The following is a 115343-nucleotide window of genomic DNA, read 5'->3' as shown; positions in this document are numbered from 1 at the left end:
TGAGACTCTGCACGAGAATTTCAGTGGTTGCGACCTGGGGATTCGTCAGTGCATGTCAGGGGCTCTCGTCACGAGAATGTCAGTGGCCGCGGAGAGAGTCCCGCCGGGATGTCAGTGCGGTGAGCTGGGGTTTCCATCGGTGGCAGGAGCCAGCACCCTTCGCCCGCTGCGCGGACATCGACGCTGGAGGCCCGGGACGTACGCCGTGATGGATGTGCCGCCGACCCATTGCTCGACATAAATACTATGTGAAGTAGTATTTGGGCCGGACGACAACACCGAAGGTCCACACGTCCCCGGATCGCAGGGTCGATTGCGTTCCGCGACCCTGCGTGTGCAGGGCGATGTGGGCCGTGACAGGAAGACGACGCCGTGATCACGACGCACCTCGAGCCGCCGACACGACAGCGCAGTGCCCCCTCGGGATCGACCGGCGGACGGGACCGTCGGTGAGAACGGGGCAGCACACGGAGTCGGCTGCCGGCCTCGTGTGCGCAGCCACGTCCGCGGACCGGCCAGCCGATGCGTTGCGCGGCGGCCGGGTTCGGGTGAGGCCGCCGGTACAGCGAGCGCCTCGTCGACGATCGTGGCAGGTGCTGGTGCTGGCTCTTGTGGCGGTACTGGGGGTCGGCGCCTGCGGCACCGGCACCGACGCCGTCGCCCAGGGCGGCACCTTCGACTTCGTCGCTCCCGGCGGCCAGACCGACATCTTCTACGATCCGCCGGCCGAGCGCGGACAACTGGGGGCGCTGGCCGGCCCGGATCTGATGACCGACGGGGCCACGGTCGACCTGGCCGACTACGCCGGACAGGTGGTCGTGCTCAACCTGTGGGGTCAGTGGTGCGCCCCGTGCCGCAGCGAGGCCGACGACCTCGAACGCGCCTACGAGGCCACTCGGGCGCTGGGGGTGCAGTTTCTCGGCATCAACGTCCGCGACCCCCAGCGCGACAAGGCCCAAGACTTCGTCATCGACAACAATGTCTCCTACCCGTCGATCTACGACCCCCCGATGCGCACCCTGACCGCCCTCGGTGGCGCCTTTCCCACCAGCGTCATCCCGTCCACACTCGTCCTCGACCGGCGGCACCGCGTCGCGGCGGTGTTTCTGCGGGCTCTGCTGACCGAGGATTTGCAACCGGTCGTCGAACGAGTGGCGGCCGAACAGTGACGGTGACCGTGCTCGCGCAAGGAGTCGGCTCGAGTTTCCAGACGGCAGCCGCGACCGGGCCGCTGCTCTTGGCGGTGGGCGCCTGTTTACTGGCCGGACTGATCTCCTTCGCCTCCCCGTGTGTGGTGCCCTTGGTGCCGGGCTACCTGTCATATCTGGCCGGCGTCTCCGGTGCCGACGCTCCACCGCTCACCGCCGAGGTACGCACCGCCGGGGTACACGCTCCAGGACGGTGGCGGGTCACCGGAGCCGCGGCATTGTTCGTCGCAGGATTCACCGTGGTGTTCGTGCTGGCCACGGTCTCGGTGTTCGGGGTGATCGGGGCGTTGCGGCTCAATCAGGAGCTGCTCCAACGCCTCGGCGGAGTGGTCACCATCGTCATGGCCCTGGCGTTTCTCGGGCTGATCCCGGTCTTGCAGAAGGACACCCGCTTCGCGCCCCGGCGCATCTCCTCCCTCGCCGGCGCCCCGCTGTTGGGCGGGGTGTTCGCGCTGGGATGGACCCCGTGCCTGGGACCGACGCTGGCCGGGGTGCTGTCCGTGGCCGCGGGTACCGAAGGCACCACCGCCGCCCGCGGGGTGGTGCTGATCGTCGCCTATTGCCTCGGGTTGGGCCTGCCGTTCGTGGCCCTGGCCTTCGGATCCACCTCGGCCCTGCGCGGAGTCGGGTGGCTGCGCCGACACTCCCGTCACATCCAGATCGTCGGCGGCGTGCTGCTCCTGGCAGTGGGAACCGCGCTGGTGACCGGAGTCTGGGAGGTCTTCATCGCGTGGATCCGCGACGAGTTCGTCACCGGGACGGTGCTGCCGATATGACCGTCACCGACCGCGCTCCGGCCTCGAAGCCATCACCGCCGCCGGAACCATCACCGCTGCGCCGAGCTGTCGCCACTGCACGCAACCTGTGGCGTCAGCTCACTTCGATGCGCACCGCCCTGGTGCTACTGTTCCTGCTCGCCCTGGCTGCGGTCCCCGGGGCGCTGCTGCCGCAACGCAGCCTCAACGCCGGCAAGGTCGACGAGTACATCGCCGCCCGGCCGATTCTCGGCCCGATCTTCGATCGGCTCGAGTTGTTCGACGTGTTCGCCAGCTTCTGGTTCACCGCCGTCTATGTGCTGTTGATGGTCTCGCTCGTGGGCTGTCTGATTCCCCGGCTGCGTGAGCATCTGCGCGCTGTGCGCAGCGCCCCGGTGCCGGTCCCGCGCAATCTCTCGCGCCTGCCGCACCATCATCAGGGGTTGCTTCCCGAGCCCACCGACCAGGCCCTCGACCGAGTCCTCGACCTGCTGCGAGGCTGGCGTCTGACCACCCGGACCGAGCCCGGCCCGGTACAGGCGGTGTCCGCGGAAAAGGGGTATCTGCGCGAAGCCGGCAACCTGGTCTTCCACTTCTCACTGGTCGGGCTGCTGGTGGCGGTGGCCACCGGTCGGCTGTTCGGCTACGAGGGGTCGGTGATCGTCATCGCCGACGGCGGGCCGGGATTGTGCAACACCTCCCCGGCGGTGTACGACTCGTTCCGCGCCGGAGCCGCCACCGACGGCACCGGACTCGAGCCGTTCTGCCTCAAGGTCGAGGATTTTTCTGCCGACTACCTCGACAACGGGCAAGCCGAAATGTTTACCTCCACGCTGTCCTACCAGACCGGCACGGACATCGGCACCGACCGCTGGCAGCGGTACCAAGTGCGGGTCAACGAGCCGCTGCGTCTGGGCGACGAACGGGTGTATCTCACCGGTCACGGTTACGCCCCCCGGTTCACCGTGACCTTCCCCGACGGGCAACAACGCACCGAGACACTGCAGTTCGCCCCCGAGGATGCCACCACGTTCCTCAGCAGCGGGGCCATGCGGTTCGATCCGCCCGGCGGCACCTATCCGGATCCGGACGAGCGTCGCCGCAACCAGATCGCAATCGAAGGATTGTTCGCTCCCACGGCAGCCTTCAACGGCACCTTGCTCACTTCGGTGTTCCCTGACCTGCGCGATCCGGCGGTGGCCGTCGACATCTACAAAGGCGATACCGGGCTCGACACCGGCATTCCCCAGTCGATCTTTTCGCTCAATGCCGAGATGATCAACCAAGGCCGACTGGTCAAACAGGCCCGGGTCAACCTGCGACCCGGAGAACACACCACCCTCGCCGACGGCACCGCCGTCCGGTTCGACGGCGCCGAGGAATTCGCCTATCTGCAGGTCTCCCACGACCCTGCCCAAAACTGGGTGCTGGTGTTCGCGATCACCATGATGGGCGGGTTGGTGGCCTCACTGGTGATCAAACGCCGCCGGATCTGGGTGCGGCTGCGCCCTGCCGGGGGCGGTACCGCCGTCGAACTCGGCGGTCTGGCCCGCACCGACCACGCCGGCTGGGGGCCGGAGTTCACCGACATCTGCCGACGCCTGGACCCCGGGGCATCGCCTGCTGCGAAAGAGGACCGCTAGAGCCATGCCGATCGACGACACCTTCGCTCGCTACTCCGACCTGAGCTTCGAGGCCGCCTTCGCCGTCTACCTGTTGGCCCTGGTGCTGTTCGTCGCCGAATTCGCCGCGGTCCGCACCCGCCGTGCCGACCCCGCCCTCGCCCCCATCGCAGCTGTCCCCCCGGCAGCCACCGGGCCCGGCCGGGTGAGCGCGCCGACCGGGCGTGAGCTAGCGGACCGGCTCGGCCGGATGGGCATCAGCGTGCTCGTGGTCGCCTGGGTCCTGCACGTGGGGTCGATGGTGCTGCGCGGGCTGGCCACCGCCCGCTTCCCCTGGGGCAACATGTACGAGTTCGTCACCGTCACCTGCGCGATCGGGGTGCTGGCCGGTCTGATCGTGCTGCGCCGCCCGGCGCTGCGGGTGGTGTGGATGTTCGCGCTGCTCCCGGTGCTGGTGCTGCTGTTCGTCGCCGGCACCGTGCTCTACGCCGACGCCGCCCCGGTGGTGCCGGCGTTGCAGTCGTTCTGGCTCCCGATCCATGTGTCGGTGGTCTCCGTCTCGAGCGGGGTGTTTCTCGTCGCCGGGGTGGCCAGCGCCTTGTTCCTGGTGGCGGTGCGGGCCGAGCAGCACCCGACACCCCGGCTCACCCGGGTGATGCGGCGCCTGCCCGACGCCCGCGCCCTCGATCGCCTCGCGTACCGCACGACGATCTTCGCCTTCCCGTTGTTCGGCGCTGGCGTCGTTCTGGGGGCGATCTGGGCCGAAGCCGCCTGGGGCCGGTTCTGGGGCTGGGACCCGAAAGAGACCGTCTCGTTCATCGCCTGGGTGATCTACGCCGCGTACCTGCACGCCCGCGCCACCGCCGGCTGGCGCGAGACCCGCGCCGCGTGGATCAACATCGCCGGTTTCGTGGCGATGCTGTTCAACCTGTTCATCATCAACATGGTGGTCTCGGGACTGCACTCCTACGCCGGCCTGAACTGATCCGCAGGACCCCGCGGGCCGGGCACGCTGTGCCGACCCTGCGGGCCTGTCGGAGAACAGCTGTCGAGGAGCGCCGGATGGACGTGGATGCGCCGTCCGTCCCTGCGCGGTGGCGCCGCGGGCCCGGGCCTGGCGGCGCTGGGGGCGCGCCGCGTCCAGTGGGGTGGGCGTTGTGTGCCGGCTTTCCACCAGACACCGGTGGTGGCTGGCGCCGGGCGCGATCGCGCTGCTCACCGCTGCGGTGACGGTGGGTCGGCTTCGGCTACGGCTATCGCGTCGGCCTGGGTTTTTCCTGCCGTTGCTGCCCGTCGGTCACTGTCTACGTCGAGGCGGTTGCCGTCGGTGTCTTCGGGACGCTCGCCGCGATGCTCAGCCGCCGCTGGCGGGCCCGGATGCCGTTCGGCGCCTTCCCGTAGGCCGACTCGACTCGGGCCGGTGGACGGTCCACACGAGCCAGAGTCGACGACACCGGCGGTGACCGTGGCCGCGGTGCCGGGCAACGTGCCCACCCACAACGCCGCCTTCGGGCGCATCGAGATGACCGGCAGTTGCCGTGGCCCCGGGTTCGTGCCCTCGAACACGGGCCGCGCCGCGGTGGTTGCGGCCGGCAGCGGCGTCAGTGCTGTGAGCGCCGCCGACGGCACCGTCACCGACCGCAGTGCGATGTTCCCTGTCCCCACCCTCGTCGCGGACCTGCCGCTGAATACGGAACCGACTTGGACGACCCGGCTCGGCGCCGGTCCCGAGGCGCTCGCCGCCGCGGCCACGGTGGCACCGTTTCGGCCACCACGGCATGGTCACGGCGACCTCTAAATACTAAGCAGGGTAGTTTTTATTCGCCCGTTCGTATATCGTTTCGTTATCTCCACTGATCCGGGTGGCCCGGGTCAACCGCGAAACAGCATGTCAGGAGCAAGGACGTGGCACGACACCGCAGCGCATCTTCCCGAAGGGATCGGCAGGACCGTGATGCCGGCGTGATCTTTCGGGTGGCACCGACGGGCCGCGGCGGCGCTCGGCATCGGGCGGAGCCGACAGGGACCGGCCGTCCCGCGATGTGGGCGTCGGCGGTAGCCACCGGCGCCCTGATGACCGCCGGAGCGCAGATCGCGGCCCCCGGGGTGGCGGCGGCCCAGCCTGCCGTCGCTCCCGTGCCCGTAGCCCTGCCACCGGAGATCGCCGCGCTGGCGGACCTGCCCGAGGTCGGCGCGGCGCTCGACCAGCTCGCTGCGGTACCGGGTCTGCCCGAGGGGCTGCCCTCCGCTCTTGCCGCCCCGCCGGCGGCTCCGCCGACCGTCGGCGTACCGACCGAAACTGCTATCTCGGCCGTACCGGCGACGCCGGCCGTTCCCGCCTCGGTCGCGACGTCGTCCCCGCTGGCGGTCGCCCCGGTCTCGGGCACCTTGACCTCGTCCTTCGGTCCCCGTTGGGGCGCCACCCACGCCGGCCTGGACATCGCCAACAGCATCGGCACCCCGGTCTATGCCGCCTCGACCGGCACGGTGATCGATTCCGGCCCGGCCTCCGGGTTCGGCCTGTGGGTGCAGATCCGGCACGACGACGGGTCCACCAGCACCTACGGGCACATCAACGAAACGCTGGTCACCGTCGGGCAGCGGGTCCAGGCCGGTGAGCAGATCGCCACCGTCGGCAACCGGGGCCAATCCACCGGCCCCCACCTGCACTTCGAAACCACGAACCCCTCCGGAGCTAAGGTGGACCCGAGCGAGTGGCTCGCCCAGCGCGGCGTCCCGCAGACCGCCCTCGCGAAGGCCTGATCGGAACCGGACGCACCCCCGCCGCCATCCCCCATCCGCGTCCTTCACGGGCGAGGTGGGAGCACGTTCTCATCAAAAACTAAGATTCGTAGTATTTACTGGGGCGGGAAGTGACCGCGGCGCATCGCGGCGACAGCGTCACAGAACCGGTGTCGGTGAGGAAGGCGGGTCCGTGGTGGGCGGTACAGGTAGGGCACCCCGAAGCAAGCAGTCGCGGGGAAAGCCCCGACCGGTCACCCTGTCCGGTGCGCGGCACATGCCGTGGCCGATGATCGGCGCCGGCGTGGTGGTCGTGGCCTTGATCGGGTTGATCGCCTACAACCTGGCACCGAGAATCGCCGAACGGGCCGAGACACAGAAGTACGTCCCGAACGCGGACAACCCCGACCCGTCCACCGCGATCGCTGGGATGGAGAAGGCCGACTACCCGGCCGGCACGCACGTGCAGGCCCCGCAGCGGGTGGCCTACGACCGGACTCCGCCGATGGGAGGCCCGCACGACCAGTACTGGGCCACCTGCACCGGCACGGTCTATCCCGCGCCGATCCGCACCGAAAACGCGGTGCACTCGCTCGAACACGGCGCGGTGTGGATCACCTACGATCCCGACAGGGTGGCCGGAGACGAGGTGGCCACGCTGACCGCGCGGGTCGACGGCCAGCCCTACATGCTGCTCTCGCCGTATCCGGGTCTGTCCTCGCCGCTCTCGGTGCAGTCGTGGGGCCACCGGCTTGCCCTCGACGACGTCGAGGACGACCGGCTCGGTCAGTTCGTCGCCGCGCTGCGCCGCAATCCCAACACCCATCCGGAAGCGGGGGCGACGTGTTCGACCGTGCCGGGCGGGTTCGATCCGAGCGCCCCGCCGCCGTTCGACCCCTCGCCGCCGGGGCCGGATGCGGTGCCGATGACCGCCGATCCGCAGTCCGCGCCCGCCGCGCCGATGCCCACCGCACCCCGGTGATGGTTGAGCGCGATCTCGGTGCCGAGCCGGCCGTCGAGCCGGCTTCCGACGGACGCCGCCCCCGGCGGGTCCCGACGGTGGTGGCGGTGCTGGCACTGCTCGGGGGGCTGGTGCTGGGCATCGGCGGCACCCTGCTGGTCGCGGGCCCACCGGCCCCGCCCGGCGAGGGCTCGATCGACGTGGGCTTCGCCCAGGACATGTCGATCCATCACAGCCAGGCCGTGGAGATGTCGGCGATGGCGTTGACCAACTCCACCGATCCGGCGGTGCGCACCCTGGCCTACGACGTGATCACCACCCAGCAGAGTCAGCTCGGCACCATGCAGGGTTGGCTGACACTGTGGAACCGGTCGCAGCTGCCCACCGGGGAGCCGATGCGCTGGATGCGCGGCGCCACCGGCGCACCCGAGTCGATGCCGGGGATGGACGGGCACGCCACGATGTCCGTGGCACCGACGCCGACCGGGTCCCGGATGCCCGGCATGGCCACCACCGCCGAACTCGGCACCCTGCGCCGCACCACCGGTCCGACCTTCGACACGCTGTACCTGCAGTTGCTGCTGCGCCATCACCAGGGCGGTCTGCCGATGGCCCGTTACGCCGGGGCCGCCGCCGCCGAGGCGGCGGTGGCCGCGCTGGCGCAGCAGATCACCGAGACCCAGGAAGCCGAGGCGGCAACCATGACGCAACTGCTGACCGCCCGGGGCGCTGCGCCCCTGCCGATGAACTGACCCTGCCCCTGCGGTGCGAGCGGTGACGCACCGACGGTACCGGACGAGGCGGGCCCGTGAGCTGGACGGAGCCGTCGATGATGCAACTGACCCGACTGGTCGTGGTCTATACCCTCGCCCGCCTGGCCGTCGTCGCCGCGTGTGCCGGCGCCGCCGTTCTGGGTGTGCGCCTGTTCGGCCTCACGGTCTCACAGACCGGGGCGTGGATCGTGGGTCTGCTCGCCGGAATGGCGGTGGCGATGGTGGCGCTGCGCGGGCTGCGTCGCCGGGTCCACGACGAGATCGTCGCGGTCGACACCCGGCGCGGGCATCGGCCCCACCGACGGTGACGCGGGTGGGCGTCCGTGCGTCAGGCCCGCACCGTCAGATAGATCAGCACCAAGTTCAGGGCGGTGATGGTTGCGGCGATCGCCCAGGCCAGCGCGGTGGTGACGCGATGGTTGGCGTCGGCGCCCATCAGCGCCCGATCGCTGGTCAGCCGCACCAGCGGGATCAACGCGAACGGAATCCCGAACGAGAGCACCACCTGCGAGAGCACCAGCGCCCGGCTCGGATCGGTGCCGAGCGCGACCACCGCCAGCGCCGGCACCAGGGTGATCAGCCGCCGCGCCAGCAGCGGGATCCGGCGCCGCAACAGACCGTCCATGATCAGCGCCCCGGCGTAGGCGCCGACCGAGGTGGAGGCGAACCCGGAGGCCAACAACCCCCAGCGCGAACAGCAACGCCACCGTCGGGCCCAGTTCCTGGCCCACTGCCGTATGCGCCCCGTCGATCGAATCGACTCCGTCCCGACCCTGCAGGGTGGTCGCCGCCATGAGCAACATGGCCAGATTCACCGTACCCGCCACCACCATGGCCAGCCCGACATCCCAGCGGGTGACCTTGAGCAACAGCGTGCGCCGGGGGCCGGGTTGAGGATGGCCGTGCCGATCCCGGGCCAATCCCGAGTGCAGATACACCGCATGCGGCATCACCATCGCGCCGAGCATCGCCGCGGCCAGCAGGATCGACTCGGCCCCGTCGAAACGCGGCACCAGCCCGTCGGCCACCGCCTGGCCCGGTGGGGGGGCGACGACGACGCTGGTGACGAAACCGAACGCGATCACCAGCAGCAGGCCGGTGATCACTCGCTCGAAACTGCGCTGGCCGCGGGTGTCCTGCACCAGCAGCAGGACCAGCGACACCGCACCGGTGAGCACCGCCCCGGTCAGCAGCGGCAGACCGAACAACAGGTTGAGCGCGATTGCGCCGCCGATCACCTCGGCCAGGTCGGTGGCCATCGCCACCAGCTCCGCCTGTCCCCAGTACGCCAACCGCCCCGCGCGGGGCATCCGCTCGCGCAGGGCCTCGGGCAGCGACATGCCGGTGACCAGCCCGAGCTTGGCCGACAGGTACTGCACCAGGGCAGCCATGGCGTTGGCCGCGACGACCACCCACACCAGCAGATACCCGAACTGGGCGCCGGCACTGACGTTGGAGGCCACGTTGCCCGGATCGACGTAGGCGATCGAGGCGACGAACGCCGGTCCCAACAGCGTCCAGCGGCGCCACCGGGCCGTGCGCTCCCCCGCGTACTGGATCAGCACCCTCGGCCTCCTCGATCGGATGTCCTGAATTAAAATTCAGGTGAGCCGAAAACTCAAGTGGCGTGCCTCCGGCCGGGTCGACCGGAGCGGGCTCAGCGCGGCAGGGAACGCAGATAGGTGTTGTAGTCGGCCAGGTCCTGCTCCGCCTGCACCGCGCCGTGGCGCTCGCGCACCGCCGCGGTGCGCCGCTCGTGCCGGTACCAGCGGCTCGCGAAGAGCACCACCACCGCCAGCGCGATCGGCTCGCCGTAGGACCAAGCCAGCGCCCCGGCCCACTGCTGATCGGCGAGCGGATCGATCCCCCAGCCCGGCGGCGGGGCGGCGAAGGTGGCCACCATCGGCACCGAGGCCATCATCAAGATCACTCCGAAGAACACGTGCAGCGGCATCTCGACGAACAGGTCGAAGAACCGCCCGAGGTAGCCGGGCCGGCCCGGCAGCGGACCGACCGAGAGGATCGGCACGATGAACAGCAGCCCGGTGAGTAGAAAGAACACCTCGAGGCCGGTGTGGCCGAGCCAGGTGCCGGCGACGGCGTCGAACACCGGGGACAGATAGATCCCGTAGTAGCTCGCCAGGAACAGCGGGATCGTCACCGCCGGACTGAGCAACCACCGGGCGCCGCGGCTGCGCAGTGCCGCCAACGCCGCGGCCGAGATCATCCGGGCGGGTCCGTGGTGGGAGGTGGTGCGCAGCAGCAGCAGGCCCGGGGCGCCGAGCACCAACAACGGCGGCACCGCCATCGACAGGGTCAGATGCTGGAACATCCACACGCTGAACAGTACGAACCCGTACCGTTCCAGCCCCAGGCCGGTGGTGGCGCCCAGAAGGGCACACCCGGTCAGGAACGCGACCGTGCGCACCGCCGGCCAGCTGCGCCCGCACCGGTGCAGCCGCCACCGCGCCCAGCAGTACCAGGCGGCCAGCACCGCCGCGGTGAGCGGCAGCACCGGCAGCGGTGGCGGATCCCACGCCAACAGCGCCCCCAGCGACGGCGGCGCCGTCGGCAGCGGCATCCAGTCACCCATCACCGACCGCCCGGTACGCGGCGCGCGCCCGCTCAGCCCTTGCGGAAGGCACGCAGCGCCACCCAGGTCAGGCCCGCGACGGCCAGCACACCCAGCACGCCGCCGAGCAGGGGCCACAGGATCGACGAGCCTGGCTGCGCGTCGCCGACCGCGGCCGCCGGCGTCTCGCCGGCTGCGGCCTCGGACGGTGTCGGCGACGTCGCCACCGACGGGGCCGAGGCGGCCGCCGCCCCCGCCGCGGCGGTGACGGTGAACGTGTACGAGCCGGTGATGGGATGGCCGTCGGCGGAGACGACCCGGTAGCCCACGGTGTACTCACCGGGGGGCAGTGGTTCCGGGACCGCCAGCTGCACCCGGTCCCCGGCGACGTCGACCTGGGAGCCGCCGCGCTGCGTGCCGTCCCCGTCGGTGACGGTCACCGTGGCGAACGAGGCGTTGATCGGCTGATTGAACTGCAACTCGATCCGGTCCGGGGGGGCCGCGAGGGCCGCCTCGGCCGCCGGGGTCGAACCGATCAGGGCGCTGTGGGCCTGGGCGGGGCCGGCCCCGAACAACAGCACCGACACGACGGCGGCCACGACCGCGACGAGATTCTTCACAAGCACATTCCTCCTCGGCGCCCTGCCTGGCCGGCTGCGGGGTGGGGGTGTGGGTTGTCGGCGGGCGCGCCGGTGGGCGCTGCCCGGCGCCCACCCTACCCCATCTACTATGTGACGTAGTTTTACGGTTGGTCGGTGCTGGTGCCGGCCCGCCCAGGATGACTCGGGACGGACGAAGGCATGAAACTGACAACCAATGTGAAGGTCGGCGTCGCCTTGGTAGCGCTGTTCGTGGTGCTGCTGACGGTGCTGCTCTACACCAACCGCAGCCCCGCCGCCGAACAGGGCGGCGCCGGGGCCTCCGCGACGCCGGTGTGGACCGAGGAGATCCGTACCTTGACCACCGCCGCCGACGACAAGGTCCAACTGGTCGAATTCCTGGACTTCGAATGCGAGTCCTGCCGGGCGCTGTACCCGGTGATCGAACGCGTCCGCGCCGAGTACGCCGGGCGGATCGACCTCGGCCTGCGCTACTTCCCCATTCCCAGCCACACCAACAGCCATCTCGCCGCCCGCGTGGTCGAGGCCGCGGCCCGCCAAGGCCGGCTCGAACCGATGTACCGGCGCATGTACGACACCCAGGCCCAGTGGGGCGAATCGAGCCGGTCCCAGGAAGCGGTGTTCCGGCAGTTCGCCCAGGAGCTGGAGCTGGACATGGCTCGGTTCGATCGCGATGTCAACGATCCGGCCGTGGCCGCCCGCGTCGACCGGGATTTCGACGCCGGTCTGGCCCTGGGTGTGCAGGGCACCCCGACGCTGTTCCTCAACGGCGTCGAGCTGCCGGCGATGCCCAGCTACGAGGAGCTGCGCGCCCGTATCGACGCAGCACTCGCGCAGTGAGCCCGACGCCCGCACCGAGCCCGTCGTGGCACGGGGTCGACCCGGCGCCGGACGGCCCGGCGGCAGGGCGCAATCGCCTCGCCTGGCTTCTGACCGTCTGCGGTGGGCTCGGGTTGGCGGCGTCGCTGGTGCTGACGGTGGAAAAGGTGGCCCTGCTCGCCGACCCGTCCTACCGGCCCTCGTGCAGCATCAACCCGGTCATCAGCTGCGGGTCGATCATGGCGTCCTGGCAGGCGGAGCTGTTCGGCTTCCCCAATCCGCTGCTCGGGATCGCCGGGTTCTCGGTGGTAGTGACCACCGGCGTGGTGCTGCTGGCCGGGGCCGTGCCGACGGGATGGTACTGGAGCGCACTGTTCACCGGACTGACCGCCGCGGTGACGTTCGTGCACTGGCTGATCTTCCAGAGCCTGTACCGGATCGGGGCGCTGTGCCCCTACTGCATGCTGGTGTGGCTGGTGACCGTGCTCGCCTGGTGGTACTGCCTGCTGCAGCGGGAAACGGCGGATCCGACCCGACCGGGACGATGGCGGCCGCTGCTGCGCCGTCACCACGCGGTGGTTCCCACCGTGTGGGTGCTCACCGTGCTTGCCTTGATCACCGAGGCGTTCTGGCCCTACTGGCGGACCCTGCCCTGACCCTGGGGGCCGCTGGGGCCGGCTCGTGTCCGCGCCCCTCGTCCGCGCGCACGAGCCGGCCGAGTGCCGCCTAGCGGTCTGCGGGCGGATCTGGTTCCTGCGCGTCGCGGCGAGGCGGGTCGAGCCGGTAGTGGAACTGCTCGGGCAAATGTGTCTCGGCGTCGCGGCGGGCGGCCTCGGCCTCGAGCATCGTCGACGTGCGGGCCCAGACCACCTTGAGCCAGTGGAAGGCGAGCATCAGGACCGCCGCCCAGCCCAGGAACAGTCCGGCGCCCGGCCCGGCGCCCCCGGCGGCCGGATCGAGGGTCTGCCGTGACCACACCGCCAGCACCGCGAACACCACCGCCAGGGTGCATCCCGCGGACGCCGCCAACGCCAGCACCCACCGTCGGGTCACCAGCGCCAGCATCGACACCCCGATTCCGAACACCGCGGCCAGGGTCAGGAAGATCCGCGAGGGCAGGGTGATCGTCTCGGCCACCGCCTGCTCGGAGCCGGCCAGCATCTGCCAGCCGTTGGCGCCGCCGCTGTGCGGCAGGGCGAACGAGACGGTCAGCACCACCACGGCTGCGGCGACCACCACCGCCCGCATCCCCGGATCGATCTCGGCGGCCGCCTGCCGTTCGGCGGCCGCCAGCTCCTGCCGCCGCTCGGCCGGGTCGGGCTCGGCGGTGGGCTCGTGCGGTGACTCGGTCATCGCGCCTCCTTCATCCGGTTCGGGGCCCGACAGCCCCGGGCAGGGGGCGTCATCGGGGGTCGACGAGCAGCCGGGCCTGCGGTTCGTCCTGCCACACCTGCGAGACGACGGTGCAGTACGACCACGCCGTGGTCGACCAGCTGTCGAATGCCTCGGCCGTGCCCGCTCCGGCCGCGATCACCCCGGCCGCGGTGAGCACCGTGCGGTTGGCCAGAGCCGCGGCCGGGCTGCCGAGCTCGGCAACAGCCCCGGCGAGCAGCCCGGTCACCTCGAGCACCTCACCCGGTACGGCCGGCGCCGAGCTGGTCGTCAGGGGCGTCGGTGGCCGGCGGTGCAGACCCGCCCGCAGATGCACCTCGATCTGCACGAGGACCTGCTCGAGCGCGCGTACGTGGCGGCGGAGTTTGCCCGGACGGGCGATGTGCGCGCCGGTGACCGGCGCCAGCCGAGACAGCCGCTGCGGATCCGGCAGCCCGGCATGGGTGAGCACGAGCGGGGTCAGATCCCGGATCAGCCAGTCGGTCAGCAGCGCGGTGGCGCGGGGTGTGGCCGGCACGGCGACCGCCGGGGTGTGGGGGTGCATCCTCGTCTTCCTTCGACCGTGGTGACGATCACCGAGTGGACGGATCGGTGCGGGGATCGGGCCCGGACGCGTGCTGCGGCGACGCAGGCAGTTCCTCGACCCGGTGCTGGCCCGGCCCGACATGGGCCTCGGCGCGCAGCCGCGCCACCATGTGCGGGTAGTGCAGCTCGAACGCCGGGCGCTCGGACCGGATCTTCGGTAGCTCGGTGAAGTTGTGCCGCGGCGGCGGGCAGGTCGTCGCCCACTCGAGGGAGTTGCCGTAGCCCCACGGATCGTCCACGGTGACGACCTGCCCGTACCGGTAGCTCTTGAAGATATTCCACACGAACGGCAACACCGAGGCGCCGAGCACGAACGACCCGAGCGTGGAGACGATGTTGAGCGTGGTGAATCCGTCGTCGGGCAGGTAGTCGGCGTAGCGCCGCGGCATGCCCTCGTTACCGAGCCAGTGCTGCACCAGGAACGTGGCGTGGAAGCCGACGAACGTCAGCCAGAAGTGCCACTTGCCGAGACGTTCGTCGAGCATGCGCCCGGTCATCTTCGGGAACCAGAAGTAGATGCCCGCGTAGGTGGCGAACACCACGGTGCCGAAGACCACATAGTGGAAGTGCGCGACCACGAAGTACGAGTCGGTGAGCTGGAAGTCCAGCGGCGGGGACGCCAGGATGACACCGGACAGCCCGCCGAACAGGAAGGTGACCAGAAAGCCGATGGAGAACAGCATCGGCGATTCGAACGTCAGCTGCCCCTTCCACAGGGTGCCGATCCAGTTGAAGATCTTCACGCCGGTGGGCACCGCGATCAGGAACGTCATGAACGAGAAGAACGGCAGCAGCACCGCGCCGGTGGCGTACATGTGGTGCGCCCACACCGCGATCGACAGCGCCGCGATCCCGAGCGTGGCGTAGACCAGTCCGGTGTAGCCGAAGATCGGCTTGCGGGCGAACACCGGCAGGATCTCGGAGATGATGCCGAAGAACGGCAGCGCGATGATGTACACCTCGGGATGGCCGAAGAACCAGAACATGTGCTGCCAGAGCATGGCCCCGCCGCTGCCGGGATCGAAGATGTAGCCGCCGAGCAACCGGTCGTAGAGCAGCCCCAGTAGCGCCGCGGTCAGCAGCGGGAAGGCCAGCAGGACCAGGATCGAGGTGATCAGGATGTTCCAGGTGAAGATCGACATCCGGAACATGGTCATGCCGGGGGCGCGCAGGCACACGATGGTGGTCACGAAGTTGACCGCGCCCAAGATGGTGCCCAGGCCGGAGACGGCCAGGCCCACGATCCACAGGTTCGCGCCCATGCCGGGCGAGTGCAGCTCCGAGTTCAGCGGCGCGTAGGCGGTCCAGCCGAAGTCCGCGGCGCCGCCGGGGGTGAGGAAGCCGCTGACGGCGATGAGCGAGCCGAACAGGTACAGCCAGTAGCTGAAGGCGTTGAGCCGGGGGAAGGCCACGTCCGGGGCGCCGATCTGCAGCGGCAGGATGTAGTTGGCGAAGCCGAAGACCACCGGGGTGGCGTACATCAGCAGCATGATCGTGCCGTGCATGGTGAACAGCTGGTTGTACTGCTCGTTGGACAGGAACTGCATTCCCGGCACCGCGAGCTCGCTGCGCATGATCAGCGCCATCACCCCACCGATCGCGAAGAACGCGAACGAGGTCACCAGGTACAGCAGCCCCAGGACCTTCGGGTCGGTGGTGGTGACCATCTTGTAGACGAAGGCACCCTTGCGGCCCCGCCGCGGTGGCATCGGGCGGGTGGCGACGGGGACGGGTGGGGGAGCGAGAGCGGTCATGTGCTGTCCGATCCGGGTTTCTGCGCGAGCGCACAACGATGAGGCACTCGACAGCCTACCCAAATACTATGAAGAATAGTATTTGGGGGCGGTGCGGGGCCCGCCGCCCCTCAGAGCACGGCCAGGACCAGGCACAACCCGGCCGAGGCGGTGGCGAGGCCGGCCAGCGCGGCCGCCGCGGGCACGGCCATCGACAACGCCGCCGCCGCCGCGTACGACAGTCGCGGACACCGCATCCGCCAGCTGGTGCGCAGCTTGACCAGCCGCAGCGACGTCTCGTTGCTCAGCCCCAACGTCCCGGCCGGTTGCGGCAGCGGGGAGGCCGAGACGGCCGTGAGCGCCGCGCACACCGTGGCGGCGCTGGTGGCGCGGGCGGCATGCTGGTCGGCGGTGAGCTCGACCAGGGTCTTGACCGCCGAGGGGGCCGCGGCGAACAGCGGCACGGCCGGGAACACCGCCGCGAGAATGTCGCAGGCGCTGACGAGGCGGTGATGGCTGCCGCGCAGGTGGGCCCGCTCGTGGGCGAGCACGGCATCGCGCTCACCGCTGCTCAGGCACTGCGACAGCCCGTCGGTGGCGACCACGAAGCCGGGCCGGCCGGCGACACTGTAGGCCATCGGCATCGGGTGCGCGAGCCACATCACATCGTCCCCCCGGGAGTGGGCGACGATGGAGATCACCTCGCGGTGGTAGTCGAGCAGGCGGGCCTGCGCCCGGGCGTGTCGCCGGCCCAGGATCACCGCCCGGGCCACCAGGGCGCTCAACGCCAACGCCCCGGCCCCGGCGAGGACTTCGGTGATCCACGGTTGGATGGCGTGCGAGACCGCGGACAGGCACCGCACCAGGGCCTCGACCGCGGACTCGGCCGGGGCATGATCGGGCCAGATCAAGATGATCACCGCCGAGACCCCGAAGAACAGCGCCCCGGCCAGGCTGCCCAGCCACGCCGCCAGCACCATCCCCGGCGGCAGCGAGGTCGCAGCCACGCGGCGCAGCATCGGCGGCGCGGCCACCGCGATCAGGGCGGCGCCGAGGAGCAGGACCAGAGCCAAGGTCATTGCTCGGGGGCCCGGCTGGTCCAGCCCCGGCGCAGGGCGTCGTACTCGCGGTCGGTCACCGTCTTGGCGAAGTGCAGCAGCACGGCACTGGGATCGGCACTGCTGTCCAGCAGCGCCCGCAGGGCCTGGGAGGTGGCTTCCTCCCGGCTGCGCGAGGGCGAATAGAAGTAGGCGCGGCTGCGCTTCTCCCGCTGCACCCAGCCCTTCTCGTACAAGTGGGTGACCACGGTCAAGATGGTGGTGTAGGCGAATTCCTTGCGAGCACGCAACCGCTCGACCAGATCGTGCACCGACTGCGGCTCGTCGGTCGACCACAGCTCGGTCATCACCTCGGCCTCGAGACCCCCCAATCCGTACATGACTCCCCTCGCGGACACTCGCCGATCATCGATGAACCTACGCACGCGCATCCGGGACGACCGGAACTCCGCGTGCGTTCAACCATGCCATGGGATCGGCCTTGCGACCGTCCGACGCCCACACCTCGTAGTGCAGATGCGGCCCGGTCGACTGGCCCCGATTGCCGACGGTGGCGATCTGCTCCCCGGCGCGCACCCGCTGACCCGCCGACACCAGCGCCTGGTCGATATGGCCGAACACCCCGATGGTGCCGTCGTCCTGCAGGATACGCACCCACAAGCCGAACCCCGAGGCCGGACCGGCCTCGAGTACCGTGCCGTCGGTGACCGAGACGATGGGGGTGCCGATCGTGTTGGCGATGTCGAGACCGTAGTGGGTCGTGCCCCACCGCGGCCCGAAGTTCGACGTCAACGTGCCGCTGACGGGCATCAGCGTCTTCGGGCGCCGTGCCTCGGCCTCGCGCGCCGCCCGGCGCTCCTCCCGCACCCGGGCCCGTTCGAGCTGGTCGGCGAAATCCGCCAGCGTCGGCACCTGCGAAACCTGCAACACCTGCGGGGCCTGCGACGGCGCGGCCGCCGTCGACTCGTCGGGATCGGCCTGTCGCCGGTCGAGGGTGTGCTCGTCGGTGGCGGCGTGAGCGCTCGAGGTCGCCGCGGTCAACAACGCTCCGGCCGCCACCGACACCGCCAGCACTCGTCCGCCGGCCCCGCCCCCGGGCCGGCGGTGGGCCCCCCGCACCGGTCGCCGGGTCGCTGCGAGCGGCCCCCGCGGTGGCGTCTGGCCGACCTGCGCCGTGTGTGCGGGACGGTCGGTCAGCGGCGCCGGCACCGCCGCGGCCTCGTGGTCCGCATCCGGGCCCCGGCCCGGCGCGTCGACGGGAAGCGGCCCCGAGGAGGCCTGATCCACGGCACGCGGTACGGCCGGGAAGGCGAGGTCGGGCTCGGGTCTGCGGTGTCGGGCCAAGATCGCATCCTTGTGAAGGAACCCGCTCGCTGATAACGAAACGGTGACGGACACCGACACATTACTACTATTCCGCATAGTTTCAACAACGAGGCAGTGGAGCCCCGCGGCGGCGTGGTCGGGGCGCCGTGCGGTCAGCGGCGCCGGTCGGGTCCGTCCGCCTCGCCCCGAACTCCGTCCAGTCCGCGCAGCATCGCGTTGTAGGCGGCCAGGTCCTCGTCACCGTCGCGGTCGATCTGCTCGTCGCGGCGCCGGGCGCGGCGTTCGTCGGCCGAGGCCCAGCGCACCGTCGCCAGCACCGCCGCCAGCAGCAGCGGCAGCTCCCCCACCGCCCATGCCAGGTTGCCGCCGAGGCGCTGGTCGGCGGCCAGGTCGTCGAAGAACCCCCGCCGCAACGAGGTGTAGTACTCGGCGGCGACGACGGTCTGGGCGTTGATCACCGACACCAGGAAGAAGGCGTACGCCGCCAGCGCCACCGCCGCCGCGCCCACCCGGGCCGTGGGCGCCGGGGGGCGCGGCAGCGGGTCCAGGCCCACGGTCACCCAGAAGAACAGCGATCCCACCGCCAGCAGCCACACGTTGGTCAGTACGTGGGCGACGTGCGATCCGGCGAGCGCGTCGTACAGTCCGGCGAGGTAGAGCAGATAGAAGGTGCCCACGAACGCCGCCACGGCCACCGCGGGGTGGGTCAGCGCCCGGACGGGCGTGCTCGCATACATCGCGCGCAGCCAGTCGCGCGCCCCGGGGGCGGCCCCGTCCGGCCGAGGGCGGACCGTGCGGGCCGCCAGGGTGAGCGGGGCGCCGAGCACCAGACACAACGGGGCCACGACAGCGATCGCGGCGGTGGCCGCAAGATGCACGCTGAACACCGCCGGGGCGTAGCGCCCCACCCCCGAGGACGTGGCGAGCAGCAGCACCAGACATCCGAGCAGCCACCCGACGGTGCGCCGGAGCGGCCACCGCCCCCCGGCCGCCCGTACCCGGCGCACCCCGAGCAGGTAGAGCGCCGCGAGCACCACCGCAGCGGTGCCCAGCAACAGATCGAAGCGCCACTCGGTCAGCATGCGCACCGGTGTCGGTGCCCCGTCCAAGCCGTAGCCCAGCACCTCCTCGACCAGGCTCGGGTCCCGCTGCTCCCCCACCGGCGGCGGGGTGCGTCCCAACGCCACCCCGAGCCCGACGGTCACCGCGAGCACCGCCGACTCCACCACCGCCAACCGGGTGAACGCCCGCCGGTCCGCCGGGTCGGCGGCCAGCGCGGTCACCGCGACGGTGCGTTGGCGCCACCCCAGCCAGCCCACCACCACCAGCGCCATCCCCTTGGCCAGCACCACGAACCCGTAGGCGCCGTCGAAGACCTGTCCCAGCGGCACCCGCACCGCGGCATTGACCACCCCGGACGCGGCCATCACCACGAACGCCGCCGCCGCGAGCGCGGAGAACCGGCGCGTGGCCAGATCCAGATGCCCCCCGCCGCGGACGGTGTGCAGCACCAGTGCCGCCAACCCGCCGGCCCACAGGCCGACCGCCACCAGGTGCAGCACCAGACTATTGGTGGCCAGATCATGCGAGCCCCCTGCCGACGAATGCCCCGTCACCGCCCGCGGCATCAGGCTTGCCACCGCCAACACCAGCAGCAGCGGCGTCCACCGGTGTCGCAGAACGAGCCGGCATCCCAGACCCACCACCGCTGCCAGCCCCGCCGTCCACAACCACGCGGTGGCCACCTCGATCTCCCCGACCGCCCGCAGAAACGGCAGCGGATCGGCGAAGACCACCCCCACGGGCTGGCCGGAGGTGTCCGACAACGACAGCGGCACCAGCGCCAGGGCACACCCGGCCCACACCGCCGCCGCCGCCCCGGCCGTGCGCACCGCCCGGTACCCGTCGACATCGAGCACCCCCGAGCGCTGCGGCGGCACCAGCACCGCCGCGAGCAGCAACGACCCCACCATGACCGCTGCGGACACCTCTCCCACCGCGGTGGCCGCCGGTAGGCCGTATCTCGTCAGCGCCCCCGGATCCGGCAGCCCCAGCAACCGCAACACCTCGGTGCTCGACACCGCCGCCAGCATCGTGGCCACGACAGCCGCGCCCGCCGTCCAGCCGAGCATCGCCCCGACCACCGCTCTACCGTCCCCGGCGCTCGCCACGGCACAACCTCACCCTCGTTTGTCGTTCGCCCGTTCCCGCCGGCCGAACCCGCAGACCTGCACCTCGCCGCCGAAATACTAAGAAGAATAGTTGTCCGGCGTGGTCCGCCTCCGCCACCCCACGATTGCACATATGCATATATGACAATATGATCGCTTGTGCGTCGACGAAAGGAAGACCGATGAGCCACGGACACGGACACGGCGTCTCCCCCGCCCAGGCCGCCAGCGCCTCCGGCCGGTACGTCCGCCGGCTCTGGATCGCCGTCGCCCTCGGCCTGACCACCTTCGTGACCCAGCTCGCCGTCGGCCTGTCCACCTCCTCGCTGGCCCTGATCTCCGACTCCGCACACGTGTTCACCGACGTGTTCGGCATCTTGATGGCGGTCACCGCCATCACCGTCGCCCAACGTGCCCGCACCCGGCCGGACCGCACCTTCGGCCTGTACCGCACCGAAGTCTTTGCCGCACTGGTGAACGCCGCACTGCTGTTCGGCGTCGCCGGCTGGGTGCTCTACGAAGCCGTCCAGCGTCTGTCCGACCCCCCGGAGGTTCCCGGCCTACCCGTCACCCTCGTCGCCGTGGTCGGCCTGGTCATGAACGTCATCGCCTTCCTGCTGCTGCGCAAGGGTGCGCAAGAGAGCATCAACGTCCGCGGCGCTTACCTCGAAGTCCTCGCCGACATGCTCGGCTCGGTCGGCGTGCTGGTCAGCGGCCTGGTGACCCTGGTCTTCGGGTGGCGCTACGCGGACCCGCTCATCGGTGTCGCCATCGGCGTGTTCGTCCTGCCGCGGGCCTACAATCTCGGCCGCCACGCACTCGGCATCCTGCTCCAGCAGGCACCGGCCCGCATCGACGTCACCGAGGTCAACGCCGCACTCGACGCTGTGCCCGGGGTGCGAGAAACCCATGACCTGCACATCTGGACGCTGACCTCCGGCATGGAGGTCGCGTCCGCCCACCTGACCACCGAACCCGACGCTGATCCCACTACCGTGCTCGCAGCAGCGCAAACCCTGCTGGCCGAACGGTTCCACCTCGAACACGCCACCGTGCAGGTCGAGCCCCCTGAGAGTGAAGGTCGCTGCCGCGAACTGCAATGGTGACCGACCGCAAGGATCGGTGGGCCGGCCTCGGGCATACCGGCAACGGTGCATCGCACAACCCGGCGAAGGTTCGCTGTCGTGGGGCGCAGGCCAAGGCCGGCCACGTCGCCCGCGCCGCAGGCGTCCGCGCCCTCGAGCGCAGCATCGCCGCCGCCGAAGAACAACTCCCGCACCCTGCGCCGGGCCGCAGGGCCGGCTCGCCGCGTGGAACACCCTCGGGGACCGCACCCACACACGGTGGGGCTTCGCCGGCGGCCCGGTGGCCGACAACGACACCGCAGCCCTGGTCGCGGCGATCCGTGAGGTCTGGTCGATCTGATCGCCGACCGCGCTGGCACGACCGGCAATGGAACCGGCAAGGCTGGGACGGGCACGGCACCGTCGACAGCGGCGCAGTCGACCGGTGACATGTGCGCCACCAAGGACGACTGCGTCGAGTCTGAGTGGTGGGCACACTACCGGCGCGTCCGCGACCGAGGTGGTTCACGCGGCTTCATTCTCCCGAGCGGACGAAATCCCGCCGATCGCGGTCAGTGATTTGTTCGGATCGGTTGACGGTGAGAACACCTCCGGTGCGGGTGACGGTGCGAGCGGGTAGCGGCTCGGGGGCGGGGCTGCGGATGACCGAACCGTCCACGATCGAGAAGCGGCTGCCGTGACACCGGCAGCCGATGAACCCGTCGGTTACCTCCGAGACCGTGCAGCCCTGGTGGGTGCACACCGCGGAGAAGGCCCGGAACACCCCGGCTTCGGGTTGGGTGATGACGAGTTGGGTATCGGCAAGGACGATTCCGCCGCCGACGGGCACCTCGGATGCTGTGATCTCGGCGGGTGCACTCTCGTCCTGGCGCGGTTGCGTCGACGAGCATCCGGCGGCGGTGAGACAGCCGGCGGTGCAGGCCGCGGCGAGAACGGTGCGCCGGGACAGGGGCGTGGACACCAACGTTCCTCCAGGTGTGCGGGCGGAGCGGGTCCTCGGGGCGCGGTCAGGCGGGGACGGCCAGACCGGTCAGGTACATCAGGGTCAGACCTGCTCCGATGCCGGCGAGCACGACCGGCGCTGCGGCGGCGCGCCCGGCCCGCAGTGTCGGTGCGATCTGCACGATGACCTGGATGATCGCCCCGGCCCCGACCCCGAGGAGCAGCGCGGAGACGTCGGTGTTGACGACGGTGGCGCCGAGCACCGCCCCGAGGACCGCGGGGGCACCGGCGAGAAGCCCGAGCCCGAGCAGGGCCGGCACCGAGGTGCGCTCGCGGGTCAATGGTGCGACGATCGCCAGTCCCTCGGTGGTGTTGTGCAGGGTGAAGCCGATGACCAGGAAGGCGCCCAGGGCGAGCTCGCCGACCGCGTAGGCGGATCCGATCGCCAGGCCCTCCCCCAGGTTGTGCAGGCCGATGCCGAGCGCGATCATCGCGGCCAGGCGGAGCGCGGAGGCATCGGCGGTGCCGGCGCGCTTGCGTCGGGCGCGCAGGTAGCGGTCCACCCCGGTGAGGGTCAGGAACGACAGCGTCGCCCCCACCCCGACCAGTGCGGGACCGCCGAACGCGCCGCCGGTGGCGGTGGACAGTTCGATGCCCTCGGCGGTGGCGTCGAAGGCGAGGAACGCGAGCAGGCCGACGGTCACGGCGAGGGCGAACTGGACGAGCGCGGGGCGGGCGCGGCGCAGCACGGGCAGCAGCAGCATGCCGAGCAGCACCGGGATGATGCCGACATAGGTGCCCAGCAGCGCCATGAGGCCGAAGAACCGTGGCCCGGGTGTCGGCGTCGGTGCTGCGGCGGGGATTTCGTGCTCGATCGCCAGGCCGGTGGAGGTCAGCAACGACACCAGGTAGGGCTGCCCGGCGATCCACGGGTAGTCGAGGACGATCCGCTCGGAGTCGAAGCGGCCGAGGGCGTCGTCGGCCCCGGTGGCGGCGACGAAGACGTCGTTGACGACCACCTGCGCGACGGTCACCGGGTCGGGTCCGACGTTGCGCAGTGTCAGGATGATGCGTCCCGGCTCGAGGACGGTGCGTTCGACGGCGATGTTCTCGAGGGGTGGGCCGCTGCGTTCGGGCAGGGTCTGCCCGGCGACGAGCGCGAGCAGGGTCAGGGCGGCCAGGATGATCGCGACGACACCGGCGCCGGGAATCCAGCGGCCCCGCCCGCCGGCGGGTGCGGCCGGTTCCGGGGCGGTGCCGGTGTCCCCCGAGTCGGGGCTCTCGATGCGGTCGCCGGTGGCGGCCGGTGTGGGGTGGGGGTTCGGGGTCATTCGGACACCTCGAAGAATCCCATCCAGCCGAGGTCGGCGAACTCGGTCTTGTGTGCGTGGAACATGTATCTGCCCGGGTACGGGAATCGGAGTTCGCAGATGCCGCGCTGGCCCTGCGCCTGGACCACGGTGTCGGTGAATTCGGACGGTTCGAGCCGGGTGCCGGTGGGGTAGTAGTCGAAGAAGTTGCCGTGCAGATGAAAGCTGTTGACCGGGTCGTATTCGAGGACGTTGACCAGATAGATCCGGACCAGCTCGTTGCGCCGGACCTGGACCGGTTCGTGCATGTAGTGGAACGGGATGCCGTTGACGGCGTAGAGCTGGTTGCCTTCGCCGTCGAAGGTGGTGTTGTACCCGTGCATCACCATCACCATCTCGTCCGCCGGCGGCCGGTCCTGGGGTGGGTCGACGATGAAGGTGCCGTACATGCCGCGGGCGATGTGCTCGGCGAGCGGGCTCACATGGCAGTGATACAGGTGCACCCCGAACGGGATCGCGTCGAATTCGTAGGTGAACGACTCGCCCGGTTCGATCACACCGCGCCCCACCCCGGGCACCCCGTCCATGTCGGCGGGGTGGATCCCGTGGAAATGCATGGTGTGCGGATGCTCGGATCCGTTGGTGAACCGTACCCGCAGCAGGTCCCCTTCGCGGCAGCGCAGCGACGGCCCGGGGATGCGCGAGTTGAACGTCCACGCCGGGAACGTGATTCCCGGCGCGATCTCGATGTCCTCGTCGCTCGAGAAGATCTCCCATTCCCGCAGGGTGCGACCGTCCGGCAGGACCGAGACGGTGCCGTAATCGAAGTCGCGCAGGATGGCGTTGGGGTGGAACCCGTTGGCGGAGTGGTCCACCTGCCGACCGAGCCGGAAGGTGGGCCCGTTGACTCCGCCGCCGTGTGCGGCCGGGTTCGAGCTGTGCCCGCCGTGTCCGGCCGCGGGGCCGCCTTCCTGGGCTACCCGGTCCGCGGATCGGGCGATCCCCCCGGCACCGAGCACCAGGCCCGCGGACCCCGCCAATGCTCCCCCGAAGAGCACCTGACGGCGGGTCGGGGCGTTCACGCGATTGCCGTCGGCGACATTGTCCGGGCACACGAAACCATGCGAGTAAGACGAAGCACATCAAAAAGTTTGGCACACCGAAATCAATACTTCAATAATGCAAAACCCAGGGGTGGGACAGGGGTGAGCGGGATGTCTGAGGCGTTCCCGCGCCGCGGGTCACCGGGCCCGCTGGTGCGTTCCTGCCGGGTGCGGATCGCCACGGCGGCCAGCAGCGCGATCCGGCCTGGCGGCGACGGCAGCGCCGAGGTGCTGGTCGCACCTCGGGAAGATCGCCGTCGCGTGGATTGGAATCCTCGAGGTCGAATGCTAGGCGGTGACCGAGGGGGACTCGCGGGGTCAGCGGGCTTCGATGACGCCCATCATGCCGTTGTCCTCGTGGTCGAGGATGTGGCAGTGGTAGACGGTGCGGCCGGGAAAGTCGTCGAATGCGACGCGCACGGTGAGGCGACTGCGAGCCGGGATGTCGATCACGTCCTGCTGGTGGGGCTCTGCGATCGTGGCGCCGGAGGTGAGCTGCATCGGCCACACGTGCAGGTGCATGGAGTGATCCATGGGCGAGTCGTTGACCAGGGTCCACTCCTCGATCGTGCCGAGTCGCACGGTGTGGTCGGTGCGGTCGGGGTCGTACGTGCGGCCGTCGATCGTGAAGCTCATCCCGCCGCTGTGGGTTCCCATGCCCATTCCCATGCCGGTGCCGAAGACGAATGTACGGGTGGCGGCAATCGGTTCGCCGCGCAGATCCCGCGGCGGGGTCTGTGGCGGGATCGCCGCCGGTGACATCGTCGGCGGCCCGGTGACCTCGAGGTGGGCCAGAACGGTGCCGTTCGGATCCGGCTGGGGTTGGGACTCTGGACCGGGCATGTCCGCACCGCCACGTCGCATCATGCCCATCATGCCCAGGGTGCCGCGGTCGACGGGCAGGGCACGTAGCTGCGCCGATCCGGGTGTGGTGTCGATCAGCACGTCGGCACGGTTGCCGGCGGCGAGGTCGATCTGCTGCACGGGCCGGGGTTCGCGGAAACGACCCGAGTCCAGGCCGATCAGCCGCAGGGATTGCCCGTCGAGTCGGAGTCGCAGATGCCGGCTGACACAGGCGTTGACGATGCGCCACCGTTCCCGGGCGCCGGGGCGGGTGGTCACGGTGGGCCGCACTTGTCCGTTGGCCAGGATCAGGGCCCCTTCTCGCCCCAGCATGCGGTCCATCATGGTCGGCGCCGGGATGGTCCCGGCGCCGTCGATGCTCAGATCGGAGAGCACCAGGACCCGCTCGACGGTGGTCGGGATCGGGTCGGGGTCCTCCACGATCAGTGCCCCGTACAGGCCCGCGAAGATCTGATCGGCGACCAGGTGATGGTGGTGCGGGTGATACCAGTACACCCCGGGGGGATGGTGGTCCGGCAACCGGTAGTCGTAGTCGAAGTCGGTGCCCGGCTCGACCCGCAGGAACGGGTTGTCGGAGTTGCCGGAGGGGGAGACGAGCACACCGTGCAGGTGCAGATTGGTCGGTTGCGGCAGCCGGTTGCGCAGCCGGACCTGCAGCCGATCCCCGGGACTCACCCGCAGGGTCGGGCCGGGCACGCCGTGGTTGAACCCGAATCCGGCAACCTGGGTTCCGGCGAGTGGGAAACGTCCCGGTGCCGCCTCCAGGTCGAGGGACAGCGCGCCGCCGTTGCCGGCCAGCACCGGTGCCTCAACCCATGCGGCGGCGGAGACGGTCTCCGGTCGGGGCGTTCGGGTGGACTGCCACGCCAGTCCGAGCCCGCCGGCGGCGGTGGCGGTGACACCCAACGCGCCCAACTGCAGGGCCCGCCGTCTGCTGATCGGTTCCATGAGCGCGCCTTCGAGCTAGTCGTGGCCGTCGAGCACGCGCCGTCGCTCACGGTATTCCTCGGAGTCGATCTCGCCTCTGGCGTACCGCTCTTCGAGGATCTGCCGGGCCCGGCCCTCACCCGGCGGAGGGGGGTAGGTGCTGCTGGGGGCGGCGAAGTGGCCGCCGGAACCGGACGGTCGGGAGAGCAACCGGATCGCCAGCACCACCAGGACCGCCAGGCCGAGCAGCAGCAGCGCGGCGAACAGCCACATCCCCCAGCCGCCGTTCATTCCCCAGCCGCAGTTTCCGTAGGGCATCACCGCAGATTCCTTTCCGGGAGGGCCATATCGACCGGCCACCGTGTGCCCGGCCTGCCCTCACGATACGCCCGGGGGCATACGGGCAGTGAGAATGCGCGGTCCGGTGCTGCCGGATGTGGCGCCGAGTGCGGTGTGCCGGCCACCCGAGGGTTCTACCGTGAGGGGCGGGGTGCGGCGGCGCCCGGTCGGCGGCACGGAGAGGAGTGCGATGAGGAAGCAGTCGCTGATCGCGGTGGCACGCCATCTCATGGCCCATGCCGCCACCGCCGCCAGCGGTCGGAGCGCTGAGACCGTCTACGGCGGCCACGAGCAGACGTTGCGGCAGACGGTCATTGCGCTGATGGGTGGGCAGTCGATGGGCGAGCACGGCAGCCCGGGCGAGGCGACCGTCTACGTCCTGCGGGGTCGGCTCCGCGTGAGCAGCGGCGACGCCTCGTGGGACGCGATGACCGGTGACCTTCTCGTCCTTCCCCGGACCCGGCACCGGCTCGACGCGCTGGAGGACTGCGCGATGTTGCTCACCGTGGCCAAGACCTGACCGGGGCCGAGCCGGGGCCGCGGGCGCGCCGCGGCGGCGAGGTCCTCGGGAATCGGCATCGGGGCGGTCGGCCCGGCGCCGGCGCGGCCGGGTGTTGCCCTCGGGATAGCGGCCCGCCGCGGAGCCGGGGCGGCGACGATGATCCGCACCACCTGCCCGAGGGCCTCGCGGGCGTCGCGGCGGCGCAGCGCCGGAACGAACATCGCGACGTGGTTGCCGGTGTGGGGCCAGGGCTACGGTCGGGACAGGACGGGGGCCCGCTCGAGGCGCCGCCCTCGAACCTCGTGTTCGTCGACCCGGACGGGCGGCAGCCATCTGCACCTCGTGCAGCCTCACGCACAACAATCCCGGGTCCGAGAGGTGAGCGCGTCACCGACTCGTCCCCTCTGCCACGACGCCCCCAGAAATCATCGATACAGACCGGCTATCATCGTTGCATGACGATCAATAGTGGGCTTGGGTGCAGGTTGTCCACCAGCGCCGGAGCGGGCCTCGATGCCGCGGTGGCGTTGTTCCACAGTCTCTCGGACGGAACCCGGTTGGCGATCGTGCGTCGTCTCGCCGGTGGAGAGGCGCGGGTGGCGGATCTGGTCGGTGAGCTCGGGTTGGCGCAGTCGACGGTGTCGGCGCACGTGGCCTGCCTGCGGGACTGCGGGCTGGTGCAGGGCCGCCCGCAGGGCCGGCAGGTGTTCTACTCGCTGACCCGGCCGGAGTTGCTGGATCTGCTGTCCTCGGCGGAAACCCTGCTGGCGGCCACCGGGAACGCGGTCGCGTTGTGCCCGAACTACGGCACCGACAGCGCACCGGGGGTGACGGAGTGAGCGAGGCGTGCGGCTGCGGCCACGACGAACCCCGCCCCGAGGGCGAGCAGGAGCACGAGCCGGAGAAGCTGTGGCAGGTCACCGAGATCCGGGCCGCGGCCGCCGCCGGGGTGCTGCTGGTGGCCGGGCTGGTGGTCGGCTGGAGTGGCGGACCCGACGTGGCGGAGCTGGCACTGTATGCGCTGGCGTTGCTGATCGCCGGCTACACCTTCGTCCCCGCCACCGTGAAACGGTTGGCGCACGGGAAGATCGGGGTGGGCACCCTGATGACGATCGCCGCGGTCGGTGCGGTGCTGCTCGGCGAGGTCGAGGAAGCCGCGATGCTGGCGTTCCTGTTCGCGATCAGCGAGGGCCTCGAGGAGTACTCGGTGGCCCGCACCCGCCGCGGCCTGCGCGCGCTGCTGTCCCTGGTCCCGGACACCGCCACCGTGGTCCGCGACGGCCGCGAACAGACGGTGCCGCCGGTGGAGCTGCGACTGGGCGAGATCATGGTCGTCAAACCCGGGGAGCGGATCGCCACCGACGGCACCATCATCGCCGGCCGCACCGCACTGGACGTCTCCGCGATCACCGGTGAATCGGTCCCGGTCGAGGCCGGCCCCGGCGACGCGGTGTTCGCCGGCGCCATCAACGGCACCGGCGTCCTCGAGGTCACCGTCACCGCCGACGCCGAGGACAACTCGCTGGCCAAGATCGTGAAGATCGTCGAGGCCGAACAGTCCCGCAAGGGCGCCGCCCAACGGTTGGCGGACACCGTTGCCCGGCCCCTGGTCCCGGCGATCCTGGTGGTCGCCGCGGTCATCGCCGCCGTCGGCAGCCTGCTCGGGGATCCCCGGGTGTGGATCGAACGCGCCCTGGTCGTGCTGGTCGCGGCCTCGCCGTGCGCGCTGGCGATCGCGGTCCCGGTGACCGTGTTCGCCGCGGTCGGGGCCGCCAGCAAACTCGGTGTCCTGGTCAAGGGCGGCGCCGCCCTCGAGACCCTCGGCCGCATCCGCGGGATCGCCCTCGACAAGACCGGCACCCTGACCCGCAACCGGCCCACCGTCGTCGACGTCGCCACCACGAACGGCGCCACCCGCGGCGAGGTGCTCGCGGTGGCCGCGGCGCTCGAGGCCCGCAGCGAACACCCCCTCGCCGCGGCGATCCTCGCCGCCGCCGATTCCGTGACTCCCGCCGAGCAGGTCGACGCCGTCACCGGCGCCGGGCTGAGCGGGCGGATCGGCGGAGCCGGCGTGCGGCTGGGGCGGCCCGGGTGGATCGAGGCGCGCGAGCTGGCCGCCGACATCGAACGCATGCAGCACGCCGGCACGACCGCGGTGCTGATCGAACGCGACGACCACCTGCTCGGGGCGATCGCGGTCCGCGACGAACTGCGCCCGGAGGCGGCCGAGGTGGTCGCCGGTCTGCGCCGGGGCGGCTACCGGGTCGCGATGCTCACCGGCGACAACGAACGCACCGCCCGCGCCCTGGCCGTCGACGCCGGGATCGACGAGGTGCACGCGGACCTGCGCCCGGAGGACAAGGCCCGCATCGTCTCCGACCTGCGCACCCGGCGGCCGACCGCGATGGTCGGCGACGGCGTCAACGACGCCCCGGCCCTGGCCACCGCCGATCTCGGCATCGCGATGGGCGCGATGGGCACCGACGTGGCCATCGAAACCGCCGACGTCGCCCTGATGGGCGAGGACCTGCGGCACCTGCCGCAGGCCCTGGCGCACGCCCGCCGGTCCCGGACGATCATGCGGCAGAACGTCGGCCTGTCCCTGGCCCTCATCACCGTCCTGATACCGCTGGCCCTGTCCGGGATCCTCGGCCTGGCCGCCGTGGTGCTCGTGCACGAGGTCGCCGAGATCGTGGTCATCGCCAACGGTGTCCGTGCCGGCCGCGTCCGCGCCCTCACCACCGCGGCACCGGCCACCCCGGCACCGGCGGACAGGGCCCACGCGTGAGTGGCGATCCGGTCACCCCACCGGTCCCCGGGCGGCGGCGGGCTCGGACGGTGTTCGTGGCCGCCACCGCCGTGCTGGCGGCGGCCGCCCTGATCGTCGAGCCGCTCATCCGGGCCGTGTTGGCCGGGGGCCGGGTGATCGACCTCGGGATGCTGCAGCTGCGCCTGACCTACAACACCGGGGTCGCGTTCAGCCTGGGAAACCAGCTGCCCACCCCGGTGCTGGTCGCGGTGACCGTGACCGTCACCGCCGGCATCGCGGTCTACGCCTGGCGTACCGCACCGACCAGTTCCGCGGCGGCGGTGATCGGGTTCGCGGCGATCTTCGCCGGGGCCGCCGCCAACGTGATCGACCGCCTCGTCGACGGCAAGGTCACCGACTACCTCCACACCGGCTGGTGGCCGACGTTCAACCTCGCCGACACCTTCATCACCTGCGGTGTCGCTCTGCTCCTCGTCTCACTGTTCGTCGACAGCAGATCCGCCGGCACCCGGGAGGAGGCCACCTCATGAGTTCGATGCCCGTGCCCATCCAGGCCGCATACACCGACGAGATGACCGCAGCCCGCACCGCCGCGGACGACACGACCCGGTGGACACACCTCGAACGCGCCCACATCCTGTCCCAGCCCTACCCGTGGCCGCACACCCGCAACCATCTCGCCATGCTCGTCCTCGCGCTGCGCCGACGCGACCGCCGCGAGACCCTCGGGCAGGTGGTGCGGATCATCGTCGCCGCCCCCGGCTCCGCGTCGGGCCGCTACCCCGAGGGCAACACCGGCCGCTCCGGTGCCGGGCTGATGACCCCGAGGCCGATGCCGGACGATCTGGCCCGCATCCTCGCCGGAACACCCTGAACCGCATGGGATCGGGCGCACGCGCGTAGCGGGCGCAGGTGGTGCCGGTGATCGGCACCCTCGCCGCCGCGGCCGGCGTGTTCGCCGGCACCGACATCGACGACATCGCGCTGACCGGTGTCGTTCGTCGCCTCGGCGAGCGGGGCCGGCCGCGGCCTTGACACATCGTCGCCGGCTGGTACCTCTGCTTCCTCGCCCTCGTGGTGATCAGCGTGGTCGCCGCCTCGGCCTGGTCATCGTGCCCGACGACTGGGTCGGGCTCCCCGGCCTGCTGCCTGGCGCTCGGGGTCCGGGGATTGATCACCCCCGCGCTGCCGCCCGGGATCCGGTCCGGCACCCGTCCGTGTCCGGGTCTTGACATCGAATCCGCCGGAACCGAACCCACGGGCGGGGCTCGCCGACGGTCCGGGCCGGGCGGACAATGAGCCGTACCCGGTTCGCGATGACACAGACCCGCGGGGGCAGCCATGACGGACCAGCGGCCGGTCGACCGCACGGCGATCGCCGCCGACCTCGAACGCGCCCGGCGGACGCTGCACGAACTCCTCGACACCGCTTCCGCCACAGCTCTCGATCGGCGCTCGCACGGCACCCGCTGGACCAACGAACAGCTGCTGTTCCACATGGTGTTCGGCTACATGGCGGTGCGTCGACTGCGGGTGCTGGTTCGGGTGTTCTCCCGGCCACCCGACCGTGTCGGGCAGCTGCTCGCGCGGGCCCCGGACGCGGCGGCCCCGGTGTTTCACGAGATCAACTACCGCGGGTCGTGCCTGGCGGCCACCGTGTTCGACCGTCACCGGATGGGCCGGCACTGCGACCGTGTCATCGCCGCACTGCAGCGCTCCCTCGCGAAGGAAACGGACGCGAATCTGCGGCGCAGCATGGCCTTCCCGGGGCGCTGGGACCCGTTCTTCACCAACGTGATGACCCTCGAACAGGTGTACCGGTACCCGGGCAAGCACTTCGACTTCCACCGCGAGCAACTCACCCTCGAATGACGCGCACCATCACCCGAGATCAACGGGTGAGCGCCCGCCGAAGATCGTCACCCCGAGACGGGTGGCGTCGGCCAGGTCGACGACGATGCCACCGACCTGCGGATGACCGTCGGCCCACCCTCGGGCGGTGGCGCGGTCGGCGAAGAAGTTCCGGTGCGTGCAGCAGCTGGGCGCGGAGGGCCGTGGCCGGCCGCGGCGCCGACGAACACCACCGCGGTGGCCGGGGACGCGGCGGCGGCCTCGCCGTGCACGGTCACGGTGGTGGACTCGGTGACAGGGATCGGTGGCGCTCGCCGGCTCGGCCCTCGGAGTCTCTATGTCCGCACGTACGCCTCGGTATCGTCCGCCCATTCCCACACGTGACCGTCGTAGGACACGGGTCCGAATTCGTCGTCCGGATCGACCGGCTCGGCTTCACCGGAATCGATCAGCTCGACCATGCTCGCCGCGTCGATGATCGAGGGCTTACCTGATCCGGCACCGGCGACAGCCGCCGCGATGTGCGCCGCGATCCACTCGCGCACCCCGTCGAACAGCCTCGGCTCGCCGTTCGGCGATCCGCAGCGCCCGTCAACATTCGGCTTTTTCTACATTTCCGTCTGGTTCGTATTCAGTGAGGTACATCCACTTCCCTGCCGTGAGTCAACGGCGGTTGCGCAAGTACTCGACCCAGCCGGTGAGAAAACCGCGTTCGTATTCGGCGGCGGCGGCGTCGAGGTGCTCCCCGGCAGGGGTAGTGAACCAGGTCGCACTCTGGCCGCGACAAATAGAGAAGCATCGGCAGCGGTGTCCCACCTCCGGGGCGCACCGCCACCCTGCACCGTCATTCCCGGCGTAGCCCGTGACATGCCCGGGATGCGATGATCCCTGCACGCAGGCCGAAAGAACTGCTCGGATCTCGGCCGGAGCCGACCGCCGGAATCGCCCGATCTCCCCGGCCACCGCCGAGAGAAGACATCTCTCCCCGGGCCGTGCACGAAGCAGCAGAACCTGCCCACCGTGGGCGCCACACCGGTCAACCGGCGAACAAAATTTGGGTGATCTCCGCGTCGCGGCCGTAGAGGCGGGCGGCCTGTGCCGTGGCCGCCGCCCGCACCTGGGTCTCGGACACCCGGGCCGCGGTGGTCACCGTCACCCAGCCCAACGTCGTGACCGGATCCCGGAGCGAGCACACCCGCACCGACCAGTCCACCGTGCCCGCCTCACGCCGGCGCGCCGACCCGGTCGACGCCGCCTCGCGTTCGGTGCCCGGCACGGCCGGAGCCCAGCGCCCCGCGAGTGCCTGGACCAGGTTTTCCAGTGCGACGGTGATCCACCGATTCGCGTGTGTCCGACGCTGTCGCGCGGTCATGACCCGGCCCGTCCTTCCCGGCCGGGTCATGACCGCGCGAGAATGTGCCCAGCGCGACGAGAACATAGTCTTTCCCGCCGCCGCGGACCGTCGCGCCCGACTTGCCGGCATCTGCAGCACCTTCACTCTATGCCCCGAGGTCATGACTTTCGCCCGTCCGCGTCCCGGTCCGGGCGTCTTCGCGCCGGTACGGACCCGCCCGGGTGGGCGCCGCCCTCGGCGCCACCGCGCACCGCGACCAGATCCTCCATCGCACGGACGGACCGACACCGCTGCCGGAATAGACGGTGTCACCGAGGTGTCGACGCGGGTGGATCGGGGCGTCACCGTGTCCCCCGGGCTCACCCTCACGCCTCGCAGAATCCCGCTCGGCTGGAGCTGCGGTGCGCCGTTCACCGTGAGGCGACCGGAACGTCCCGATCCCCTCGCAGCCCGAAACGGTCGAGGGCTTTCCTCGTCGCCGCACGCGGCCACACCGCAGACGCCCCGCCGCCCTCCCCGATCGGGGAGCGGTCCACCGCAGGTGTGAGACCGGCGACAGCCGGGCACTCTCGGATATGGAGCACGACCCAGGAGATGTCTGCCACGAAGCCGGCCTCGGCGGCCGACTGCTCACCTTCGCCGGCGAGGGCGAGTTGTCGATGCTGTCCGACGCGGTGGTTTCCCTGGTGTGCGCTCCCGACACCGACCACCCCCACTACGGTGACGTGCTCGAATGGATCGTCACCACCACCGCCGAGGTGATAGCCCTCAAGCTGGGTCCCCTCGTCCGGGGTGGTATCGCCGCCTACGCCATCAAGATCAGAACCTCCGACGGGCAGATCCTCGAGATCGGCGAGCTACCCGCACCCGAATGCCACCTGTGGACAGCGATCGTCGACGCCCTGACCGGAGACATCCGCCAAGCGCACCACCACCTGGCCCCCATCATCCATGCCGCCGACCGGGAGGAGCGGATCCGGGCACTGATCGAGGCGGTCGCCTGGCTCGATCGAGTGCTCGACATACCGGCATTTCCCGAACCCGATACCGCAACCGGATAGACCGGACGAGCGGCGCCACATCGTCGCGGCCGACCAGGGCTGCGGCGGACACCGGATCGGTCGGCGCGAGGGATCACTCCAAGCAGCATGAGGTGGTCCGGTTCCTGGACGTGCACAAGTCCGCGAGTACGTGTGATTATTCGGAATTTCCGAATGCTCCCTGGGCGGCGGTATTTGTCCAGGTGGCGGTGGCGTGCCGTGCCGTACGCCCGTTCCTTCCACGCCGGTCGCCCGGCGGTCGAGGTGGGGTTCGGTACCAGCGCAGACGGTACGGCGGCCGGTGCGACGTGGCCTCCGCTCTCTCGACTGCCGGACGGCAGACACAGGGATCATCCCGGATGGGGGGCTATCGCGGCTCGATCGGGTCCGATGCCGTAGCGAAAGCACGCAGTTCCCGCAGCTCGGTGCGTAATTCGTCGGCGCGTTCGCGGGCGGCGTCGACCTGGGCGCGGGCCGCGGCGGTCTCGGCGCGGGCGGCCGCGAGGTCGGCGCGCACGGCCTCGGTGCGATCCCGCTCGGCGGCGCCCTCGGCGCGGGCGGCCGCGAGGTCGGCTTCGAGCCGGCCCACGGTGGCGGTGGCCTGATCGGCGGCGGCGCGGAGCCGGGCGAGCTGGTCGCGCTGCTGTTCGACGAGGGCCTCGAGGTCGGCGGTTCGCCGACGGTGCGCCGCCTCCGAGTCCTCGACCCGGGTCGTCCACGCGTCCAGGGCCGCGGTGTGGTCGGCGCGGAGGCGGTCGAGTTCACTCTGGTGGTCGCGGCGGGCCGCGGCGAGCGCGGTGGTGGCATCGTCGGCCTGCGCGAGCGCGGCGGCCGCGGCCGCGTCCGCGTCGGCGCGCTCGTCCAACGCGGCATCGAGTTGCTCACGCAGACCGGCGATCTCGGCGCCGGCATCGGCACGGACCTTGTCGGCGTCGGCCTGCACCCGGCGCAGGTGCGCCTCGAGCGCGGCCGGATCGGCCAGCAGCGCGGTGGCCGCGGTGATCGACGCGGCCACCTCGGTCAGGCGTGCGAGGGCGGCCTGGGTTTCCTGCCGCAGCAGCGGGACCGCCTGCGCGAGGGTGGTCACGGCCGCCGCCGGATCGGTGGGGGTGGCCGCCTCGAGCCGCTCGGCGCGGGCCGCCTCCTTCTGCCGTTGCCGCCAGGCCCGGACCCGGTCCGCGTCCGAGGCGTACTCGCGGCGCCGTCCTCCCCTGCCCTGGGTCATCGCCTCGCCCTCCGCTCTGTCCTGAGCCGTCCGCATGATGCTACCCCAAACGTACCGTTTCGTACGTAACATGATACGTACGAAACGATCGGGCCGAACAGTCCGATTCGCGGCCGGTGGGCGACACCGCCCGTTCCTTCTCGCCGTGCCTCGTCGGTGGTCGCCACCCTCGGCGGCCTCGCGGGGACGGGTCAGCACGCCGGGTCGAGGCCGTCCAGGTCGGGGAGGCAGTCGTCGACGGCGGCCGCGATGGTGGCCTGGTGTTCGTAGTCGTCGATCCACTCGAGGACTCCGTCCGGGCTGTCGGGGCCGGCGCTGAGGCCGATCCGGAAGCGGGTGTCGATGCGCAGACACACGTACGGGGACGGGTGGCCGGTCCGGTGGGTGGCTGATGCGAGGCGGCGCAACGCGGCGGCGCCGGCGATGACGGCGTCGACTTCGGTGGCGGCGGTGCCGGATTCCTGCGCGACGGCCGGATCGCAGGTGACGGTCCAGGTGTGCACGAGCGGGTCCTCCTTCGGGTCGGTTCTGTCTTCGGTGGACGCCAGTGTGTCCGGCCGCCCCGGCCACGACCGGGGCGGAGACGGGCAGCGGGCCCGGTCCTGTGGAGAACCGGGCCCGCTGTGGACAACTCACCGGGGAGTCAGCGGCCACCTTCGAGGGCGAGTGCCTTGTCGTCGGCCGGGAGCAGCACCGACCGGGCCACCTGCACGGCGCGGGCGAGCTCGGCGGTGAAGGCGCGGTGACCGGCCCGGTCGAAGAACCGGAAGACCAGCGGTCCGGCCTCGACGTCGACCCAGTGGATGTGACGGCGACGCTGCGGATCGAACGCCCCACCGGGGGTGATCTTGGACGGCGGCACCGTCGACCAGTTCACCGTCACCACATGCTCTCCGGCGGCGAAGCGCTCCGGGCGCAGCAGGAACTGCTCGGGCAGCACCGTCGTCACCCCGTCGGCGACCGGGCGACGCAGCACCGCGACCAGGCCACGGACCACGGCGGGGTCGGTGAAGACCATCCGCACCGCGCCGATGGTGGCGAACACCGCCGCGCTCGCGGTCAGCGCGCTGGTCACATCCAGCCGCACCTCCTGCGACGCTCCGGCGATCAGGACGGTGGTGCGGGTGGTCAAGGTCGGAAAGCTCGGGGTCTGCGACGCGGTCATGGCGACCTTCCTGCTGGAGGTGAGAACCGGCGCGGGTCCGCCTGTTCTTTTGCCCTTCTGGCAGGGAGCATTTGGACCGGCATGAGGGCCGTGGAGTGCAACCTCTGGGACGGAAAAATCTCGCCGGAGCGCAGCGGAGGAGAGAATTTTCCGGGCCGTCAGGCCGCGCAGCGCCCAGGGGTTGCGCGCAGCGGACCGCCGGTCAAAATCGGAGGCCAGAAGGGCAAATCAGGCTCTTGTGCAGGGCGGAGCGCAGCGGAGCTCGATTCGGTGTGCGCCGCAGGCGCACCACGGACCACGCCCGAGGTCGACAACGCTCCTGTCCGCGGCGATCGCCGGTGCGCGCCAGGAGGTCACGGCCTCAAAGGCTCCTGCACACCCACCAGGCCGGGCCCCACTTCCTCTGAGCGAGGCGGCGGACGTCGTGCCGGCGGTGCAGCGTGCTCGTCCCTCTCCCCTGCGCCGTGCCGGTGTCGCTGGGGCATGTTGACCGGGTGACGGCCCGACGGCAGATCCTCTCACGGGGCGGGAAGGCTGTAGCCGACCGAGGCCGGTCTGCAAGGCCGTTGCCGTCCGGAAAGGCCCCAGCGAGAGGGTGTTTCCGGCCGGGCCGCGGCGCACGGAGCCTGGGAGGCACCCGCTCCGCGAGTTATAGCGCTACAACGCCTGAATTGGTGCCGAGAGACGTCCCCGTTTCCGCCGGGCGCCACCATTGCAAAGGTAGTTCCTGGGAGGACACCGCCACCGCCCCCGCAGCGGGTGAGGTTCGCCGTGGGCGCGGCAGATGGCGGTACGCGTGCGTTCTCCTGATCGACGTGAATCCGACCTTCGGGTGCGCGCCCCGGCAGTGCGCGTACTGACGTCGTCGGCGGCACTGGAGGCTGTGCCGGGGGTGTTGCTCCGGTCGGGGGTTACAGGTCGAACAGAGAGAACTGAGCGGCCTGAGCCTGGGTTTCGGTGTCGCGGCGGTGCCGGTCGGCCATGGCGCGGGCGAGGTCTTCGGTGCAGCCGAGTTCGTTGGCGACCTCACTCCAGTCGTGGCCGTCGTGGCGCAGCTGCCACGCCCACTGGTGCAGCTGTTTGTCCATCTCCATGCCGGGCGCCCCCTCGATGACCCGGGGCGCTCTCGCCCCTTGACTCGTGAGCTGCCGCGACGGTAGCCGAGCAGACGCGGATTCTCCGGCAGGCGCGCCGAGGAGGCTCCGGCCAGATAGGAGCCGTGCGCGGGCCGTGCCGACAGAACCGCCACGGCGCAGCGGGCCTCGGCGGAAAGCCGGTCCGGACCGGGCAGGTCGCGGACCCCCGGCGGATGCGGGGGCAGGAGGGGCCGCGGTGATCGGCGACGGTGATCGGCGACAATGCCGTGGGCCGGATACCGGAGGAAGAAGGTGTGATGCCAACCGTGGAGATCTTCGTCGACGAGGCGAAGACGAAGGACTACTTGATCTGCGCGGTGGTGGTGCCTTCCGAGGATCTGGCTGTGGCCCGCAAGACGATGCGCGCACTCAAGCCGAACAACCGGGATCGGCTGCACATGCACGACGAGCGCCCGGAGAATCGGCGGCGGATCGTGGCCGCCTTCGCCCGCACACCGCCGATTCGGCAGGCTCACCTGTTCACCGCGCCGATCGTCGGTCGCCCGCACCGGCAGGTCCGTGACCAGTTGCTGGCGGCGTTGGCGGTGCACAGCGCCGAGCTGGGAGCGCGCCGCATCCTGGTCGAATCGTGTGCCCAGGACAAGCAGGATCTCGCGGCGCTCACCGGGGCTCTCGCCCGGGTCGGGGCGGCCACGACGGTCCGGGCGAGGGTGGACCGTCGGCACGCGCACGAGTTGCGGTGGGCTGCGGACCTGATCGCCTACGCCTATACCGCCGGCGGGCAGCTGCGGCGCGCGATCGACTCGCTGGTCACCGCGGCGCGGGTGCGGTAGACAAGCGCAAAGGCCGGGCGACCACGCAAAGCGTGCGGGCTCCCGGCCTTACTTTCCTGACTCTTCGCCAGGACACCCTCAACGATAGCGGGCCACTCCCCCACCGTCGAGCACCACACCTTCGGTACGGACCAACAAGAACCGGACCGGACCGTCACAGTGACATCGGCAGCCGCCCTACGCGGACCCTGGGGATGTCGCCGCATCCCCCGGGTAGGCCAGTGCCCCGGCGTCGGGGGGTGAACCGCCGGGGCACACGGCCCGCACGTCCGAGGGGACCGTGCGCGACCAAGGACGACACTACACAGAACCACCACCGCCGTCTCACGTCCCGCGGCAAGGTGTCGGACCGGCGTCGTACGCTGCCCGGTGAGCGCCCCGGCACCCAACGCACCGGGGCGTTCGCCTTCTTTCAGGACCACCGCACTCCCGGCCGCGGCGGGCCGACATGGGGCGGTGAGCCGATGGTGACCTCGCAGGTGCGGCACGTCCAGGTGCGGTGGCCGCCGGCGCCGGGGGTGCAGTCGCACGGGATCCAGCCGACGAGGACCTGGTTCGGGGCGAGGCGATGTCCGGCGGTTATCTCACCCCTACGTCGGTTTTTGCTGGCCAGCGGGCTGTGGGGTGTCAGTTGCTGTGGATACTGTGCCCATTCGCTGTGCTGCCTGAGGACACTCGAGGAAATCAATGCTGTGCGGCGAGGGTTTCAGCGAGGTCGGCCGGCACCGTCATCCGGGTCATCAGCCCGGCACGGGTACGACCGGTGTTGCCCTCGGGGTAACGGCCCAGCGTGGACCCGGGAGACGCGACGATGACCCGCACTACCTGACCGAGAGCTTCACGACGGTCACGCTGGCGCAGAGCAAGACCGAGCATGGCGAGGTGGTTGCGGGTGTGCGGCCACGGGTAGGGCTGGGACAGGATGTGCGCACGCTCGAGGTGCGCCCACCGCTCGCTGTCCACGGACGTGGCGCGGGCGGCCGCCATCTCGGCGGTGTAGGCGGCGTGGACGATCGTGGACATCGCGGTCATAGTGCGGACTCCTTGGATTCAGTGCGAGCATCGACGACACCGGACACGAGCAGCAGTCGCCACGGCGGCCGCACTCTCGCGATCGGTGTACCGGTCATGCGCTGGCCGTAGACGCCGACATTGGTTTGGGCATGCCCGGCGTCGGGCCGGCGAGGGCGCGGGCGCGGCCGGCGCGGACCCCGTTGGCGATCACGATGATCTCGGCGACCTCGTGAACCAGGACGACGGCGGCCAGCCCGAGCACCCCGAACAACGCGAGGGGGATCAGGACGGTGATGATCGCCAGCGACAGGCCGACGTTCTGCAACATGATCGTCCGGGAGCGTCGGGCATGCTGCAGGGCTTGGGGCAGGTGCCGCAGGTCCTCACCCATCAGGGCGACATCGGCGGTTTCGATGGCGACGTCGGTACCCATCGCGCCCATCGCGATCCCCAGATCGGCGGTGGCCAGGGCCGGGGCGTCGTTGACGCCGTCGCCGACCATCGCCGTCGGCCGCGTACCGCGGAGGGTGTCGATGATGCGGGCCTTGTCCTCCGGACGCAGATCGGCATGGACCTCGTCGATGCCGACGTCGGCGGCCAACGCTCGTGCGGTGCGCTCGTTGTCGCCGGTGAGCATCGCCACGGTGTAGCCGTCGCGGCGCAGCCCCGCAACGACGTCGCGGGCTTCGGGGCGCAGTTCGTCGCGCACCGCGATCGCGCCGATCAGGGTGCCGTCCCGTTCGATGAGCACCGCGGTGGCTCCGGCGTGCTGCATCCGCTCGATATCGGCGGCCAGGGGGCCCGGGTCGATCCAGCCCGGCCGGCCCAGGCGAGCGGGGATGCCGCCGACGTGTCCGGTCAGTCCGGCGCCGGGGACCGCGTCGACGTCCCCGGCCGGGGTGTAGTCGTCGACGGCGGCGAGGATCGCTGCGGCGAGGGGATGTTCGCTGCGGGCCTCGAGTGCCGCTGCAAGGTTCAGGACGTCGGCGCGGGTGGCGCCGCCGGTGGTGGCGACGTCGATGACCTCGGGTCGGTTGCGGGTCAGGGTGCCCGTCTTGTCCAGCGCAACGGTGCGGATCCGGCCCAACGCTTCGAGGGCGGCACCGCCCTTGACCAGGACACCGAGCTTGGAGGCGGCGCCGATCGCGGCGACCACGGTCACCGGGATCGCAATCGCCAGCGCACACGGGGAGGCGGCGACCAGCACGACCAGGGCGCGTTCGATCCACACCAGCGGATCGCCGAACACGCTGCCGATCGCGGCGATCAGCGCCGCGGCGACCATCACCCCCGGGACCAGGGGCTTGGCGATCGTGTCGGCCAGACGCTGGGCCTCGCCCTTACGGGATTGCTCGGCCTCGACGATCTTGACGATCTTGGCCAGCGAGTTATCCTGCGCGCCGGCGGTGACCTCGACCTCGAGCACGCCGGTGCCGTTGATCGATCCGGCGAACACCTCATCACCCGGTCCGGCCTCGACCGGCACCGATTCCCCGGTGATCGCGGAGGTGTCCAGGGCGGTGCGGCCGGTGCGGATGGTGCCGTCGGTGGCGAGCCGCTCCCCGGGCTTGACGATCATGATCTCCCCGAGCCTCAACTCCGCGGGGGCGACGGTCTGTTCACGGCCGCCGCGGAGGACGGTGGCGGTGTCGGGCACCAGATTCAGCAGGGCGCGCAAGCCGCGGCGGGTGCGGGTGACCGCGTACTCTTCGAGGCCCTCACTGATGGCGAACAGGAACGCGAGCATCGCGGCCTCGCCGACCTCGCCGAGCAGCACGGCGCCGACGGCGGCGATGGTCATCAGGGTGCCGACGCCGATCTTGCCCTTGGCCAGCCGCTTCAGGGTGGAGGGGACGAAGGTGTAGCCGGCGACGATCAGCGCCACCGCCTCGAAGCCCGTCCCGAGAGCGTCGGGCCCACCGATCAGGTGGACGATCAGAGCCGCAATCAGCAGCACACCGGCCACTGCGGCGGCCCGGATCTCGGTGACCTGCCACCACTTGTCCGGCTCGTGCTCGTCCTCGCCTTCGACGCGGGGTTCGTCGTGGCCGCACCCGCAGGCGTCGCTCATGCCGTCACCCCGGTGTCGGTGCCGGTGCCGTAGTTCGGGCACAACGCGACGGCGTTGCCGGTGGCGGCCAAGAGGGTTTCGGCCGAGGCCAGCAGATCGAGCAGTTCCGGTCGGGTCAGCGAGTAGAACACCTGCCGGCCCTGCGGCCGGCCCTGCACCAGGCCGCAGTCCCGCAGGCACGCCACGTGCGCCGACACTGTCGACTGTGCCAATCCCAGCTCGCCGACCAGGTCCGCTACTCGGGCTTCCCCGCCGGCGAGGCTGCGCACGATCGCCAGTCGGGTGCCGTCGGAGAGGCTGTGGAACAACGCCACCGCCGCATCGAGATTCGATTCGGTGCCCGCTGCGGCGAGGCACCCATCCACACTATTAATCGCCATACGGCGATAATAACCGCTAACCAACGATGAATGGAAACCGTCTCGTCAGCGTCGCTACCGCGGTCTCTGATGGGCCGACAACGGGTGAGTCGTCACACCCTCCGGCCGTGGAGCGGGACCGTCCCGTCCGCACAATTCTGGTGCGCGAGGTCCTCGGCGTGTGCTCGTCGGGATGCAGCGAGGTCCTCGCGAAGTTCCGCGAGGAGGTTGTCTTGTTGAAGCACTTGGTGCCGTAGTGCGATGTTTTCAGCGGCAAGCCGGTCATGATCCGCTTGTAGGCGTTGGTGATCGCCGATATCGATGGTCGAGTGAGCGAGTGCGTCACCGAGATAATGCTGCCGCTGTCTTTGTAATTCCTGGATCGTGGACCGCAAGTGCGCCATGGCGGATTTCTGGTCGGAGATCTTGGCGGCGAACGTCTGGTTCTGGGCGCGGAGTCCGTCGATGCTCGCGTTTTCCGAGGGGATCGACGTCGTGTTGTGTAGAAGTTCCCGTGCGGCAGCGTCGATGAGCTGGCGTAGGTCGGGATGGGCGTAGATGAATTCGCGGGAGACGCCCGCGTGCCTGGCGACGATCGATTTGGTGATTCGACCCCGCGGGCTCTCGCGAAGCTCGGCGACGGCGTCGAGGACCGCCTGCGTCTTCTGCTTGCTTCTGGCGGAGTTGTAGTGGATCAAACCGGCGATCGCCGCGGTGGTGGTCATGGCTGGTCGACTGCTTTCAGGTGGTAGCGAAGGTCGATTCGTCGTGCGGAGGTGGCGCGGCGTCGGATATCGGCCATGCTGTCGAGCGCCACCCGGATCGCCGCGCCCTCCTCGGGAGGGAGGGTGGAAAGGTAGTCGTCGATCGCGTTGATAATGTTGGTGCAGTGGTCAATTCGGGCTCTATAGTGATCGAGCATGTGCTGGGGAGTTCCGATAACCGACGCCCGCTCGAGGTGTACCTTCAGGTCGACCCGTTTGGCGATCATGCCATCGCGTTCGAGGGGATCGACCCGGAAGAACGGGCAGGCTTCGCACGCGTGGGCGAGCATGCACCCATCGCCGCCCAACGCGACATTCTGTGGTTCTTCGCAGTGTCCGAGGGCGACGGCAACTCGAGTGAAGCCATCGCGCTCGGGATTGACGTCGACGACGCGGCCGAAGGAATCGATTCTCCGGGGCGGGATGGCTGCGAGTGCCTTCTTGCGGCGTTTGGCGCCGACCTCGTAGTACATCATCGTCGTGGTGAACGACTTGTGACCCATGAGCGCCTGCAGCACGTCGGGGGGTGTCGTGCTTCGGCCGTCCGCATCCACCGCGTCGGCGTAGCGCTGCGCGTAGGCGTGCCGCAGGGCATAAGCATCGATGGTCCGCAGGTCGTAGTCGATCAGGTTTCCGCCGGCACCTTCGACCCGGCCGGGGTACGGCGCATGCTCGAGCACCGCGGTCACAAGCTCCCGCAGTCGGGACAGCAAATACCCGGTCCCGTAGGGGTCGTCCCGATGTCGATACCTGCTCGACGGGAACAGCCACTGCGATTCGATCCCGCACTCACTTTTGACCTTTTGCCACTGCCGGATCAAGTCATGGGTCTCACGGTGGATGGGCAACCTTTTTCCCGCGCTCCGGGGTGCCTTGATGCGCTCCCACTCAAGAAAAGGGTGTCCGGACGAGTCGAAGGACAGACAGTCATCGCGCAGATGCAAGAGCTCGACGGGCCGGCGGCCGCAGCGTTCGAGCAGAAACAGCAAGGCCCGCGCCTCCATGGTCCGGTAATCGGTGTCGCGCTCGACGAGGTGGAGATGGTCCATAAGCCAATCCACGACTGGCTGGGGTACGAACCGGAAAGGCTCGTCGTCGTCGCGTCCGGTACCGCTGCGCGGTTTCGGCCTGTGCGTCGTGCGGTTTCGACCGAACCGTGAGGGGATGTTCTTCCAAATGTGCTCGAGGTCGTCCACCCGATGCCCGTACTCGATGAGCGTCCAGAGCATCGTCATCCGGCGTCGTTGCTCGGTCGCGGAGGGCCATTTCGCGGTGATCGCTCGGACGATGGCGTCGATGTCAGTCGCGCTCAGCCGTGACGGCGGTTTGTCGTGCACACTCAGCACCCGATCGGCGAGACGCCATGCCCCGAGCATCCGCGAAATGGTGGTGGTGTGGGTGCGGGTGTTCCACATCCAGTGAGCCACACTCTCCACAATCCAGTTCTGGGTGAAGCCGTTCAGATCCGCCACAGCCTTCGGGCCCGGCCGATGGTGATCTGTGAGATCGAGGTCGACGAAGTGGATCAACCTCGGATCCCGATCGTCACGTCCGGACCACACGCGGTGTTCTGCTTCGATCCGGCGGACGCAGTCAGCGGCCAACACCCGCACAGCTCGTGTGGACGTGGTGAGTTCAGCGACCTGGAGCGGATCCGAGCCGATGAGAGTGCTCACCCCGCCGCGACGCAATGCGTGGTGCATATGTCGGAGGTGGACGGGGTCGAGGCTGGCTTTGGCGTCGGTGTCGCGCAGTTGCAGGGCGTAGACGAGCTCGAAACGGAGAGGCTCTTCCAACAAACCGAAGGGCACCGCACGCAACGTGGCCATGGTCCGGCCGGTCTGCTCGTCGATCGGTTCCGCGGAGCGCTGGATCCAGAGGTTCACATCCGCGGGTGGTGTCCGGCCGGCAGCGTTCCAGGTAGTGAGCCAGCACTGTGCCGCTGTTCGATGGTTCGAACATAACGTCGCGGTGACCTGGTCGTACCGGCAGCCGGGTATCGCGCATGATGGCGTCTTCTCCAGAATCGTCGGCCGGGTGAGTTCGATCCACTCCATGAGGCCGAGGTCGGCACCGTGCTTGTGGACAGAATTCTGGTAATGCCTGGCATGTGCGTAGCACAGGCCGGTTCGGCGGGTCGTGCGCTCGCATCCGACTAGGCACGTGCGTATGTCCCGACGCACGATCGGCGGAGAAGCACAGAACTCCTCCAACGACTGTCCCGAGGTCACGGCGTGCTCGGCGGTGCACGACGGGCAGAGTCGTACCCCGTCCACAACATGGAAGCAGCCCTCGCGCCAGCAGCGCCGCAACAGCGTCCGAGGATTGTCCGGGCTCGGAATCAGAATCAGCCGGCGATGGTCGTACTCGCCCGGTCGCCACTGCGTATCGATGTGGCTCAACAGGTGCTCGCGCCATGTCAGGACCGGTGGTGAACCGCTTTCTGTCCACAGCGAGAGCGCAGCACCGCCGCCGACGCCGATCAACGCGACGCTGTCATCGGCGGCGTGGGGCGGGGTGCCAGCGCCGAGGTAGCCGCTTTCATCGCAGTTTCGACATCGTGGGTGTAGATCCGGGTCGAGGTGATGCTGGCATGCCCGAGCAGCGATTGGACAACATCGATCGGTACCGGGTCGCAGTCGATCCCACGCAACAGCCGGGTGGCGAAAGTATGGCGCAGCATGTGCGGACCGCTCAGATCATGGCCGATAGCTCGTGAACACCGGTCCATCAGTCGTTTCACCGACTGGTAGCTCATCGCTCGTCCCAGCCAACGAGGCTCGGAGCGCACATTGACGAACACATGCGGACTCGAATCACGGACCGAGGCCGCCGAGAGGATCTCTCGACGCTCCAGGGCATAGTCGATGTAGGCCTCGACAACATCACGATGAACGAACAACGTTCGAGGCCGCCCTTTGGCGCGGGCCCGGTTCTCCACCGAGTTGCCGACACGCACGTGAAAGTGCGGGTCGACGTGATGGCAACCCAGCTGCCTCGAACCTCCACCGAAATGCAGATCGGCCACGAACAGCGACAACGCCTCGCCCACACGGATGTCTGTTGTGGACAGAAGATCGACCAGGAAGCGGTCTCGGGTGCCGAGTTCGAGATGGGTGAGAGCCGTGCGAGCATCCGCATCCGCGATCCATCGCGGCGTGGCTTCGGTCTCCGTCACGGACCGTAGAGAATCGACCAACACTCGACGGGTGACGCCGAATTCACCGCCCGCTCGAGTGCCGGGAGGAAAGTACTTGAGCTGCGTCATCCGCGCGATCAGATCGGTTTCCAGCAGCTCATGCGCATCGGCCCACTCATAGAACGAGCGCACAGCAATGACCCACAACTGGACGGTCGACGCTGCCCGAGTCACCGCCGGACCATTTGTTTTCCCCATAGGAGTGGCCGCGACGATCTGTCGCCACAACGCGATATGACTGAGCGTTGCCGTGCGCCAGTCCATCGTCTGGGCACACCAGGAGAGATATCCCGCGACCCGGCGTCCATACTCACGGGCAGTGAGGGGTGATCGCCCACTGTCGCTGAGGTACTGCAGCCACGCGGTGCCAGCCGGGTGCATGCGCCCGTCGCGATCGACGATCACAAATCGCTGCTCACCGGTCTGGGTATGGATCGCTGACGTCACGCTGTACGTCGGCTTCTCCGGCATGCGTCCGGACGCTACGGCAAACTGCTGATAGCCGGATGCATAACTGTCAGAACATGTCTCGGTCTCCCCTGCGCGGACAAGCGCTGACATCGACTACATAGGGGTACATAACGGCGGGGCAGATCGTCGGTGCTCGCTCGTACCGGGCCACATCCATAATGGTCGCACCACTCCCCCACTCAGGGGAACATATGTTCGAACACGCCTGCTATGATGGGACTCGACGCCGGGACTGTGGGGGAAGCACAGTCCCGGCGTCACCGTTTTCTGCACCCCCGTGCTGCGGCCACCGGTTCGTTCGGCAGCAGGTGCCTACCCGCACGGCACAGCATGTGGCCCGCGGCAGGTCACACCGACACCAGTCGCTCCTCGCGGTGGGTGACCGCGTCGAGCGGGAGCAGCACCACCGGCGGGATCTCGAAGCCTTCGGCGTAGGCCGCGTTCTTGAAGCGCTGCCAGCGCCGGCACACCGTGGACGGGGACGGGGTGTCCTCCAGCTCGGTGGCCACCTGCGCATAGGTCAGCTGCGGGCGGTCCAGCAGGATCGCCGCGACCTCCTTCTCCTCACTGCGCAGTGTGCACCCGGCCAGGAACTCGCGCAGGCCGTCGACCGTCTGCGGATAGCCACCGGACGTCGGCGCGAGAGTCTGCTCGGGCGATGCCTCGAGCGGGGCCGGGGCCTGCACGACCCCTTCCCCCGGTGCCTCCTCACCGTGGCGCCCGATGTGCTGCGGCTGCACCGTTGCAGGCTCGGCGGCACCGGCGGAGGCATCGGTGTGCACGCGTGCACCGGGGTACTGCACGTCGTGCACGACGGGTGCATCCTCCGCAGGGTCGTGCACCTCCGCAGGGTCGTGCACCTCCGCAGGGTCGTGCACCTCCGCAGGGTCGTGCACCTCCGCAGGGTCGTGCACCTCCGCAGGGTCGTGCACCTCCGCAGGGTCGTGCACCTCCGCAGGGTCGTGCACCTCCGCAGGGTCGTGCACCTCCGCAGGGTCGTGCACCTCCGATGCCTCGGGTGTGCTCGCGGGCTGCTCCCGGGGGGTCATCGGGTGCGCGTCGTGCACCGCCTCGTTGTAGCGGCCACGTTCGACGGCCAGCGCCCGCACGATCGTGGTGAACAGATGCAACAGCGCCAGGAACAGCAGCGGCACGATCATCGCAATGCAGGCGGCAATGGCAGCCGGTTGCGGCTGGTACCCGACATCGACACCGGCCGCGGCCTGCGCGTGCCGCTGCCCGGCCAGGCGGAAGGCGTGGTAGCCGTTGCCGGCCACGCTGAGCAGGACCGTGCCCGTGGCCAGGGCCTTGCAGTACCGGCGGGCACCGCGGAACTCGTCGTCGGTCCCCAGTGCAACGAGAGCGAGGGCCGCGGCGGCCTGTGCAACATCGAGTGCCACCGGCGCCATCCAGGCCAGTTCCGGGCGCACACCGATTTCCAGGGTGAGCTGACGCAACGCATCGAACGACAGGGTGAACGCCAGCGCTGCAAGCACGAGCGTCATCGCTGCAACAGCACCGAGGGCCATGGTCTTCGAGTGCAATCGTCGGCGTGCACTTGCGGACGGTAGCTGACGTTGCGCAGCGCGAACGTTAAGGTCATACATGATCGGAATTTCCTTTGCTGAGGTAGCCGGTCACGGAGTCCCGTTGGATTGCAGGTCGAGCGGGGCTCCCCCTCTTTATGGCGCTAGAACGTTGAAACGCTATGCAGCTAGAGGCGAGGTCTTCCTTGGTTGCCAGTTTCAGGCGCACCTGCCCGGATCGCGGCAATCACCTGCTCGGTGGACATGCGAGAGGCCAACTCACGAAGTGCAAAACGAACGATCGCACTACGGGAATCAATGCGTGGTTTTTGCTTCCGCCCGAGATAGATCGCCTCCTCGAGGAACTGGTCGGTCTCGGCGTCCAGATAGATCGTCGACTTTGTTAGCTCGTCCACTTCTGTGGAAGGCACTGGAGGCGCCGCCTTCGGCAACTCGGAGGCAGGCAACGCGAGTGCCGGTTCCCGGTCGTTGACGGTCTGCGCGGCCGCTTGCTCCAAGTGGGCCGCAGCGTCCGATGTAGACGGTCGAATCTCTTGCACGGGGGGCGCAATGGGATTGGTCGGGTTCTCGGAATCGGTGGGAATCTCCACCGGAACCGACCGGGGCTTGTGCCGCGGTGGCGGCATGGTGCGCCCACTGGCACGCTTATTCTTTTGCCGCAAGGCATCGAGTCCGTTAGTCATTGACGTACTCCTGGAGGAACTTCGCGGTGTCGGTGATTGCAGCCGCGAAAGCCCGCAACGGCTTGGCCGGTGGTTCCTCGGCGGTGATTGCAATGCGCTTCGTTCGAGTGCCAACCCGGGCGGCATGGGGAACCGGAGGCGCAACTTGCACCGGCGTGCCGTCAACCATCCGCGCAAGACGGTCGATCATCGTTCCCGGAGGTGCTGCCGGCACCATTGTCGGCGAAATGACCAGGGGGTAGTCGGCGAGTTCGTCGACGAGCTGCTCAGTTGCATCGAGATCCAGCTTCCGCAACGGAGTCGGGGCAAGAACGACATTTGCAACGGACAGTGCACCATGGGCCTGGGTTGTTGCACCTGGATGCGTGTCCACGACGACCCATTCCGTGTCCCACTCCCCCGCCCACTGCACCAGCGCATCCGCCATTGCATCTTCGCTGGGCGCCTGGTCGTACAGATCAGGATGCCCAGGTACCAGACGCGGCTTCTTGAAGCCGTTCAACGGCTTGGGGGTCTTTCCGGTGCGGATTGCATCGAGGATCGGAATGCGGGCCCGGTCGAGAGGCCGATCCCCCCACTTACCGGTGGCGCCGCCCCCGTCGTACTCCAAGTCCACCAGGACTGCGTCCAGCTCGTAAGCCAACTCGTACGCCATCGTGGTTTTTCCCACCCCTCCCTTCCGGGAGTGGCAAACGATGATTTTGGCCATTGCATGGAGCCTTTCGTCGGTTGCACTGGGTGCAATGAGTCGGTGCATTGAGGCGCTGCAGCGTGCAGCGCTACTACGCTCTGAACGCTAAGCGTCGGAACGCTGCAACGTCGTAGCGCCACGCCGTTGCAGCGTTGCACCGTTGTAGCGGAGCAACGTTCCAACGCTGCAACGTTCCGTCGCCAGAGCGTTGTAGCTCTGCAACGCTTCAAGATCGTAGCGCTCTAACGCTCAGCCATGGTAACGGCATGACGTGACAACGTTCTAACGTTTAGACGTTATGGCGCTACAACTGGGATGTCCGCCCATCGGGCGCATTGCCCGGCGTTACGCTCCGACGTTCAAGCGCTATAGCGGCTCTGCCCAATCAGCGCGTTGCGCAACGACGTTGTAGCGCTATAACTCATGCTTGCTGAACACATTGGGTGACCAGCAGTTTCCCCAAGGCTCGGCCGAGAACTCCGTAGTAGTCCACTGCCCGCTCCCTGCACCGTTGTAGCGGAGCAACGTTCCAACGCTGCAACGTTCCGTCGCCAGAGCGTTGTAGCTCTGCAACGCTTCAAGATCGTAGCGCTCTAACGCTCAGCCATGGTAACGGCATGACGTGACAACGTTCTAACGTTTAGACGTTATGGCGCTACAACTGGGATGTCCGCCCATCGGGCGCATTGCCCGGCGTTACGCTCCGACGTTCAAGCGCTATAGCGGCTCTGCCCAATCAGCGCATTGCGCAACGACGTTGTAGCGCTATAACAGTAAAAGCGTGACGCCTCCGCTGAGCGAGCCGTCGTTCGTTCAGCAGCAATGCTTCAGCGGGGTGGAACCGCCACGAACCCCCCTCACCCGACTTGGCCGTAGCCGTCGCTTCCTCCGTCATACCAGCCGACCGATTCTGCAATCGGCACAGCGGTGCGGCAGACTCCGGTCATGACTTCTGCGGGGGAGCAAGCCTCAAATGATGTCCGCGTCGAAGCTGAGACCGGGCATGGAGAAGCGATGCCGCATCCGTCGTGGCGGCTGCCCCTGCTGGGAGATGTGTTGCGTCTCGATCCTCGGCGGCCGGTACAGCGTGAGGCGCAGTTCGTACGCGAGCTCGGGGATGTGTTCGAGATCGACATCGCCGGCAAGAAGGTGGTTGTCGTCGGGGGCGGGGACGCGGCCGCGGAGGTGTTCGACGAGTCCCGGTTCGCCAAGGCGGTCGTCCCACCGGTGAGCAATCTGCGGGAGCTGGCCGGAGACGGATTGTTCACCGCGTTCAACAGTGAGCCGGCGTGGGCGCAGGCGCACAACGTGCTGATGCCGGCATTCAGCCAATCCTCGATGCGCAGCTATCACGAGGTGATGCTCGAGTGCGTCGACGGGCTCTGCAGCTACTGGGCCGCTCAGGCTATTCAGGGTCCGGTGGATGTCTCCTCGGACATGAATCGCCTGACGTTGGAGGTCATCGGTCGCACCGGCTTCGGGTACAGCTTCGACTCGTTCTCCGCCGGTCGGCATCCGTTCGTCGAGTCGATGACGCGGGCGCTGTCGTTCGTGTCGCAGTCGGCGAACGATCTGCCGATCGTCCGCGAGATCTTCGGATGGAAGGCGCTGCGCCAGCATCCGAAGGACATTGCGCTGATGCAGCGTACCGTGGACGAGGTGGTCGCGGCACGCCGCCACGGACAGTCACCGCGTCAGGACGACCTCCTGCAGCGGATGCTGGAGCACCCGGACCCGCAGACCGGGGAGCTGCTGTCGGATCAGAGCATCCGCAATCAGGTGCTGACCTTCCTGGTGGCCGGGCACGAAACGACGGCAGGCCTGCTGTCGTTCGCACTGCACTACCTGTCGCTGCATCCCGAGATGGCCGAGCGCGCACGGGCGGAAATAGCCCAGGTGCGCGACGGCAACGGCCCGCTCCGGTTCGAGCAGGTGGGGAAGCTGCGCTATGTCCGCCGCCTCGTCGACGAGACACTGCGGCTGTGGCCGTCCGGCCCGGCGTTCTTCCGCAAGGCCCGCACGGACACGACGCTGGCCGGCTACCCGGTGCGCAAGGGCCAGACGGTTCTGGTGGTGTTGCTGGCGTTGCACCGTGATCCGACGCTGTGGGGCGAGGACACCGAGACCTTCGACCCGGACCGGTTCCTGCCTGCAGCCGTGCGGGCCCGTCCGGCCCACGCATACAAACCGTTCGGGGTAGGGGCTCGGGCCTGCATCGGCCGGCAGTTCGCGTTGCATGAGGCGGTCCTGGCGCTGGCGGAGATCCTCACCCGGTTCGAGGTCGAGCCCGTGCCGGGCTATGAACTGTCGGTGGCCGAGTTGCTGACGATCCGACCCGAGCGCTTGCACCTGGCGCTACACGTCCGAGCGTGACCATCGATCCCGCTTAACGGTCGAACAGTCGGTTTTCGCTACACTGCCTCCCCGCATCGAGATCAGGTCGAGACAGAGGGGGGTCTTCGATGGGTTCATGGCATTTGATCGAAACGCTCGTGGAGGGTGTTGCGACGCTGGTGGCCTCGGATGGTGAAGTGAAGGAGATGACTTCGCTCCGCCGGAAGGTCTCGCCCGCACCGGACATCCCGGTGGAGCCGATCGTGGAGTACGTCCGGGAAGTCCGTAAACCGTTCGATCGGGTGCTGTCGTCGAAGAAGATGCGGCAGTCGTGGCGGTTCTATGCCTGGCCGATCATCGGCCCGTTCGGCGATGTGCACGGCATCCATCTGTGGGTGGGAGAGCCGGGGGAGGAGCTGGGAACGCGGCGTCTGACCTCAGGTGTGGCCTGGATGGTCGAGGAAATGTTGATCTATCAGACGTGGGATTCGGGGGCGATGTCCGGTACGTTGCTCGAAGATTGGCTTCCCACCGCGACCCCTGCCGACTACATCAACCGCGCGATCTGCTTCGAGCACGAGGCCGAATTCCTGGATCTGGTGCTCAATCCGCGGTCCGGGGGAGTGCTGAGCACGTGGTTCTCGGTCCGGCACGACCACGGCCATGCGATGCAGTGGCAGGTCGTCTTACGCCCCATGGAAGACGGATCCGGTGTCCGGGTGCTGTATCACGACGTGTCCGACGTGTATCCGCCGTCAATGCCATCGTTGGCTGCTCTCGGACTGCGTGAAGGATTGTTAGGTGCCGATGTCCATGTCGCGCTGTTCGAGGCCCAGCGAGGCATTATCGCGATGTGGATCGGCCGGGCTCCGGAGTGGGTGGAGTGGCAGTATGCGCATGTCACCGGTCCCGTCGTCCATCCCGAGGATCTGCCGAGTCTGCAAGCGAATGCTCGGAGAGTCGAGAGCGGTGAGGTTCCCCAGGCCGGCGATCTGGTGCGACTGCATGCAGGAGATGGTGACTGGGTCAAGGCCGCGGTGACGTTGCGGCCGTTCCAGTTGCCGGATCGGCCGCCCCACGCCGCGCTCCTCCTCGCTCAAATCGCCCGAGTGGACGACTCATACTGATTCGGTCCGGTTGGAGAACCAGGGTGTGTCAGGCCGCCTTCCCGCCCTGCCGATCTGGATTGGTCGTGGAATTCCAACCAGGGGAGCACACCCGGGTCACCACGGCTCGCGCCGCACGATAGTCGGCGCGGCCGGTGTCGGTCACCGGGAATCGGCCGTACCGCAGCCGAGCGGGAGCGTCGATGGGCAGGGCGATGGTCAGCGAGACCGTGCGGGGTACGCCGGTCTTCTTGCCGCGGCGGCAGCGCCAGTCCTGCTCTTCGAGCCACCACCGGTGCAGCTCCCGATCGAGCAGGTGGCGGCGGACCCGCTGCGCCCCGACACCCACGACACCGACGCGGTCGGCGGCGCGATCGAGCTGCTCCCGGAGAGCGGGAATATCGGCTCGCGCCTCGATAGGCACGCCCAGGCGGGCGAGGGTGGACAGGGTGCGCGTCACGGTGGCGAGGCTGTACCCGGTCAGGGCAGCCACCTCAATCGGATTTCTGCCCGCTCCGGAAATAACGAGTTTTCCCGAAATCGCAGCCCAGTGAATACGAGCAGCCACCCCACCCAGCCCCAACCGGTTCGCCCAGAGATCGTGCGTGTGGTGGTCCAGTAGGGCAGAGGAATGCCCCGGAGCGGGGGCGGGTTCTCCTTGTGTTGCAACCGGTAGCGATGCCACCGGGTCGGGGAGTTCGAGTTGCCAGGTGGCGGCGCGGGTTCCGCTGCCGGTGCGCACGCATCGCACCCAGGATTCGTGGGCCAGCACCCGCAGGCGCCGGGAGACGGTGGAGGCGTCGACGGCGGCGGCCTGGGCGAGTCGGCGGCAGTCGATGTCGAGGACGCGGGTGCGGGCGGTGCGGGCGAGCGCGAGGAGGGCGTAGAGGATGCGTTCGTCGCTGGCGCCGCCGGGGCGGGCCCAGTGGGCGGGGTCGGATCCGATGGCGGCCTCGATGCGGTCGAGTTCGTCGTCGACCGGGGCCCGCGTGGTCGGGGGAGCGGGGGCGAAGTCGGCTGCGGTGTCCAGGGCGCGGCGCCATTGCCGGTCGGTGTCGTCGCGGCCGCGGGCGCGGTCCTCGCGCAGCCGGACCAGTCCCGGCGCCGTCGCGGCGGCCGCCCGGGCGTCGGCGAGGGTGTGGCCGGCGCGGGCCATGCCCAGAAAGATGCTGTGCACGAGCGCCGAGCGGTCCGCTCCGGGTGCCGGCGCAGCATCGAGCAGGGCCCGGGTGGTGTCGGTGAGCGGGCGGCGCGGCCGGTCCAGGCGGGGATTGGAGGTCGGATCGACGATGCGCCCCGCCCCGGCGGGACGGCGCGGAGTTGGGGCGGAGTGCGGGTGCCGGGCGAGCAACCAGTCCACCACCTCCGGGGCGGTTTCGGTGTCGAGGCGGGCGAGGGCCGCGTCGAGGGCGGCGCCGTGCAGGTGCGGTCGGGACTGCCCGCCGCGGCGGTGCGGGGCCCCGGGGGGGCGGACGGCGCCGGTGGCGGGGTTCGTCAACGGGGCGGTGTCGAGGCTGGGGTAGTGCTGGCGCAGGGCGTGGGCGAGGCGACGCACGTCGTCGGCGCCGGCGCCGGGGGCGGCGAGGCGCAGCCAGAGGTGCTGCCCGCCGGTGGGCCCGGACCGGGTGCGCAGGTGCGGAACACCGAGTTCCGCCAGCTGCGCGGCCAGCCGGTCGGCATCGGCGCGGGCGATCTCGGGGCCGTGGCGCCCGCTGTCGAGGTCGAACGCCAGCAGGCGGTAGCGATGGTCCGCGCCGGCCAGGTAGATCGCCCACGGAAATCCGGGCGCCTGGCTAGGCATGGCCATCGTGGTGGCGTACGTGTGGGTGCGATCCGGGTCGATCCGCACTCGGGCACGCGGCGACCAACGGCGCGTGCACACGTCGAAAAGGTGACGATTCGGTGCGGTGTCACCGGTGAAAGTGGCGACACGCGCAGCGATCGTTGGCTCTGATTCAGGGCGCGATGTACCCTGAGACCTGTCCGGCAAGACAGTCCCTTCGGGGATATGCGGTACCGAGAACGAGCGCCAACTCGTTCTCGCCAACTTCAGACGAAAGCCCTCGGCCTGCCCGCCGGGGGTTTTCGCATTTCAGTTGTAGTAACCGCTTCGGCTATGTGCTGGTGCGGCGGAGGACCCCGCCGCACTTTTCTATGCGGAGAGCGGCATCGGCATCACTTCCTGGTGGATTTCTCGTACAAGGTCCGGACGGCCGGCGAGGCTGGAGAGAAGGTCCGCTACGTACTGGCTGAGTGAGCTGGCACCGGAATTGGCTGCCATCACTTCCAGCACTTCGCGGACATCTTCCGGAACGCGGGTTTTCACTTCCTTGCGCGGCCCCTTGCTTGGCGTAGGCATGGTGTCGGCCCTTCCTCGTCACTGCTTCCGAACGCCCTTGATCTTGTCCCAGGTTGGTTCGGAAGAAGGGGAGCGACACGCCCCCAGTTCGCAACAGAAGTCATCCAGTGCAACATCGACCCTTTACTGATCGAGGCATGCGTGTGGAGTTATTTTAGTGATGAAATCTACAGACGTCGGATGTACTCCTGGCGTGTCGCACGGTCGCGCTCCCAGACTGCCTTAACGACCGAGAACTTCACCCCATAAAGCTTGGCCATGCTCGCCACCCGATCCTTGTCGTAGTCCTTGCGGCCCTTCTCGATACGCCCGAGCACGGTGGCCGAAATGCCGAGCTCTCGGGCTGCTTCTGCCTGCGTGAGGCCAGCCAGAGCGCGCAAATCGCTGAGCGTCATCCGGCCTTCCTGGATCGGAGCAAGGTCCGGGACGGTGACGCGCAAGACGTCGGCCACGCGCTTCAACAAGGGCGGGGTAGGGGCGGCCCGGCCGGTCTCCCAAGCCGAGACGGTCGCTTCCGAGACCTCCGCGGCATCAGCGAGGTCAGCCATCGTCATGTCGAGCGCTTGGCGGTATCTGCGCAGGCGAGCGCCACTGAAGCCGTGCATGCCGCTTCGAGCCAACTCCACTCCCTGCCCTGGATCCTCCTGTCGCCGCCCATTGTCTCGCCCCTTCTCGTTCCCTCGTAGCGCTAGTGTTTAAAATTCTGAGGTGCTAATCTACGGGTCAATTCCAGGACCCGCACTGAAGGTGCTGCGCCGAGGAGGGGGAGGGCCCGCCGTGTTGCGCGAACGCGCCGCTCTTGCTTACGATCCGCTCGCGCCCCTTCCGGGGGTTTCCCGAGGTCTGTCGTGGTCGGCTTCGGACGTAGCACTGACGCGATTGGCGGAGCTCTACCCAGAGCCAGCTACGGAACCCCGGGGAATCAACTTGCGCGTACCACCGAGTGCCGAACACCTGCGCCCAACACTCAATGAAGGGTGCGATCGGTCGTACCCGCTTCCGAACTGTGGCCGGCGACCCCTCGCGCCGCGTCCACTGCACCCGCTGACCTCAGGTCGTCGCTGCTCCGTCGACCTGGGGTCAGCGGCCCCGCTCAACCCGAATCCCGAGGGCAGCCAAGTCTTGATCGCACTCCCGGATCGTGAACAGCGACGTCGTGCTCAGTACCAGCAAAGGCTGCATAGGTTCCTGTGCAGCGTCAATCTTGTCGGCGAATGGGTCTCTCACGTGAGCCCCTCCACGCACACGAGTCCGCACAGCCGGTGCGTCGAGTGCCCGCCGCAACGGCTGAAGAGATCCAAGCGAAGGCGACCGATCCGGGATCCGTCAACCCGGAACCTTGCCTGGCACCCCAACGACAACGGACCCATACTCCGGAGTCGAAGCAACCGCTCTCTCCGAAGGTCGCTTTGCGCCGTATCTGGCTGTCCCCATTCCCTTCTCGGAACAAACAGGAATGACTGCTGGCGTTGGGAAACGGCTGTTCGGGAGGGAGAGAGATGAAGGGTTGGGGTACGCGGACTGTGGCCACCGTCGTCACCACGGCTGCGGTTCTGGCTGGTGTGGGTGGTCTGGTCCCGGTGCACGCGCAGACGAATTGGCTCGACGGGCTGATCGATGGGTGCCCGGATCTGTACGTCCTGGGGATGCAGGGCACCACGGAGTCCTCACCGGATGCGCCGGTGAAGGTCGACACCGGGATGCTGTCGAACATCATGGGACCGATGCTCGATCAGGCCCGTGAGCTGGGCGCGAGCGTCGATCGCGCCTACGTGCCGTATCCGGGATCGTTCGGGGGCCTGACCCCCGGGGGTAGCCGGTCGTACATCAAGTCCGTCACCGCGGGGGAGGAGAACCTGTCCCTGGCTGCGGAGAAGGTGCTCGAGCAGTGTCCGTCGGCCAAGCTCGCCGTGGTCGGCTACTCCCAGGGCGCTCATGCCGCCTCGAACTTCCTGCGGTCGGTCGGCAAGGGCACCGGGGTCGTTCCGGCCGGCGTGGTCGCGGCCGGTGCGCTGTTCGGCGCGCCGACCCGCAGCGCCGGATCGGGGTTGTTCCCCGGCACCTCGCAGAGCTCCCCGTCGCCGGTTCCCGACACCACGGGCGAGACGGTGAAGGCGCTGTCGTCGGTGGCGTTCACCGCCCCGGAAGGCGGCGGCATCGGCCCCGTCGCCGATCTGACCAAGGACTACGGCAGCTTGTCGGGTCGGGTGTCGTCCTGGTGCCAGACCGGTGATCTGGCGTGCGACGCCCCGGCGAACGCGCCGATCGTGCGGGCGGTGGTCAACGTCGCCGGGCAGGTCGAGGTCGGCGGTGATCCGTTCGTCGCCGTCGCCACGGTCGGCCGGGCACTGGCCTCGACGGCGTTCACCACCGCCGTCGACGTGGTCAACGAGGACATTGCGGCTCCGAAGAACGCCCTCGAGGCGGTGTCGATCCAGCCGAAGAAGACCATCTCGCAGCGGCTGGCCGAAGCCTCCGATCCGCGGGCCACACCCCCGACCGGGCAGGACGTGACCGCGGCGTTGCTGAAGGTCGGTCTGATCGGCCTCAACGCCGCAGTCACGGTCGCCAAGAAGGTGCTCACCCCGGAGACGATCGCGGCGGTCGCGGCGGTCGGGCTGGCCAACCCCGCCGCAGCGTTCGGGGTGCTCGCCGCCAAGACGGTCGGTGTGCTGCCCGAGCTGGTTCCGCCGGCGACCTCGCAGCGGCTCGTGCGCCAGGCGTTCCAGGTCGTGGCGAACGAGATCGAGGCCAACCGGGACGCCTTCGATCTGGTGGCGATGACGACGCTGCGCAACGTCGCCGCCGAGCACGGCTCCTACGGGTCGGTCCCGGCCACCGCCAGCGGGCAGGCCCCGACACGATTCGTCGCGTCCTGGCTCGCCGCGGTCGCAGCCGACCTCGACGCCGCCACCTCCTCGGCCTCCACGTCGGCGGCTCCCACCTCCTCGGCCTCCACGTCGGCGGCTCCCACCTCCTCGGCCTCCACGTCGGCGGCTCCCACCACCTCGGCCACCACTACGGCGCGGCCGACGACCACCTCCGAGAACGTCTCGACCACGCCGTCGCAGACGGTCGCCTCCACCACCTCGGCACCGACCGCGACCACGACGCAGGTGGTCGATGCGGGACCGACGGTGCTCGAGCAGGGCGGCGTCTCGGCCGCCGCACTCAACTGATTCCCGCCCCGACACACACGAGAGAGAAGCGATCATGAGCACACATCGCAGGGCTTCGCGGCTTGCCAAGGCGAGCGTCGTGCCCGCCACGGCCGCAGCGATCGTGGCAGCAGGGTCGGGGCTGGCCTCGGCCGCTCCGGTCGAGCTGCCCGCGCAGGGCGGGGTGACCACCCCGGCCCCGTCCACCCAGGGCGGCACCACCAGCGCCCCGAAGCCGGCCCCGGCTCCTCCGGCCAAGCAGATCTACTGGACCCCGCCTCCCGCGCAGCAGCGTCAGTACGCGCCGCTGCCGGACTACAACTACGACACCAACCGTTACGAGCGGCAGTCCGCCCCGCCGCCGATCGACCCGATGACGCTGCGGGCGCCGCAGCCGGTCACCCCGGAGCCGATCTACCTCGCTCCGCCCGAGAAGATCATGATCGGCGATATCCACGTCAACCAGCCGAACTGGGTCACCGACGACGACCGCGAACGCACCAACAACACCGCCGGTCTGATCCGCTCCGAGGTGGCCACGTTCTACAAGTCGGTCGGTGTCGATGCCGGCCGCGCCGATCGGGTCGCTGCTGCGCAGATCGGTGCGACGGTGGCCGGTGCCGCAGCGGGTGCTGCGGCCGGGGCGGTTCCCGGCGCGCTGATCGGCGGCACCCTCGGCGGTATCGCCGGGGCTGCGGCCGGGGGTGTGGTGCCGCTGCCGATTCCGGTGCTGCCCGCGGTGACCACCGGGGTGGCCGGGACCGCGGCGGGCGCAGCGATCGGCGCTGCGGTCGGCGCGGTCCCCGGCGCGGTGGTCGGTGGCGCGGCCGGTCTGGCGGCCGGGACCGCGTTCGGTGCCGGTGACGACGAGGGCCAGCCCATCGAGGTCGAGTTGCCGGATGTGCACCAGGAGGCGCTCACCGAGCGGGCCGACGCCACGGTCGAGCAGTGGCAGTCCTCCGGTCCGGTCGGGCAGGCCGCGGCCGACGCCGTGCGCAGCGTCGTGACCGCAGCTCCGCAGGTCGATTCGCAGGTCCGTGAGTGGGTGAAGGTCCAGCCCGGTGGCGACGGTGTCGTCGCGGGAGCGGACACCGTGCTGACCATGTTCTTCGACGGTTCGCTCGGCACTGCCGCCGAGATGATCTCGTCCGCGGCCGCGGACGGCATCAACCCGGCCTGACCTGCCCGACCATCTCGCCGGTGGGGGCGGGTAGCTCCGCCCCCACCACCCGACGACGGAGGACACATTGTCGACCGGCAATCGAGGACAACTCTTCCCGGACGTGACCGAGCGGTACGGGCCGGAGCCGACTCCGACCGACGACACCGACACCGGATCGGTGTACTTCCCGATCCCCGAGGAGACCATCGACAGCGCCACGGTCGAGGCGGCGGAGCTCGAGCTGGTCGATGCTGCCTCCGTCCCCGATTCGTCCGGTGCCGACGATGATGCGGTCATCCAGACCGACCTCGAACCGATCGTCGAGGCCGATACCGCGATCCTGGCCGCACCTGCTGCGGCCCAGGACCCTTACATTTCCGCCGACCACGATGCTCCCGCGGCAACCGGCTACGCCGATCCCGCTGCTCACCACGACGATCCGGCCTCAGCAGAGGATCCGTATGCTGCGGCCCCGGAGTGGTTCCGCGCCCACATTCCGCGGGGTCCACTGGTGATTTCAGACCGTACCCGTGGGGGACTCAAGTCCGCGATCGGTCGCAGCCGTGCTCCTCGCCGCGCCCCGGCCGCGCCCGAGGTCGTCGAGCAGGCCGCCGCCCTGCCGGTCACCGACAGCACCCCCGCGGCCGCCACGACGGGCTCGGACCGGTCCCGGACCTGGATGTTCGTCGGTGGCGGTGTGGCTGCCCTGGCAGCGGTTTCCGCGGTGGTGGTGACCGTGATGAGCGGGGGAACCGACGAGCCGGAGACACCGCCGCTGCCGCCGGTCACCGCAGTGGCCTCGTCGTCGGCCGCCCCCACCACGACCGAGGCGGTGGCGGCCCCGGCGTGGTGCGCCCCGGTCACCGAGCCGGGTCGGGTCGTCGGCAACGGTCCCGGTGGCCGCGATTCCGGCCCTGCGGTGATCCAGGCGTTCGAGTACGCCTACTACGTCGAGCGGGACGGCAAGGCCGTCGCGGACCTGATGGTCCTGCCGGGCACCGATATTCAGTCGTTCATCGACGCCGTTCCGGTCGGGACCGAGCACTGCGTGAGCGTGCTGCCGACCGAGGACCCGAACCGCTGGTCGGTCGATGTGCTGCTGAAGTTCCCGCCCGTGGGAGACGAAGGCATCCACAAGCAGTGGATCACCACCCTGCCCGCCGACGGCGGGTTGACGATCGCGAACGTGGAGAACCGATGAACAACGTTGTTGCTTTTCGTCGTAGCCCGACAATCGAGCAGCCCGAACATCTCTCGGCCATCGTGGTGGCCGGCTCCGGGGGAGCGGGCGCGACCACGACCTGTTTCGGCCTGGCCACCGCCCTGCGCCTGGGCCTGGGCGCCGACGTCGCCGCGATCGACGGCACCTTCGGCGGCGGCAACCTGCTCGACCGGGTCGGCGTCGAACCGATCGACCCGGCCCGGGCGATCCGCCAGCTCGGCTCGCGCATGGCCGTCAGCAGCGCCGGGGCCGTCGTCGTCGGTCACGGCGACGCCACGGACACAGTGCTGGTGGACAGCCTGCTCGCCGACCGGCATCTCGCCCGCATCCACGACGTCGGAACAGCGTTGCGCTCACGGCGTCTGGCCCCGTTGCTCGAGGCCGGGGCCGCGATCGTGATCGTCGCCCCGGCCCGCTCGGAACCGCTGGCCCGGATGCGTGTCGGTCTCGAATGGCTCATCGGCACCTACGGGCGCGGCGTGCTGGCGCGCACGGTGGTGTCGGTCTCGCACCAGATGCCGCACCGCCTGGTGGATCTGGCACCGATCCGGGAGCACCTGGCCCCACGGGTCGCCGGCTTCGTCGAAGTGACCTTCGATGTGACCTTGGCGCGGCCGGGCACCGTCGATCACCGCCGCCTGTCGGTCGCCTCGATCGACGCCTGGACCGACGTGCTCGACACGTTGGGCCGCATCGAGGCCGGCCGCCACGACACCGATCACCAGGCCGGGGCGGGGGAGCTGGCATGAGCACCCGCGAACGCATCAGCGTCGAGGTGAGGGTCGATCCGTATCCGGTGGCTGCGCCCGGACCGGCGGTGTGGCTGCTCGGCGCGCACGGCGGGGCCGGGGTCTCCACCCTCGCCCAGTACTGGGACTTCGCAGGCGACGCGAATCACCAGTGGCCGTGCGGGGACGCCCGGGAGACCGAATCGCCGTATGTGGTGGTGGTCTGCCGCGAAACCATCCAGGGCCTGTCCAGCGCCCACGATCTGATCCTCGAGCACCGCAACCGGAATCTGGCGTGTGAGCTGCTCGGCCTGGTCACCGTCGCGAACGCGCCCGGTCAGCCCCCGAAGGAGGTGCGTCAGCTGCGCTCGATCGTCACTGGTGCGGTGCCGGCGCACTGGGTGATCGGTTGGCATCGCTTCCTGGCCTCGGCGGCCCGGTCGAGCCTGCCCACCTGGCGCGCCTTCGACGGCGTGCCCATTCACACCAAGGGAGCCGTGATCGCAGTTCCCGAGGACGTGATCGCTGCCGGCGTCGGCATCGTCACGGCAATCCAATCCGCCCTGCCGACCGTGTGGTCGGGGCAGTAGCCAGCACCTTCGAGCAAAGGACATGTGCATGTTCCAGACAGTCGTGGACACCGCGATTCTCGCGCAAGGCGCCGTGAATTTCGACATCAACCCGGAGGTGCCGCCGGGCGCGAACGGCCTGCTCAAGCTGCTGAACTGGCTGCTGTGGGGCGTGACGCTCGCGTGCGTGGCGGCCCTGATCTTCTCGGGCGGGAAGTTCGCGTGGGAGAAGTGGCAGCACGGCTCGGGGACTCACCGAAGATGCTCGTCGGATCGCTGGTCGGGGCGATCGTCGCCATCTCCGCCAACCAGATCCTCAGCGCCGTCACCAGCGCGGCATAAGGCAGGGCGAGCGATGCAGGTGTCCGCACAGGGCGTGGTCAGCCCACCCCCCGACGTCCTCGAAGGGTTCCAGACGCTTCTGGGCTACGCGGCCGGGATCGTCTTCCTCCTGTGTGTGGCCAAGGTGATCTTCGTCGGCGCACGCCTGGCGTGGGACCACAAGCACGGCGCCGGCCTCGAATCCCCCACCGCGGCCGAGTTCGTCGCGGCGAACATCGGCGCGCTCCTCGCCGGCGGCGTGGCCGCCACCCTCGCCACGATCCTGCTGGCCACCGCACAGGGGCCCCAAGCCCAACAGCTCGGAGGCGGCCATTCCCCGACCGTCATCGACCAGCTCGAACAGCTCCAGCAACAGCAGCAACCCGACAACGAGGAGAACGAATGAGGAGGCGTCGGTGGGCGCGGGCCGTGGTGGTCGCGGTGGCGCTGGTGGCTGTGAGCTGCGGGGGATCGGAGACGACCGAGACCGCGGTGTCGCTGACCGACCCGCCGCAGATCGCTCGGTGGGTCACCGTCGGTGGCATCGAGGTTCCGATCGGCACCACCGACGGACCGCGAGGCGGCGAGTGGGAGCCCTTCGCCGGGTTCAGCCACACCCCGCAGGGCGCGGCCCTGGCGGCGATCACCCAGTCGGTGCAGCTGGCCACCGCCTCCGACCGCACCTGGCCGACGATCCTGGCCGGGGTGGCCGCCCCCGGCGAAGGCCGCGACCTGTACGCCGCCCACCGCGCCCTGGTGGAGATGTCGGGCACCGACCCCGAGACGGTGCCGACCATCGTCGGCTACACCCTCGCCGACTACAGCGACACCGCCGCCACCGTCGACGTCATCCAGCGGTTCTCCGACAACTCGCTCGCCTCCGCGACCACCCAGGTGGTGTGGATCGACGACGACTGGCGACTGAACCTGCCCAGCAACGACACCGCCACCATCACCGCCCTCGACGCGCTGCCGTCGGAGCTGGTCGACCTCGAGGAGACCCGCAAGTGACCGAGCAGAACACCACCGGCCAGACCGGGGACACGAACACTTCCTCACTCGAGGGCGCCGAGAACGAGCGCGCCTCGGCAGCAACGAAACTCACCATCGGGTTGGCGGCGGTGGCCGTCATTGTCGTCGTCGGTCTCGTGCTGAGCATCGTGATGCTCTTCCGCGGTGACGATGCCGAACCGCTGGTCTCGCTCGACCCGACCACTGACAACGGGGCTACCGCCCGACTCGAAGACCTCCAGTTCATGCCGGAACCCGTCTTCGACAAGCTCCACCGCGTCATCTACGTGCCGCTCGACCCCCACGGGGTGATCCTGTCCGACGCCCTCGCCACCGGGAACCGGCCCGCAGAGCAGGCACCGAGTGGGGTGATGCTCCAGCGCATCCACGGCAACATGGATCTTCCGTTCTCGACCTCCGACGGCCCCACCGGATTCACCGACAGCGGTGTGGCCACCGGGTTCGCGCGCACCCCGCAGGGAGCGGCGCTCGCCGCGGCCCACTACTTCGGGTACCTCGCTGCCGGCGACAACCGGGTCAAGATGCTCACCGAAGCAGGCCGGGTGTCGGACCCGACCGGTCAGTTGTCGACAGTGAAGCTTCCCGACAACACGCCGACTGGGGCGATGCCGATGGTCAACGTGACTTTCCATCCGGATCTGACTCTGGTGAAGTTCGGCGCCACCGTCGAGCGGCCGAGCGGGGCCACCGAGATCAGGGTGTCGAAGATCCCGGTGGTGTGGCGCGAGGGCACCGGATGGGTTGTCCAACTGGATTCGCCCGCCTTGGGTGGCGAGTTCGAGCCCATGTCGTCCGAAGGGTGGCAGCAGTGGTGGTGAACCGCAGCCTGCTCACCGGCATTCTTCGGCTGCTCGCTGTGATCTGCGCCGTTGCGGTCGTCGGTATCGGCGCAGCGGGTGCGGCATACGCGCAGGACACCGCTCCGTCCGGGGACTCGTCCGGCGGCAGCATCGACAGCACCGAGGTCGAGGAACAGACCGACGAGGACTCGGGATTCGACTGGCTCGAAACCGGTCTCGGGGGTGCGACCTGTGCCAACCCTCTTGGGGCTGCCATCAGCGGAGCCGTGGATATGTTCACCGATTCAGACGTTCCCGACTGCTTGGACGCAGCTGGCAACGTCGTCGATGCCGGAACGGGCGCGATCGAGGACGGCATCAATGACGCCGCTGCCGGCGCGGTCGAAAAGACTGCGCTGTGGATCGGCAATGCCGGTGTGGCGGTGTTGAAGTTCGCTCTCGGGTGGTGGATCACCGGCACCGAGATGGACGGGGACACCTTCCAGAGGACCGTGGCCACGGTCAACGACTACACCTTCTACATCCAGGTCGCCGCCTTGTCGTTGTCGCTGATCCTGCTCGGCGGGCGTCTGGCGCTGGCCCGCTCGGGGGCGATCCGCGACACCTCGGAAGAGGGCCTGAAACAACTGGCCCGCGCTGTGGTGCTCGCCGGGGGAGCAACGACGATGATCGTGCTCGGCACCCGTCTGGCCGATCAGGTGTCGGCGTGGTTCATCGGCAGTGCGGTCGGCTCCGATCCGTCCCGCCTGGCCGAAGCGATGGTGACGATCCAGCTCTATGCGGGTCCGGCCGGTGTCGGTTTGCTGTTCTTGATCGGCCTCATCGGGATGCTCGGCGGTTTGATGATGGCGTTTTTGATGCTGCTGCGCACCGGCATCCTGGTGCTCATGGCGGCGGCACTGCCCATCGCGGGTGCGGCCGGGGGCACGAAGGTCGGCAGCCAGGCATTCGAGAAGATGCTGGCCTGGACGATCGCGTTCCTGCTGGTCAAGCCGGTCGGGGCGTTCGTGATCGGGGTCTCGGCGATCCTGTTCCTCGAGGCCACCCCGACCATCACCGACCCCGAGAACGGGGACGGGTTCATGGCCCTGTCCGGGGTCATCACCTTGTGCGCCGCGGCCCTGGTGCTCCCGGCGCTGATGCGGCTGATCGTGCCGAACGTCGGCGCCCTCGGTGGCGGCGGCAGCGGCATGGCGGCCGCGGCCGGTGCGGCGGCGGTCGGCGCGAAGGTCGGCGGCATGATCGCCACCGGCGGTGCCAGTGGCGCAGCGTCCGGAGCGGCGACCACGTCGTCGACGTCGACGAGCATGGGCAACCCGCCCAGCGGCGCCCAGACCGGCGGCGCACCGTCCGGTTTCGGTACGGCAGGCGGGGGACCGGCCGGCAACCAGCAGGGCACCCCCTCCGGTGGCGGTGCCGGCGCGGCTCCGCAGGGCAACCAGCAGGGCACCCCCAGCGGCGGAGGGAATGGTCAGCCCGGCGGCAACACCTCCGGCACTCCCGGCGGCGGGTCCTCCGGTGATGCGGCGGCCGCGGCCGCGGTGGCGTCCGGTGCCGGTCGGCAGTTCCACCGAGGGGGCTTCGAGCAGTGAGCGAGGAGAAGACCTACAACACCTACGGCAACTGGCGCCGGCCTCGGGAGACCGGCATTCTCGGGGCCACTTTCGGCACCTCGATCGCCGCGATCGCCGCTGCGGCCCTGGTCATCATCACGGGCCTGTTCTTCGGCCTGAAGGTCACCGTGCTGCTGGCGGTCCCGATGATCGCCTGCTTCATCCCCCTGGTCATCTCCCGTGACGGGCGTTCCGGTTACGAAAGGGCACTGATGCGATTCCAGTTCTGGCGCGGCCGCCGTCGCGGTGAGCACACCTACGCCTCGGGCACGTTCTCCCGCGTCCCGGGGCGGGCGTACCGGCTGCCCGGGGTGCTCGCCGACACCGAGCTGTACGAGGGCATCGACTCCGACGGGCGCACCTTCGGGATGATCCACATGCCCAGCCAGGGTGCCTACACGGTCGTCTTCGACGCCTACCCCCAAGGCGCCGAGGCCGTCGATCAGGACGTGATCGATCACTACGTCGGCAACTGGGCACAGTTCCTGTCCGCGGCGGGGGAGACCTCGGACATCCTCGCGGTGGTCACCACCGTCGAAACCCTGCCCGAGACCGGCATCGAGCTCTACGAGACGGTCCACCAGAACACCCGCGCCGACGCCCCGCAGCTGGCCCGCGACGCGGCCTACCAGCTCGCCACCGGGCTGACCACGGGCGGCATCCGCCTGGCAGCCCGCATTGCGATCACCTTCGAGGCCAAGACCACCGAACGCAAACAGGACCCCTCCGAGCAGGCCGTCGAGCTCGGCCGCCGGCTGCCCGCCCTGACGGCGTCGGCGGCACGGGCCGGTGTGCCGTGCTCACCGATGGATGCCGACGAGGTCATGGCGTTCGTGCGCCGCTCCTACGATCCGGCCTCGCTCGTCGATGTCGAAGCCGGCCTGCACTCCGGCGACGGCACCGGCTTGAGCTGGGAGGACTGCGGCCCGCGCACCGCACTCGAAAGCCCGGACGGCGGCAAATACGTCCACGACGGCGCGGTGTCGGTGACCTGGGAGATGCGCGAAGCCCCCAAGGGCGCGGTCACCGAACGGGTGCTGCAAAGGTTGCTGGCGCCGAACGACGCGGTGCCGCTCAAGCGGGTGTCGGTGCTCTACCGGCCGCATTCGGCCGGCGATGCCACCGACATCGCCGACCGCGACTACCGCAACGCGATGGCCGAAGCCCACGGCGGCTCCCTCAAGAACGGCTCGATCGCCTCGGCGAAGTCGCAGATCGAGGTCGCCGCGACCGCGCAAGCCCGGATGGAGCAGGCCCGCGGTGCGGGCATGGTGCGCTTCGGGGTGCTCATCACCGTCACCGAACCGGCCGGCAGCGCCGATGTGCCGAAGATCGACGCCCTGGTCGAAGACCTCTCGCGCCAGAGCCGGCTGACGATCCGCCGCTCCTGGTGCTGGCAGGCCGCCGCGTTCGCGGCCTGCCTCGGTGTCGGGGTCATCGCCCCCGACCACACCACCATTCCCAGCTTCCTCAGCAACTGACACGCAAAGGGCTATAGGCATGAGTGCACGCAACGCCACGAGATCGTCGCGGCTGCTCACAGCGGAGAAGATCGCCAAGACTCTGCTGTCGGACGACGAGCTCTCCCGCCTCGAAGAGCAGGCCGCCACCGCAACCGGACTCACGAAGGCATGGAAGAAAAGCCTGGTCACCCGCCAGTACAGTCGCCGGGCGACGGTGGAGCGGTTGACCCGAATCAACACCGACGGCTTCGACCGCCAGGTCGCCGATCTCGACGCCCGCGGGTTCGACGGGGCCGGCGGGGGCCGGATGTCCACGGTGATGCCCCCGGTCGAATACCGCGGCACGAGTGTGCAGGTCGCCGGGATCTACCCGTGGATCGTCGGGGCGAAGGCCCCGCTGCTGGGCACCCCGCTCGGCCGGCATCTGACCACCGGAGCCGCCGTGGGTTTCGATCCGCTCTACGCCTGGACGATGAAGGCGATCACCGCCCCGTCGTGTTTCATCTGCGCCCTCAACGGCTTCGGCAAATCGACCCTGCTGCGCCGCATCGCCCTCGGCGACATTGCGCGAGGCACATTGGTGCTCGTGCCCGGTGACGTCAAGCCGGACCTGCGGGTCCTCGCCGAGCAGGTCGGCGGGCAGGTCAGCGAGGTCGGCTACGGCACCGGCGCGATCAACCCGCTGGGCCGCGGCCCGATCGGCGACGCGATCGAGCAGCTGCCCGCCGGCTCCCTCGCACGAGAAAAGGCCGAGTTCGCGCTGCACGCCCGCCAGCTCAACATGATCTGTGCCCTGCTCGAGATCGTCCGCCGCGGCCCGCTGCAGGACTTCGAGGAAACCCTGCTGGCCTCGGCGATCCGGCTGCTCTACGCCCCGGGCTCGACGTTCGACAACAATCATGCGGCCCGGATCGAGGACCTGCTGACGCTGATCGCCTCCGGCCCGGACGAGCTGAGGGACGACGCGGTGGCCGACACCGCCGAGGAGTACCGCGGTCAGATCAAGCCGCTGCTGCGCTCGCTGCGGGCGCTGGTCAAAGGCCGGTTCGGAGAGACCTTCAACCGGCACAGCACCGTGCGGATCGATATCACCAAGCCGATGGTCGACCTGGACATGTCCTCGGTGCCGCCGGGGGACGAGTTGATGCGGGCCGCGGTGCTGCTCGCGGGCTGGAACGAGGCGTTCGCGGCGGTGGAGGCGGCGCACATTCTCGCCGACAACCAGGTGCCCGGCGCGAAGTCGATCGCGGCGCACATCATCTTGGACGAGGTGTGGCAGGTGATCCAGACCGGCAGCTCGGCGGTGGCCCGGTTGGATGCGGTGCAGCGGTTGCAGCGGTCGATGGGTGTGGCGCTGACGCTGGTCACCCACTCGTTGGCGGACTTCGAGAAGGTCGGCGCGCTGGGCATGATCGAACGCTCCCGCGCCCGGATCATCGGCCCGGTCCCCGAAGCCGAACTCGACCGCCTCGGTAAGTTCATGACGTTCTCGCAGGCCGAACGCGCGATGGTCACCGGCTGGGCCAACGACACCACCAACTCGGTGGAGGAGAAGAAGACACTGCGCCAAGCCCGCCGCAAGGCGCTGGCCTCGGCTGACGGTGATCCCGGCGTGGCGGACAGCACGCGCACCGCGGCCGGTGTCGGGCATTTCCTGCTCAAGCTCGGCGAAGGCGCGACACCCGGCACCCCGTTCAAGGTGTGGGTGCCCCAGGCGGAGAAGGACTCCGGGATTCACGACACCGATGCCCGTCTGCGGGCCGCCGACGAAGACCGGGGCACGGAGTTCGCAGCATGAGCCGGCGTGGCCGTCCCGGCACTCGCCGGTACACCCTGGTCGACGAGCTCACCCGCGAGGCCGCGATCGAGACGGTCCTGGGGCGCATGCAGGCCGGGGACAGCTTCACCGCCGCCACGCGTGCCGCCGCGGCGCAGCTGGATGTGGCCGAGACGACGGTGCGGGGCTGGGTCAACCGCTCCGGCCGTCGCCCCCGCCGCACCGAACGCGATGTCGCCGCGCTGGAGGCGGAGCTGGCGTTGGCGCAGGAGCTGAACCGGGCGTTGGCGCGCAAGCACGGGGTCGTGATCGAGGGTCTGAGTCTGCGGTGACCGACAAGGGGGGCACCGGGCTGATCGCGCTGATCCTGGCGCTTACGCTCATTCCGTTCTTCCTGCTCCTCGTGCTGGTGATGGGGATCCAGGACGAACAAGACCGCGAGAACGGCACGACCTGCCTCGGCCCCGGTTCGGGTGTGGGGTCGGGGGACCGGCTCGCACCGACCGGCTCGTTCCTCAAACCGGTCGATCCCTCCGCCGTCACCCTCACCTCCAGGTTCGGTGAGCGGTGGGGGACCCAGCATCAGGGCATCGACCTGGCCGGCGCCGTCGGCACCCCCCTCTACGCCTCGGCCGACGCGGTGGTGCGCCATGCCGGCCCCGCCAGCGGGTTCGGGCAGTGGGTGGTCCTCGACCACGTGCAGGGTGGGCAGCTGGTGTCCACCGTGTACGGGCACATCGACACCTACACCGTCGCCGTCGGTGAGCAGGTCCGCGCCGGGCAGCAGATCGCCACCCTCGGCAACCGGGGCCAGTCGACCGGCCCGCACCTGCACTGGGAACTCTGGCCCGGCGGCTGGGGCACCGAAGCGGTGGATCCGCTGCCGTACTACGAAGCCGCCCCCGCCCCGGGACAGTCCTCGGCCGGGCCGACCACCTCGGTGCCGCCGGCCCCGTCCCAGGGGAACTTGGCGCAGCCGTTGCCGCCGTCGGCCGGCTCCGAGCAGGGCCTGCAGGTAGATGCGAAGAAACTCGCTCGGGCGATGCACCTGAAGTTCGGCGACCGGATCGCGGGCCTCGGCGGGTGGCGTGCCGACGGTGGTTACGCGACCGATCACACCGAGGGTCGGGCTGTGGATGTGATGATCCCGCACTACCGCTCCGGCGAGGGGGTGGCGCTCGGGGACGAGATCACCGATTACGTGCTGGCCAATGCGGAGTTCTTCGGCGTCGAGTACGTGCTCTGGCGGCAGACCTACTATCCCGTCGGCGGGGCCCCGAGCCTGATGGAGGACCGCGGCTCGCAAACCCAGAACCACGTCGACCACGTGCACATCAGCGTCCGGGGTCAGGGCACCGACGAGAGGTTGGTGTCGTGGGGAGCGCTGCCCGGTGGCAGCGGCAACGCCACCGCCGCGGCGGCGGACTGCCTCATCTCCGGCGACGGCGTCGGCGACCGGCTCGCCGACGGCACGGTGCCGGACGAGTTCGCGGTGTGGCTCGAGCGGGCCGGGTCGATCTGCCCGCAGATCACACCCTCGTTGCTCGCCGCGCAGCTCGCCGCCGAGAACGGCTTCCGCCACGGGGATTCGGCTCCGGTGTCGGTGACCGGGGCGAGGGGACCGGCGCAGTTCATGCCCGGCACGTGGGCCAGCTACGGCCAGGACTTCGACGGCGACGGAACGGTGGATCCCAACAGCATCGGCGATGCGGTCATGGCCCAGGGCCACTACATGTGCACCATCGCCGCCACCATCGACGGCGCAATCGCAGACGGGGTGGTCTCCGCCCCCAACGGGCGCACCGAGCTGTACCTGGCCGGCTACAACGCCGGCGAAGGCGCGGTCCTGGCCTCCGGGGGCTTTCCGACCGGGCACACCGACTACGTGGTCCAGACCCGCCCCTACGCCGACAAGATCATCGCCGCCGAACCGCAGTACCGAGCGATGAGCAACCAGTGAAAAGAGGGAAGCCCGTGAGGATCACACGCATCACCGTCGCGGCGGTGTGCACCGCGGCCGCCGTTACGTTGGCGGGCTGCGGCAGCGAGACCACCGACGGCCAGCAGCACACACACGTCGGCAGCGACGACCACCAGGTGATCGAGCCGCTCTCACCCCAGCAGACGGGCGCCGACCAGACCGCGATCACCGCCCTGCAGATGATCCTGTCCTGGCAGCCCGCCATCGACGAGAGCAAGGCCGACGCCCTGATCCGGGCCACGGCGTATCTCGGCGGGGACCTGCTCGCCGTCGCCGAATCCGGCACCCGAGCCGAGGTACGCCCGGACCCGGACTGGCAGCAGTGGGCCGCCTCGAAGGACGCGGTGGCCGCGACGTGTGTGCGGGCCGACTCCACCCCGGCCGCCCCGGACGGGATGCGCACCCTCGTCATCGACCTCACCTGTACTCAGACGGTGCTGCACGCCGGCGGGCGCAGCACCCGCCTGACGCCGCAGCTCTGGCGCACCACCGTCACTCGCACCGACGCCGGGTGGCGACTGATCGACTACCGATTCCAGCAGTAGAAGGGGCGCACGACGATGGCACAAGCGCGACGGGATCGGCCTCGCACCTCCTCGGGCGCCGACGAGGTGTTCCTCACCGCGTTTCCCGTCATGGTGGTCGTGGCGTATCTGCCGACGATCGCCTACAACACCGGCGGGGGCCAAGATCCCACCTGGAATCCGATCGGCCTGCTGTTCGCCCTGGCACTGGGGGCGACGAGCTGGCCGGCAGGCGCGACCATCGTCCTCGGCGTCGAGCTGGTCCTGCTGGCGGTGGTCGCCGGGGCCGGGTGGTGGGCGCTGCGCCGGTTCGGGGTGCTCGAGACCCTCGAGGGCACACGCTTCGAGAAGCGCATCGATCGTCTGGCTCGCACGATGGTCGATCCGCGGGAGGTCGACGAGGCCGACCCGACGTACCTCGCCGCCTCCACCGACCGGCTCGCCCCGGCGATCCCGACGACCCATCCCGGCTACCTCGGTATCCCCCTCGGTGACACCGTGGTCGGGGGTCGCACCGTGCGGATGACCTGGGAATTTGTGGCGATCGCGTTCGCCGGTGCCCGGATGGGCAAATCCGCCGGCTTCGCGATCCCGGCGATCTGCCACGCCCCGGGGGCGGCGCTGGTGGCGTCGAACCGCGGGGATGTGTACTCGCACACCGTCGGTCTCCGCCGCCAGAGCGGGCGGGTATGGGTGTTCGACCTGCAAGGGGTGAGCACCGGTAACCGGCAGCAGCGAGCAAGCTTCTGGTTCAACCCGCTGCGCACCGTCACCGACCTGCCCTCTGCTGCGGCGGTGTGCGGCTACTTCATCTCCGCCGCCACCGACGCCGGCGCCCGCGTCGATGCCTACTTCGACGGCAACGCCCGCGACCTGTTCGCCTCCTACCTGCTCGCCGCCGCCCTGGCCGGCGGGGACATCCGACATGTCGTCGAGTGGCTGACCCACACCCAATCGCAGATCCCCCCGGCGGTGCTCGAGCAGTACGGCTACCCGGAGCTGGCGCGCACGATGCGCGGCAAGCAGGCCGTCAACGCCAAGCAACGCGACGGCTTCTACGACATGGCCCGCCGGTTCCTGTCCCCGTTGGACGAGCCCCGCTACGCCGAAGCGGTCCTGCCGAACCGGCGGGTGGTCATCGGCACCGACGCCCATGGCACGGTCACCGTCACCCCGGGTCGCCGCGTGCACGAGCTGCCGGAGTTCATCTCCGCGGAGTTCGTCCGCCGCACCGACACGATGTACGCGATGTCCAAGGACGGCCCCGGCTCGTCCTCCGCGATCTCGAGTGCCCTGGTCGGGCAGATCCTCACCGGCGCCGAGGAGTACTCCGAGCAGCAGGAATCCGAACGGATGCCGATCCCGCTGACGGCGGTGCTCGACGAGGCCGCGAACATCTGCAAGCTCGAGGACCTGCCGCGCTGGTACTCGCACTTCGGTGGCCGCGGGATCATCCTCATCACCTTCTTCCAGTCCCCCTCCCAGGGCGAGAAGGTCTGGGGCCGCGAAGCGTTCAAAGCCATGGTCGATGCGTGCAGCGTCATCTGGTACGGCGGCAACGTCGACGACGACGGGTTCCTGTCCGGCCTGGTCGATGCCGTCGGCACCCACTACGTCGACACCGAATCCCGCAGCCGCCCCGCCGGCTTCTTCTCCAGCAGTCAGGCCAGCGTGTCGAGCAGCTGGCAGAAGGAAACCATCTTCGAGAAGCGGGACCTGCGGGCACTGCCGAAAACCCGTGCCCTGGTCACGATCGGTGGCTCGACTCCGATCCTGGTCCGCAAAGCCTTCTGGGGTGACTCCCCGTTCGCGGAGGCGATCCGCCAGTCCACGAAGGACAGCAAGAATCGCGGGCTCAGCGAGCAGAAGTCGCTGCCCGTCGGCTCCTCCGACCGGCCGGTGGCCGACCGTCCCTCACCGACAACAGGCGACGACACCTGGCCGGATCACGCACCGGTTGCCGGCGAACCCGCCGTGGAGTCCTCCCGCACCGCTGCCCTGTTTACGTCCGAATTCATGTCGAAGGAATGAGCATGGTGAATCTGCCCCGAACGACCGACGATCGCTGGGACACCGGCAACGACGCCGGGGACGGAACCCACGACGAGACGACCCCGCCCCCGGCGGCACCGGCCTTCACGCCGCAGCCTCGGACACCGGCCGCCTCCGAGCCCTCGCCCGAACCCGAGCAGGAGAAGAAGGAGCCAAAGTACGCGAACGTCGTCGAGTTCGTCAACGGCTTCTTCCTGCCGGTGATCCGACGCCGGATCAGCGACAACGACGGCGGCCTGTCCTGGGACCCACGGTGGTGGGCCTACCCCGAGGTCGTCGCCCGCCTGACCGCGCTGCACCAGGCATGGGAAGAAGCACGAACCTCGGACTCGATGTCCGCCATGTCCTCGTGGTGGATCCAGCACCTCGAACCGCACCTGCGAGTCATCCTCGACGGCGACACCGGACCGATGGCCAACGCCAAATCCGACCGCAGCTTCATGGGCTGGCCTGCCATGCCCTCCGATGCCGTACCGGCAGCGGTCCTCGACGCAATCTCGAGGCAGAACGAAAGATGAGAGCAGGATCGAGCGTAGGTAGTTCCTTCGTGCTGCCTCTCACGTATCCGGTTGATGCCGAACACAGCGGCCTCGCCGTCGGCGAAGCCGTCAACGCGACAGGTCGGGCCCTACCTCCCGTGCGGGGCCGTCATCGGCAGGCTCAGGTCCCGCACTGTTCGGCTCTCGGGTCCTCCGACTCAACATCTGCTTGATCGGGCGCGGATGCCCGAGGAATGCAGCCGCGATGTCGGGTCCAGCAGTCGGCGGTGACGTGGGTGTGGCGGCGCTTCCGTCGGACTGCACCACAGGCGACCTCGACAGATACTCCAGCCAGCTCTGAGCCCTGGCGAGGGACCGTTCCTTGTCTTCGGTGTAGGTCGTCGGCCAGTCGATGCCGCCAGCGATCCGGGCCTGGATGTCGGCAGCCGTCACCAACTGTTGCGCTACGAGTGCCGCCACGAACTCGTAGTCCTTTTCTCTGCCGGCGATCGTCTTGGCCACGCACAGATCCACCGGGTCCAAGCACAACCCGGTCCGCCCGTACAGGCTGGATGCGTCGTCGTCGACAACGAAGTGGACGAGCCGATTGTCCCAGTTCGTCGGCAGGACCACGACGTCCTTGTGGATACCTTCGACGTAGAAACCGAAGGCAGTGTGGAAAGGGGAGTCCTCGCCGAGCCGGGCATCGAGCAACAGAAGTTTGTCCTCGACCGAGGGCGGGTCCGTGATCCCACTCAACGGCAGGATATCGACTTCACGGGACAGGAAGGTCGCAGGGGGCAGCTCATCGGTGTCGAAGCTACCGAGGATTGATTGAGAGCCGAGGACGATCACACGCGGCTCGTCGAGATTGGCGCACGCAGCTTTGATCGCGCGACCGAGTTCTTCCCGATTCACCGTGTCGTGCCGGCTTTGAACCGGGTTCCGAACTCGGTGAGCACGCGTCGGCGTTCGTCCTCGCTGAGCAGCACCGACAGCGGGGACAGATTCCGCATCTCCCGGCTGGTGTCATCGTCCGACTCGACGATCTTGCGGATACCGTCGATATCGTTGTCGCGGACGATCCTGTCCCAGCGATCGATGTAGCGGTCCATCAGCGGACTGCGGTTGACCTGTCGGCGGATCGTCTGGAGGCTGCGGCGCACGGGTTCGGTGTCGATCGAGATGCCGCTGGTCACGATCTTGTCCAGGACCGCGGACTGCACGAGCTGTTGACGCAGGGTCTTCGGCGTGACGACGCTCATCTGTCCCACCCCTACTCTGACTTCCCACACTCGGCCCTGGCCCTTCCCATGATAGGGGGACTGTACAGCCGTTTCATGTCCACCTCGGTGTGCCGAAGCAGGTCTGAGCTCCCCGCCGCCACAGGACACCGGAGCGTCCTTTCTCCGAATAGGAGCGCACATGGACTCCAACGCGCGCGAAGGCGAAGCCGTGGCCATTCTGGAGAGCGAGATGCTCAGACTCGTAGCGGCCACTTCCTCTACAGATTGATGGCACTCGCTGAGCGATCCAATCAGGCTCGCGCAGTCCTGCCCTCGGTTCCGGATCTGCCCGGCACGGCATAGCCATCACGATCAGCAACTGAGTGTTGCTTCCTGGCTGTGTTCGATACCCATCGCGGGAACAAACGCGGCCTCGTTGGTGTGGTCGGGTCGGCGTTCGATGTTGAGCATCTCGGCCACCGACCGGGGGTGGCTGCTCATCGCAGCACCGATCGCATCGAGCAGTTCCTGACTGAGCTGGTTCAGGTTGACCGGCGACAGGGGAGGGGCGACTTCGTCGTCACCGTTGATCGGGCCGACCGCGGTGGCCAGACCCCGGCCGGCGGACTCGAGCACCGCCCCGATCCTGCCCAGATCCCCACGGTCCGTGGGTGCGGGCTCGTCGACCCGTTCGAGCTGGTCGGACACATCCGCTTCGTGGCCTTCGACCACCGGTTCGGTGCGTGTATCGGGGCCGCCGGGCGCGAGCGAACCGTCCGCGGCCTTGTCGAAGTTCATCTCTACGGTGTCGGCGTCGGCGGCGCGGGCGAAGGATTCGACAACTGACGCGGGAACGTCCGCGGTGGGTTCGACCACCGCGAGGTGCTGGGCGGACAGGTCGGCGAGCTTGTCGAACGACGGCACACTCTTGGCCGCGACGTAGCTCAACGCGACCGCCGCAGCGGCGTCGAAGACACGCTTGTCGGCGTCCCGGTCGGCAGCCTGTCGCTCGGCAATGAGCCGGTCGATCTCGTCCGGGGGCATCTGCACCTGCACGTACCGCTGCTGTTCTTGCCGGTACTGCTGTGCTCGCAGCGCTTCGAGTCGCGCAGCATTCTCCTGCGCCAACCGCTCCCACCTGCGGGTGTTCTGCGCCTGCGCGCCCAGGTGTCGAGTGGTCGCTGCCGCTGCCAGAACCTGGATGGAGGTCTGCTGCGCGGGCTGTCCACGGAACGCACCGAGAACGTCGCGCATCGACTTCGGTGTGGGTGCCGGCCGGCCCTGAGCGCGTCGATTCTCCGCTGCACGGAGAAAACCCACGAGGTCGACAACGTCCTGGGTGGCCTGCGCCCTGGCCGGCCTGCGCTGCGGCACCGCCGGCACACCGGCCGGAGCCACGGTCTCCGAGAACGGCGGAATCGAGGCGTCGGTGGGGTGGGCCGACCGTCCGCGGTTGCGCAGAAACCGTCGCTTCTGGTCGTTGTCCGCCATCGTCCTTCTCCTTGTGCCATTCGGGGTCGGGGGTCGTAGCCGGCGGGCTTACAGTTCCCGTTCTGGACCGTTGTCGTGTTCGAGCGGGTCGCGGTCGATAGGGGCGTTCGCTGCCGAGGCCGCCTGTGTCCGTCGCGGCTCGTGGCCGCCGGTGAAGTCGGTTCCGCCGGCGTTGCGGCGGGCGAGTTCGGCGTCGATCTGGCCGATGATGGTGCGTTCGGCGGTGATCGATTCTTCGAGTCGGGTGATGCGGTCGGTGATCCGGCCGAGGGCCCGCTCGTCGGTGGCGCGGGCGCGGGCCTTGGCAGCTTCGGCAGCCCGGTAGTGCTGGGCGCCGCGTTCGATCACGGCCCAGCGACGCTCGAGTGGTGCCACCTGTTCGGCTGCGGCCACGGCGGCGCGAGCGGCATCGATCTGCTGTTCGGTGGCCTGCGGGGAACGGGTCAGGGCGTCGAGGCGGGCGCGGGCATCGCGCACCGCCGCGATGTTGCGTTCGTCGATCTCGACCTGCGCCAGGGACCGTTCGACGGCTCCGAGCGCGGACTTCTCGCCTCGTGCCCGGTCGAGCTCGTCCTTGGCCAGCGACAGCAGCATCGCGTCTTCGGTGAGCCGGCCTTGGCTGAGCGCCCGTGCCGAATGCAGTTCGGCGTCGGTGTAGCGGGCGTACGGGCCGACCACCTCGTCGATGGTGTGTTCGGGTCGGTGCAACCGTGCGATATTCGCGGTGAGGGCTGTCTTCCGGGCTTCGCGGATGTGCGCCATCGGGTCGTTCTCGTCGTCGGGTGCGTGGGCGAGCACCCGCGAGATCGCGATCTCCCGCACCGTGGACTCCCACAGTCGCACCCGACGGGGGTCCGTTCCCCGCTGGCCGACGGCGACGATCCACGGTGCGCTGCGTTCGAGTGCGGTGGTGGTGTAGGAGTCGATGAACGCGTGCATCTGCTGCTCGCACGAGCGGGCGTAGGCGGCGAGGATCGGATCCGCTTCGGCCGCGGCCTCGGTCAACGCGGGCACGCGGTAGGCGGCCACCGCGTCGGTGCGGCGGCGTGGCAGCTGCGCTGCGTCCTCGGCATCGATGCGCTCTTTCAGGGCGCGGGCGATGACCCGGCCGGGGGAGTTGCGGTCGGTGTCGATCCGGCCGGCCTTGCCTTCGGCGCTCATCACCGCCGCGGCCTGGCGCAGCAGGGCCTCGGTGTCCCAGCCGAAGGTTTCCGACTGGGCGACGGAGGTGACGATCTGATCCCATCCGCCGAGGCTGTGCACCCAGCCGAACTGCTCGTCGGTGAGGATCCGGCTGAGCAGCTGCTCGGTGTAGTCCTCGTACAGCTCCCCGAGGGCCAACATGTAGCTGTTGGTGATCGTCGACCAGGACGCGGCCTTGCGCTGTTCGTCTTCGATCATCTGATGCACGGTGCGCTGCGAGCCGTCGCGGGCGATGATCTTCGCCAGCAACCCCATCGCGCCGGGATGCTCGTCGGGGTGATGTTCGAAGTCCCAGTCGGGCAGCTCGTCGTGGGCGGCGTAGACGATGTTGGTGTGCTTGCCGCGGCTGAGCGCCACGTACAGCGACTGCCGGTCCATGTTCGCCCCGGCGAGCACGTGGCAGCTTCCCACCGTCATGCCCTGCGAGCGGTGCACCGTGGTCGCGTAGCCGAGTTGCACGTTGTCGGTGATGTAGTCGGCGGCGACGGTGACCTGCCCGCCGCTGATGTTGTTGCGCAGCCGCAGCGAGCCGTCGGCGCCGATTGCGGCCACGGTCCACAAATCGCCGTTCTTCACCCGACCGGCCTTCTTGCCGTCGGAGTCCTTCACGACGTACTTGGAATTGTTCTTCCGTGTGACCACCACGTCCCCGACCGCGGCCTCGAGACCGTCGGCCAGGACGATGCCGGGGCCGGTGACGGTGCCGCCTGCGCGGTAGTAGGCGGCGGCCTTCTCGTTGAGCTGGCGCACCAGATCGTTGGTCGGGGCGACCATCAACGCGACCTGGCCGGCCTCGACGTCGGCGACGTAGGCGTCGAAGACCAGATCGGCCAGCTCGTGCGCCATGCCCTGCCGGATGCGATTGTTCTGCTCGTACCACTCGAGCACCGTCACATCGCCCGTGCGCAATTGCAGGCTCGCCTCGGCCTCACCAACGGTGGCGAAACGGTGGACCTTGCGTAGGAACGGGGCGTTGGTGCGATCGGCCAGATCCCGCAACACACCACCGGCTTCGACGGAGGCGAGCTGCTGCGGATCGCCCAGCAAACGCACCACCGCCCCGGCCTCGGTGGCGATGCGCGTCAGGTCCGCCAGGTCGCGGGCCGAGGCCATGCCCGCCTCGTCCACCAGCAGAAGATCACCCCTGCCGATGCCGGTCGGGATGCCGACGCGGTGGCGGGTGAGCACGTCGGCGATGGTGCGTCCCTCCACCGAAATTTCCTCACCGAGCACTTCGGCGGCCCGGGCCGACGGCCCCAGGGCGAGGACGTTTCCGTTGACCGCTTCCCAGGCGCGGGCGATCACGGTGGCCGCGGTGGTCTTGCCGGCGCCGGCCGCACCGACCGCCACGGCCACACGCGTGCGGGCGGTGAGGAAGTGGGTGATCATCGCGAGCTGATCGGCACCGAGCTCGTGCCCGTTCGCCTGCTCGATCCGGCGCAACGTGCGGCGGATGATCCGCTCGGCCACGGTGTGTTCGTCGCCGGTGTCGGCCTGCTGGCGCATGAAGTCCTCGGCGTCGAGAACCGATTGAGCGGTGTAGCGCATCTGCGCGCGATCGACCAGCAGACTGCGCCGCCGCCCCCGCTCGATGCGGTCGCTGATCCGCTCGGGCAGGTGGTATTCCTCGACGTCGATGGGCAGGCAGTAGTCGCGCAGGGCGAGTTCGAGCGCGTCATCGTGAATGACGTGCAGCTGCTCGTCGTCGGCGAAACTGAACTCTCGCAGTCGTCTCTCGATCTCGGCGGTCACCGAGAACACCGTCCACGACCCGACCGTGTGCGAGAGCGTCTCGACGACCTCGTCGACGAGGGCCGGCACCTGTTGCGGAGTCAACACCGGTCGGCGGTCACGTTCACCGCGGACAGATTCGACTAGCTCTGCGGGATTGTTCCCGGCGAGAATCGCCTCGGCCCGCTCACGCCATTCGGCCCGCAACTCGGCCAGGGAACGTGGGGGATTCTTCGCGTTGCGGGTGTCGAGGGTGGCCTGTTGCGCGTGGGCGTACTGCACCTTCTTCGGTGGATTCTTGCCGTAGCGGGTCTTGTAGTCGCGGGCCAGTTCTTCCTGGCGTGCCTCGATCGCGGCGCGGCGGGAGAACTCCTCGATCAGGGACGGTGGGATGCCGTCGACCTCGTAGACCGGTTGCTTGCCGACCGGTGTATCCGCTCTCGGGGCGAAGGTGACACCGAGCTTGCGGGCCACCAGATCGGCCACGCGGGTGTTGTACTTCTCCGACGCCGCGACGTTCGCCTTGTAGAGAATCGACCCGTCGATGGTGGTCCATCGGCCTTCGGCATAGACACGATTGAGCACCGCGCTGTGGGTGTGCAGGTTCGGGTCCGCAGCGCGATTGTCGAAGTGATCGAACCGGGCGATCAACAGCCCTTCGGCCTTGACCTTGCGCTCACCGCCCTTCCCGCGGCGGGTGTAGATCACCTGATCTTCGATCCACTCCAACGCTTCGTCCACGGCCTGCTTGTGCGCTTCTTCGACCGCGGCCTTGACCTGCGCGTCGCCGAGGCCCCACAGCAACGAGATGGACTTCATCGGGGTGAACACCAGGTCGTAGCCGGCCACCGGCTGACGCGCCTTGTTGTACTGCTCGGTGATGAACTGCCACACCTGTTCGTCGCTGAGCAGGTCCGCCTTCTCACCGTTTTCGCGGCCTAGGTGCTTGCGGGCGGTGGCGAACTGGATGTCCTTCTTCGCCTCGGTGGTCGGGTACTCGCCGTGCTGCGCCTTGTACGCGGTGCACAGTTCCTCGACGTCGTGGACGTACTCCTGGCTGTTCTGAAACCACGAAAACGCCCGACCGAGGGCGGTCTCCCTGGACCAGTTCAGGTGCACTTCGGCCGACGCTCCGGGGCCGGGCCTGGTGTCCAAGGCGTTCGGGGTGCGGGCCGCACCGAACACCGACCGCATCGCAGATTCGGTGACCTCGGTGCCGACCTCGACACCGATCTTCTCGGCCAATTTGCCGCACCAGATGCCGGGCGGAGTGCCCTTCGCGACGTAGTAATCGACCGCATCGGGCTTGCGGGACTCGGTGGCGTCGCCCTTGGCGACATGCTTGGTGAGATAGACATAGCCGTCCCCAGCATTGAGCTTGTGGACGGTCATCACGGCGCCGATTATGCCACGTCGCACCTTTAGTGCATAAGGTGTGTAGGGATTGTCAGGTCGAACGGAGTTCGACCTGAGCTCTGTCGGAACCTCGACGGTTGCGACAGAGCAGCGGAGCTGCGGGTAGTGGCCAGATGGTGGTGCGTTCTCGTCGGTGAGGTGACCGAGGTGGTGCTACGTCGCAGTCGCGACAGACCGGTGTGCGGAACTCCCCGCGGGCGCGGCGAGCCGATAGACTCCGGGCCCATGGCCACCTCGTCGACGTCGGCAGCGCGCCGATCACTGCGTCCCCACACTGCCCCGAACGTGCGGGAGAACCTGCGACGCGAACGCGAGCGCGTCCTGGCACGGCAGGCCGAACTGCAGAAGCTGGCAGCGCCGATCACCGACGCTGCCGCGAAGCTGGCGAAGCTCGATGTGGTGCTCGAGTCCCGGGCGGCCACGCCGCGGCGCAAGATCGAGCAGCTGGAGAGGGCACGGGATCGGCGCATCGCGAAGATCCAGCAGGAGTACGCCGCCAAGATCGAGGCCGTGAATGCGGAAGCAGAGTCGGCCGGCGTACACCTGACGCCGGAGGAACAGGCGCAGGAGTCGTCGTTGCTGCGCGAGTACGCCCTCGCGATCGTGGAGTTCGGCAAGAACGCCTCGGCCGGTGAACTTGCCCCGCTGCTGGGTGTGAGCGCGCGGGAGGCGAAGAAGATCATCGAACAGGCGAAGAGCGACCTGGACACGCCCGACATCCCCGCCTCGCCTGCGGCGTCGGCGCCGGCCTCGGCACCTGGTGCCGGCGACACACAGCCGGTGGCCGCAGCATCGTGACGCTGCGCCGGTCATGAGCCCCGACAGCGAGCCGTCGCTCGACTTCGGGTTCCCCGAGTGCGACGCCGAGTACGTCGCCTCGGGGGCGTCGGAGCAACCGCGGCGGGGGCGGGTGGTCGACAACTCGCTCGCTCCGTCACGGGCGAACGTCGCGGCGTTCTGGGCGAAGGTCGTCAAGTCACCGACGTGCTGGTACTGGGTCGGTGCGATCAGTGCACCCGACGGGTACGGGCGATTCAACTTCCAACGCGCCAACCGGCAACGCACGATGCTCGCGCATCGCTTTTCGGTGGAGCTGGTGCACGGGCCCCTCGACCCGGACGTGGTGTGCGAGCACAAGTGCAACGAACCGTTGTGCGTGCGCGTCGGGTCGGAACATCTGGTGGAGTCCACGCACAGCGAGAACGTGCGCTACGCGATCGCGCGCGGCCGGCTGTCGGGACACACGCTGCTCGACGGGCAGGGGCGCTCACGCTACGAACGATCCCTGGCGATCCGTGAGGCGTTGCGGGACGGGTACGACGCAGAAGCACTGCTGCACGCGAAGATCAATCCAGGTGACTCGCAGGGCACCCTCTTTTGATCAGGCCGGCACCGAGTCAGCGAGGACCCGTGTCGACCATCTGGTTCCGGTCGCCCGCGGCGGCGTCGACGCGGAACCGAACCGGGTGAGCACCTCGACGCTGCGCAACTCCGCCGAAGCACTGGACCCTCGACGAGCTTGGCTGGAGCCTCACCGCACCCGGGAACCACAGAATCTGGGACGGCCTGTCCGGAGTTGATGGCCGACAAGTACCTGGCCCGCTGATTCCGCGCGACGATCGATGTACGCTCCACCCTGACATAACCCGTGCGCAGTTATGACCTCCGAATAGTCCCGCCAGGCGCTCGCGCAGTCCCGGGTGCTCGTGTGGGGCGTCAGGTCCAGAGGTTGTAGATCCTCCCTATCCGGTGTGGGTCTGCGCCCGGTGTGCGGCGGTCGCTGCCAGTTCGACCGCTTGGGTTTTTCCTTGCCCGCTACCGAGCAGGGACCCCGGACGGTAGGTGATCTGCACGATCGATGCTCCCACCCGGGCGCTGACCCAATAGCTCGAGTTCGCAGGCACATCCGGATACCGGACCATGGCCGTGGTCTGCATGCGAGCAACGGACTCGTCACCGACCGCAGCGTCGAAGAGTTCCTGGTCCTCCTGAAAGGTGTAGCCGGCAGTCCCAGCGCCCATCTGCCAGGACACACACCGCTCGACGACGGCTCGATACGCCGCCAGCGCTGTCGCAGCGGCCTGCTCGTTCCGGTACACGAACGCCTGGCTGGTGATCGCTTCGACTTCTGCAGCCTGGTCGAAATACCAGCCGGCACCGGCCTGATCGGTCATCTCCTCGGTGCGCAGCGTCCAGGATTGGTTGCTGCACTCCGGTTGCGACGCGGGCTGCCGCTGCGTCGACTCGGGGTCACCATCGTCATCCGGTTTCCATCCCGCTCCGGGCAGCTGGTCCGCAGAGAGAACCAGCTGGTCCGCGGCGAGAGAGGCCGGCGTCGGGGCCGCAGACGTCGTCGATGTCGCGGAGGTCGGAGTAGCCGACGGCGACACCGCACTGCTCGTAGGGAAGGCCGCTGACGTCGGGGTAGTCGATGATGGCTCCTGCGTCGCCGTGTCGGAGTCACTGCCGGACGAGCACCCGGACAATCCCAGCATGATCGCGCCGACCACAGACACCGTCGGTGCCCAACGCCGAGTTACTCCTTGACCGGTTCTCAACACGAAGCACAAGGCTAATCGACCACGCTCCTGGCAGGCCCGAAGCTACATCGAGGCGAGTTCGGGCCAGCGGTACGCACCTACGAGGTCGACGAACTGGGACGCCTGGTCGTCGTCGATCCCGACCTCGCCGGCCGTCATCGGCTCGAGCGCGTCGGCGGCACCGGGGCCGGATCGACGTCGACGCAGGCAGGTCGCGTGGGCGGATTGCTGAGTGAGTTCCGGTCGGTTCGCCGCCGGTGATCTCGGCGCTGGTGTCGTTCGGTCCGGTGCCGCCGCGAAGGGGCGATGACCGCCTTGTGGGTCGCCCGGATCGATTACGGTGCATCCATGTCCGCAGCTGCTGATCTGTCGCCGGTGGTCGAGGCCGTGGGTGGTCTCGACCTGCGTCCGCGCCAGCGGCAGTGGGTGAGTCTGAGTTTGTGCATCGTCGATGCGGTCTACAGCATCGGCGCCCACTACGACCGTCACGTGCTGCCGGTGGTGCGCCGGGTCGCCGCCGATGCCGGCATCGAGACGCCATCCGTGCCGCCGCCGGTCACCGGCCTGGCCGACCCCTTATCGCTGGAGCGGTTCTTGGATCGCTACGACACCGTCGACGCGCTGCTGGCGGTGACGAACAACCGGCAACGCACCTCACCGCGCGGGGGCATCCTCAAGGCCGAGGCCGTGCTGCAGTACGCGACGATCCTCCATGAGCACGGGATCCGGACACTCGACGATGCTCGCGTCCTGCTCGACGACCCGCAGCTCGACACGGTGGAAACCGCGCTGCGCACCGTTCCCGGCGACGGCGGGTTCGGGGTGCGCCGCGGCTATCTGTGGATGCTCGTCGGCGACGAGGACACCGTCAAACCCGACCGCATGGTGCTGGGGTGGCTGGCTCGCCACGGCGCCGACGTCGATGCCGCCACGGCCCGCACTCTGCTCTCCGAGCTCGCCACCGAGGTCAGCCGTGTGCTCGGCCGACGGGTCACCGCCTGGGAGATCGACCATGCCATCTGGACATCGGCGCGGTCGGTGCGCGCCGAACTGCGCGCCGACCAGGAGGAGCCCCGCTCGCAGGATCGGTCGATAGACCCGGATGCTGGAGGGGTGGATGCGGTCGGCGAGCTCGCCGATATCCGTGACCGCTTGGACACGGTCGTGGCCACCCTCGGTGGACAGTCGTCCCGTCGCGTAATCGTCGACCTCGACGATCCGGACGAGCCGGATCTGCATTTCGTGCTGACCGCGGCGCTGCGGGAATGGGCCGACGATCTTCGCCACCAGGTCCAGGACGATCCCGAGTATCCGAACCGGGCGGACTTGCTGCGGTGGGCCGAGGCGGCGGACCGGCTGCACGAACGCATCGACGAGGCCCTGTAGGACACCCCAGCCTCCCCGGCCGCCATCTGCAGGCGGCTGATGGCCCTAGGGCTGCGTGCCGGACGAGAGATCGACATGGTGGAACGGTCACACGTGGAGAAGCAGTTGTACGACGCGATCAAGCACGGTATCCGCCCGAGTGAGAGCGAACTCGAAGCGATCGTGGGCGGCGAGAGTGTTCCCCGGTCGCAGTCCCCGGCGGTCGATTTCGGGTTCCCCGACGATGCGGAGCGGGACGAGTTCTGACGGTGTGCGCGTGGCTGTGCTGTGCGTTGTAGGACGTGCGCAAGCGTCGGGCAGCGGTCCTCGTCCTGGCCGTGGGAATTCCCGCTCTTACGGCGGGTATCTGTCGCATCAGGTTCCGGAAGAAATGGTGGCCGTTCATGTTTGCCGAACGTCGGCATTCCACGCCGACTGCCTGGGACTACGCGGCAACGACACGAGCCGGCTGCTACGACACGTCCGCGTCTACACGAGCGACGGGAAATGGGTGGGCGGCTGCATGCCAGAGAAGGCAGGATTCGTCGCCACGTACCCGGAGCCTCGGGACATCTTCATCCCACAACAATGGTCGGTGTCTCCGAGCGGCGAGTTCCTATCGCAAGTTGAAGGAACCCGGGGAATTTACGTGCCCCTGGTAGGGACGGAGCGGGTCGAGTGGGTAGCGCCCGGACCCGATCCGACCGGCCCCGCGGTATAGCCCGACCGGCCCCGCGGTATAGGTCTAGGCAAGGGTGGATGAAACCTCAGTGGGCGGTGGCTTGTCCGCTGCCGCCGCGAGGGGGCGGAGGTGGTGGCGTCGGTGGGGATTCAGGCTGGGCGCCGTGGGTTCCGCGTCGGGGATCCGTCCGGGGCTTAGCGCCACCGGTGACCGACCTCGGGGGCCGACCTTTCGATTCAGGCACCTTCCGGCCTCCCCTATCCCTTTGACGAACGGGGATCACGACTGCGCGGGTACGTGTTGCGTTCCCCGATCTTCCCGTCCTGCTTGTGGACAAAGTGCTCAACGCCTCGCTTGATCGCCATCTCGCGACCCTTCGCCTGAGCCTCGGCCTTCGTGGGGGCGCTGTTGGATGCTCGAGAATTGCCCTCCGCCTTGTTCACCCACTTGTCACCCTGCTTGCTCGTGTGGATATCACCCTCTGCCATGTTCCCCTCCCGGAACTCCGCCTACAGATCCCAACTGTATCACTACATGTACCAAGAATTATAGCGTTGTACCACAACATGTAGTGCCTAGCTGGAGCGCCGATCGGCAACTGAGATACATCCTGTCGGGCCGTGAACGCTTCGCCACCTACCGGTCATATTCAGTCCAGAGACCGCCGTGTAGGAGCTCGCCGAAGCGATCGATCGGCCATGGAACCCGCTCGCCGTCAACCCGAAACTCCACAGTTCGCCGCGGCGGCTGCCGGCGTGGGCGAACGTCGACGGCACGGAACGAGTGAACTGTCTCGTTGACCGATCGTCCAACAGAACATCGCTTGCGCAAGATCAATTACCTCGCGAGTGGACGCCTTCAGAAGGCGAGCGGCGAGATCCCGGGGAGAGAGTGTCCCTGGGATAACGGTGGAGCGAAGCGGCCGACTCCACCCTCGTGACACTGGGATAAGCGGTGGATCCGGCCGGGCATCGGCTACGGAGTGTGGGGCCGACGATGGCGGAGCCACGCCATGCTTGCACCGCAAACGAGCACAGCAGCGGTCGACACCGCCGCGGCGATCCCCGAGTAGTTTCGGTCCGCCCACCCGGGGTCAAGATCGGTGACGGGGATGTAACTGGCCCATCCGAGTTGCATGGTCAGCGGGACCGACATCGTTGCAGGTAGGGCCAGCGCAGTGGTAGTGACTGGCGCGGACGACGGCAGCGTCGAGGTGAAGATGTAGCCAGTGGCCAGCGGGAACAGCAAGGTCAGTGTGGCTCCGTGTAGGTTGTCCCACGGTGGGGCGGTGAATGCCGCGGAGATGGCGACAAGCGCGAGCATTGAGGGGCCGAGCAGTGTGTGCGGCCACCGTCGTCCGGCCCACACGCCGGCAGCGGTCAGCAGTACCGGCACCAGCAGCCAGGGCGGATCGGTGGGCCGCCATGGTGAATCCTCGGGATGAGAGACAGCGATCACGGCGATGGCCGCCAGCACAATCATCCCGCGGCGGCCGGGCAGCCACAGCGCCGCGGTAACGGCAATCGGCACCACCAGCACACCCAGCAGCCACAACCCGTTCTCGGGGGCCTCCGCTCGAGTACCGAGTGCCTGGTGCAGCGACCAGAACAATCCCACTGCCACCACCGGTAGCCCGATGCCGACAACCAGATCGCGGCCGTGGGGATCTCGCTGAAGCTTAGGCACGGATTCGGAGCGGATGCAGTACACCGCCGTTGCCAGCAGCCCGGTGATTCCTGCCAGGGCCAGCCACACCAGGTTGGTGGCCCCGGACGAAGCCACCATGAAGGAGACGTATTGCCGTGGGCTCAAGGAGAGTTGGCGGTAGTTGCGCAGCGGTTCGGCCAGTTGCAGTCCAGCGACCGTGCCAGCGGTCAACGCGGTTTGGGCACGCAGATGCGGCAGTGACGACCGCGTGGTCGAGGCAGCCAGTCCGCCTAGGATCAGGCCGGCACCGGTGACGGCAAGGTACAGGTCGAATGGCCATGCTCCGGGGCTGGCGATGCCGCCGACCAACACCGCGCCGGCCGCTATCACTGCCGCCGTGGTGGATCGACGGCGGATCCAGGTTGCGACGAGGACCGCGACGATCGCGGCCGCGGCGGCGGCGACGAGTTCGGAATCGAGCACAGTGCCGGAGCCGAACCCGGTGGCGAAGTTCGAGTATGTCTCTACGGTCGGGGCCGCGAGCACCAGTCCGGCGGTAAAGCCACCGACAACAAGCAAGGCATACCGGAGAATGCGGGCCATCCATCCACGATGGCGGTCGACAGTCTCTCCGTGCCGATGACGCGCCGGTCGCCTCGGCAAGAGTTTTCCAGCGCGGGTATGGCGCTTGGATAGACGGGTAGCCTGAGGGGTGTGTGGGATGAGGGTGATCTAGCAACCGATGTTTCGGCTGGACTGTGGATCACAGAGCTGCGCCACGATCCGCGCAGTCTGCGCCCCAGGGGGACGGTCGGCGCACTGGTTCCGCCGGTTTTTCAAGCGTACGCACGGATTCCCCACCCTGCATACCGGATCTTCACCGTTCCGTCCATATACATGGGACGGGAGATCGTGCGGAGAGAATACGAGCCGGTCCGCTGGGAGTACATTGCCCGAGCCAACGGCCGAGTCGCTCATCCCCTCATGGAGTGGGAGAAAATCGTGGGTGTCAACCGGAATACTTCCGGAGGTGAACACACTTGGGACGATGCTCCGTGGACCGGAAGCCTTGACGTCAATTATGTTCGAGAATTAGCAGAAATTCTTGAGGGGTACACCGGAACGCCGGAATCTTGCTGGTTTGCCATCTGGGATGGAAATACAGCCCTGTACGAATTCCGTGGCATCGGAGGGCGGTTGTCGGTGGACAGTTTCGATCACATACTGATCTCCGACTCGGTCCGTGCCGCAGTGAAAAATCTGAACAATCGCGCTCCGAATTTTTGGTGGCCCGAGGATCGGGCATGGTTCGTCGTCTCACATCCGGACCTACCTTCTACGCTCGTCGGCGGAACGAAAGAGTGCATCTCTGCTATCACATCGGATCCACACTTGGAGGCGTACGAAGTAGACGTGTCATCGAGCGTGATATGGGGAGGCGACAAGGTCAACCCTTCGTCAGCAGAACCTGCGAGCGAGTGACACACGAAGCGACCCCAGCAGTGAAGAGCCCACCGGGGTCGCTTCGTGTGTCAGATACTGGCGGACATCACCATCGGATCAAGACCCGACTGACGACCGACTCGGCTTGAGCTGAGCCTCGATGAGGGGACTTTCGGTCACCACGACCCTCCTCCACCTCCTGGGATGAGAGGTTCGGGCACATAGTCCTCCGGAGCTTCAGCACACGGCCTCTCCGGACCGCCGAGATGGAACGTGTCGGTGACGATAATATCTTCCCAGTGCGAACCGTCCGCATTTGTCATTTCCCATTCTGTGGCCGCGAAAAAGTCCGCCTCCTCGCACTGGCGAGCGGACGTGAATCTGAATCGAAGATTCTCCTGGATCGTCTCGCCATCCCCCGCGGATCCCATTGCAGTGCCTGCGTCTATTTCGCACATCCCGCGTCCGCAGTCGGCGCCGGTATTCACCTTCCATATGAAGGTCGTAGCTTGGATGTACCGTTTGGGTTGACTACAGTTTCCCTCGGTCTCTGTATCAATTGTCCACGGCTTATGGCCGGAAACATGAGGATTTCCAGTCATAAGATGGCATCCGTTGAGGTACACACCCGTCTTGCCAGAAGCATCGACCGGTAGACCGAAAGTGATACCGCCGTGTTGGAATTCCTGTCGATTGCCATCCGGGCCGAACACCCCGTCGTCGACCGGGTAACCGTATTCGCCGATTTCGTAGTTCTTGAAGGACCATACCGCTTGAACGACACCGGTTACCGGATGGGCGCCGGTGCTAGGGGACCAGTACATGAGCCCTCCAGCGAACGACTGACGTCGACCCACAGTATCTGTGTTAACCAGTTCATCGCTGGTGGGGTAGCCGAGACGGCTTCCGTTGGTTTCGGCGCCGAGAGTATTCCATTTGTCTCGGATGGCGCCCCCGATCACTGCCCCGTTGATGGTGGTGAGGGGGTGCCAGTAGATCGCCGCGTTCTGGAACTCCTGGCGTCGTCCGATGCCGTCCGGGTTGACAATCTCGTCGGTGGTGGGATACCCGATGAATCCGCCTTCCCAGCCGTGCGAGCCCCATTTGGTCATGAAGCTGTTGACCACGGGGTGGGCGCCGGTGGTCGGGTGCCAGTAGATGGGGCCGACCATGAATTCGCTGCGCTTGCCGACGCCGTCGGGGTTGGTCAGTTCGTTGTTGATCGGCCACTTGAGGAAGCTGTTGGGGCCGCCGAGGGATTCGTACTTGACCCGGATCTCCCCGCACACCAGAAACGGCGCGGGCCAGTACGTGGTGCACGGCAGGGACATCAACGACATGCGCGAGGACTGCTGCTGCGCTTCCATGGTCTCGGCCAGGTCGGCCTGTTCCTTGGTGAAGCCCTCGGGGATCTCTTCGCGGTCCGAGCGCATCTTCCCCGGCACCACGGTGGGGTTCGGGTTTTCCGTCGGCGTCCACTCCCCTGCCGGTGCCTTCCGGGTCGGGGCGGCCGACGGCGGATCCGCCGGGGCGCGGTCGGCGGGCAGGGAGGGTTCGGCGCCGGGCGGAGCGGTCGCCGGTGACGAGGACGGGACCGCCTCGGTGGGCACCGACGGGGTGTCCGGCACCTGCCGGTCGGCGGACGGCGGCGCTGCGGGCTTCACGCGTTCCGTGGTAGCGGGTACGTCCGGGGTGCTGGACGTCGCCGGGGTCGAGGGCGCCGCGGTAGTCGGAACGGCGGGAGTAGTGGTGGGCTGGGCCAGGGCGGTGGTGCTGCCGGTGGCAACCAGCAGGGCGGTCGTGCCGGCGAGCACACAGCGGGCGGCCCACCGGCGTCGGGGCGTGCGCGGGGCACGGCGATGGAGCGATTCCATTGAGACCTACCGTCTTTCGCAGGAACAAGGTCAGCGGTGGCGCCATCGCTGCCTGGAAACCTAACCGGTTTCCCACCAACCACACCCGTATCGGATAACGCTTACATCACAGAAACCGTTCGTCCGGTACTTTTGTGAAAACCAGGGCAATCCCGGCATTTCGGTGCTACACACGAGGGGCTGCCCGCTCCCGCGGCGGCGGTTCGTCGGCGTGCAGGGGTGTGCCCTGCTTCCGGAAGGAGTGCGTGATGGGTGTGGGTGTGGCGAGGGTGTCCGGTGCGGTGGTGCGGCGGCTCGGCGCCGGGATGGTCGGGGCCGGGGTGGCGCTGTTGTGCCTGGTCGGCGGTACCGGGGTGGCCGGGGCACAGCCCGCGACCTCGGCGGCGGTGGCGGCGTGTTGTCAGTCGTACTGGCCGTCGCCGTACCCGGTGTGCGACGACATCAAGGATCTGTACACCTCACTGGGTGGGCCGGCCGGGCCGTTGGGGTTGCCGACGTCGGCGCAGCAGCCGTACGGGGTCGACGGGCTGCGGCAGACCTTCACCGGCGGGGCGATCGTGTGGACCCCGGCCACCGGCGCCTACCTCGACTAACCCCCGGGCGAACAGCCCCTGCCCGCTGGCCGGCCGGCGGGCAGGGTTGACAGTTCGAACCGGGTGACGTCGTCGAGACGAGCCAGGTGCGCCGGGTTGGCGCTGGGGGCGCCGGCGGCCGGCAGCACCGCGGTGCGGGCGGTGTCCGCGACCGGGCTCACCTCGCCGACGGTGTGGGTGGCGTGATCACGCATCCGCCGCGCGGCGGTCGATATCGATGGCCCGTGCCCGTTCGTGCCCGTCGCACGAACACGGCGGTTCGCACAAAGTTCGCCGCGCCCGGACGGCGTGTGACCGGCCCCCAGCTGCGCCAGCCGCCAACCCAGCACGCCCAGTTCGGCGACGGGATTGTGGCGGCCGAGGAACCGGTACCGACGCGAGTCCACGACCCCAGAAAATGCCCGACGGCACCGACACCCACCCCTCCGTCCACGCGGAGGGGCGGACGGACCCGCCCGATCCAGGATCCCGGTGCCGGCTCTCGGGGCAGGAAAGGGGGCGCTGTCCCGGTGCCCGTAGGCTGTCCGGCGGTCGAACCCGGGGGATATCGATGCCGGAGCCGGTAGGGAACGGCCACGCGGGTGAGTACGGGCAAGGAGGGATGGGGTGGCCACACAGCGCCGGGGCCGGGTCACCCGGTTCCACTTCGTCACCGTCGCCGCCGAGTTGTTCGCCGCCGCCGGGTATCACGGGGTCAGCACAGGCGAGATCGTAGCCGCGGCCGGCTCGAACAAGGGCGCGCTGTACTACCACTTCCGCTCCAAGGACGACCTGGTCGCGGCGATCATCGACGAACAGCACCGCCGCTCGATCGCCCTCGTGCAGCGGGTCACCGCCACCGACGCCGCGCCGCTCGAGCAGATCGTCATGCTCAGCCACGCCCTCGGCGAGCAACTACGGGAGAGCGCGCTGGTGCGGGCCGGGCTGCGCCTGTCCACCGAACTCGCCGATCGCACCCCCGTCCACCCGTATCGGGACTGGATCGGTGCCTGCCGTACCCTGCTCGACCGCGCCGCCCACGACGGCGATCTGCGCCCGGGTCTGGATCTGGATGCGGTGGCCCGGTTCGTGATCGGGGCGTTCACCGGCACCGGGCAGCTGTCCGGGCTGCTCACCGACCGCTCCGACCTGCCCCGGCGGATCGACGAGCTGTGGGGCTTGTTGCTGCCCACCCTCGTCGCCGACCCCGACCGGCGTGACGCGGTGCGCGGCTCTCGCTGGGCACGCCCACTGCCCGTCGCCTGAATCCCACCCCCTCGGAATCCGCACCGGGTCGTTCCTTCTGCACCGGCCCGCCCCCTCTGCGCTCCGGCCTCATCGGCGGCGGGCACCCGCCGGACTGGCCGCGGCGACCAGGAGCACCGCCCCGGCCGACGTCAGGGCGAGCTGGGCTCGCGGAGCAGTGATGTCGAGTACCACGATCTGCACGGCCACCCACCCGAGCGTGCACACCCCGATCACCCCGGCCGCGGCCATCGCACCCGGGGCGTCGAGCACCAGCGCGGCCACGCACACCAGCGGCGCGATCCCGAGTGCCACCAGCACGATCGTGCCGGACAGCCGGTAGTCCCAGGTATGCCAGCTCGGCAGCATGCCGGTGTCCAACCCCAGCGTCGCCCCACTCGGATCCGAGACCAACGCGGTGCCGCTGAGCAACCCCGACGCCCCCAACACCATCAGCACGACGACGGTCGCCAGCTTCCTCACCCCGTCATCATCGGCGATGACCACCCCCGGCGGGGCACCGACCTTCCGGCGCAGTCCTGTATCCCACTTCGGACCGCGAGGGGTTTCCGGCGCGGGAGCGGCCGAAGGCCCGTGTCCGGCGCTGCCCTGCATGTCTGCCCCTCGGTCATGTCAACACTCGGTGAGGTGCCGGCGGGGGCCGGAGTTCGGCGCGCGGTGGACCTGAAGATCGATGAAACTGCGCCCGGAAGTCGCCCAGTTGGTCAGCTCGAGGATGGCGAAGGTGACGATGCCGTATGCGACTACGGCGCTCGACCACCATGCAGGAGTCGGTTGCCGTCGTGATCTTGTCGACGCTCGACCTTCACTCCGGATATCGGCGGAAGTTCGGGGAAGCGATGACAAATTCGGTCGGCAACTTCGCAAGGGAGTAGGTGTCGGTGCCGACTGCTACACTTTCCTGCAGAGAGGAGGGATCATGGGCTTCGAAGTGTTCGACAAGAGGATGGCACCGCTGGCGAAGGCACCCAGCGTTACCATCCAGAAGCGTGGAATCTTCTCCATCAACAAGGCTGCGCACAAGCTCATCGGCGAGCCCGCGACGGTGGAGCTGCTGTTCGACAGGGACAACCAGATCATCGCGTTGCGGGAGTCCGACCAACCGCATGCGTATGCGATCCGGCCGCAGTCTTCGCGACGAGATACGGGACAGGTGATCATGTCGGCGACTGCATTCACGCAGTTCTACGACATCGACACATCCGTCAGCCGCCGATACAAGCCATACGAGCAGGACGGAATGCTCTGCATCGATCTCAAGGGACCCAGCGTGAAAGTGGTGGGGAACCGCTCGAAGCGCACTTCGGAACACGATTCGGAGGGCGACGACTCGTAAACAGACTTCTGGCCTGATCCCGCGCCAACGGAATCAGGCCAGTAACCGGCCCGAGGGCGCGGCTGATGACTTGCCAGTCCTCTTCAGCGTAGCGGAGTCCTCCAGAGGCGTGGCCTCTACTCCTCATCCTCGGGTCAACTACCTGATGAGGAGGGCCTGTCATGGCTCCTATCACCCATGAGTACGGGATCACCGGTCCCGTACCGTTCCTGGACGTCGACATCGCGGCCGACAACAAGTGGTTCCTCGATCCACGCGCCATCCGGCTGCACCGCAGGACCGATCCCTTCGCCACCAAGGCGAACGAGTGCACCGAGACGTTCTTCGCGGAGATCATCGACTGTGTGATTCGTGGGGATGCACGGCGTGGCCTGTGGCTTCTCCAGCAGTTTCCCGAGCCCTGGCACACCCGGTTGGGTCTGGCCAAGAGTGGGTTCAGCGGTCACGGGGGTGCGAAAGAAGTCGGCTCGTGGTTCTGGCGAGCGCTCACCGAGAACCTTGAGGCCTTCGTTGTTGTCGGACTTCTCAAGGAGCTCGAGGAGTTGCCTCTTTTCATAGAGGGCGTCGACAAGGACATCACCTCGGACATCACCACTCGCATCGTTTTCGAAGCGTTGGCCGAATTCACCGACCACATGGTGAACCAGTACCCGGAGTTCACGTCCGGACCACATCGCGTCGACACGTTCAACTGCCAGGCGTGGGATTCGACCAGACGTGAGTGGATGGTCAAACCGTTCGCGCTTCCGGTGGCAGAGGGCAAACCTCTTCTTCTCGTTCCCCGGGGTTGGGCACGTCAGACTCTTCTGATGTCCGCCTCCCGCTACTACGAGACGAAGGTGCTCGGTTACGTCCAGCTCGAGCGGGCGGTCCGGCTGAGTACGGGCAAGCTGCTCACGACTCCGAAGGATCGGTTGAAGACCGAGCCCGGGCTGGGACGCGGCCGGGTCACCAACCTCGATGTCACCCGTCGAGCGTACGAGAACAACGACGATCTGATCGCCGAGTTCAAGCGGTTCGTCGACATGAAGTGGACGCCGCCCGACGGCGATCGGCGGAGCGCCTAGACCCTGACGTCGCGGCGGGCACTCTGGCCCGCCGCGACACCGCTCTCCTCCGAACGGGATCGACGCGGGGTCGACGTCGATGCGCGAGGCGGGCAGCTCCTCGGTGGCCCCGCGGACCTGATACCCCGGATCCGTCGAGGCGCGGCCCTTGTGGACCGTCCAGTTGTTCTGTTCGGCCACTTCATGCTGCCCTGCTTCTCGACCGCCGCGGCCGGCGCCGGTCTCGGGCGTGTCCGCAGGCGACACCCCTGACCTCGACCCCACCCCCCCCCCGGGTGTGCCGGCTTCTTCCCGGTGCGGGCCGAACCTCTCTCGCGGACGTGAGAGGGAGCGGGTGGTCAGAACGGGTCGTACTGGCCGATCCCCTGTCCGATCTGCTGGTTCAGCGTCCCGAGCCGCCGCAGGATCTCGAATCGGTCCTGGGCGAGTTTGCGGGGCCAGTGGTAGCAGGCCGCGACCGCGGTATCGAGGTTCTTGTGCAAGGTGACCAGGTCGGAGTACGCGCCGTCGTCGACTCGGTTGTACAGCTCGGTCAGGCCGATGCCCTCGGTGCGGGAGAGCTGCTGGCGTCGGTCGATCAGAGCTCGCGCCGCCTCGGCGACGGCGTGCTTGTCCTCCACCGTGGGTGAGGGCCACGGGTAGGTCTCGAACGCGGTGGACGGGGTGAACCGAAGATCGTCTTTCAGGGTGGACGATTCGTTCCAGGCCCAGGCGTCGAACGCCGTCGAGGTCAGGACGCCGATCGCGTAGTCGTCGTCGAAGGCGTACACCCCGACCAGGTTGCTGGGGCACCAGTCCTTCTCGGCCCAGGTGAACAGCAGCCGCTTGCCGGCCAGGGTGGACACGAGATAACGCGATTTCGGGGCAATCGCCTTCCGCATCTCAGGACGGGGCCAAGCGAACTGCCACCACAGACGCGCGAAGTGGCGTTCCTTATTCTCGCGGTAGGGGCGCACCTTGGTCCGGACGATCTTGAGCGCGGTCGGGTACTTCATCGCGTCTTCGAGGGCCATGGTGCCGAAGTCGATGATCCAGCGGCTCGGCCGGGCCTCGACGACCTCGGTGATGTCGTCGCTGGTGAGGTAGCGGCGCACGACGTCGCGTTCCCCGGCGGCGAGCAGGTCGGCGGTGGTCGTCTCGTCGACGAGGAACCCGTCCCCGGTGGGCTGGCACCCGATGAAGGATTTGCCCTTGTTCGCCGGCAGCTTGAACGGCTCGGGCAGGGTCGGGCCGGGTTTGAGCTTGGAGTTGATCGCGTCGACCTCGGCGCCGTCGAGGTGGAACTCGGTGACCGGGGCCGGGGGGTTCTTGACCCAGTTGGTGAGGGAGACGAAGACCTTGGCTTCGCCGGGCCACCGCTGGGTGGACACGGCATCGGTGATCACCCCGCCGTGGTCGACGATGTACCGCAGCGAGGCGAGGCGGTGCTTGTTCTCGCGCAAGGTGTTGGTCGAGACCAGGCCGGCGCGCTGGCCGTCGTCGAGGTGGTCGTGGGCACGGCGGAACCAGTAGGCGCAGTAGTCGACCACCCCGACCGACGGGAAACCTCTCTTGAGCTTGTCGAGGTAGGGTTCGCCCAGTTCGCCGCGGATCTTGCGGTCGCCGACGAACGGGGGGTTGCCGACGATGCAGTCGACCTCCGGCCACGGGGCGAACACCGCGTCGCCGATGGTGATGCCGGCGAGGTTGACCAGCGGCAGGGGCGGCTCGGCGTCACCGTACTGATCCATCATCTGCCGGTGTCCCATCCACAGGGTGACCCGGGCGATGAGCACGGCCGCCGGCTGGATCTCGATGCCGTAGAAGTTGGTCAGCGGCACGTACGGCCACGGCCCGGCCGGCAGCGGCAGGCCGGTGTCGGCGGCCAGGTCGCGGATGCGTTGTTTGGCCGTGTACTCGAGGCGGCGCAGCTCGCGGTAGGCGACGTAGAGGAAGTTGCCGCACCCGCAGGCGGGGTCGAGGACACGGAAGGTGCACAGGTCCTCGAGCACGCGCAGGGCTTCGGCAGGGGTGGTGGCCGCGTCGATGCGGGCCTGCCAGGGCCGGACGATGGTGGGGCCGACGATCTTCATGATGTCGACTTCGTGGGTGTAGTGGGCGCCGAGCTTGCCCCCGATGATCCGTTCCATCAGCGACCCGAAGATCGTCGGTTCGACCTTGCTCCAGTCGTAGGTGGTGGCCTCGTAGAGCGCGTCGAGTTCCTCCTCGGTGAGGTCGACGTAGGCCGGATCGGCGAAGAGTTGGCCGTTGACGTACCGGGTGCCGGCCAGGATGCCCTTGCGGTGCTGGTTCCCCTTCTGGTTGAGCACCTTGAACAGGAAGCCGAGGGTTTGCGCCGAGTCCTCGGCGCGGCCGCGGAGCTTGGCGACGGTGTTCTGGAACGGTGCGCCGGCGAGCAAGCCGAGTTCTTCGGCGAACATCGTCCAGATCGACTGCATGACGAACCGCTGGATCTCGTCCGGTGGGGCGGCACTGCGGTCGATCAGCGACCGATACACCTGACCGACCTGGTCGGCGGCCCGGGTGGTCAGCTCCTTGTGCAGCTGCGCGAAGTTGGGACGCTGATCGGTACCGGCGAGGAACATCAGGGCCTCGTACCGGGACGGCAACTCGTCGAGGGTGAACGCGGCACGGGGCGACTTCGGGAACCGGCCCGGCTCCCAGATCTCGAACTCGTGGAAGTTGCACAACACCACCCAGCGGGCCGCGGGGATGTCCGCGACGTCGTCGGCGGATTCCTCCCAGTACCGTTTGACCTGCTCCCGGGCGGCTCCGACCCCGATATGCGGGGCCTTCATCTCGACGATGCAGATCCCGGGCCAGTGCAGATCCATGAAGCCGGCCGAGGACTTGAACGCCTCGAACTTCGCTCCGACCTCGAGCCGATCCGAGCCGTAGGCATCGAAGAGCATGTTCAGGAAGGTCTGAGCTTCGCTCTTCTCACTGCCCTGGTACTTGCTCCACTTTCGTTGGAACTTGACCAAAGCCCTCTGGATCTCTTCGCCACTGCGCACACGGTGACCCTATGAGGTGGGATCGGCCCCTCGGCGAGGGGGCTTACACCAGGCGCAGCTCGTCCCCACCGAAGTAGGCGTCCTTCTGCAGACGGGTACGGATCCGTTCGAGGTTTTTCAGGGCGTCGGCGAGGGCGAGTTGCGCATTGTGCTCTTCGGCGCTGTCGCCCAGTCGCTTCTTCGCCTTCTTCGCCCGGGCAATGGTGTGTTCGATGTTGACGAGGACGTCCGAGACCTCGGACATCGCGTGCTCGTGTGCGGCCTGCGCCACAGAACGTGGATCGTGTGCCGGGGCGCCCATGTACCTCCACCTTGCCCATGTCGACGGGTTGCCTCAACACAGCGTAACGACCCGGCTCTCCGTTGCCGCCTCGGAACGCACGATCCCCCCACCGAAATCCGAAGTTCCGACCGACGCCGATGTCCGGGAGCAGGACGTGTGGAAGGCCGTCAGCGGTGGCTGAGGTATTCGGACCAGCCGAGGAGCCAGCCGCGCTCGTACTCGGTGGCCGCGTCGTCGTCGAGTCGTTCGCCCGGCGGTATCGCGAACCACACCGCGCCCTGGTCGGCGTCGTCGGTGGTGACGTCACCGGCGTGTTCGCGTTCGAGTGCCGCCCGGTAGCCGGCGGCGTGGCCGCGGTCGTAGGCAGTAGTCACCGTGGGTCCTTTCGGGTAACGGACGAATATGGTCGGTCCGTGACGGATGCGGTGCGCTACGGGTCGTTCCGGCGCGGCCGACCGCGCTTCTCGGCCCGCCCCCGTTACCGCACCGCGGCTACAGCTCGAACAAGCAGAACTGGTCTGCGCGGGCGCGGGCCTCGGTGTCGGCTTCGTCGCCCGGGCCATGGCCCGGCCGACGGTTTCGTCGCAGCCGAGTTCGGCCCCGTCCTCGCGCCGACTGTGGTCGGCGCGGGCCAGGTCGAATGCGGCGCGGCGCAGTTGCTGGTCGACGCTCATCGCATGCTCTCCTGTCGGTGTGCCTCGCCCCTGGCGGGACGGCTTCGGCCGGGCGGTGTCGTCGGGGTCGCCCTACTGCATCATGCGCAAGCGCACAAGCGGGTCAGGACATGCCAGGTGACGGCCGGGGCAGCGATCGACCCGGCCGAAGCGAGCACGAGGGATCGGCGACAGTGCGGCAACCCCGCTGCAGGAAGGGGGTGTCCGATCTCGGAGATGGGGCCGCGGACTTTTTCTGCCCTGGTTGCCCCGCTTACCGGTGCATTTCGGTGGTGCCGTCGATCTCAGCCAGTGGTCGGGGGTCTGGTAGGTGAGGTTGCGAGACACCGAGGCCGCTTTCGACCAGGGATTGGTAATGCGGGGAGGTGCTCATCAGATCGGTGTGTTGTCCGCAGGCGGCGATTTTTCCGTCCGCGAGGACGATGATCATGTCGGCGCTGCGTACGGTGGCAAGCCGGTGGGCGACGATGATCACGCTGGTGTGCTCCCGGAGCTCGTCCAGCGCCTCGAGGAGCAGCTTTTCGTTTCGGATGTCGAGGTTGGATGTCGGTTCGTCGAGGAGTGCGAGGGGACGGCCGGACAGGATGGCCCGGGCCAGGGCCAGTCGTTGGCGTTCTCCGCCGGACAAGGTGCTGCCGCGGTCGCCGACCGGAGCGTCGAGCCCACCGGGAAGTCGGGAGACGAGCAGAGACAGGTTCGTTGCTTCGAGTGCTGACCACAGTTCGTCGTCGGTGGCGTCCGGGCGGGCGAGAAGCAGATTGTCTTTGATGGTGCCGTGCAGGACGGGCGCGTCCTGTTCGACGATCGTCAGCGCCGATCGGACGTCCGCGGGGCTCAGTGCGGAGTACTCGCATCCGTTGAGGCGGATCGATCCGGTTGCCGGCGGGTAGAACTTGCCGATCAGGGAGAGGATGGTGGTCTTCCCTGCGCCGGAAGCACCGACGATGGCCAAGGTGGTGCGGTGGTCGAGGGTGAAGGACACCTCGTCAAGGATTCGGCGATCGCTGTAGGCGAAGGAGACGTGGTCGAATTCGAGAACAGGGGTCAGCGGCCGCGGTGGCGGTGGTGCAGCAGCGGATGCGGCGGGCGGCACGGGTTGGTCTTCGGTGGCGAGCGAGAGCGTCGTATGGACGCGATCGAACGAGCCTAGGGCGATCCGCAGCGAGATCACTCCCTGGAACACGTTCGACAGGGGAAACAGCGCGTACATGGTGAACAGGAACAGGGTCACCAAGGTGCCCAGTTCGAGGGATCCGTTGGCCACGCGGATGCTGCCGATCAGCAGGATCAGCAGGAACGATCCCGATGTGGACAGGCGGATGACGGGGGTGGCCAGCGCGGTCAGCGCCGCCGACCGGATACCGGCGTCGTACGCGGTGTGGGCGGCGACGACGATGGCCGCTTCTTCCCGGCGTTCGGCGCCGAAGATGCGGATCGTGCGGATTGCCGAGATGCAGCGTTCGAGGTTGGCGGCCAGCGACCCCACGGCGGACTGTTTGTCGGCGGCGGCCTGCTGGATTCGGGACAACGCCAGGCTGGCCCCACCGAAGGCGATCGTGGTGATCACGAGTGCGACCGTGAACAGCAGAGGGTCGAGATAGCACATCACTGCTGCCGCGACACCGACTGCCAACCCGCCGGTGGCGACCTCGATCAGGTTCTTCGGCACCTGGCTCAGCAACGCCAGGTCGGTGGTGACCTGAGAGAGCAGGTCGCCGACGCGGGTGGCGTGGACGTGTTCGATCCGCAACGCCAGCACCTGGCGGGCAAAGCGCTCCCGAAGCGCGAGCACGAGCTGTTCCCCGACGCGTTCGAGCAGGTAACGTCCCGTGGACTCGGTGGCGCTTTGCAGGAGGAAGACCGTGACGAGCAGCAGGGAGGGAGCGAGGATCGGGGAGGACGTGGAGATGCTGTCGACGATGTGTCCCGCCAGCAGGGGTTGTGCCAGCCCGAGCACCGTCGCCAACAGCGTGACCGCCGTGGCCACGACCATGCGTCCGCGCCATCGGCCGAGGTAGGACAGTAGTTGGGTGTAGCGGGTGAGCGTCACGAGGACTCCTGGCCGAGATCGCTGGGTGGGGTGGCCGGGGGTGGCACGGTCATGAGGGTGCGATACGAGCTGGGCTGGCCCAGCTCGGCGACCAGACGTCCCTCGGTTTCGAGCCAGGCATGGGCACGGAAGGGTGGAGCGGCGGGGATGCCTGTGCACCAGATCGGCCACGAGCCGTCCGTCCGCAGCAACAGGCACGCAGCGATCGAGCGGGGAAGACAACCGAACCGGCCCGCACAGGTGGGGTCGTGCTGTACCACTGCCAGGACGGCGCGTTCGGCTTCGTCGTAGCGCGCCGGTCGCGCTCGTCGCGCCAGGAAGGTCAGGACCCGGTGCAGTGTCCAGGGGGTCAGTCGCGCCAGCTGCTTGGCGACGAGCACACTGGCGCCGACCTTGACTTTGGACCGCCACGGGAGTTCGAGCCCGGTCTCGGTGGGGTGCAGGGCCACGTCGGACAGGACGGGGCGGTCCTTATCGAAGGTCATCGTCGATCAGTCCGCTCTGGGCCAGCTGCTGCAGATAGGAAAGCAGGTCCGTGCGAAGGTCGTCCAGCGGCACGTCGTAGCGATCGTGCAGTGCGCGGACGGCACGGTCGGGATCGTTCGTGTCGAGCAGCGCAGTGATCATGTCGGCGCCGATCTCGTTGACTTGGAAGTAGGAGCCGTTCTTCTGGTCGAGCAGGACGGCTCCGTAGTCGGTGCGGGTCATCGATACCGAGTTCCGAAGTTTCATCCGGTCTTGTGCCTCCGTTCCGATGAGCTGTGTCCTGGGCGGGTCGGGGACGAGCTGCGGTTGTCGACGGATCGGAGCCAGGCCTCGCACGCGACGGTCATGGCGAGATCGTTGTTGTCGAACAGTGGCGTGTCGGGTTGCCGGAGCAGGGGATACAGGCGGTGAGGGTCGATGAGGCCGGCCTCGACCAGCTTCGAATCCGCGAAATACGTGCGGATCGCCGAGGCGTTGCGCAGAAGCGCTTGGGCCTTGTCGGCGTTGTGTGCACCTTTCGTGGTGCGGCGCTGGAGGCTGTCCGGCAAGAATTCCTTGAAGGCCTCGAGCAGAAGTGGTTTGTATCGGTACGGATCCAGACGGTGGTCGATTCGCACCGAGAGTGCAGCGTTGATGACGCGCTCGTCGAGGAAGGGCGCGACGACGCCGATGCCGCCACGGAAGTGAGCGATGTCAGCGACACCGCGCACCACCCGAGAAATCTCGTAGATCGCGCCGAGTTCCTGATGTCGGCCGGGGGAAGGGGCGAGAGGGTGCAGCTCGCTCATCGCGCGGATGCGCGCTGCGATCGCGTCGGTGACCTCGGCGCTCAGCCAGTGTGGAACGACAGCTTGCCCACCCCAGGACAGCATCGCCGCATGGGGATCCCTCGGGGCCGACGACAGATAGGTCCGGTTCAGCCAGCTCCGGTAGGAGCCGGGCGCGATCAGCTGGCGCGCCAGGTCGGACCCGCGCCAGCGATACATCGACCGGTATGCGCGAAGGCGTCTGAGGGCTGTGAGTGGGTGTGTGACGAGCAGCTCACGACTGAGGGCAGGGTGGGCCAGGAAGAGCTGGTCCCCGCCGTATCCGGTGAAGTGCACCTCCGTCCCGACAGCGCGTGCCAGGTCGGTGACGGCATTGAGCCGACTGTGGCTGCCGATCGCGATGCTCGGCTCGTCGAGCGGATAGCGGGACGCGTCGTCGAGTTCGTCGTATTCCCAAGGCAGCTGGTCCGGCTGGAGGAAAGTGTGGCTGTCGAGCGGCAACCTGGTGGTCAGCTCCCGGGCCCACTGCGCATCGGAATTGAATTCGTCTCTGCTGACCGCGGTGATCCCGTGCAGCTCGAAGGGCAGCTCCTCGCGATGCTTGTGGATCTGGAGTGTGGCGGTGAGGGTCGAGGAATCGAGTCCGCCGGAGATCTCGCAGGTTGCCCGTGATCTTCCGGAGAGGTGGTCACCGACAGTCTCGAGAGTCGCCGAGGTGACAAGTTCGGCGCCGGCCGCGAGGTCTTGGTCGGGGAATGGCGGGGTCCACCATCGGTACAGGCGTGTCGGATCCGGTCCGCCGAGCTGGAGGAAACTGTGAGGAGGGACGGCTGTGATGTTCTCCCAGCAACACAGTTCCGCGAGAGGATGCTGCAGCGGCTCGAGCAGGCGCATCGCCAACGAGATCCGATCGACCGGAAACTCGCCGATGCTCGCAAGCAGGCGGGCTCGGCTGGAAACCATCGTCGCGCCCGCCACATCTGCATAGAAGACCCGGTGCAGCCCGGACACAGATCCCTGCACCCGGACTCGACCGTTGATGGAGGCAACGAGCCAGTACTGCCCGGCGAGTTGGCCGAGGTGTGCATCGAGGTGTAACAACGACGGGGCCGTGGCCAAGACATCGGTCAAGACACGCTGCGGGACCGGCGCTGGGCCTATCACGACGAGGGTGTTGCCGCGCATCATCCCTGCACTGAGCCGCAGGTGGCTCGCCTGCACGTAAAGGCGAACGGGGTCGTTGCCGGCCGATAAGTCGAACATTCGTGCCTGAGCGAGGTGCTCACGGACCACGGCCGGCTGATGGTCGCCTCGGATGAGCACGAACGAGTCGACGTCGCTGTCCATGAGCACCTCGCGTGAGTCAGTTGAACTTACCTACCCACTCGACCCACCAGATTCCTCCCCCAGAGGTGATCTGGGAAAAGGCCCCGCGGCTGAGCAGCGTGGGAGCTGTGTACTCCTTCTTGTTCATGGTTCCCTCCCTTCCGAAATCGACATGTCGAGGGCGGACGTCCATGAAAACCGGTCGACTGGAATGCTATTCAGACGGAGGGGGACTACAGCGCGAATGACATACCGTGAAACCGAAATGTTATGCGATACAGGCGCTTTTCCATCGGACCGGGGTCAGGCTCGGCAGGACGCTCCGGTGCAGCGCTCCCCGGAGCCGGGGCCAGAGCCACCTCGCAGCACGTCGGATCGAAGACGTTCCTGCAGGTGGGCAATGCAGCCACTCCACCGGATACCACCTCGAGGCGGATCCGGTCGGCGTCGGCGGCGGTCGCGGCGACGCCGTACATGAAGGGTTCTCCTGTTTGGTCGTGTGCGAAGGCTGCATCGGGGCGTCGAGACAGGTCGGCGATCGGGGCGGGTGCCCGTCGGGGCCTCTGGGCGGTGGCGGAGCAGACCGAGGCATACGAGGTTGAATTCGGATTTTTCTTGATTCCGTCCGTTCCGGTATTCGGAAAGTCGGTGTCTCGTGACCGGATCGGGCAGCGAGCGGTATTCGAATTACGGGTCGAGGTCGTGGCTCGTGTGGTGCCTGTGGGGCAGGCCCACGGTCGCGGCGGGGGTGTCTGGCGCGGCGGTGCCGGGGGTTCTTGCCCGGACGGGCCGGGGGTGGCCGAGGGTCGCGGCGGCGATGGCGCGTAGGTCGACGCCGTGGTCGATGATCGGGCCGACGGGCAGTGGGTCGGTGGGGTCGGTGATCGCCATGTCGAGTACTTCGCGCATCAGGCGGGTGTCGCCGGTCTGCATGTACTCGAAGCGCCCCCAGACGAATTGCTCGCGGAGGTCTCCGAGCAGAGGGTTGCTGGCGAGGTCGGCTTTCTTGACGGCGATGAAGCGGTCGGTGTCGAGGGTGTAGCCGGCCTCGGTGCACAGCTGCCGGAAGAACGCGAATTGGCTTCGGGTGTTGCCCTCGCGAAAGCTGTGAACGTGATTGATCCGCAGCCACACTTTCGTCAGCTCGTCGAGGAACTGTTCTCGTCCGAGTCCGCGGAGGTTGTCCTTGGCGGCGATGCGGTCGAGGACAAGGGCGCTGGCCTCGGGGACGTCGCGGGCCTTGAAGTACGAATGCGGGATCTCGGTGACCCGGCGCTGACCGTTGCGCACGGCGGCGACGTCCGGTCCCATCTTGACCATCGGCCAGTCCCGCGGTGCGGTGCGCAACTGGCCGGCCCAGGGGTAGACGTCCTGGAACAGGTGGTGATGGATGCGTTGGAAGTGTGGCAGGTCGAACCGGCCGGGGATCGGATCGTCGGCCAGTTCCTGCATGCGCAGGTAGCTGATGACGCCTTCGGCGCGGTGCAGCAGGTCGGCGTCGGGGATGCCGTGCGGCCATTTCTCGATCGCAGGACCAGGCTTTTCATCACGGCGCGGCTGGTGTCGGGCATTCCGTCCGGGCGCCAGTCGACCGTGTCGGGGATGAAGTAGTCGAGCCATTCGCGGGAGTAGCGCGGGGCCATGTCAGTCGATCTCGTAGCCGGCCTCACGAGCGATGATCTTGGTGACGTCATCGATCGTCGTGGTGCCTTGGATCAGTTCGACCAGCAGTTCCTTGTCGCCCTCGCTCATGTCGCGGCCTTCGATGGCCATGATCGGTTCCATCGCGGCGACGGCGGCGCGGGCTTCGGCTTCGGTCTTGCGTGGTGTCACAGGTTCCCCCTGGTCGGCGGTGTGGTGGGGCAGGACCGTCGGGTCCTGCCCCACCGGTGGTGTCGAGGCTAGAGACGCGATCAGACGGCGCGACCGTCCTCCTCGTATCCACCTCCGTATTCGGCTTCGTACTGCCGCGTCGGGTCGAGGTGCTGCTGCTGTTGCGGCCGCGTGCCGTGGGGATTGAACTTGTGCAGTGGGCGAACGTCGCCTGCGGCCCGCAATCCGTGTGCGAGCGTGTCATCGAGCTCGAAGGTGCCGGTGGCGGCGCTGACCGTCTCGGTCGGCTCCACGATCGCGTCGGTGGGTTCGACCACCGCGGCGGTCGGTTCCACCGTCGTGGGGGCCGCGGCGTTGTCGAGGCGTTCGAGGCGCGCGAGGCCGGCCTGGTGAATCACCTCGCGGGGGATCGTGTGGTCGGCGGCGAACGTCTCGACCACGCGGGTGCCGAGGCTGAATGCCTCGCCTCGGGTGTTCACGGCGTCGCGTTCGACGCGGCCGTTGCCGTCCCAGGCTTCGAGGTGCCATTGCCTCTCGTCCCAGTACACCCGGGCGCCGGGCCGGCCGGTGCCGGCGTCGAAGCCGTACTGCCAGAGCGCTTCGGTCTCGTCGAGCGCCACCCACGGCTGGGCCTTGCGATTCGCTGCGCGCTGCTCGGCACCGTCGAGCCATTCCTGCCTGGCTGCGGCCATGCGCGCCGGGACCGAGGCGATGAGGTCGTCTTTGCTCATCTGGCGTTCTGCGGCCCAGGCAGCGGTGGGGTTCAGGTCGAGGGTCCACTGCGGGTACTGCCCGTCCGCGGCCCGCCGCTCCTGGTCCTCGCGGGCTCGGCGTAGTGCGTCGGGGGAGTTCTCGCGGGCGTTGACCTCCAGGCGCAGCTCTTCGGCCCGCAGTTTCGCGGCGTCGAGTTCGGCCGTCGCGGTGAACTCGAGTTCCGGTTCGGCCTCGGCGTCGGCGAGCCGGCCCCGGTTGTGTTCGATTCTCGCTTCGATGACCGGCACCTGCCGGGTGGCCTTCTCGGCGAGATTGCGGAGGGTGGTCAGCATCCCCTGCGCCCCACTGGCTTTCTCGAGCGCGTTGAGGAACCGGTCGCGTTCGTACCAGGCGATCTCCTCGCCGACGCAGACGTAGAACTGGCCGAGGACCTGGGTGTAGCCGAGTTCGAGGGGCACGCCGTTAATGGCCCCGAAGACCACCTCGTCGTTGCTGCGGGTCACTTCCTCTTTGAGCCGGATCAACGAGCTTCGCAGCGCGTCGGCCAGATCGGCGGTTTCCGAGTCGGGGATCGCTGTGTGGGGGAAGTGCCAGATCTTCGTGGCGCGGTCGTCGATGCTGTTCCAGGCGGCGAGCTTGTCGACCATCGCCCGGACTTCGGGCAGGCGGTTCTCGTCGGTGGTGATGGTCTTGCTCAAGGCCCGGATCGCGGCGCTGCGGGCGGCGTTGGCGCCCTGGACGGCGTCGCGGCGGGCTTCGAGTTCGGCGACCTGCTGGTCGGCCTCGACCTGCGCGACGAAGACCGGATCGCCGGTGGCGGCGGCCTTGCTCTGCGCCCACGAAACGGTCAGGTCCCCGCCGAGGTCCTCCATCGTCGGGGGCACGTCCGCCGTGCGGATCATGGCGACGAAGTTCGATTTGCGGGCCACGTACTGGTACATCATCGCGTCGTAGGAGCGGCGGGCCACGAGGTTGACCACGCTGACGGTCTCGTGGACGTTGCCCTGGCGGATGATGCGGCCGAGGCGTTGTTCCATGTCCGCGGCGGTCCACGCCGGGTCGAGGTTGATCATCTGCTTGAGTGCCCGTTGGACGTTCAGGCCGGTGCCGCCCTTCTTGGTGGAGGTGAGCAGCACCCGGATTCGCCCGTCCGCGCACGCTTCGACCAGCCTCGCTTTGGCTTTGGGGCCGTCGTAGTCGTGCATGAACGCGATTTCGTCGGGCTGCATTCCCCGGGTCACCAGGGCGTCGCGCAGCTCGGTGTAGAGGTTGCGGGCCTTGGGGCCGGCGCCGGCCTTGGGGGTGCCGCGGTCGCAGAACACCAGCTGGAACACCCCGGTCATCTCGGGGCCGTACTTGTCGGCCGGGATGTGCAGGTCGGCGTGGTCGCGGTGGACCTGCCAGATCAGCTCGGCGGCGTGTTCGATGCGGCTGTGCTCCGGCTCGGGTGGGGCGAGGTTCGCCAGTGAGGGGTGCATGGTGAGGTTGCGCCCGTCGGTGGCGATCTTGAGGCTGTTGTCCAGGTCCATCCGATCGCCCCGGATCGTGCCCATGCGCACGTCCAGGTCGGCCATCGCGTCGAGGGCGTCTTGGCCCATGTCGAACTCGACGATCTGCGGGGTGCCGCCGTCGAGGACGGGCAGGCGCACCGGGATCTGCTCGGCGGTCACCACGTCGCGGAACTGGTCGAACATCGCCACCAGCTGCGGCACGTTGGCGTATTCGGCCATGCGGGTGCGCATCTGGATGCGGGTGGCGGTGGCGTTCATCTCCGGCACCGATACCGGCTTGGCGAAGGTGCCCGCCCAGTTGTCGATGCGCCCCAGGCCGGCCTCGTGCAGCAGGTCCGGGCGCAGGTACTTGGTCATCACCCAGATTTCCGACAGCGAGTTGGTGATCGGGGTGCCGGTGGCGAACGCGAGCGCCTTGGCCGGCGCGTGCGCCATCCCTTGCTCGGCGTTGCGCACGCGGGCCTGCTCCCGCAGATACTTGGCTTTCATCTCCAGGTCGGTGGCGCGCTGGGAGCCGGTCGGCACCGACAGGTCGGCGCTGTTGGAGGGGCGGGTGAGGTTCTTGTAGTCGTGGGCCTCGTCGATGAACAGGAAATCGCAGCCCGATTGCTCGAAGGTCAGCCCGTCGTCGGTGGCCTTGGCGTCGATGATCTTCTCGATGCGGCCTTCGGCGGCCTTGATCGCGTTCTCGATCTGCTTGACCGTGAACTCCGCTCCTTGGCTGTTGGCGGCGTCGAGAGCCTGCCGGAGTTCGGCGATTTCGCTGTCGAGGTACTCGATCTGCGCTTCGCGGCGCATGGCGATCTTGCCGAACACCGACTGCGGCACGATCACCAGATCCCAGTCCCCGACCGCGGTCTGCCCGACGAAGCGTTGCCGGTCGTCGCGCCCGTCGAGTTCGGAGGCGACGAGGATGTTGGCGTTCGGGTAGGCGTCGCGGGCCTCGACCGACCACTGGGCGAGCAGGTGGTTGGGCACCACGATCCACGGTTGGCGGATCTGTCCGAGACGTCTGGCTTCCATGCAGGAGGCGGTGATCGTCAGGGTCTTGCCGGCTCCGACCACGTGGTCGAGCAGGATCGTCTCGTCGTGCAGGAACCGCGTGACCGCTGCGGCCTGGTAGTCGTAGGGCGTGTACTTCGGGTTCAGGCCGGGGAAGGTCTTGCTGCGTCCGTCGTGGACCGGTTTGACGTAGGAGTTGTAGCGCTCGTTGAAGGTGGTGGCCAGGCGCAGATAGCGGTCGCCGTCCTCCCACAGCCACTTCTCGAACCGCTCGGCCAGCGCATTCGCCGAGGCTTGGGCTTGTTCGGTGAGCTTGACGTGGAACCGCGGCTTGGGGGAGCGTTCGAGCTCGTCGGCGGTCTTGGTGACCTGGATGGGTTTGTTGTTGGCGAGCAGCTCGAACATCTTCACCCCGGGCAGCCGGCCGGTGCCGTACTTGTCGGGATAGCCGCTGGAGAACTCGTGGCGGCTTTTCTGCTCGGTGGAGATCTCCCAGCTGCCGGTCACCTTGTCGTGCTCGACGGTGAGCCGGTCCGGGCGCAGCCCGAACTCCTGGACCAGGAACGCCCGGTAGTCCTCGATCGGCACCCAGGTCGCGCCGATGCGCACCCCGATGTCGGCGGGGTCCACATCCGCCGGCACCACCGATTCGAGGGCCTGCACCAGCGGGGCGTAGCGGGGATCGGTGGCAGCTTTGACCCGGGCGAGGGTGAGTTTGTCGCGGACCTGCCCGGACAACGCGACGGTGGCGAGTTCCCACTGGTCGTCGGCGTGCAGGGACGGATAGATGCGGCCCTGGGTCTGGTCGAGGGTGTCCTCGACGGACAGGTTCAGCAGCTCGGCGACCCGGTGCGGGGCGATGTGTCCGAGTTCGTCGAAGCAGAGCGCCAACGCCTCGTCGAGGTCGGCGGCGCCGGTGGACTTGTCCTTGAAGGGGGTGGTGTCCTCGGTGAAGATCGCCGTCTTGGTCGCCACCGCCTCGCTGCCGTCGAAGCGCGACTGGAAGTTCTCGATCGCCAGCACCATGCCCAGGCGTGGATCGCGGGCGATCGCGCCCTGCAGATGCGCGGAATGCCGCCGCGGCTGCGGCTGCTCGGCCGTCTTCTCGCGCAGCTCCTCGTACACCTCGTCGGGAATCGACCCGGTGTAGGGGCCGGCCTGCGTCGGGTCGAGACCGTCGGCAATAGCCTCGTCGCGGCCGGTCTTGATGCGCCACTCGGTGATCGCCTTGTCCAGGCGAGCGTCGATCTTCGCCTCCGACAGCGGGGTCGGGTCGGTGAGCTTGAACCGGTTCAGCGGCCCCCACCTGCGCACATAGCCGTCGTAGAGCGAGTTCAGCCGGCCCCGGATCAGGTCACGGTCGGCGACGGTATGCGTGCGGGAGCGGCTGGCCTCGGACAGCTCCATCACCGTCTCACCGAGAGCGATGAGCACCTTCCACTGCTCGGCCAGGTCCTTGCCGCGGCAGGTCACCTCGGCCCAGCCGCGGCCGAGGGTGAACTGCTCGAAGCGATTCTCGGTCTCGTGGAATCGCATCGCGCCGGGCAGCACCTCGTTGGAGTCGAGGTCGGTTCCGGTGCGCAGCCCCGGCGTGGTGAACGCCTCTACCTGCACCGGATCGGGGGCCGGGGCGGTGAACCCGAGACCGCGGGCGACGGCCCGGTCGATGAGCGGATCGAGCTGGGTGCGCAGCTGCTCGGCCAGGGCGGTGCCGGTGTGCGGGGTGACCCGCAGCGAGCCCCCGGCATACATGCCGCCGCCGACGGTGAGGGTGCCCAGCACCCGCTCCGGGTACTTCGCGAAGTACGGGTTGATCCACGTGTGCGTGGTCTCGCCGGTCTTGGCGTCGATCGCGGCGACCTGCACGGCAGGACCGGCCCAGTCGAGGGTGTCCTCGGTGGGGGTCGCTCCGTCCTCGCGGCGGCGGAAGATGAGCACGTCGGTGACCACGGCGGTGCCGGCCTGCCGGTCGAACGCGCCGGTGGGCAGACGCACCGCACCGATCAGATCACCCTTCGCGGTGATCGCGGCGCGCTGTTCGGCGCGGCGGGCATCGGAGGTGAACATGCTGGTCACCACGGCGACGTAGCCACCGGGCGCGGTCAGCGCGAGGGATTTGGCGATGAAGTGGTTGTGGATCGCCAACCCGCCCGGGTTGTGGATCGGATCGACGGGTGCGAACCGGCCGAACGGGACGTTGCCGATCGCCCCGGTAAAGGTGGCCTCGGGGGCGAAGTTGCGTTCGAAGCCGTGGTTGCGGATCTGCTGCGAGGGATACAGGTAGTGCGCGATCTTCGCGCTGATCGGCTCGATCTCGACGCCGACCATGCGCACCGTCTCCGGGGCTGTGCCGACGAAATGACCGGCCCCGCAGCCCGGTTCGAGCACCAGGGCGCCGTCTGTCAGGCCGGCGCGCTGCACGGCCCGCCACAGTTCGGCGACGATCGCGGGGTCGGTGTAGTGGGCGTTGAGGGTGGTCTGGCGGGCCTGGGCGAAGCCCTTGTCCCCGAGCAGATCGAGCAGGGCGGCGTGCTCGTCGCCCCACTGCGCCAGGATCTTCGCGCGGTTGTCGAAGACCTCCGGGACCGCGCCCCAGCCGGACCACTGCGCCAGCACCGCCTGCTCGTCGGCGGTCGCCGGTCGCTGCTGCCCGTCGAGTTGGCGCACCAGACGCAGGGCGGCGATGTTCGCCCGCACCCGGGCCTTCGCCCCGGTGGGGACTAACACCTCGGTACCGAAAGCGAAGTCTCGCGCCTCGACGGTCGGCGGTGCAGGACGCACCGCCGCGGTGTCGGTGGCGTGTTGTTCCTGGTCACCACCGGTCTGCGGGGCGGGTTCGCCGGTCTCGGCGACAGCTTCCGGCCGCTCCACTGCGGCCGCGGCGGCGGTCTCACGTTGCGGCTGCTCAACCGTGGTCTGCGACTCGGCGGAAGCATCAGCGGCGGCGTACTGGGCAGCGGTCTCCGGGGAGAGGTAGACGTATCCGCCGGATTCCTTCCGTGCCTTGACCAGACCACCGCCCCGCCACAGGGGGCTGGTCAGCGGCTCGCCGTACTCGGTGTCGGGAACGACCAGCTCGTCTGCGGCCGCAACCGGTTCGGTCTGCGCCGGCACCGAGGCCGGCTCGGCGGCAGCCTCCGGCTCCGGTGCCGTCTCAGGTTCCGGTTCGGGCGCGGGCGTCGGTGTGGCGGTCGGCCCGATGTGGCCGACCATCAGACGATCGGTGAGCACCCACGAGGGCGCGGCACCGTCGATGCCGGCCGGGGGAGGGGCCGACGGCTCGGCGGGAGCCGATTCGACCTCGTCGAAGATCACCGCGCCTGTGTCATCGACCGCAGGCGCTAAGACTCGGGGGGACGGCGGCGGGGCCTCCTCACTGACCTGCGGTTGCTCGGTCTCCGTGGTCGGTTCGTCGTGGGTGTCCACCTCGGCTTCAGCCTCGGAGTCGGTGGCGAGTTCGGCCTCGGTGGTGCGCTCGGGGTCGAGCTGTTCGGCCTGGGGGTCGGCTGCGAGGACGGCGCGGGCATCGGCGATCGCATCCCGCATCGTCAGCTCGGGACGGGGCTGACCATCGACGTAGGTAATGTGCTCACTGCTGTTCGGTGCCCACCCGGAGCGGATCGTGACGTGCCGACCGTCCGGATCCCCGAGGACCACATCTCCCGCCCCGGCGAAGGTCAGGTCGGGGGGCGTGAGGCTGTAGAGGTCCTCGCCTGCTGCCCGAATGTCGCGCAGAACCTTCGGGTCCGCGTCGTGACCGAGGGTCCACTCCAGATCGACCCCGAGGGATTCGAGCAGGCCGACCTCGGCCGGGACATCGCTGCGCAGCTGCTCGATGATGCCGCGGCGCACGTCCTCGAGGAGCGAGTGGGCGGCAACGAAGCTGCCGGACTCGTCGTACTTCCACAGCAGATCCGACCGGGCCGCAGCGTGGTAGAACTCGTTGTTCCGGGCGTAGGCGATCGCCCTGCTCAGCACGGTGGCGCGGGCCTGGGCGTAGGGCCGGTAGATGCGTTCGATCCACTCCGGGATCGGCCTGGTGCGGGCGTCGAGCAACGCACCGATCACCACCCGCGGATTGTGGCCGGCGGTGGTGGACGTGCCGCCACCGTCGAGGGTGTATGCCCACCCGTGAATCGAGTAGTGCTGCACCCGCGATTCCACAAAGTCCCGCAAGCGCAGCTGCCGGAATTCGCCGGTCGCGACGAACCCGGCGGACACATCCGATGCCTCAGGCTGCGGCAGGTTCGGGATGATGTTTCCGCGCAGCTCGGCAGCCAGACGCTCGATGGGAATGCCCGCGGTGGCGACGATCAGATCGGGGCGTTCCTCGGCCATGACCGCGAACGCGGTCTCGATACCGAACTCGATCAGATCGGTGCGGGTCCACATCGGCAGTCCCGCCCACGACCCGACCAGCGGGTCCCGGCGCAGCTGCAGGGTCATCCACGCCGTCCACTCCCCGGCGGTGTCCCGGTCCCAGGTCAGTTCGGGTCCGTGGAGGCGGTCCCATTCGGCGTAGGCCCGCTCGTACAGCTCGGCCGGCAGCGGGTGATGTTCGAGCAGCACCTTCGCTGCGGCCTGCCGCAGCGGTGAGCCGGCGCGGGCGGCTTCGGCAATCAGGGACTTGGCCTCGTCACGGGCGACGGCCGGCAGGTAGTCCGGGCGCCGGCCCTCAACCGTGGCGATGAGCCGGGGATCGACGGCGACCTCGGCGATCAGAGCGTGGCGCTGCGCGGCGGTGGCCTCACGGCGTCCCTGCTCGACACCGGCGAACCACTGGGCGCGGATCTCGTCGCGGGCCTTGCGGCCGCGCACCGCCTCGAGCGCGGCGGCGACCTGCGGATCGGTGTCCGGCTGCGGCAGGGTCAGCGGATCGCCGGGGTCGTAGGCGGCACGTCCCCGCGCCCACCACTGCTCGACCTCGACCGTGGCGGCCCGGTCGATGCCGTCCTGCACGGCATCGACGTGCTCGCTGCGCTGCTCGGCGGTGTCGAGCTCGGCCGGTTCTTGCGCGTCGAGAACAGCCTGGGTGGTGTCGAGGAAGTCCTCGGCGGCTGCGCGGTCTTCGCGGGCGCGGGCGTCGACGATCGTGTCGGTGACCTTGGTGGTGACCGGATGCTGCACCGGCTCGCCGATGCGGGCCTGCCAGTACGCCTCGGCGGAGCGGTGGCCGAGTTCGCCCCAGCGTTTCGGGTCGGCCAGGATCGCCCGGCACACCGCGAACATCTCGTCGGTCAGCGAGGCACGGTCGGTCATCAGGTCGGCCAGCGCGACCTGGGCTTTGACCTTGAAATGCCCGTCGGCCCAGGAGAGGAACTGCGCCGCGGTGTTGATCTCGGGGTTCGCCGCGGCATCGGCCTCGGGATCCGATTCGGCGAGACACTCGAACAAGCGTCGCTCGACCTCGGCCACCGGATCGATTACCGGCTGCAGCTGCGGCGTATTGACCTGGGGCGGTTCGGGTGCCGGGGGAGTGCCTGGTACGGCCGGTTCGGTCGGTGCCGCGGCCGGGAGAAACATCGGCCCTGCGGGCCGGTCGGTGAACTGTGCCTGCGGGATGTTTCCGGCCAGCAGTGAGGCGATCAGGTCGTGGGCCTGGCCCTTGGTGATGGTCTCTTCGACGACGAACGGCACGTCCGTCTCGGCGGCGAGGCGTTCGAGGGTCCGCACCTGACGGATGGTGGCGGGGTGCTCCCGCCAGGCCGGTTGCGCGGCCGCGACCTCGCGCACCACCTGCCTGGGGACGCTCTCCGGGTCACCCCCCAGAACGTGTAGCTCACTGCGCAGCTGGTTCTCCCGGCCACGCAGCTCACGCCATTTCCCACGGAGCCGTTCGAGGCGCTCCGTCAACGAGACCACGTTCTCGGCGTTGGCGCGGATACCGCTGTCGAGGCCGCGTTCGTGCGCGGTCGCCAGGGCTTTCTTCGCTGCGGCCAGGCTCTTGGTGAGCTTTCGGCCCAGCAGTTCCAGATCTACGAATTCCTCGCGGACCTGCGCCCACTGTGCCTGGGTCAGAACGGCAGATCCGGGTCCTCCGGCGGGTTGCGCCGCATCTCGGCCTCGATCATCGCCGCCAGCTCGTCCGCGAGCGGATCGCGGGAGGTCATCGGCACCGGCTGGTTGTCCTCGATCCGCTGCGCGATCAGCGCCTGTGCCAGCGCCCGGAACCACGCTGGCTTGCCCAGCCAGACGCGCTCGACCACTCGCACCGCGGTCGGGTTCAGCTTCACGTTCTGCGTCCGCCACCGATCGGGATCCTGCGCTGTCCGGGCCGCTTCCCAGCCCTTCTCGGCTTCCTGCTCGGCCCACGTCTCGAACTTCTCGCGGGCTGTGCGGATTTCCGGCGTCACCTGCGGGTACAGCTCGCCCTCCAGCACCATCTCCCGCGCTGCCCGCCACGCTGTTGCCTTGGCGCGTACCGCGTCCCGGTACGTCGCGTCCGGGGTCGCCTGCTCGAACTGCTCGGCCGCGTCCTCGGTCATCTGCTGCAGGCGCAGCGCTTCCCGGTCGATCTGCTCCTGCTCGGTCGCCGGGTCGATCCCCAGCCACTCGACCAGAATCCGCCTGGTCTCGGCCGCGATCGTCAGGTCGATTCCCT

General features: G+C 68.7%; 103 protein-coding genes and 3 pseudogenes (1 of these 106 only partly in view). 49 read left to right on the top strand and 57 right to left on the bottom strand.

From position 1 onward, the window contains the following. The first annotated feature begins 593 nt into the window (after nt 1-593). From ISO16_RS28540 to ISO16_RS28500, 9 genes are all read left to right on the top strand, one after another. Nucleotides 594-1169 (top strand): TlpA disulfide reductase family protein, encoded by a 576-nt coding sequence (locus tag ISO16_RS28540; protein WP_003939272.1) that lies wholly within the window; start codon nt 594-596, stop codon nt 1167-1169. A gap of 2 nt (nt 1170-1171) precedes the next feature. Continuing rightward, nucleotides 1172-1984 carry a cytochrome c biogenesis CcdA family protein gene (locus tag ISO16_RS28535; protein WP_029540263.1) on the top strand — a complete coding sequence of 271 codons (813 nt, stop codon included), beginning with the start codon at nt 1172-1174 and terminating at the stop codon, nt 1982-1984. Then, the gene (gene resB, locus ISO16_RS28530; protein ID WP_029547276.1) at nt 1981-3606 is read left to right on the top strand and encodes a cytochrome c biogenesis protein ResB; all 1626 of its coding nucleotides are present in this window, start codon (nt 1981-1983) and stop codon (nt 3604-3606) included. The genes ISO16_RS28535 and resB overlap by 4 nt, the downstream gene beginning before the upstream one ends. 4 nt (nt 3607-3610) lie before the next feature. Next, complete coding sequence (ccsB, locus tag ISO16_RS28525; RefSeq protein WP_003939275.1) at nt 3611-4570, top strand: c-type cytochrome biogenesis protein CcsB; 960 nt, start codon at nt 3611-3613, stop codon at nt 4568-4570. Between the two features lie 474 nt (nt 4571-5044). Next, on the top strand, nt 5045-5383 hold the full coding sequence (locus ISO16_RS28520) for a polyprenol phosphate mannosyl transferase 2 (protein ID WP_010596784.1): 339 nt from the start codon (nt 5045-5047) through the stop codon (nt 5381-5383). A gap of 275 nt (nt 5384-5658) precedes the next feature. Further along, nucleotides 5659-6348, top strand: a complete 690-nt coding sequence (locus tag ISO16_RS28515; protein WP_230304633.1) for a M23 family metallopeptidase — start codon at nt 5659-5661, stop codon at nt 6346-6348. Nucleotides 6349-6604: 256 nt separating this feature from the next. Continuing rightward, on the top strand, nt 6605-7309 hold the full coding sequence (locus ISO16_RS28510; protein WP_072636214.1) for a DUF3105 domain-containing protein: 705 nt from the start codon (nt 6605-6607) through the stop codon (nt 7307-7309). Beyond that, a complete protein-coding gene (locus tag ISO16_RS28505; protein ID WP_010596787.1) occupies nt 7309-8040 on the top strand; it encodes a DUF305 domain-containing protein in 732 nt (243 codons plus the stop codon). The genes ISO16_RS28510 and ISO16_RS28505 overlap by 1 nt, the downstream gene beginning before the upstream one ends. Before the next feature lie 77 nt (nt 8041-8117). Beyond that, nucleotides 8118-8369: a DUF4229 domain-containing protein gene (locus tag ISO16_RS28500; RefSeq protein ID WP_231386050.1), complete on the top strand. Its 252-nt coding sequence runs from the start codon at nt 8118-8120 to the stop codon at nt 8367-8369. 20 nt (nt 8370-8389) lie between these two features. Here the strand turns inward: ISO16_RS28500 and ISO16_RS28495 are convergent. The 3 genes and pseudogenes from ISO16_RS28495 to ISO16_RS28485 form a co-directional block, all read right to left on the bottom strand. Continuing rightward, a pseudogene (locus ISO16_RS28495) lies at nt 8390-9626 on the bottom strand (Nramp family divalent metal transporter). A 92-nt stretch (nt 9627-9718) separates the two neighbouring features. Next, nucleotides 9719-10642 (bottom strand): cytochrome c oxidase assembly protein, encoded by a 924-nt coding sequence (locus ISO16_RS28490; RefSeq protein WP_010596789.1) that lies wholly within the window; start codon nt 10640-10642, stop codon nt 9719-9721. Nucleotides 10643-10686: 44 nt separating this feature from the next. Next, nucleotides 10687-11259 (bottom strand): copper resistance CopC family protein, encoded by a 573-nt coding sequence (locus tag ISO16_RS28485; RefSeq protein ID WP_230304632.1) that lies wholly within the window; start codon nt 11257-11259, stop codon nt 10687-10689. Between the two features lie 174 nt (nt 11260-11433). On the opposite strand from ISO16_RS28485, the gene ISO16_RS28480 reads away from it, so the two are divergent. Together ISO16_RS28480 and ISO16_RS28475 are read left to right on the top strand one after the other, a co-directional pair. Further along, nucleotides 11434-12093 carry a DsbA family protein gene (locus ISO16_RS28480; RefSeq protein ID WP_010596791.1) on the top strand — a complete coding sequence of 220 codons (660 nt, stop codon included), beginning with the start codon at nt 11434-11436 and terminating at the stop codon, nt 12091-12093. Then, a complete protein-coding gene (locus ISO16_RS28475; protein ID WP_029540267.1) occupies nt 12090-12728 on the top strand; it encodes a vitamin K epoxide reductase family protein in 639 nt (212 codons plus the stop codon). Before ISO16_RS28480 ends, ISO16_RS28475 begins: the two co-directional genes overlap by 4 nt. Before the next feature lie 70 nt (nt 12729-12798). Here the strand turns inward: ISO16_RS28475 and ISO16_RS28470 are convergent, their stop codons facing one another. The 7 genes from ISO16_RS28470 to ISO16_RS28440 form a co-directional block, all read right to left on the bottom strand. Next, the gene (locus ISO16_RS28470; protein WP_010596793.1) at nt 12799-13425 is read right to left on the bottom strand and encodes an Rv2732c family membrane protein; all 627 of its coding nucleotides are present in this window, start codon (nt 13423-13425) and stop codon (nt 12799-12801) included. Between the two features lie 49 nt (nt 13426-13474). Further along, nucleotides 13475-14008, bottom strand: a complete 534-nt coding sequence (locus ISO16_RS28465; protein ID WP_010596794.1) for a hypothetical protein — start codon at nt 14006-14008, stop codon at nt 13475-13477. Between the two features lie 28 nt (nt 14009-14036). After that, nucleotides 14037-15803, bottom strand: a complete 1767-nt coding sequence (ctaD, locus tag ISO16_RS28460) for an aa3-type cytochrome oxidase subunit I (RefSeq protein ID WP_010596795.1) — start codon at nt 15801-15803, stop codon at nt 14037-14039. A gap of 110 nt (nt 15804-15913) precedes the next feature. Beyond that, a complete protein-coding gene (locus ISO16_RS28455; RefSeq protein WP_003939288.1) occupies nt 15914-16861 on the bottom strand; it encodes a M56 family metallopeptidase in 948 nt (315 codons plus the stop codon). Then, complete coding sequence (locus ISO16_RS28450) at nt 16858-17220, bottom strand: BlaI/MecI/CopY family transcriptional regulator (RefSeq protein WP_010596797.1); 363 nt, start codon at nt 17218-17220, stop codon at nt 16858-16860. Before ISO16_RS28450 ends, ISO16_RS28455 begins: the two co-directional genes overlap by 4 nt. A 37-nt stretch (nt 17221-17257) precedes the next feature. Next, nucleotides 17258-18184: a M23 family metallopeptidase gene (locus ISO16_RS28445; RefSeq protein ID WP_010596798.1), complete on the bottom strand. Its 927-nt coding sequence runs from the start codon at nt 18182-18184 to the stop codon at nt 17258-17260. 134 nt (nt 18185-18318) lie between these two features. After that, a complete protein-coding gene (locus tag ISO16_RS28440) occupies nt 18319-20310 on the bottom strand; it encodes a cytochrome c oxidase assembly protein (RefSeq protein ID WP_010596799.1) in 1992 nt (663 codons plus the stop codon). 209 nt (nt 20311-20519) lie between these two features. On the opposite strand from ISO16_RS28440, the gene ISO16_RS28435 reads away from it, so the two are divergent. After that, nucleotides 20520-21443, top strand: a complete 924-nt coding sequence (locus tag ISO16_RS28435; protein ID WP_010596800.1) for a cation diffusion facilitator family transporter — start codon at nt 20520-20522, stop codon at nt 21441-21443. Nucleotides 21444-21936: 493 nt separating this feature from the next. Here the strand turns inward: ISO16_RS28435 and ISO16_RS28430 are convergent, their stop codons facing one another. The 5 genes from ISO16_RS28430 to ISO16_RS28410 all read right to left on the bottom strand — a co-directional run bounded on the left by ISO16_RS28430 (nt 21937) and on the right by ISO16_RS28410 (nt 26886). Continuing rightward, nucleotides 21937-22383: a QcrA and Rieske domain-containing protein gene (locus tag ISO16_RS28430; RefSeq protein ID WP_043797847.1), complete on the bottom strand. Its 447-nt coding sequence runs from the start codon at nt 22381-22383 to the stop codon at nt 21937-21939. A 46-nt stretch (nt 22384-22429) separates the two neighbouring features. Beyond that, a complete protein-coding gene (locus tag ISO16_RS28425; protein ID WP_010596802.1) occupies nt 22430-23695 on the bottom strand; it encodes a ZIP family metal transporter in 1266 nt (421 codons plus the stop codon). After that, on the bottom strand, nt 23692-24756 hold the full coding sequence (locus tag ISO16_RS28420) for a multicopper oxidase domain-containing protein (protein WP_037202585.1): 1065 nt from the start codon (nt 24754-24756) through the stop codon (nt 23692-23694). The genes ISO16_RS28425 and ISO16_RS28420 overlap by 4 nt, the downstream gene beginning before the upstream one ends. Before the next feature lie 339 nt (nt 24757-25095). Further along, entirely contained in the window at nt 25096-26589 is a 1494-nt protein-coding gene (locus ISO16_RS28415) for a multicopper oxidase family protein (RefSeq protein WP_010596924.1), read from the bottom strand. Nucleotides 26590-26604: 15 nt separating this feature from the next. Beyond that, nucleotides 26605-26886 carry an SHOCT domain-containing protein gene (locus ISO16_RS28410; protein WP_029540279.1) on the bottom strand — a complete coding sequence of 94 codons (282 nt, stop codon included), beginning with the start codon at nt 26884-26886 and terminating at the stop codon, nt 26605-26607. Between the two features lie 211 nt (nt 26887-27097). Here ISO16_RS28410 and ISO16_RS28405 point away from each other — a divergent pair, with 211 nt between their 5' ends. After that, nucleotides 27098-27427 carry a cupin domain-containing protein gene (locus tag ISO16_RS28405; protein WP_010596926.1) on the top strand — a complete coding sequence of 110 codons (330 nt, stop codon included), beginning with the start codon at nt 27098-27100 and terminating at the stop codon, nt 27425-27427. A gap of 44 nt (nt 27428-27471) precedes the next feature. On the opposite strand, the pseudogene ISO16_RS29145 reads toward ISO16_RS28405, so the two are convergent. Further along, nucleotides 27472-27648, bottom strand: a pseudogene (locus tag ISO16_RS29145) (DUF3703 domain-containing protein); the annotation flags it as partial. A gap of 216 nt (nt 27649-27864) precedes the next feature. On the opposite strand from ISO16_RS29145, the gene ISO16_RS28395 reads away from it, so the two are divergent. From ISO16_RS28395 to ISO16_RS28375, 5 genes are all read left to right on the top strand, one after another. Then, the gene (locus ISO16_RS28395) at nt 27865-28248 is read left to right on the top strand and encodes an ArsR/SmtB family transcription factor (protein WP_029540281.1); all 384 of its coding nucleotides are present in this window, start codon (nt 27865-27867) and stop codon (nt 28246-28248) included. Further along, nucleotides 28245-30197 carry a heavy metal translocating P-type ATPase gene (locus tag ISO16_RS28390; RefSeq protein WP_072636216.1) on the top strand — a complete coding sequence of 651 codons (1953 nt, stop codon included), beginning with the start codon at nt 28245-28247 and terminating at the stop codon, nt 30195-30197. Before ISO16_RS28395 ends, ISO16_RS28390 begins: the two co-directional genes overlap by 4 nt. Beyond that, the gene (gene lspA, locus ISO16_RS28385; protein ID WP_072636217.1) at nt 30194-30709 is read left to right on the top strand and encodes a signal peptidase II; all 516 of its coding nucleotides are present in this window, start codon (nt 30194-30196) and stop codon (nt 30707-30709) included. Before ISO16_RS28390 ends, lspA begins: the two co-directional genes overlap by 4 nt. Then, nucleotides 30706-31053 carry a DUF3703 domain-containing protein gene (locus ISO16_RS28380; protein WP_072636218.1) on the top strand — a complete coding sequence of 116 codons (348 nt, stop codon included), beginning with the start codon at nt 30706-30708 and terminating at the stop codon, nt 31051-31053. Before lspA ends, ISO16_RS28380 begins: the two co-directional genes overlap by 4 nt. Nucleotides 31054-31520: 467 nt before the next feature. Continuing rightward, the gene (locus ISO16_RS28375) at nt 31521-32051 is read left to right on the top strand and encodes a DinB family protein (RefSeq protein WP_029547271.1); all 531 of its coding nucleotides are present in this window, start codon (nt 31521-31523) and stop codon (nt 32049-32051) included. Nucleotides 32052-32060: 9 nt separating this feature from the next. On the opposite strand, the gene merB is transcribed toward ISO16_RS28375, so the two are convergent. The 3 genes from merB to ISO16_RS28360 form a co-directional block, all read right to left on the bottom strand. Further along, complete coding sequence (gene merB / locus ISO16_RS28370; RefSeq protein ID WP_072636219.1) at nt 32061-32402, bottom strand: organomercurial lyase; 342 nt, start codon at nt 32400-32402, stop codon at nt 32061-32063. Beyond that, nucleotides 32366-32575, bottom strand: coding sequence for a hypothetical protein (locus ISO16_RS28365; RefSeq protein WP_010596933.1), 210 nt, complete (start codon nt 32573-32575; stop codon nt 32366-32368). Before ISO16_RS28365 ends, merB begins: the two co-directional genes overlap by 37 nt. Before the next feature lie 491 nt (nt 32576-33066). Continuing rightward, nucleotides 33067-33402: a hypothetical protein gene (locus tag ISO16_RS28360; protein WP_010596934.1), complete on the bottom strand. Its 336-nt coding sequence runs from the start codon at nt 33400-33402 to the stop codon at nt 33067-33069. A gap of 557 nt (nt 33403-33959) precedes the next feature. Here ISO16_RS28360 and ISO16_RS28355 point away from each other — a divergent pair. Next, entirely contained in the window at nt 33960-34445 is a 486-nt protein-coding gene (locus tag ISO16_RS28355) for a hypothetical protein (RefSeq protein ID WP_010596935.1), read from the top strand. Nucleotides 34446-34791: 346 nt separating this feature from the next. Here ISO16_RS28355 and ISO16_RS28350 read toward each other — a convergent pair whose 3' ends face one another. The 4 genes from ISO16_RS28350 to ISO16_RS28335 form a co-directional block, all read right to left on the bottom strand. Next, nucleotides 34792-35649 carry a hypothetical protein gene (locus ISO16_RS28350; protein ID WP_072636220.1) on the bottom strand — a complete coding sequence of 286 codons (858 nt, stop codon included), beginning with the start codon at nt 35647-35649 and terminating at the stop codon, nt 34792-34794. Between the two features lie 191 nt (nt 35650-35840). Then, nucleotides 35841-36152, bottom strand: a complete 312-nt coding sequence (locus ISO16_RS28345) for a hypothetical protein (RefSeq protein WP_043802601.1) — start codon at nt 36150-36152, stop codon at nt 35841-35843. A 140-nt stretch (nt 36153-36292) separates the two neighbouring features. Then, nucleotides 36293-36814, bottom strand: a complete 522-nt coding sequence (locus ISO16_RS28340) for a hypothetical protein (protein ID WP_043802605.1) — start codon at nt 36812-36814, stop codon at nt 36293-36295. A gap of 911 nt (nt 36815-37725) precedes the next feature. Continuing rightward, entirely contained in the window at nt 37726-37908 is a 183-nt protein-coding gene (locus ISO16_RS28335) for a hypothetical protein (RefSeq protein WP_010596962.1), read from the bottom strand. A 299-nt stretch (nt 37909-38207) separates the two neighbouring features. Here ISO16_RS28335 and ISO16_RS28330 point away from each other — a divergent pair, with 299 nt between their 5' ends. After that, nucleotides 38208-38744 carry a hypothetical protein gene (locus ISO16_RS28330; protein ID WP_230304634.1) on the top strand — a complete coding sequence of 179 codons (537 nt, stop codon included), beginning with the start codon at nt 38208-38210 and terminating at the stop codon, nt 38742-38744. A gap of 684 nt (nt 38745-39428) precedes the next feature. On the opposite strand, the gene ISO16_RS28325 is transcribed toward ISO16_RS28330, so the two are convergent. The 9 genes from ISO16_RS28325 to ISO16_RS28285 all read right to left on the bottom strand — a co-directional run bounded on the left by ISO16_RS28325 (nt 39429) and on the right by ISO16_RS28285 (nt 49561). After that, nucleotides 39429-39776, bottom strand: a complete 348-nt coding sequence (locus tag ISO16_RS28325) for a DUF3703 domain-containing protein (RefSeq protein WP_006554224.1) — start codon at nt 39774-39776, stop codon at nt 39429-39431. A gap of 94 nt (nt 39777-39870) precedes the next feature. Continuing rightward, on the bottom strand, nt 39871-41829 hold the full coding sequence (locus ISO16_RS28320) for a heavy metal translocating P-type ATPase (RefSeq protein WP_006947237.1): 1959 nt from the start codon (nt 41827-41829) through the stop codon (nt 39871-39873). Continuing rightward, nucleotides 41826-42209 carry an ArsR/SmtB family transcription factor gene (locus ISO16_RS28315; protein ID WP_072636221.1) on the bottom strand — a complete coding sequence of 128 codons (384 nt, stop codon included), beginning with the start codon at nt 42207-42209 and terminating at the stop codon, nt 41826-41828. Before ISO16_RS28315 ends, ISO16_RS28320 begins: the two co-directional genes overlap by 4 nt. A 92-nt stretch (nt 42210-42301) precedes the next feature. Then, complete coding sequence (locus ISO16_RS28310; protein WP_006554650.1) at nt 42302-42913, bottom strand: DUF6262 family protein; 612 nt, start codon at nt 42911-42913, stop codon at nt 42302-42304. Next, nucleotides 42910-45438 carry a tyrosine-type recombinase/integrase gene (locus ISO16_RS28305; RefSeq protein ID WP_230304629.1) on the bottom strand — a complete coding sequence of 843 codons (2529 nt, stop codon included), beginning with the start codon at nt 45436-45438 and terminating at the stop codon, nt 42910-42912. The genes ISO16_RS28310 and ISO16_RS28305 overlap by 4 nt, the downstream gene beginning before the upstream one ends. Beyond that, entirely contained in the window at nt 45435-46622 is a 1188-nt protein-coding gene (locus tag ISO16_RS28300; protein ID WP_072636223.1) for a tyrosine-type recombinase/integrase, read from the bottom strand. The genes ISO16_RS28305 and ISO16_RS28300 overlap by 4 nt, the downstream gene beginning before the upstream one ends. Nucleotides 46623-46969: 347 nt before the next feature. Further along, a complete protein-coding gene (locus ISO16_RS28295; RefSeq protein WP_195886212.1) occupies nt 46970-48127 on the bottom strand; it encodes a DUF2637 domain-containing protein in 1158 nt (385 codons plus the stop codon). A 209-nt stretch (nt 48128-48336) separates the two neighbouring features. Further along, nucleotides 48337-48852, bottom strand: a complete 516-nt coding sequence (locus tag ISO16_RS28290; RefSeq protein WP_072636225.1) for a hypothetical protein — start codon at nt 48850-48852, stop codon at nt 48337-48339. Then, entirely contained in the window at nt 48845-49561 is a 717-nt protein-coding gene (locus ISO16_RS28285; protein ID WP_029540292.1) for a ParA family protein, read from the bottom strand. The genes ISO16_RS28290 and ISO16_RS28285 overlap by 8 nt, the downstream gene beginning before the upstream one ends. A 996-nt stretch (nt 49562-50557) precedes the next feature. On the opposite strand from ISO16_RS28285, the gene ISO16_RS28280 reads away from it, so the two are divergent. Both ISO16_RS28280 and ISO16_RS28275 read left to right on the top strand, forming a co-directional pair. Further along, on the top strand, nt 50558-51916 hold the full coding sequence (locus tag ISO16_RS28280; RefSeq protein ID WP_010596737.1) for a cytochrome P450: 1359 nt from the start codon (nt 50558-50560) through the stop codon (nt 51914-51916). A gap of 89 nt (nt 51917-52005) precedes the next feature. After that, nucleotides 52006-53004, top strand: coding sequence for a GAF domain-containing protein (locus tag ISO16_RS28275; RefSeq protein ID WP_161780465.1), 999 nt, complete (start codon nt 52006-52008; stop codon nt 53002-53004). A gap of 28 nt (nt 53005-53032) precedes the next feature. On the opposite strand, the gene ISO16_RS28270 is transcribed toward ISO16_RS28275, so the two are convergent. The 3 genes from ISO16_RS28270 to ISO16_RS28260 form a co-directional block, all read right to left on the bottom strand. Next, nucleotides 53033-54832: a hypothetical protein gene (locus tag ISO16_RS28270; protein ID WP_010596735.1), complete on the bottom strand. Its 1800-nt coding sequence runs from the start codon at nt 54830-54832 to the stop codon at nt 53033-53035. A gap of 303 nt (nt 54833-55135) precedes the next feature. Next, the gene (locus ISO16_RS28265) at nt 55136-55342 is read right to left on the bottom strand and encodes a toxin-antitoxin system (RefSeq protein ID WP_139311051.1); all 207 of its coding nucleotides are present in this window, start codon (nt 55340-55342) and stop codon (nt 55136-55138) included. Nucleotides 55343-55509: 167 nt separating this feature from the next. Next, the gene (locus tag ISO16_RS28260; protein WP_206531359.1) at nt 55510-55947 is read right to left on the bottom strand and encodes a helix-turn-helix domain-containing protein; all 438 of its coding nucleotides are present in this window, start codon (nt 55945-55947) and stop codon (nt 55510-55512) included. A gap of 894 nt (nt 55948-56841) precedes the next feature. Here ISO16_RS28260 and ISO16_RS28255 point away from each other — a divergent pair. The 17 genes and pseudogenes from ISO16_RS28255 to ISO16_RS28175 all read left to right on the top strand — a co-directional run bounded on the left by ISO16_RS28255 (nt 56842) and on the right by ISO16_RS28175 (nt 74262). Then, the gene (locus tag ISO16_RS28255; RefSeq protein WP_051446176.1) at nt 56842-58521 is read left to right on the top strand and encodes a cutinase family protein; all 1680 of its coding nucleotides are present in this window, start codon (nt 56842-56844) and stop codon (nt 58519-58521) included. A 34-nt stretch (nt 58522-58555) separates the two neighbouring features. Further along, nucleotides 58556-59680 carry an insoluble domain protein gene (locus ISO16_RS28250; protein ID WP_072636226.1) on the top strand — a complete coding sequence of 375 codons (1125 nt, stop codon included), beginning with the start codon at nt 58556-58558 and terminating at the stop codon, nt 59678-59680. A 103-nt stretch (nt 59681-59783) separates the two neighbouring features. Further along, nucleotides 59784-60863 (top strand): hypothetical protein, encoded by a 1080-nt coding sequence (locus ISO16_RS28245; protein WP_010596731.1) that lies wholly within the window; start codon nt 59784-59786, stop codon nt 60861-60863. Next, nucleotides 60860-61633 carry a hypothetical protein gene (locus tag ISO16_RS28240; RefSeq protein ID WP_010596730.1) on the top strand — a complete coding sequence of 258 codons (774 nt, stop codon included), beginning with the start codon at nt 60860-60862 and terminating at the stop codon, nt 61631-61633. Before ISO16_RS28245 ends, ISO16_RS28240 begins: the two co-directional genes overlap by 4 nt. Beyond that, complete coding sequence (locus ISO16_RS28235; protein ID WP_010596729.1) at nt 61630-62202, top strand: DUF6668 family protein; 573 nt, start codon at nt 61630-61632, stop codon at nt 62200-62202. Before ISO16_RS28240 ends, ISO16_RS28235 begins: the two co-directional genes overlap by 4 nt. Before the next feature lie 28 nt (nt 62203-62230). Beyond that, a pseudogene (locus ISO16_RS28230) lies at nt 62231-62523 on the top strand (hypothetical protein). A 13-nt stretch (nt 62524-62536) separates the two neighbouring features. Next, complete coding sequence (locus ISO16_RS28225) at nt 62537-62908, top strand: hypothetical protein (RefSeq protein WP_010596727.1); 372 nt, start codon at nt 62537-62539, stop codon at nt 62906-62908. Then, on the top strand, nt 62905-63513 hold the full coding sequence (locus ISO16_RS28220) for a hypothetical protein (RefSeq protein ID WP_051009426.1): 609 nt from the start codon (nt 62905-62907) through the stop codon (nt 63511-63513). Before ISO16_RS28225 ends, ISO16_RS28220 begins: the two co-directional genes overlap by 4 nt. Continuing rightward, nucleotides 63510-64352 carry a hypothetical protein gene (locus ISO16_RS28215; RefSeq protein WP_010596725.1) on the top strand — a complete coding sequence of 281 codons (843 nt, stop codon included), beginning with the start codon at nt 63510-63512 and terminating at the stop codon, nt 64350-64352. The genes ISO16_RS28220 and ISO16_RS28215 overlap by 4 nt, the downstream gene beginning before the upstream one ends. Beyond that, nucleotides 64343-65926: a hypothetical protein gene (locus tag ISO16_RS28210; RefSeq protein ID WP_010596724.1), complete on the top strand. Its 1584-nt coding sequence runs from the start codon at nt 64343-64345 to the stop codon at nt 65924-65926. The genes ISO16_RS28215 and ISO16_RS28210 overlap by 10 nt, the downstream gene beginning before the upstream one ends. Next, nucleotides 65923-67428 carry an SCO6880 family protein gene (locus ISO16_RS28205; protein ID WP_010596723.1) on the top strand — a complete coding sequence of 502 codons (1506 nt, stop codon included), beginning with the start codon at nt 65923-65925 and terminating at the stop codon, nt 67426-67428. Before ISO16_RS28210 ends, ISO16_RS28205 begins: the two co-directional genes overlap by 4 nt. A gap of 19 nt (nt 67429-67447) precedes the next feature. Next, nucleotides 67448-69208, top strand: a complete 1761-nt coding sequence (locus ISO16_RS28200) for an ATP-binding protein (RefSeq protein ID WP_072636227.1) — start codon at nt 67448-67450, stop codon at nt 69206-69208. Further along, nucleotides 69205-69519, top strand: coding sequence for a hypothetical protein (locus tag ISO16_RS28195; protein ID WP_072636228.1), 315 nt, complete (start codon nt 69205-69207; stop codon nt 69517-69519). The genes ISO16_RS28200 and ISO16_RS28195 overlap by 4 nt, the downstream gene beginning before the upstream one ends. Then, on the top strand, nt 69516-71147 hold the full coding sequence (locus ISO16_RS28190; protein WP_072636229.1) for a M23 family metallopeptidase: 1632 nt from the start codon (nt 69516-69518) through the stop codon (nt 71145-71147). Before ISO16_RS28195 ends, ISO16_RS28190 begins: the two co-directional genes overlap by 4 nt. A gap of 14 nt (nt 71148-71161) precedes the next feature. Then, entirely contained in the window at nt 71162-71713 is a 552-nt protein-coding gene (locus tag ISO16_RS28185) for a hypothetical protein (protein ID WP_072636230.1), read from the top strand. 15 nt (nt 71714-71728) lie between these two features. Beyond that, nucleotides 71729-73723: a type IV secretory system conjugative DNA transfer family protein gene (locus ISO16_RS28180; protein WP_072636231.1), complete on the top strand. Its 1995-nt coding sequence runs from the start codon at nt 71729-71731 to the stop codon at nt 73721-73723. A 2-nt stretch (nt 73724-73725) separates the two neighbouring features. Then, the gene (locus ISO16_RS28175; protein WP_072636232.1) at nt 73726-74262 is read left to right on the top strand and encodes a DUF4913 domain-containing protein; all 537 of its coding nucleotides are present in this window, start codon (nt 73726-73728) and stop codon (nt 74260-74262) included. A gap of 90 nt (nt 74263-74352) precedes the next feature. On the opposite strand, the gene ISO16_RS28170 is transcribed toward ISO16_RS28175, so the two are convergent. From ISO16_RS28170 to mobF, 4 genes are all read right to left on the bottom strand, one after another. Beyond that, nucleotides 74353-75141, bottom strand: coding sequence for a DUF6036 family nucleotidyltransferase (locus ISO16_RS28170; protein WP_195886211.1), 789 nt, complete (start codon nt 75139-75141; stop codon nt 74353-74355). Beyond that, complete coding sequence (locus tag ISO16_RS28165; RefSeq protein WP_029547237.1) at nt 75138-75488, bottom strand: hypothetical protein; 351 nt, start codon at nt 75486-75488, stop codon at nt 75138-75140. The genes ISO16_RS28170 and ISO16_RS28165 overlap by 4 nt, the downstream gene beginning before the upstream one ends. Nucleotides 75489-75821: 333 nt before the next feature. Beyond that, nucleotides 75822-76940: a hypothetical protein gene (locus ISO16_RS28160; RefSeq protein ID WP_029547236.1), complete on the bottom strand. Its 1119-nt coding sequence runs from the start codon at nt 76938-76940 to the stop codon at nt 75822-75824. Between the two features lie 48 nt (nt 76941-76988). Next, the gene (gene mobF, locus ISO16_RS28155; RefSeq protein ID WP_083662558.1) at nt 76989-81266 is read right to left on the bottom strand and encodes a MobF family relaxase; all 4278 of its coding nucleotides are present in this window, start codon (nt 81264-81266) and stop codon (nt 76989-76991) included. Nucleotides 81267-81515: 249 nt separating this feature from the next. Here mobF and ISO16_RS28150 point away from each other — a divergent pair, with 249 nt between their 5' ends. Together ISO16_RS28150 and ISO16_RS28145 are read left to right on the top strand one after the other, a co-directional pair. After that, nucleotides 81516-82088, top strand: coding sequence for a hypothetical protein (locus ISO16_RS28150; protein WP_072636234.1), 573 nt, complete (start codon nt 81516-81518; stop codon nt 82086-82088). 13 nt (nt 82089-82101) lie between these two features. Further along, a complete protein-coding gene (locus ISO16_RS28145) occupies nt 82102-82671 on the top strand; it encodes an HNH endonuclease (RefSeq protein ID WP_072636235.1) in 570 nt (189 codons plus the stop codon). A 361-nt stretch (nt 82672-83032) separates the two neighbouring features. Here the strand turns inward: ISO16_RS28145 and ISO16_RS28140 are convergent, their stop codons facing one another. Then, nucleotides 83033-83464, bottom strand: coding sequence for a hypothetical protein (locus ISO16_RS28140; RefSeq protein ID WP_139311036.1), 432 nt, complete (start codon nt 83462-83464; stop codon nt 83033-83035). A gap of 714 nt (nt 83465-84178) precedes the next feature. On the opposite strand from ISO16_RS28140, the gene ISO16_RS28135 reads away from it, so the two are divergent. The 3 genes from ISO16_RS28135 to ISO16_RS29140 all read left to right on the top strand — a co-directional run bounded on the left by ISO16_RS28135 (nt 84179) and on the right by ISO16_RS29140 (nt 85916). Continuing rightward, nucleotides 84179-85216: a hypothetical protein gene (locus ISO16_RS28135; protein ID WP_326839329.1), complete on the top strand. Its 1038-nt coding sequence runs from the start codon at nt 84179-84181 to the stop codon at nt 85214-85216. A gap of 75 nt (nt 85217-85291) precedes the next feature. Beyond that, nucleotides 85292-85462, top strand: a complete 171-nt coding sequence (locus tag ISO16_RS28130) for a hypothetical protein (protein WP_170914121.1) — start codon at nt 85292-85294, stop codon at nt 85460-85462. Next, nucleotides 85440-85916, top strand: a complete 477-nt coding sequence (locus ISO16_RS29140) for a DUF6338 family protein (RefSeq protein WP_442800836.1) — start codon at nt 85440-85442, stop codon at nt 85914-85916. Before ISO16_RS28130 ends, ISO16_RS29140 begins: the two co-directional genes overlap by 23 nt. A gap of 218 nt (nt 85917-86134) precedes the next feature. Here ISO16_RS29140 and ISO16_RS28125 read toward each other — a convergent pair whose 3' ends face one another. Together ISO16_RS28125 and ISO16_RS28120 are read right to left on the bottom strand one after the other, a co-directional pair. Further along, nucleotides 86135-86365 (bottom strand): DUF2188 domain-containing protein, encoded by a 231-nt coding sequence (locus ISO16_RS28125; RefSeq protein ID WP_072636237.1) that lies wholly within the window; start codon nt 86363-86365, stop codon nt 86135-86137. 487 nt (nt 86366-86852) lie between these two features. Then, a complete protein-coding gene (locus tag ISO16_RS28120; protein ID WP_072636238.1) occupies nt 86853-88127 on the bottom strand; it encodes a hypothetical protein in 1275 nt (424 codons plus the stop codon). 111 nt (nt 88128-88238) lie between these two features. Here ISO16_RS28120 and ISO16_RS28115 point away from each other — a divergent pair, with 111 nt between their 5' ends. Then, entirely contained in the window at nt 88239-89006 is a 768-nt protein-coding gene (locus ISO16_RS28115) for a hypothetical protein (protein WP_139311037.1), read from the top strand. Nucleotides 89007-89143: 137 nt separating this feature from the next. On the opposite strand, the gene ISO16_RS28110 is transcribed toward ISO16_RS28115, so the two are convergent. Then, nucleotides 89144-90631 (bottom strand): LGFP repeat-containing protein, encoded by a 1488-nt coding sequence (locus ISO16_RS28110; protein WP_139311038.1) that lies wholly within the window; start codon nt 90629-90631, stop codon nt 89144-89146. A gap of 458 nt (nt 90632-91089) precedes the next feature. Here ISO16_RS28110 and ISO16_RS28105 point away from each other — a divergent pair, with 458 nt between their 5' ends. Then, nucleotides 91090-91434 (top strand): LGFP repeat-containing protein, encoded by a 345-nt coding sequence (locus tag ISO16_RS28105; protein WP_230304626.1) that lies wholly within the window; start codon nt 91090-91092, stop codon nt 91432-91434. Here the strand turns inward: ISO16_RS28105 and ISO16_RS28100 are convergent. Then, the gene (locus tag ISO16_RS28100) at nt 91431-91595 is read right to left on the bottom strand and encodes a hypothetical protein (RefSeq protein ID WP_195886210.1); all 165 of its coding nucleotides are present in this window, start codon (nt 91593-91595) and stop codon (nt 91431-91433) included. The two genes, ISO16_RS28105 and ISO16_RS28100, sit on opposite strands and share 4 nt — an antisense overlap. Before the next feature lie 445 nt (nt 91596-92040). Here ISO16_RS28100 and ISO16_RS28095 point away from each other — a divergent pair, with 445 nt between their 5' ends. Further along, nucleotides 92041-92679, top strand: a complete 639-nt coding sequence (locus tag ISO16_RS28095) for a ScbR family autoregulator-binding transcription factor (protein WP_072636242.1) — start codon at nt 92041-92043, stop codon at nt 92677-92679. 69 nt (nt 92680-92748) lie between these two features. Here the strand turns inward: ISO16_RS28095 and ISO16_RS28090 are convergent, their stop codons facing one another. Next, nucleotides 92749-93141, bottom strand: coding sequence for a hypothetical protein (locus tag ISO16_RS28090; protein WP_230304625.1), 393 nt, complete (start codon nt 93139-93141; stop codon nt 92749-92751). Between the two features lie 457 nt (nt 93142-93598). Between ISO16_RS28090 and ISO16_RS28085 the strand changes: the two genes are divergently transcribed. Then, nucleotides 93599-94015: a hypothetical protein gene (locus tag ISO16_RS28085; RefSeq protein ID WP_072636243.1), complete on the top strand. Its 417-nt coding sequence runs from the start codon at nt 93599-93601 to the stop codon at nt 94013-94015. A 161-nt stretch (nt 94016-94176) separates the two neighbouring features. Continuing rightward, nucleotides 94177-95082 (top strand): hypothetical protein, encoded by a 906-nt coding sequence (locus ISO16_RS28080; RefSeq protein ID WP_072636244.1) that lies wholly within the window; start codon nt 94177-94179, stop codon nt 95080-95082. A gap of 338 nt (nt 95083-95420) precedes the next feature. Here the strand turns inward: ISO16_RS28080 and ISO16_RS28075 are convergent, their stop codons facing one another. From ISO16_RS28075 to ISO16_RS28020, 12 genes are all read right to left on the bottom strand, one after another. Further along, a complete protein-coding gene (locus ISO16_RS28075) occupies nt 95421-98096 on the bottom strand; it encodes a class I SAM-dependent DNA methyltransferase (protein WP_139311041.1) in 2676 nt (891 codons plus the stop codon). Between the two features lie 43 nt (nt 98097-98139). Next, nucleotides 98140-98397 carry a hypothetical protein gene (locus ISO16_RS28070; RefSeq protein WP_139311042.1) on the bottom strand — a complete coding sequence of 86 codons (258 nt, stop codon included), beginning with the start codon at nt 98395-98397 and terminating at the stop codon, nt 98140-98142. A 149-nt stretch (nt 98398-98546) separates the two neighbouring features. Next, nucleotides 98547-98753 carry a hypothetical protein gene (locus ISO16_RS28065; protein WP_072636247.1) on the bottom strand — a complete coding sequence of 69 codons (207 nt, stop codon included), beginning with the start codon at nt 98751-98753 and terminating at the stop codon, nt 98547-98549. Between the two features lie 553 nt (nt 98754-99306). After that, entirely contained in the window at nt 99307-101103 is a 1797-nt protein-coding gene (locus tag ISO16_RS28060) for an ABC transporter ATP-binding protein (protein WP_072636248.1), read from the bottom strand. After that, complete coding sequence (locus tag ISO16_RS28055; protein ID WP_051446098.1) at nt 101100-101588, bottom strand: lasso peptide biosynthesis B2 protein; 489 nt, start codon at nt 101586-101588, stop codon at nt 101100-101102. The genes ISO16_RS28060 and ISO16_RS28055 overlap by 4 nt, the downstream gene beginning before the upstream one ends. After that, entirely contained in the window at nt 101575-101811 is a 237-nt protein-coding gene (locus tag ISO16_RS28050) for a lasso peptide biosynthesis PqqD family chaperone (protein ID WP_072636249.1), read from the bottom strand. Before ISO16_RS28050 ends, ISO16_RS28055 begins: the two co-directional genes overlap by 14 nt. A 20-nt stretch (nt 101812-101831) precedes the next feature. Beyond that, nucleotides 101832-103703: an asparagine synthase-related protein gene (locus ISO16_RS28045; protein ID WP_139311043.1), complete on the bottom strand. Its 1872-nt coding sequence runs from the start codon at nt 103701-103703 to the stop codon at nt 101832-101834. A gap of 16 nt (nt 103704-103719) precedes the next feature. Next, nucleotides 103720-103830, bottom strand: coding sequence for a lariatin family lasso peptide (locus ISO16_RS28040; RefSeq protein WP_103079657.1), 111 nt, complete (start codon nt 103828-103830; stop codon nt 103720-103722). Nucleotides 103831-104369: 539 nt separating this feature from the next. Continuing rightward, entirely contained in the window at nt 104370-105134 is a 765-nt protein-coding gene (locus ISO16_RS28035) for a Fic/DOC family protein (RefSeq protein ID WP_230304624.1), read from the bottom strand. Between the two features lie 192 nt (nt 105135-105326). Continuing rightward, complete coding sequence (locus ISO16_RS28030; protein ID WP_072636258.1) at nt 105327-105515, bottom strand: hypothetical protein; 189 nt, start codon at nt 105513-105515, stop codon at nt 105327-105329. An 80-nt stretch (nt 105516-105595) separates the two neighbouring features. Continuing rightward, nucleotides 105596-114604 (bottom strand): helicase-related protein, encoded by a 9009-nt coding sequence (locus ISO16_RS28025; protein ID WP_230304623.1) that lies wholly within the window; start codon nt 114602-114604, stop codon nt 105596-105598. 152 nt (nt 114605-114756) lie between these two features. After that, nucleotides 114757-115343, bottom strand: the 3' portion of a protein-coding gene (locus tag ISO16_RS28020; protein ID WP_072636251.1) for a hypothetical protein. The gene runs 37 nt beyond the window's last position; only the last 587 of its 624 coding nucleotides appear in the window; its start codon lies beyond the right edge, outside the window; the stop codon is at nt 114757-114759.

The organism is Rhodococcus sp. M8 (genome assembly GCF_015654185.1).
In the GTDB taxonomy this organism is placed as follows: domain Bacteria; phylum Actinomycetota; class Actinomycetes; order Mycobacteriales; family Mycobacteriaceae; genus Rhodococcus; species Rhodococcus aetherivorans.
Note: the sequence above shows the minus strand (reverse complement) of the source record. Positions and strands in the feature narration are given on the sequence as shown.

Coding starts and splice junctions, on each gene's coding strand:
- resB (WP_029547276.1), top strand. CDS start 1,981: ATGACCGTCACCGACCGCGCTCCGGCCTCGAAGCCATCACCGCCGCCG.
- ccsB (WP_003939275.1), top strand. CDS start 3,611: ATGCCGATCGACGACACCTTCGCTCGCTACTCCGACCTGAGCTTCGAG.
- ISO16_RS28515 (WP_230304633.1), top strand. CDS start 5,659: ATGACCGCCGGAGCGCAGATCGCGGCCCCCGGGGTGGCGGCGGCCCAG.
- ISO16_RS28510 (WP_072636214.1), top strand. CDS start 6,605: ATGCCGTGGCCGATGATCGGCGCCGGCGTGGTGGTCGTGGCCTTGATC.
- ISO16_RS28505 (WP_010596787.1), top strand. CDS start 7,309: ATGGTTGAGCGCGATCTCGGTGCCGAGCCGGCCGTCGAGCCGGCTTCC.
- ISO16_RS28500 (WP_231386050.1), top strand. CDS start 8,118: ATGATGCAACTGACCCGACTGGTCGTGGTCTATACCCTCGCCCGCCTG.
- ISO16_RS28490 (WP_010596789.1), bottom strand. CDS start 10,642: ATGCCGCTGCCGACGGCGCCGCCGTCGCTGGGGGCGCTGTTGGCGTGG.
- ISO16_RS28480 (WP_010596791.1), top strand. CDS start 11,434: ATGAAACTGACAACCAATGTGAAGGTCGGCGTCGCCTTGGTAGCGCTG.
- ISO16_RS28470 (WP_010596793.1), bottom strand. CDS start 13,425: ATGACCGAGTCACCGCACGAGCCCACCGCCGAGCCCGACCCGGCCGAG.
- ISO16_RS28465 (WP_010596794.1), bottom strand. CDS start 14,008: ATGCACCCCCACACCCCGGCGGTCGCCGTGCCGGCCACACCCCGCGCC.
- ctaD (WP_010596795.1), bottom strand. CDS start 15,803: ATGACCGCTCTCGCTCCCCCACCCGTCCCCGTCGCCACCCGCCCGATG.
- ISO16_RS28455 (WP_003939288.1), bottom strand. CDS start 16,861: ATGACCTTGGCTCTGGTCCTGCTCCTCGGCGCCGCCCTGATCGCGGTG.
- ISO16_RS28450 (WP_010596797.1), bottom strand. CDS start 17,220: ATGTACGGATTGGGGGGTCTCGAGGCCGAGGTGATGACCGAGCTGTGG.
- ISO16_RS28435 (WP_010596800.1), top strand. CDS start 20,520: ATGAGCCACGGACACGGACACGGCGTCTCCCCCGCCCAGGCCGCCAGC.
- ISO16_RS28425 (WP_010596802.1), bottom strand. CDS start 23,695: ATGACCCCGAACCCCCACCCCACACCGGCCGCCACCGGCGACCGCATC.
- ISO16_RS28415 (WP_010596924.1), bottom strand. CDS start 26,589: ATGGAACCGATCAGCAGACGGCGGGCCCTGCAGTTGGGCGCGTTGGGT.
- ISO16_RS28410 (WP_029540279.1), bottom strand. CDS start 26,886: ATGCCCTACGGAAACTGCGGCTGGGGAATGAACGGCGGCTGGGGGATG.
- ISO16_RS28405 (WP_010596926.1), top strand. CDS start 27,098: ATGAGGAAGCAGTCGCTGATCGCGGTGGCACGCCATCTCATGGCCCAT.
- ISO16_RS28395 (WP_029540281.1), top strand. CDS start 27,865: ATGACGATCAATAGTGGGCTTGGGTGCAGGTTGTCCACCAGCGCCGGA.
- ISO16_RS28380 (WP_072636218.1), top strand. CDS start 30,706: ATGAGTTCGATGCCCGTGCCCATCCAGGCCGCATACACCGACGAGATG.
- ISO16_RS28375 (WP_029547271.1), top strand. CDS start 31,521: ATGACGGACCAGCGGCCGGTCGACCGCACGGCGATCGCCGCCGACCTC.
- merB (WP_072636219.1), bottom strand. CDS start 32,402: ATGGGCGGACGATACCGAGGCGTACGTGCGGACATAGAGACTCCGAGG.
- ISO16_RS28360 (WP_010596934.1), bottom strand. CDS start 33,402: ATGACCGCGCGACAGCGTCGGACACACGCGAATCGGTGGATCACCGTC.
- ISO16_RS28355 (WP_010596935.1), top strand. CDS start 33,960: ATGGAGCACGACCCAGGAGATGTCTGCCACGAAGCCGGCCTCGGCGGC.
- ISO16_RS28350 (WP_072636220.1), bottom strand. CDS start 35,649: ATGACCCAGGGCAGGGGAGGACGGCGCCGCGAGTACGCCTCGGACGCG.
- ISO16_RS28340 (WP_043802605.1), bottom strand. CDS start 36,814: ATGACCGCGTCGCAGACCCCGAGCTTTCCGACCTTGACCACCCGCACC.
- ISO16_RS28335 (WP_010596962.1), bottom strand. CDS start 37,908: ATGGAGATGGACAAACAGCTGCACCAGTGGGCGTGGCAGCTGCGCCAC.
- ISO16_RS28330 (WP_230304634.1), top strand. CDS start 38,208: ATGCCAACCGTGGAGATCTTCGTCGACGAGGCGAAGACGAAGGACTAC.
- ISO16_RS28325 (WP_006554224.1), bottom strand. CDS start 39,776: ATGACCGCGATGTCCACGATCGTCCACGCCGCCTACACCGCCGAGATG.
- ISO16_RS28320 (WP_006947237.1), bottom strand. CDS start 41,829: ATGAGCGACGCCTGCGGGTGCGGCCACGACGAACCCCGCGTCGAAGGC.
- ISO16_RS28315 (WP_072636221.1), bottom strand. CDS start 42,209: ATGGCGATTAATAGTGTGGATGGGTGCCTCGCCGCAGCGGGCACCGAA.
- ISO16_RS28310 (WP_006554650.1), bottom strand. CDS start 42,913: ATGACCACCACCGCGGCGATCGCCGGTTTGATCCACTACAACTCCGCC.
- ISO16_RS28300 (WP_072636223.1), bottom strand. CDS start 46,622: ATGCCGGAGAAGCCGACGTACAGCGTGACGTCAGCGATCCATACCCAG.
- ISO16_RS28295 (WP_195886212.1), bottom strand. CDS start 48,127: ATGACGCTCGTGCTTGCAGCGCTGGCGTTCACCCTGTCGTTCGATGCG.
- ISO16_RS28290 (WP_072636225.1), bottom strand. CDS start 48,852: ATGACTAACGGACTCGATGCCTTGCGGCAAAAGAATAAGCGTGCCAGT.
- ISO16_RS28285 (WP_029540292.1), bottom strand. CDS start 49,561: ATGGCCAAAATCATCGTTTGCCACTCCCGGAAGGGAGGGGTGGGAAAA.
- ISO16_RS28280 (WP_010596737.1), top strand. CDS start 50,558: ATGCCGCATCCGTCGTGGCGGCTGCCCCTGCTGGGAGATGTGTTGCGT.
- ISO16_RS28275 (WP_161780465.1), top strand. CDS start 52,006: ATGGGTTCATGGCATTTGATCGAAACGCTCGTGGAGGGTGTTGCGACG.
- ISO16_RS28265 (WP_139311051.1), bottom strand. CDS start 55,342: ATGCCTACGCCAAGCAAGGGGCCGCGCAAGGAAGTGAAAACCCGCGTT.
- ISO16_RS28260 (WP_206531359.1), bottom strand. CDS start 55,947: ATGCACGGCTTCAGTGGCGCTCGCCTGCGCAGATACCGCCAAGCGCTC.
- ISO16_RS28255 (WP_051446176.1), top strand. CDS start 56,842: ATGAAGGGTTGGGGTACGCGGACTGTGGCCACCGTCGTCACCACGGCT.
- ISO16_RS28250 (WP_072636226.1), top strand. CDS start 58,556: ATGAGCACACATCGCAGGGCTTCGCGGCTTGCCAAGGCGAGCGTCGTG.
- ISO16_RS28240 (WP_010596730.1), top strand. CDS start 60,860: ATGAACAACGTTGTTGCTTTTCGTCGTAGCCCGACAATCGAGCAGCCC.
- ISO16_RS28235 (WP_010596729.1), top strand. CDS start 61,630: ATGAGCACCCGCGAACGCATCAGCGTCGAGGTGAGGGTCGATCCGTAT.
- ISO16_RS28225 (WP_010596727.1), top strand. CDS start 62,537: ATGCAGGTGTCCGCACAGGGCGTGGTCAGCCCACCCCCCGACGTCCTC.
- ISO16_RS28220 (WP_051009426.1), top strand. CDS start 62,905: ATGAGGAGGCGTCGGTGGGCGCGGGCCGTGGTGGTCGCGGTGGCGCTG.
- ISO16_RS28200 (WP_072636227.1), top strand. CDS start 67,448: ATGAGTGCACGCAACGCCACGAGATCGTCGCGGCTGCTCACAGCGGAG.
- ISO16_RS28195 (WP_072636228.1), top strand. CDS start 69,205: ATGAGCCGGCGTGGCCGTCCCGGCACTCGCCGGTACACCCTGGTCGAC.
- ISO16_RS28180 (WP_072636231.1), top strand. CDS start 71,729: ATGGCACAAGCGCGACGGGATCGGCCTCGCACCTCCTCGGGCGCCGAC.
- ISO16_RS28175 (WP_072636232.1), top strand. CDS start 73,726: ATGGTGAATCTGCCCCGAACGACCGACGATCGCTGGGACACCGGCAAC.
- ISO16_RS28165 (WP_029547237.1), bottom strand. CDS start 75,488: ATGAGCGTCGTCACGCCGAAGACCCTGCGTCAACAGCTCGTGCAGTCC.
- ISO16_RS28160 (WP_029547236.1), bottom strand. CDS start 76,940: ATGGCGGACAACGACCAGAAGCGACGGTTTCTGCGCAACCGCGGACGG.
- mobF (WP_083662558.1), bottom strand. CDS start 81,266: ATGACCGTCCACAAGCTCAATGCTGGGGACGGCTATGTCTATCTCACC.
- ISO16_RS28150 (WP_072636234.1), top strand. CDS start 81,516: ATGGCCACCTCGTCGACGTCGGCAGCGCGCCGATCACTGCGTCCCCAC.
- ISO16_RS28145 (WP_072636235.1), top strand. CDS start 82,102: ATGAGCCCCGACAGCGAGCCGTCGCTCGACTTCGGGTTCCCCGAGTGC.
- ISO16_RS28140 (WP_139311036.1), bottom strand. CDS start 83,464: ATGACCGATCAGGCCGGTGCCGGCTGGTATTTCGACCAGGCTGCAGAA.
- ISO16_RS28135 (WP_326839329.1), top strand. CDS start 84,179: ATGTCCGCAGCTGCTGATCTGTCGCCGGTGGTCGAGGCCGTGGGTGGT.
- ISO16_RS28130 (WP_170914121.1), top strand. CDS start 85,292: ATGGTGGAACGGTCACACGTGGAGAAGCAGTTGTACGACGCGATCAAG.
- ISO16_RS29140 (WP_442800836.1), top strand. CDS start 85,440: ATGCGGAGCGGGACGAGTTCTGACGGTGTGCGCGTGGCTGTGCTGTGC.
- ISO16_RS28125 (WP_072636237.1), bottom strand. CDS start 86,365: ATGGCAGAGGGTGATATCCACACGAGCAAGCAGGGTGACAAGTGGGTG.
- ISO16_RS28120 (WP_072636238.1), bottom strand. CDS start 88,127: ATGGCCCGCATTCTCCGGTATGCCTTGCTTGTTGTCGGTGGCTTTACC.
- ISO16_RS28105 (WP_230304626.1), top strand. CDS start 91,090: ATGGGTGTGGGTGTGGCGAGGGTGTCCGGTGCGGTGGTGCGGCGGCTC.
- ISO16_RS28085 (WP_072636243.1), top strand. CDS start 93,599: ATGGGCTTCGAAGTGTTCGACAAGAGGATGGCACCGCTGGCGAAGGCA.
- ISO16_RS28080 (WP_072636244.1), top strand. CDS start 94,177: ATGGCTCCTATCACCCATGAGTACGGGATCACCGGTCCCGTACCGTTC.
- ISO16_RS28070 (WP_139311042.1), bottom strand. CDS start 98,397: ATGGGCGCCCCGGCACACGATCCACGTTCTGTGGCGCAGGCCGCACAC.
- ISO16_RS28055 (WP_051446098.1), bottom strand. CDS start 101,588: ATGACCTTCGATAAGGACCGCCCCGTCCTGTCCGACGTGGCCCTGCAC.
- ISO16_RS28050 (WP_072636249.1), bottom strand. CDS start 101,811: ATGACCCGCACCGACTACGGAGCCGTCCTGCTCGACCAGAAGAACGGC.
- ISO16_RS28045 (WP_139311043.1), bottom strand. CDS start 103,703: ATGGACAGCGACGTCGACTCGTTCGTGCTCATCCGAGGCGACCATCAG.
- ISO16_RS28040 (WP_103079657.1), bottom strand. CDS start 103,830: ATGAACAAGAAGGAGTACACAGCTCCCACGCTGCTCAGCCGCGGGGCC.
- ISO16_RS28035 (WP_230304624.1), bottom strand. CDS start 105,134: ATGCAGGAACTGGCCGACGATCCGATCCCCGGCCGGTTCGACCTGCCA.